The sequence below is a fragment of the Brevundimonas sp. NPDC055812 genome (assembly GCF_053616535.1).
On the sequence record NZ_JBSHDX010000004.1, the window covers coordinates 1 to 108,795 of the forward strand.

The following is a 108,795-nucleotide window of genomic DNA, read 5'->3' on the forward strand; positions in this document are numbered from 1 at the left end:
CACGCCGATCGCGATGGAAGAGAAGCTGCGCTTCGCCATCCGCGAAGGCGGCCGCACCGTCGGCGCCGGCGTCGTGGCCAAGATCGTCGAGTAATCGATGAGCGGCCCCTGAGGCCGCACAGTAAGAGTAGCGTAAGCGTACAGAGCGGCCCCCGGAGCGATCCGGGGGCCGTTTTGCCATGCGCGATTGCGTTGAATCAAAAGGAGACGCCCGACTTTGGTCTAGCGGGGCGGTTAAGGGTTTCTCAGCCATGGACGCGCCATGTGCCGGGCTGAAAGGACCCCTTATGACTGACGTCGACTGGCCGCGCCGCGCCGGCCTCTCCGCCGCGCTTGACGAGGCCGCCATCGTGGCGATTACGGATCGCGCGGGCCGCATCCTGTATTGCAACGACAAGTTCGAGGCGGTCAGCGGCTATTCGCGCGCCGAGCTGATCGGCCAGACGCACAGGGTGGTGAATTCGGGCGTTCATGCGCGCGACTATTTCCGCAACCTGTATCGGACCATCGCGCGTGGCGAAGTGTGGCGCGGCACCATCCAGAACCGCACCAAATCGGGCGAGGCCTACTGGGTGGACACCACCATTGTTCCGAACCTCGGGGCGGTCGGACGACCCGAGACCTACACCGCCATCCGTTTCGAGGTGTCGGACCACGTTCGTGCGCTCAGGGCCCTGGAGCTGGCGCAGGCCGAGGCGCGGCAGGCCGCAGAGGTGCGTGACCGCTTCTTCGCCAACGTCAGCCATGAGGTGCGTACGCCGCTGAACGCGGTGCTGGGCTTGGCCTCGGCCCTGGCGCACACGACCTTGACGCCGCGCCAGAGCGAGATGCTGAACCTGATCACCGGGGCTGGCGACTCCCTGCGCCGGGTGCTGGACGACATGCTGGACCTGTCGAAGATGCAGGCCGGTCAGTTCAGCCTGTCGCCGGCGTCGTTCGACCTCAGGCGCGACATCGAGGCGGTGGTCGAGATGCGTCGCGCGCTCGCCGAGGACAAGGGCCTGGCGCTGGAGGTCGCCTTCACGCCGACCGCTCGGGGCGAGGTGATCGGAGACGGGGTGCGCATCACCCAGATCGTTTCCAACCTTGTATCCAACGCAGTGAAATTCACCGCTGAAGGCCGCGTGTCCGTCCAGGTCGACGTGCGGGCGGTCGAACGCCAGGAGCGCCTCGTGATCGAGGTGCAGGACACCGGCATGGGCTTCGACGCCGAGGCCGCCCAACGCCTGTTCAAGCCTTTCGTCCAGGCAGATGACGCCATCTCGCGTCAGTTCGGCGGCACGGGTCTGGGCCTGTCCATCTGCAAGTCGCTGGCGGAACTGATGGGTGGAACGATCACTGTCGCGTCTGCGCCGGGCGAGGGCAGCGTGTTCAGCGTGGACCTGCCGATCCAGCGCCCGCTGTCGGCTTCGACGGAGGCGGTTGGGTCGGTCATCGAGAAACCCGAGGAGCCCGCCCGACTGCGCATTCTCGCGGTCGAGGACAACCCGGCCAATCAGATGGTCGTGCGCTGTCTGCTGGAGCCGCTGGGTTTCGAGATCGTCACCGCCGACAACGGGCTGGAGGGCGTGCTGCGATTCCAGAAGGAGCGTTTCGACGTGGTGCTGATGGACATGCAGATGCCGGGCATGGACGGACTGGACGCCATGCGTCGCATCCGCGCCGAGGAGGCGCGTCAGGGCGCGGCGCGCACACCCATCGTCATGCTGACGGCCAATACGACCGAGGCTCATCATCTGCAGGCGGTGCAGGCCGGCGCCGACCATCTGGTGGCGAAACCGGTGACCCTGGAGATCCTGCTGCAGGGCATGGAGCGAGGCGTCGCTGTCGCCGCTGAATGGTTGGATGAGAGCATGTCCTCGGCGGCCTGACCGGGGAACTCGGTTGCCGCGTCTCGCGTTCAGGCCGGGTCGTCAATGACCGGTTAACCAAGATGATCCGCGCTGCACGTCTGGGCCTGCTGATAGGTCTGGTGATCGGCCTTAGCGCCTGCGCCGCGCAGACCGGAGGCATGGGGCAGGGCGGCGCCGGCACGGGCTTCTACGGCGCCGTCGAGACGGGCCGATCAGGTTGAACGCCGCAGTTTCGACAAGAAAGCTGGCGCAGGGGCGGCATCGCCTTTACTATACGCCTCGCGGACGCCGTTAGTCGCGCCGCGTCAGGGCTTCTCCCTTTTCGATGTTGACCATCGCTATCGTCGTCGTGCTGCTGCTTGTGGTGCTGAACGGCCTTTTCGCCATGACCGAACTCGCGGTCGTGTCTTCCCGCAAATCCAAGCTTCAGAGCCGTGCCGAACGAGGCGATCGCGGCGCACGCGCTGCGTTGAAACTCGCTGAGGAGCCGACGCAGTTCCTGTCGGCGGTCCAGGTGGGCATCACCCTGATCGGCATTCTGGCCGGCGCCTATGGTCAGGCGGCCATCGCCGGCGAGCTGGACGACATCCTGACGGCGAATCTGCCGGCGCTGGCGCCCTATTCGCAGATCATCGCCACCGGCGTGGTCGTGGTGCTGATCACCTATGTCTCGCTGATCGTCGGCGAACTGGTGCCCAAGCGCCTGGCCCTGATCTTCCCCGAGACCATCGCCTCCAAGATGGCCGGTCCGATCTCGACCCTGGCCCTGGTGATGAAGCCGTTCGTGCTGCTGCTGACGGCGTCGACCTCGGGCATCCTCAAGCTGCTGGGCGTCAAGGATCGCGACGGTTCGGACGTCACTCAGGAAGAGGTGGAGAGCATCCTGGCCGAGGGCACGTCCGCAGGCCTGATCGAGCCGGAAGAGCAGGAGATGATCGAGGAGATCCTGCGCCTGGGCGACCGGGCCGTGCGCGTGGCGATGACGCCGCGCCACGAGGTCTACTGGATCGCCCTGGACGATTCCGAAGAGACGCTGCGCGAGGAAATTCGCACCTGTCCCTATTCGCGCATCGTGGTGGCGCGGGACAACGACATCGATAATCCGCTGGGCGTGGTCCACAAGAAGGACCTGCTGGACAGCCTGCTCGACAACGGCGAGTTCAACGTCGAGAAGCTGGTGGCCGAACCCGCCTTCATCCCTCAGTCGACCTCGGTGCTGAAGGCGCTGGAGATCCTGAAGGGCTCGAAGGTTCACATGGCTTTCGTGGTGGATGAATACGGCGCCTTTGAAGGCGTGGTCACGGCGACGGACCTGCTGGAGATGATCGCCGGCGACTTCAACGAGAGCCATGACGAGGTCGAGACGGCCGTGCGCAAGCGCGCCGACGGCACCTGGGCCGTCGACGGTCAGATCGATCTGGATGAACTGGGCGAAGCGCTGGGCGAGGACTTCGGCGAGCATGAAGGCTTCCACACGGTGGCGGGCCTGGTGCTGCACCATCTGTCGCGCGTGCCGAACGAGGGCGACATTCTTCAGCTGGGCCGCTTCGAGGTCGAGGTCATCGACATGGACGACCGACGCATCGACAAGCTGCTGTTCCGCCCTGTGATCAAAGGCGAGGAGACCGACGCCGCCTGATCAGGCGGCGCCGTCGTGGCGGCTCAGGTGCGGTCCAAAGGCTGGACCAGGGCGACCCGATAGGGACGCATGGGGCCGCCCGGCTCGGCCAGGGAGACGTATTCCCCCGGCACGAAGCGTTCGCTTTCGAGGCGGAAGCCGACGGCGTCGGCGTCCTCGCCGGGGAAGTCCAGCACCCAGCGGCCGTCCGCGCCCCGGGTCAGTTGGCCGACCGCCAGCGTCTCGCCGTCGCGGAAACGGCGGACGCGCGTGCGTTCGGGCGCGGCGAGCAGGGCCGGAGCGTCCAACCGGGAGTGTTCGTCCAGCGTCATGACCAGGTCATAGCCGTCGCCCGGATCGCCATGCGGCGCATCGGCCTCGCGGGCCAGCTCCAGCCGGATGTGATGCAGCGTCATGGTCAGCGCGCCTTGCGGTCGGCCAGATTGCTGTTGATCACGCCGTAGGCCATGGCGGCCATGAAGGTGAGGAAGAAGGCGCCCATGGCGGCGACGGGAGCGATGATTTCTGAGGGCATGGCAGTTCTCCTATGCCGACAGCAGAGCTCACCGTCCGTGGCCGCGCCTTGATGGAGATCAAAGGTCGGCCGGTTCAGGCGACGGCGCGAAGAGGACCGACGTGTGCCTGAACATGACCATCCGGGGCGATGCCGCTGACGGTCAGGGTCTGGTCGCACAGGGCCAACGGGGCCGGGCGGTGGCTGACCAGGATCAGGCCCTGACCGGTGCGCTGCAGGCGTTGGGCCAGCCGGTCCAGAACCTTGGCCTCTGTCGCGGCGTCGAGCCCTTCGGTCGGTTCGTCCAGCACCAGCCAGGGCGCGGGGCGCAGATAGGCGCGGGCCAGGCCCAGCCGCCGCCGCTCGCCGCCTGACAGCCGCGCGCCGTTCTCGCCCAGAGGCTCGTCCAGCCCGCCGGGCGCGGCGCGGATGCGGTCGGTCAGGCCGGCGTCCTCGAGCACTGCCCAGAGCTGATCGTCATCGGCCGAAGGGGCGGCCAGGCGAAGATTCTCGCGCACCGTTCCGGCCATCAGAACCGCCTGTTGCGGCGCATAGGCGAACAGCGAGCGCACGGTGTCGGGCGATAGACCGGCGCTGTCGACATCGGCGAAGGCGACCTCGCCCGGAACAGGCGCGCGCAGATGCATCATCCGCTCGATCAGGGTGGTCTTGCCTGCGCCGGAGCGACCCACGACGGCCAGGCGCTGAGGCGGGGCGAGACGCAGATCGGCCGACGACAGGCGAAGGGCAGGCTCGGCGGCGGACGTCGCGATGGGAGCCTCTCCATCCAGCAACTCGCCCAGACGCTGAACGGCGACGGCGACGGCGCCGTTCTGGCGCAGGGCGTTCAGCAGATTGCCCGCGCTCTCGACCGTGGCGACGGCGGCCAGCATGGCCAGGGCGGTTAAAGCGGGGGAGGCGGAACCGGCGGCCAGCGCCGCGCCCATGACGCCCAGCGCCATGGACAGGGTCTGCCCCGCCATCAGCCAGCCTCCGGCGCGGGCCAGGGCCTCGGCGGCGGCTTCGACGGCGCCGCCCTGACGGGCCAGACGATCCACGGCCCAGTCCTTCATGCCGTAGGCCTGAAGCTCGGGTGCGGCGGCGGACATGGCGGCGAAGTCGGTCTTGAAGTCGCCCATCGCCTCCTGCAGGCGGCGGCCCGCAGGCTCGGCCAGACGGCGGCCCAGGACGACGCCCAGCGCCACGCTGACCACGGCGGCCAGGGCGACCGCGACGGCGGCGCGCCATCCGGCCAGAGAGGCCATCACCATGCCCATCAACAGCCCAGCGCCCGCGCTCCACGGCGCGGACAGACGCACGAAACGATCCTGAACGGCGTCGACATCCTGCACCAGTCGGGCCGAGGCCTCGCCGCCCGCCAGCGACAGGGCTCGCGTCGTGGGGCCGCGCGCCAGGCCGTCGAACAACTGGGGACGCAGGGCGGCCAGGGCCTTCAGCGCCGCCTCGTGGCCGGTGACGCGCTCGCCATAACGGGAGGCGGTGCGGACGATGGCCAGGAAGCGGATGACCGCGCTGGGGACCAGATAGTTGAATACATGGGCTGCGGCCGGTCCGGCCGCGCCGGCCAGTGCGGCGGCGGTGATGAACCAGCCCGAGACGCCCAGCAGGGCCACGGCCCCGGCCGAGATCAGGGCGCCTGTGACCGAGGCGGCCAGCAGACGCGGGAACTGAGCGCGCTCCTGGGCGCGGATCATGGCCTTGAGGCGGACGACGCCGGGAGAGGACTGAGGCTTCACAGGCGCACCACCACATCGGCCAGTTCGGCCACGGCGTCGGAATGGGTCGCGATCAGGGTCGTGCGTCCGCGCGCCGCCTCGCGGATGAGCGGCAGCAGGGCGGCCTCGGCCTCGGCGTCCAGATTGGCGGTCGGTTCGTCCAGCAGCAGCAGGGGCGCGGGCTTGAGGAAGGCGCGGGCCAGGCCCAGACGGCGACGCTCGCCCCCCGACAGACCGCCGCCGCGCTCGTCGATCCGGCGATCCAGCGCGCCGTCGAGGCCCGCCTTGCGCGCGGCCTGTTCGATCTGTTCGGATGTGGCGCTGCGATGGGCCAATGCGATGTTTTCGGCCAGGGTTCCGCGGATCACGACCGGCGCCTGACCGGCCCAGGCGATCCAGGCGGTCAGGTCGGGGGCGTCCGACAGGTGCGCGGCGCCGACCTCGACCTCGCCGCCTGACAGAGGTGCCAGGCCCAGGAAGAGGTTCAGCAGGCTGGTCTTGCCCGCGCCGCTGAGGCCGGTCAGGGCGACGATGGAGCCGGGCGCGACCGTCAGATCGAAGCCGCTGAGCGCCGGCGCGCCGTCATAGGCGATCGCCACGTCTTTGAAACGCACGGCGGGCGCCGAGGCGGGCGGAGAGAGACGCGCGCGGGGCGTCTCGTCGCCCTGATCCAGGCGGCTGAGGCTGGGGACGGCGGACTCGGCGGCCTGACGGTCGTGATAGGCGGCGGCGAGGCGGCGCATGGGCTGATAGACCTCGGGCGCCAGGGCCAGCACGAAGAAGGCCTGCGCCAGGCTCAGTTCGTCGGGCGCGGGGAAGGGCAGCAGCTTCAGCAGGTTGAAGCCGCAGTAGACGGCGACCAATGCGACGGCCAGGGCCGAGAAGAACTCCAGCACCGCCGAGGACAGGAAGGCGATCTTCAACACCTTGCCGGTGCGGCGGGCCAGGTCGTCCGAGGCGCGGGCGATGACGCGCGTCTGCTGCGCCTCGGCCTGGAAGGACAGGATGGCGGGTAGGGCGCGCACCCGGTCCAGGAACAGGCCAGACAGACGCTCCAGCGCCAGGAACTGACGGCGGCTCTCGGCGCCCGCCGCCATGCCGGTCAGGGCCATGCCCAGGACGAAGGGCAGCAGGGTGAAGATCAGGATGCCGGCGGTGAAGGGGCTGACCACCCCTGCCGCCAGGATCAGGATCAGGGGGGAGACGGCGGCGGCCGTTCGGGCGGGGGTGAAGCGGGCGACGTGGCCGTCCAGGGCCTCGACGCCCTCGGCGGCGGCGGTCATGGCGGCGGCGTCCGACAAACGGCCGGCGAGGGCGCCCTTGAGGGCGCGGCGACGCAGACCGTTCTTGGCGGCGCGGGCGGCGCGGGTGTTGACGAAGACCGCGCCCTGACTGAGCGCGGCGCGTACGATCAGGGCGACGACCGCCAGCACCAGGCCGGGGAAGGCCTCGTCCAGGCCGCGCGGCAAGGCGCCGACGGCCAGGGCCAATCCAGCGGCGAAGCCGACGGCCGGGACCGTATCCGCGATCACCAGGGCTCCGCCCAGGCTCATCAGGCGACGCCAGGGGGACAGGGCGGCCTTCAGCCAGGCCGCAGGCGCAGCCGTCTCTGCGATTCTCGGGGAACTCGCCTGCTGAGGGTCGACCGGCTGGGCCGTCATCATGTCTCCAGGTGCGCCATTTTGGGAATGAGGGTCAGATCCGCCCTCATCCAGCGTGATCGACGACAATAGAGGATGGGGCAAAAAGCCTATGTGGCGAAAGGTCTTTGGGCGAAACGTCCTCTAGTTCAAGTCGCTGCCTCTGGCTTTGATCAGGATCAAGGCGCGCCAATACGCGCTGACTTAGGTTAGAGTAGAACGCCGGTCGATGGGGGCTGGCGGTCAGGAGCCTGGAACGATGATCGACCTGGCGGTCGTAGACCTTTCACGCCTTCAGTTCGCACTGACGGCGCTATACCACTTTCTGTTCGTGCCCCTCACATTGGGTCTCTCCTTCATGCTGGTCATCATGGAGAGCATCTATGTGATGACCCGTCGGCCGATCTGGCGGACGATCACCCGTTTCTGGGGCGTGATCTTCGGCATCAACTTCGTGCTGGGCGTCGCCACCGGCCTGACGATGGAATTCCAGTTCGGCATGAACTGGAGCTACTACTCCCACTATGTCGGGGACATCTTCGGGGCGCCGCTGGCGATCGAGGGCCTGATGGCCTTCTTCCTGGAGGCGACCTTTGTCGGCCTGATGTTCTTCGGCTGGGACAAGCTGAAGCCGCACGCCCACCTGTTCGTCACCTTCATGGTGGCCTTGGGCACCAATCTGTCGGCTCTGTGGATCCTGATCGCCAACGGCTGGATGCAGAATCCGGTCGGCGCCGCCTTCAATCCCGACACCATGCGTATGGAAATCACCGACTTCATGGCGGTGATCTTCAACCCGGTGGCCCAGGCCAAGTTCGTCCACACCGTGTCGGCCGGTTACGTCTGCGCCGCCGTGGTCGTGCTGGGCATTTCGGCCTTCTATCTGTTGAAGGGCAAGCACAAGGGCTTCGCCAAGCGGTCGATGACGGTCGCCGCCGCCTTCGGCCTTCTGTCGTCGTTGTCGGTGGTCGTTCTGGGCGATGAGTCGGGCTATGCCCTGACCGACAACCAGAAGATGAAGCTAGCCGCTCTGGAAGCCATGTGGCGCACCGAAGAGGCGCCGGCCGGTCTGACCCTGTTCGGCCTGCCGAACCTTGAGGACCGCCACACCCACTTCGAGGTCAAGGTGCCCTATGTTCTGGGCCTGATCTCGACGCGCAGCATCGACAAGCCGGTTGAGGGCATTCTGGAGCTGGTCGCCGTCGCCGAGGACCGCATCGAACGCGGCGTCGTCGCCTATGACGCGCTGGATAAGGTCAAGGCCGATCCGACCGACATGGCCGCCCGCGGCCAGTTCGAGACGGTGCGCAACGACCTGGGCTACGGCCTGCTGTTGAAGCGTTATGTCGAGGATCCGCGCGCCGCGACGCCGGAACAGATCAAGCAGGCCGCCTGGTCGACGGTTCCGAACGTGCCGCTGATGTTCTGGGTGTTCCGTTTCATGGCCGGCATCGGCTTCCTGATGATCGGCCTGTTCGGAACGGCCTTCATCCTGTGCACCCTGCGCAAGCATGAGACGAAGTGGTTCCTGCGCCTGGCCGTCCTGGCCATCCCGCTGCCGTGGATCGCCATCGAGGCCGGCTGGCTGCTGGCCGAAGTGGGGCGTCAGCCCTGGGCCGTGGAAGGCGTGCTGCCGACCTTCCTGGGCGCGTCCAGCCTGACGGTGGCCCACCTGTGGACCACGATCATCTGCTTCACCCTGCTGTACGGTGCCCTTGCCGTCGTCGAGGTCGGCCTGATCCTGCGCGCGGTCAAGAAGGGGCCGTTCGCCGAACAGGAAGCCAGCGAAGAAGACGCCGCTGCTGAAGGCGAGCCCGCGGTCGCCTGACCCGGTCGTTGAAGGAAAAAGAGAGATGGAACTTCCCCTCGACTACACCACCCTCCGCCTGATCTGGTGGGGACTGTTGGGCGTGCTGCTGATCGGCTTCGCCCTGACCGACGGGTTCGACATGGGCGTCGGCGCCCTGCTGCCCTTCGTCGCCAAGAAGGATGAAGAGCGCCGCATGGTGATCAACACCATCGGCGCGACCTGGGAAGGCAACCAGGTCTGGTTCATCGTCGGCGGAGCGGCGATCTTCGCCGCCTGGCCGCAGGTCTACGCCGTCAGCTTCTCGGGCTTCTACCTGGCCATGTTCGTGGTCTTGTCCGCGCTGATCCTTCGGCCGGTGTCGTTCAAGTATCGCTCGAAGCGGCCCGAGGCGCGCTGGCGCTCCATGTGGGACTGGGGCCTGTTCATCGGCAGCTTCGTCCCGGCCCTGGTGTTCGGCGTGGCCGTCGGCAACGTCCTGCTGGGCGCGCCCTTCCGCCTGACCAGCGACCTGCGCAGCTTCTATGAAGGCGGTCTGCTGGGCCTGTTCTCGCCCTTCACCCTGCTGTGCGGCCTGCTGTCCGTGTCCATGCTGGTGCTGCACGGTGCGGCCTGGCTGGCGATCAAGGGCGAAGAAGGTCCGGTGCTGAAGCGCGCCCGCGCCATCGGCACCGTCGCCGGCGTGGCCAGCCTGGTGCTGTTCGCGATCGGCGGCGCCATGGCGGCCTTCGGCGACATGGGCTTCCGCATCACCGGCGTGGTGGATACGGCGGGCGCCTCCAACCCGCTGCGCACGGCGGTCGAGGCGGCGCCGGGCGCCTGGATGGACAACTACGGTCGCTATCCGTGGATGATCATCGCTCCGGTTCTGGGCTTCGTCGGCGCCGCGATCGGTCTGCTGGGCATGTGGCGCAAGTCGGCGGCGCTGGCCTTCGGCGGATCGTCGGCCTCGGCGGTTGGGATCATCTCGACGGTCGGCCTGTCGATGTTCCCCTTCATCCTGCCCAGTTCGATCGACGCCCAGTCCAGCCTGACGGTGTGGAACGCCTCGTCCAGCCATACGACCCTGTTCATCATGCTGATCGTGGTGGCGGTCTTCCTGCCCTTCGTCCTGCTCTACACCGCCTGGGTCTACAAGGTGCTGTGGGGCCGCTCGACGACCGAGGCGCTGAAGACCAACCCCGACCTCTACTGATCCCGCGAAAGGAGATCATCCCATGTGGTATTTCGCCTGGATCCTGGGCCTCGGCCTGGCGGTGGCCTTCGGCGTCCTGAACGGCCTTTGGCACGAGTTCCGCCTGTTCGATGAGGGAGACGAGGGTCACTCGGAACCCTGACCCCCGTCATCTGACGGACAGACGAAAGATCCCCTTCGGCGCTGGCCGGAGGGGATTTTTCTTGGATGAAATCGACGAAGTTTCCGTAGCTTGCGCTGGATCAAGGCGGAGTGAGGCGAGCAGGCGCAAGGTCATGATGACATCGAAGCCGGGCCCTCTCCCGAGCCGGCGAATGTCGGGGATTGAACCGATGAAAACCGCCGCCGCCCTTATCGCTTCCGTCAGCCTTCTGGCCGTCGCGGGCGCCGCTTCGGCCCAGAACGCCGCGCCTGAGCAGGTGGGCAAGGGCTCATTGATCGTCACCGCGCGCATGACGGGCGTCCTGCCTCAGGCGGATGACGCCATCGTCACCGCCGCCGGGGCCGACAGCGGCCTGAATGTCGAAGTGGGCGACGATTGGATGCCGACGCTGGGCTTCACCTATTTCGTCGCCGACCACTGGGCCGTCGAGGCCATCCTGGGCGCCACCCAGCACGAGGTCCGCGCCAAGGGCGGCGCGACCGATGTAGCGGTGCATGAGACCTGGGTTCTGCCGCCGGTGGTGACGCTGCAATACCGGCCGACGCCGAACGCGACGGTCAGCCCCTATGTCGGGGCGGGCGTCGGCTACATGGCCTTCTTCAGCGGCAAGGATAAGAACGGCTTTGAGGTCGATCTGGACAACGGCTTCGGCGTGGCGCTTCAGGCCGGCGCCGACTGGAACATTTCTGGCCCGTGGACGCTGAACCTGGACGCCAAGAAGGTGTGGTTCGACACGGACGCCAAGATCAACGGCGGCGCGCTGAAGAGCAGCGTCAGCCTGGATCCCTGGGTCGTGTCGGTGGGCGTCGGCCGCAAGTTCTGAAGCCGATGCGGGGAGGGGCGCGGAACGTCAGGCCGCGTCCCCTTATCCCTTTAGACGGAATGGATCAGGCGGCGCCTTCGCCCAGGGCCTTCAGCGCGGCCGGGTCGGGCAGGGCGACGTCATTGCCCGGCAGAAGCTGGATCAGGCCCGAGGTCTTGAATTGGGTGAAGACCCGGCTGACCGTCTCGATCGTCAGGCCCAGATAGTCAGCGATGTCCAGCCGCGTCATCGGCAGGTGGACGTGGCCCACGGCGCCGCCCAGCTGCACCTGACGCTCGGACAGGCGGGTCAGGAAGCTGGCCAGCCGCTCGCGCGCCGTCTTGCGGCCCAGAAGGACGATCTGCTCCTGCGCCGCCATCAGCTCATCCCCGGCCAGGGCCACCAGACGGTGCTCCAGCGCGGGCAGGGCGTTCAGCAGTTGATCGAAGTCGCCGCGCCGGAACCGGCAGGCGTTCAGCGGCGTCAGGGCCTCGGCCGTGAAGCTGGACGGCCCGCGCCCGCCCAGGCCCAGGAAGTCGCCCTGGAACAGGAAGCCGGTGATCTGGCGTCGTCCGTCGGGCAGCAGGCGATAAAGCTTCACCGCCCCGTCCACGACGTTGAAGACATAGGGGTTCGGATCGCCTTCGTGGAACAGGGCCTGGCCCGGCTGGGCGGTGACGTTTTCGCTGGCGCAGGCCATGCTCTGCAACTCATGACCCTTGAGGTCCGCGCACACGCCCAGCGGACGGGCGCCGCAGGTGGAGCATGGATGGACGTCTTCCAGACGCACCTCTTCGATTTCGGCCTGGGCCGCAGCGGTGTTCACGAACGTCGTCTCCCGGATGACGCGGCAGTCTAGGCGATGAGGGGCTGATTCCGAATAGGTCAGCCTGTCCTAGCCGTCAGTTCGGCGGCGCAGTCCGGCGCGGCGGCTTCCTCGGCGTAGCGCAGTCGCGCGCCGAGCTGACAGGCGAGGGCCGTCAGCTCGACGGCCAGGCTCTGCCGCACCAGAGGGCGCACGCCCATTTCGCGCACGACGAAGGGGCCGGCCCACAAGGTCTCGCGGTACTCCAGGTCGGGCTGGCGCCACCAGCTGACGAAGCCCAGCACCCCGCCGCGCTGATTGCGCGCGCTGAGGATTCCCCGGCTTTCCGGCGCGGCGCGCCATGCGGTCAGGAAGGCGTCCCACTGGGCCGGCTCCAGATTGGGCCGCCACAGCCGCGCCAGGGCGAAGGCGGCGGGCGCCTCGGCTTCGCTGAGGGGGGCCACCTCCAGGCGAGGCGCATCGGACGCGAAGCGGGACTCTGTCATGGGGACATTGGAACCGAAGCGGGGTCCAGCCGCCTTGATCTGCGTCAAGGCCGCGCCGAAGCTGCCCAGCCAATCTGCCTCGTCATCTTCTGGAGAATCGCCATGAGCTCGACCTCGCGCATCACCCCGATCCACGGCGGCGCGGTGGCCGCCATCCTCAAGCTGCTGGACAGCCAGAAGCTGATGACTCTGGCCGTGAACCGGGCTGACGGTCGGCCGCAGGCGGCGACGCTGGGCTATCTGAACGACGGGCTGAACCTCTACTTCGTCACCGCCCGCGACAGCGAGAAGCTGAAGAACCTGACCGCCGACCCGCGTGTCGGCGTGGCCGTGCGCGGCGTGGGCCAGGAGGGTGAGGCGGTCGGCGTCTCCATCGACGGTCGCGCCGAAGAGGTCACGGACGGCGACGAGGTGAAGCGGCTGAACGACCTGATCATCGCCCGCTCGCCGGACATCAGCCCCTGGGCGCCGGGCGGCGACGCCGTCGCGGTGGTCAAGGTGATTCCCGAGGAGATCGAGGCGGTGGCCGTGATCGACGGCCGCAGTCGGGCCCAGACCTTCTCGGTCGGCGATTCCGACGCCCTGGTGAAAGGGCTGAGCTATGAGCCCAGCGCCGTGGCCCGTCTGTTCTGAGGAAAATCCGCGACTTCGCGCGCCTGCGGCGCAGATGGCCCTTGAAATGACCGTGGCCCTCGGGCATACGCCCCCCTCTGGCGAGGGTCGCGCCGCTGGGTGAATATCCACGGCGCGCTGATCTTTGTCCGGGACACTAGGAGTGTAGCTCAGCTGGTAGAGCATCGGTCTCCAAAACCGAGGGCCGGGGGTTCGAGTCCCTCCACTCCTGCCATTCCCCCTGTTGCGATCGCCTGGGACTTCCCATGTGGGGCAGCAGGATCCAGAGGTTGAAGAGACGTCAAAATGGCCAAGGCGAAGACCCCGGGCGGCCGCCGCTCCACGGGGACCAAGACCGCAGCAGCCGCGCAAGGCGCAGCGACCGTGGCCGTCGACGCGCCCGCGCCGAAGAAGAAGACGTCCATCCCGCAGTTCATCAACGAGGTTCGCGCCGAGGCGCGGAAGATCGTGTGGCCCAGCCGCAAGGAGACCTGGATCACTTCGGTGATGGTCTTCATCATGGTGCTGATCGCGGCCGCCTTCTTCTGGATCGTCGACACGGGTCTCGGCTTCGCGTCCCGCATCATCCTCAGCCTTGGCCAATAAAGGAGACGCGCACATGACCGATGCAGCGCCCAAGCCGGCGGCCAACCCCCGCCACAAGTGGTATATCGTCCACGCCTATTCGAACTTCGAAAAGAAGGTCGCCGAGCAGTTGCGCGACCAGGCCAAGCAACAGGGCCTGGAAGACGCCTTCTCCGAAATCCTGGTTCCGACCGAGGACGTCGTCGAGATCCGCCGCGGCAAGAAGGTCAACGCCGAGCGCAAATTCTTCCCCGGCTATGTGCTGGTGAAGATGGAGATGACTGACGAGGCCTATCACCTGGTCAAGAACACGCCGAAGGTCACGGGCTTCCTGGGCGCCGCGGGCGGCACTAAGCCGCTGCCGGTCTCGGAACGTGAAGTCCAGAACATCATCGGCCAGGTGGAAGAGGGCGTCGAGCGTCCGAAGCCCACCATCCGCTTCGACATCGGCGAGAACGTCAAGGTCACCGACGGCCCGTTCGCCAGCTTCGACGGTCAGGTCGAGAGCGTCGACGAAGAGAACGCCCGCCTGCGCGTGGCCGTCTCCATCTTCGGCCGCCCGACCCCGGTCGACCTGGAATACAATCAGGTGGAGAAGGTCAGCGCCTGATCGGCCGCTGACGCCACGCAGAGATCGGGACCGTCTCCGGGCGGTCCCGTTTGCGTTTTCAGGGCCTGCCTGCTAAACGCGCGCCTTCGCTGGACGGCCTTGGAGTCGCCCGGCGTCAAATCCGTGGAAGGCAGCCATGCCGGACCACGGCTCACCGGCCCGACGCATCGTCATCGGGTCATTCATAGGAGAGACCAATGGCCAAGAAGATTCTCGGCTATATCAAGCTGCAAGTGCCGGCCGGTTCGGCCACGCCTTCGCCCCCGATCGGCCCGGCTCTGGGTCAGCGCGGCGTGAACATCATGGGCTTCTGCAAGGAGTTCAACGCGCGGACCGAGAAGGAAGCCAAGGGCACCCCGCTTCCGACCGTCATCACCGTCTATCAGGACAAGTCGTTCACCTTCATCACCAAGACGCCGCCGGCGACCTGGTATCTGAAGCAGGCCGCTGGCATCAAGTCGGGCTCCAAGCTCGTCGGCCGCGAGTTCGCCGGCAAGGTCACGCAGACGCAACTGCGCGAAATCGCCGAGAAGAAGATGAAGGACCTGAACGCGAACGACCTGGACGCCGCGTCGCGCATCATCGAGGGCTCGGCCCGCGCCATCGGCATTCAAGTGGTGGAGGGCTAAGACATGGCTAAGCTGACCAAAGCCCACAAGGCCCGCACGGGCGTCACCGAAGACCTGCTGGCCTTCAACGAAGCCATCAAGCTGGTGAAGGACAACGCCAAGGCCAAGTTCGACGAGTCGATCGAAATCGCCGTCAACCTGGGCGTCGACCCGCGTCACGCCGACCAACAGGTCCGCGGCGTGGTGAACCTGCCCTCGGGCACCGGCCGTGACGTCCGCGTCGCCGTCTTCGCCAAGGACGCCAAGGCTGATGAAGCCAAGGCCGCCGGCGCCGAGCACGTCGGCGCTGAAGACCTGTACGAGAAGATCGCCGGCGGCTTCATGGACTTCGACCGCGTGATCGCGTCGCCGGACATGATGGCCCTGGTCGGTCGTCTGGGTAAGGTGCTGGGCCCGCGCGGCCTGATGCCGAACCCGAAGGTCGGCACTGTGACCCCGAACGTCGCCCAGGCCGTCAAGGACGCCAAGGGCGGCGCCGTTGAGTTCCGCGTCGAGAAGGCGGGCATCGTCCACGCCGGCATCGGCAAGGCCTCCTTCACGCAGGACGCCCTGGAAGCCAACGTCAAGGCCATCGTGGACGCCCTCGTCCGCGCCAAGCCGTCGGGCGCCAAGGGCACCTATGTGAAGCGCATCGCCCTGTCCTCGACGATGGGCCCGGGCTTCAAGATCGACCCGGCTTCGCTGGGCGCCTGATCCGGCTTCACGGCTAAGAACGACGACGGCCCCGGAGAGACATCTCCGGGGCCGTTTTCTTTGGTCGCGGCCTATCGTGCTTCGAGGCCTGACTGTTCAGTAGCCAACGGTGAAGCGGGCGCGCGGGTGCTTCGGCGTCTCGATCTCGTCGGCCATGGCGATGGCGTAGTCGGGGAAGGAGATGCGGCTGTTCCCCTGGTCGTCCGTCAGCAGGGCGTCGCCGCCCAGGCGGAAGACGCCGGTGCGCTCTGACCCGTCGAACAGGGCCGAAGGGGACAGGAAGGTCCAGTTCAGCTCAGGCTCGGCGCGCAGAGCATCCAGGAACCGGCCGCCGGCCAGGGCTTCGGCCTTATAGGCTTCGGGGAAGGCGGGCGTGTCGACCAGGCGCTGGCCCGGCGCGATCTCCAGGCTACCGGCGCCGCCGACCACCAGGTAGCGCGGAACGCCCGCATCCTTGATCGCCTGGATCAGCAGGGCCGGATCGCTGTCCACGAACATGACGGCGCTGACCACGGCGTCGGCGCCGACCAGGGCCGGGGCGAGGGTTGCGGGCTGGTTCACATCCCCGGCTACCGCCGTCACGCCAGCCCCCGCAGGGACCCGTTCAGGCCGACGGGCCACGCCCGTCACCTGATGTCCGCGTCGGGCCAGTTCCTTGACGATTTCCGATCCGACGCGGCCGCTGGCGCCCAGGACAGTCACTTTCATGAGTATGCTCCTTGTGGTTACCAATGGGAACCAGGTGTGTTAAAGGAAGCGGTCATGCAAGAAGGCACTTTTCTCTCACCAGGTTCCCCGATGGTGACCGCTTCCAGCGGGGGCGAGCGCGGAAACGTCTACGCCGCCGACTGCCCGACCCGCCTGTTGCTGGACCGGATCGCCGACAAGTGGACGGTGCTGCTGCTGACGACCCTGTCGGACGGCCCGATGCGCTTCAACGCGCTGAAGCGTCGAATAGAGGGCGTGTCGCAGAAGATGCTGAGCCAGACCCTGCGCCAGATCGAACGCGACGGCCTTGTCACGCGCCGGGTCGAGCCGAGCGTGCCGGTATCGGTGACCTATACGATCACGCCCTTGGGCCAGGGACTGGTTCAGGCCCTGAGGCCGATGATCGACTGGGCCGAGACCCGGATGAGCGAGGTGGCGGTCGCCCAGTCAGCCTATGATGCGCGGTCGGGAGAGGGCTAATCCACTAAATCCGTGTGCGGATGACTTGACGAGCCGGGGCGGAATCCGGTCTTGGAGCGGCAGGCGCCGGAGGGCGGCCTTGCGGGAGATGCTCATGCTCAGCTGGTTTCAGGCGCTGCTGCCTAAGGAAGACAACTTCTTCCGCCTGTTCGACGCCCATGCCCAATCTCTGGTTCATGGCGCGAGCGCGCTGCGTCAGATGATGAACGGGGGGCCGGCGACCGGCGAATGGTGCGCCAAGGTGGTCGCCCATGAAGAAGAGGCCGATGAGATCGCGCGCGAGGTGCTGTTCGCGGTGCGCCGCAGCTTCATCACTCCGTTCGACCGCGCGGATATTCGGGGTCTGACGAACTCGCTGGATGACACCATCGATCAGATGCAGAAGGCCGCCAAGGTGGTCACCCTGTACGAGATGCGCGACTTCTCGCCCAAGATGCAGGAACTGGCGGACATCGCCGTCGAATGCGGGGCGCTGACGCAGGAGGCCTTCACCCTGCTGCCGGCCATGCGCAAGAACCATGAGCGGCTGGCGATCCTGACGGAGCAGATCACCAATCTGGAAGCCCGCAGCGACGACCTCTATGATGCGGGCATGAAGGCCCTGTACGAGGCGCACCGTCACGACATGACGGGCGGCAACACCCTGGGCTTCATCATCGGCAGCCAGTTGCTGGACCACCTGGAGAAGGTGATCGACCGGTTCGAGGACGTCGCCAACCGTATCAACGGCGTTCTGGTCGAGCACCTGTAGGACGGTCATGGACCACGCCCTCCTGATCCTGGCCTTCCTGATCGGCGTCGCCCTGCTGTTCGACTTCCTGAACGGTCTGCACGACGCCGCCAACTCGATCGCCACCATCGTCGCCACGCGCGTCCTGCCGCCGATCTATGCGGTGGGCTGGGCGGCCTTCTTCAACTTCATCGCCTTCCTGTTCTTCGGCCTGCATGTCGCCGACACCATCGGTCGGGGCATCATCTCGCCGGACATCATTTCGGATCAGGTGATCTTCGGCGCGCTGATGGGCGCCATCAGTTGGAACGTCATCACCTGGATTGCGGGCATTCCCTCATCCAGTTCCCACGCCCTGGTCGGCGGCTTGCTGGGCGCGGGCGTGGCCAAGGCGGGCGGCGGGGCCATCGTGCTCAGCGGCGTGCTGAAGACGGTCGGCGCCATCTTCATGTCGCCCGCGATCGGCTTCCTGCTGGCCCTGTTGCTGGTGCTGATCGTGTCCTGGCTGTTCGCCAAGGCCAATCCCAACTTCGCCGACCGGGTCTTCCGCGGTTTGCAGTTCGTGTCGGCCTCGGCCTATTCCCTGGGGCATGGGGGTAACGACGCCCAGAAGACGATGGGGATCATCGCCATCCTGCTTTATTCGCGCGGCATGCTGGGCGGCGAGTTCCACGTGCCCTTCTGGGTGGTCATCACCTGTCAGGCGGCCATCGCCCTGGGTACGCTCTTCGGCGGCTGGAAGATCGTGCACACCATGGGATCCCGGATCACACGTCTGTCTCCCCAGCAGGGGTTCTGCGCCGAGACCGGCGGGGCCATCACCCTGTTCGCTGCGACCAGCCTGGGCATTCCGGTGTCGACCACCCACACCATCACCGGCGCCATCATCGGCGTCGGCGCGGCCAAGCGCGTCTCGGCCGTGCGCTGGAGCGTGGCGCGCAGCATCGTCACCGCCTGGTTCATCACCATGCCGGCCGCGGCCGCCATCGGCGCCCTGTTCTACGCCCTGGGCGGGCTGTTCCTGACCTGATGTCGAACAAGCCTCGCACCCTGTCATCGGAGACCCGCCAGGTCGCGGCCCTGCCCTGGCGGCACGGCGCCGACGGCGTGGAGATCATGATGATCACCTCGCGCGAGACGCGGCGCTGGGTCATCCCCAAGGGCAACCGCATGGCGGGCAAGACCGACGCCGAGGCCGCCGTGATCGAGGCCTACGAGGAGGCCGGGGTCCAGGGCGACGTCATGGGCGCGCCGATCGGCTGGTTCCGATACGGCAAGCGGCTGAAGTCCGGGCGGGTTCAGGCCACCATCGCCAGCGTCTATCCGCTGGAGGTCTTCATCCAGCTGGGCGCCTGGCCCGAGGACGCCCAGCGCGAGCGCCGCTGGATGTCCACCGAAGACGCGGCCGTCGCCGTGGACGAGGTCGAGCTGGCCGAACTGATCCGTGACTTCAGGCCGAGCCGCGGGGCGGAGTAGGGCGTTTGCGCCGTCGCCCGAAGGCGTCGCACGGGCGTTGATTTTCCCGCCCGGCCGTGTATAGAGCCCGCATCTCGTCGGGGTCTCGGCCTCGACGATGCCTGTCCGAGAACTTCGGGATGCGGGGGTCGCCCGCGTCATAATCGTCAGAAGGCCTTCTGACGCCGTGGGGAGATGGGGATGCAAAGACCTTGTGCCTGCCGGAATCCGGCGGGCGGGCCACGCTTCCTTCGGACAATAAGACCGGCCGGAACGCTGTGCAGCGATGCATGGCGCTTAAGCCAAATCCGTCGTCGGGAATAAGCCCGGCGGCGAATACCAAAACTGGAGACCACAATGGACCGCGCACAAAAAGCCGAGTCGATCGAATCGCTGAAGAGCGTGTTCGCCGACGCGGGCGCCGTGGTCGTGACCCACAACCTGGGTCTGACCGTTGTGGAGATGGAAGACCTGCGTGGTCGTCTTCGTAAAGAAGGCGCCGCGTTCAAGGTGGTGAAGAATCGTCTGGCGCTCAAGGCGCTGGGCGTCGAGGAAGGCAGCGAGTACCACAGCCTGTTTAAGGGCCCCGTGGGCATCGCATACGCCGCCGATCCCGTCACCGCCGCCAAGGTCACGGCCGAATTCGCCAAGGGCAACGACAAGTTCGTCATCCAGGGCGGTTTCATGGGCGACAAGGTTCTGGACGCCAAGGGCGTCGAGGCCCTGTCCAAGCTGCCGTCGCTGGACCAACTGCGCGGCAAGCTCATCGGCCTGCTGCAAGCTCCGGCGACCAAGGTCGCCGGCGTTCTGCAAGCGCCGGCCGGCCAGCTGGCTCGCGTCTTCAACGCGTACGCGACCAAAGACGCCGCCTAAGCCCCGTCATCTCTGCATATCTCTCTGAACCTCATCCTACCGAAGGAAGACTAACATGGCTGATCTCGCCAAAATCGTTGAAGAACTGTCGGCTCTGACCGTCCTGGAAGCCGCTGAACTGTCGAAGCTGCTGGAAGAGAAGTGGGGCGTTTCGGCCGCCGCTCCGGTCGCCGTCGCCGCTGTCGCCGGTGCTGCTGAAGCCGCTCCGGCTGGCGAAGAGCAAACCGAGTTCACCGTTGTCCTGGTTGACGGCGGCGACAAGAAGATCAACGTCATCAAGGAAGTCCGCGGCGTCCGCACCGACCTGGGTCTGAAGGAAGCCAAGGACCTGGTCGAAGGCGCTCCGCAGCCGGTCGTCGAGAACGTCTCGAAGCAAGCCGCTGAAGAGCTGAAGAAGAAGCTGGAAGAAGCCGGCGCCAAGGTCGAAATCAAGTAAGATTTCGAAACTGGCCTCTGGATCTCCAGAGACAGCTTTCAAAGCGAAGCGGGTCGGAGGGAAACCTCCGGCCCGTTTTCTTTTGCGTTGAGCCGTGTCGCGCAAGCGCGGCAACAGGCGTGCGTGACGCGGGCGAGTTGGCGCGCTAATCTGCCCCGAAAGGCCATCAGAGCCGTGAGGAGCGTTCCCATGTCCGACTTCGAGCACGTTTTCGAGCAGCCGCCGGAAGGCGCCGCCGCCGACTGGACCATCCCGCAGAACTGGTCCGGCTATACCGAGGTCGAACACCAGACCTGGAACACCCTGTACGAGCGGCAGATGAAGATCCTGCCGGGCCGCGCCTGCGAGGCCTTCATGCGCGGCCTGGACGCTCTGGACCTGAACGCGGGCGGCATTCCCGATTTCGAGATCATCAACCCCAAGCTTCAGGCCCTGACCGGCTGGACCGTGGTCTGCGTGCCGGGGCTGGTGCCGGACGAGGTCTTCTTCGACCACCTGGCCAACCGCCGCTTCGTCTCGGGCCAGTTCATCCGCAAGCCGGATCAGTTGGACTATCTGCAGGAGCCGGACATCTTCCACGATGTGTTCGGCCATGTGCCGATGCTGACCGACCCCGACTTCGCCGCCTATATGGAGGCCTACGGCAAGGGCGGGCAGCGGGCGGCGTCGCTGGGGATGCTGCCCAATCTGGCGCGGCTGTACTGGTACACGGTCGAGTTCGGCCTGATGCAGGAGGCGGACGGCCTTCGCATCTATGGCGCGGGCATCGTGTCGTCGGCGACCGAGAGCGTCTTCAGCCTGGAAGATCCCTCGCCGAACCGCCTGGGCTTCGACCTGGAGCGGGTGATGAAGACCCTGTACCGCATCGACGACTTCCAGCAGGTCTATTTCGTCATCGACAGCATCGAGGCGCTGAAGACGGTGACATTGCAGGACTTCGGCCCCGTCTATGAGCGGCTGAAGGGGGCCGAGGCCTTGCCGATCGAAGTCGTTCTGCCGACGGACAAGGTGTTCACGCACGGCACCCAGGCCTACGCCGCCAAGGGCGGGCGCTTCGCGGCATAGACGGCGCATCTTCTCTCTCCCCATGAAGGGGGAGGGAGAAAAACAGAGTCCAATTCGTCTGAATCGTCTGAATCTCTCCCCTGCGTTCTCGCGGGGGAGGGATGATGACATGAGTGCAGGCGGCGGTAGGAAAGCGAAGGTCTGCGAGCGCCGACGCCGGGAATTTCCTGCGTTTGAACGGTGAGGATGCGCTGACGCTCCCTTCTTTCCGTCACCCTCGGGCTTGTCTCGAGGGCCCAGGTTCAGCTCACGCTCCCGAGCACGGAGTCTAATCGCCGCGCCTAACCGCTAACCGTAGCGGGTGAGGCCCCGATGGGCCCTCGGGACAAGCCCGAGGGTGACGGTGTGCTCAGGCCCTGAACCGCTCCCACGGGCCGGTGACGGCCAGGGTCATGCCGGGCGAGTACAGGTTCACGAACATGGTCCGGCCGTCCGGCGCCCAGCAGACGCCGGCGAACTCGGTGTTCGACTCGTCGGCGTCGTGGCGCATGGCGTTGCGGGCGATGGCGTAGACGCGGCCGTCGGGGGTGACGCCCTTCACGTGTTGAGTTCCGACCTGCTTGTCCTCGCAGCCGATGACGTGGCCGTTCGGGGCGATGGCGATGTTGTCGACATAGTCCAGCACGGCGCGGTCGCCCGCCTCGACGAACAGCTCCAGCATGCCGGGCTGGCCGGCCTCGTCCGACTGGCCCTCGCGTGGACTGGGGACGTAGCGCATGATCTGACCGTGGCGGCCGACGCCGCCCGAGGTGCAGGTGAAATAGAGGTGGTCGCCAGCCCAGTGGACGCCTTCGCCGCGCGCGAACAGGGCCGCGCCCGAGGCGTGGCCGCGCAGGGACAGGTCGCCGTCGGGGCTTTCGACGTGATCCAGATCGACCCAGCGCACGGCCAGGCGCTGGCCCTGACGCCACAGGACATCGTTCCAGTTGCGGGTGTCGCCGCGCGTCTGATCGACCAGGGCCAGGGCCTGAAGGCGGCCGCCGGCGTGCAGGCGGCGCGGGTCGGTCGGCAGGTAGCGGTAGAAGAGGCTCTCGGCCGTATCCTCGGTCATGTAGACGACGCCGGTGCGCGGATCGATGCAGGCGGCCTCGTGCTTGAAGCGGCCCATGGCGCGGATCGGCGTCGGGTCGACCAGGCCAGTGGCGCGCGACGGCACCTCGAACACCCAGCCGTGGTCCTGGGGCAGGCCGTCCTTGGTTCCGGCGACGATCTCCTCGCAGCTGAGCCACGAGCCCCAGGGGGTGACGCCCCCGGCGCAGTTGACCGCCGTGCCGCCCAGGCTGAGGTGCTGGCGTTCGGTGCGGCCGGTTTTGAGGTTGTAGACGACGGTGGTCGTGCCGCCGCCCAGCGGAGCGACCGCGCCGTTCGCATCGGGATAGACGCCATAGACGCGGGCGCGGTCCAGGTCGCCGACCAGTCGGTGGTTGGCGCCCCAGGCGCTGGCGTTGAATTCCAGCGGATTGACCTCGTGGTTGCGGACCAGGATCACCCGATCCTCGTCCAGCCCGAAACAGCCCATGCCGTCGAACTTGTCGGGGGTCAGCAGGCCGTCGGCCATGGTCTCGCCCGCCTGGGACACCACGCGGTAGGAGAAGCCCTCGGGCAGGTCCAGCAGGCCGTAGGGATCGGCCTTCATCGGGCCGTAGCCGAACACCTCGTTGCGCGAGGGGCCGTCGACGAAGCCGCCCGGTTCGGCGGCGACGGCCTGGGCGCGTTTGGCGTAGCCCGACAGGGCGAGGGCGGCGGCGGAGGCCATGAAGGCGCGGCGTGAAGCGATCATGCCCCGTGCTTACGAGCGGCGCATTACGGTCCGATGACGGCGGCTTGACCGCAGCGTGACGCGGGCTGCGGCCGATGGTCCTGTCTGAGGGTCAGACCCGTTGGAACGGATAGAAGCCGCCGCCGAGGTTCAGGATCTGCGTCAGCTCGTCAAGCGCGCCGCGCGTCTCGTCCAGCAGGGCGGGATCGGCCAGATCGCGCGCCGTCAGGCTATCGCGATACCAGCGGCGGCCCCAGTCCGACAGACGGGCGTGCAGGGCGTCGGTCAGGCGCATGGCCGGGTTGGTCGCCGCCAGTTCGGCCTCGGTCAGGACGACCCTGAGACGGAGACAGGCGGGGCCGCCGCCGTTGCGCATCGACTGACGAACGTCGACGTATTCGACATGGCCGATCGGGCCGTTGGAGGCGGCGAGCCCTTGCGCGACCGCATGGCTGCGCGGGTTGTCGCGCGTTTCGGTCGGGCAGATCAGGGTCAGGCGGTCCTGCCCCGGAACCCGGATCAGCATGGAGTTGAACAGATAGGAGCTGATGGCGTCGGCCAGCGGCAGGTCGGCGGCCGAGACCTCGACGAACTGCGGCTCGAAGCCGTCGGCGGCGGCGCGGATGGCGGCCTTGGTCGCTTCCGTGCCCTCGAACGCCAGCTCATGGAAGAAGAGGGTGTCCAGGGCGCCGACGCAGACCACGTCGTTGTGGAAGGTGCCGCCCGCGATGGCGGCCTTGCCTTGACGCGCCAGAACGGCGCCGGACGCAGCGTGGCGGCGCATGACGGCCTCGGCCGCCTCGCGCGTCTGGCGGGCGGGGTAGGGGCCGTCCCAAGGCTCGAAGGCCTCGCGGCCCCAGACCATCAGATTGACGCCCGTCTCACCGTGATCGCGGCACAGGCGGACGTGGTTGGCCGCCCCTTCGTCCGCCAGGTGGGCGACCGGGGGCAGGGCGTCGTGGACGGCGAAGCGGCTGGCGTCGGGGAAGAGGGCGTCCAGCGCGCGCCGGGTCTGATCGTGCTCCAGGCTGCGGTGCAGGTTGGTGATCAGATTGGCGGGGGTGAAGTGGACGCGGCCGTCACGTGCGTCGGCGCTGGGCGTCACCGTGGCGGCGTTGGCGGCCCACATGGGCGAGGCCGAACAGGCGGCGGCGGCGAAGGAGGGCGCGTCCTTCCATGCGCGTTCCAGCACCTGGGCGTCGGAGCCCGAGAAGCCGAGGTCGCGCAGGAAGGGGGTGTTCGGCCGCTCATGCGGGGGCAGGACGAACTGGGGCAGGCCCAGGTCGGCCAGGGTCTTCATCTTGTCGAGGCCCTGCAGCACGGCCGCGCGCGGGTTCGACGCCTCGCCCTTGTTCAGGCTGGACGCGAGATTGCCCGGCGACAGGCCGGCGTAGGAGTGCGTCGGCCCGATCAGGCCGTCGGCGTTGGCCTCGACAGCAGAGGTCATGTGCGCAAGCCCTTGATCTCGCTCTCGATGTTCTTGACCGAACCGGCCTCGAAGCTGGCGACGGGATAGGCGCAGTAGTCGGCGGCGTAGTAGGCGCTGGGGCGGTGGTTGCCGGAGGCGCCCAGGCCGCCGAAGGGCATGTCGCCGGCCGCGCCCGTGGTCGGACGGTTGAAGTTCACCACGCCCGCGCGGATGCGGTTGATGAAGCGATCCCAGTTCTTCGCATCGTCGCTGACCAGACCGGCCGACAGGCCGTATCTGGTGGCGTTGGCGGCGGCGATGGCGGCGTCGAAGGTCGGGACGCGCAGCACCTGCAGGAAGGGGGCGAACATTTCTTCGTCCTCGACCGCGACGCCGGTGACGTCGATGATCGCAGGCTTGACGAAGGCGCCCGGCAGGTTGTCGACCGGACCCGAGGTGCGGATCACGCGCGCGCCTGCGTCGATGCGCTGTTGCAGGGCGGCGAGAGCGGCGCTGGCGGCCTTCTCCGAGATCAGCGGCCCGGCGTAGGGCTCGGGGTCGCTGTCCCACGGGGCGAAGTTCAGGCGGTCGGACAGGGCCGCCACGGCCTCGACGATAGCGTCGCCCTGGGCGCCTTCCGGCACGATCAGGCGGCGCGCGCAGGAGCAGCGCTGGCCGGTGGTGACGAAGGCGGACTGAACCACGATGCCCGCCACGGCCTCGGCGTCGGCGGCGTCCCAGACGACCAGCGGGTTGTTGCCGCCCAGCTCCAGCGCCAGGATGACGTGCGGGTCATCGGCGAACTTGCGCCGGAAATGGGCGCCCGCCGCGCCCGAGCCGGTGAACATCAGGGCGTCGATCGGCTGATCCAGCAGGGCCGCGCCGGTGTCGCGCCCGCCCTGCACCATGTTGAACACGCCCTTAGGCAGGTCGGCGGCCTCAAGGCATTCGGCCATCAACTGGCCGGTCAGGGGCGTTTCCTCGGACGGCTTGAACACGACCGTGTCGCCCGCCAGCAGGGCCGGGACGATGTGGCCGTTAGGCAGGTGGCCGGGGAAGTTGAACGGGCCGAGCACCGCCGAGACGCCGTGCGGGCGATGACGGAGGACAGCGCGGCCGAAGGCGGTTTCGTTGCTGCGCTCGCCGGTGCGCTCGTCATAGGCGCGGATGGAGATGTCGACCTTGCCCGCCATGGAGGCCAGTTCGGTTTTCGTCTCCCACAGGGCCTTGCCGGTCTCGCGGCTGATGGCCTCGGCCATTTCGGGGGCGCGGTCTTTCAGCACGGCTTGATAGCGTTTGACCGCGTCGATGCGGTCCTGGCGCGGGCGGTCGGCCCAGTCGGGGAAGGCGGCGCGAGCGGCCTCGACGGCGGCGGCGACCTGTTCGACGGAGGCGGCCTCGCCTTCCCAGACGGCTTCGCCGGTGGCGGGGTTGGTCGAGGTGAAACGGGTCATGGCGGGTACTCGTTCAGGATTTCACGCGGACGACAGCGCCGTCCTTGATCTTCAGGGCGGCGGCGACGTCGGGGGTCATGCGGGCCAGGTCGCCGTCGACCAGGACGCGGGCGCGCACGGCGCGGAAGGCGGCGACGCTGTCGGTCGAGACGAGGGAGGGCAGGTCGACTTCGACCTCCTTCTCGATGCGGGCGGTCAGGACGCGGGCGTCGCGCACGGTGCGGATGTTGTCGCGGCCGCAGGCCACGGTCGGACCGGCGTCGAAGATGTCGACCAGGCCGTTGGGGCGGAAGCCTTCGCTTTCCAGCAGGGCCATGGCGGGCACGCCCTGGGGGTGGACCTTGCCGATCACGGCGCGGGCCGGTTCGGGCAGCAGGTCGATGTAGATGGGATGGCGCGGCGCCAGGTCGAGGATGAACTGCTTGTCGGTCGAGCCGGTCATGCGATCGGCGTCGTCGAAGTCCATCGGGAAGAATTTGTGCGCCACATGGTCCCAGAAGGGGCAGTAGCCGTCGGGCGTGAAGACGCCGCGCAGTTCGGCCAGCACATTGTCGGCGAACAGGTCCGGCTGGGCGCCAATCAGCATGTAGCGCGACTGGCTGAGCAGGCGGCCCGCGCCGCCCTTGCGCCGGTCGGCCTTGAGGAACAGGGAGCCGACCTCGGTCCAGCCGGTGCATTCGTTGACCAGCACCAGCGTCTGATGGTTCAGCTTCACGCTCAACGACGGCGACTGGACGGTGTTGTTGACCACGCGGAAGCTGAAGAAGGGCCGCTTCAGCCCGACCGTCGCCTTGACCGACCCGATGCCGTCGATGTCGCCCGTGTCGCCGTCTTCCAGCATCAGGGTGTACCAGGCTTCTTCGGGCGCGATCCTGCCTTCAAAGCTGGCCTTGCTGAGCTCCAGCCGCTCGCTCAGGACATCGGCGTCCTCGGGCAGGCTGGTGAAGCCGGGGCCGGACAGGATGGCCAGTTCGAGCAGGTGATGAAGGTCGGCGGGACCGGCGGGGCGAACAACGAGCATGCGGTTACATCGTCTCCAGTCGGAGCTGTTTCAGTTTGAGGGCGTCGATCTCGCCCGAGGCGATCTTGCACAGGATCAGGGCGGACAACTGGGCGCGCTCGACGAAGCTGGCGGGCCAGGCGAATTCCTGATCCGAGTGAATCTCGCCGCCGACCACGCCCAGGGTGTCGACGTTGGGCAGGCCTGCGGCGTGGAGGTTGTTGCCCTCGCAGACGCCGCCCGAGGACTTCCAGGCGATGGTCTGGCCGAGCAGGTCGCCTGCGTCGCGCACGGCGTGGAACAGGGCCGTCTGGCTGGCGTCCATCGGCTTGGGCGCGCGGGTCATGCCGCCGTGCAGGTCCAGCGTCAGGCCGGGGAAGGGCGGCTCGGCGGCGATGGCGCGCACCGTTTCGTCGATCCACGTCGCGCTCTGGGCGTCCGGCACGCGGACGTTGAAGCGGATGACGGCGTTGTCGGCGACGACGTTGAGCGGCCCGCCGCCGGCGATCTTGGCGACATTGACGGTGACGCCCTCGCGCTGGCCGTTCAGACCATGCAGGCGGGCGGCGATGATGGCGGCGCCCGCGACGGCGTTGGCGCCCTCGTGGAAGGCGCGGCCCGCGTGGGCGGCCTTGCCGGTGACGATCAGGTGGAAGTTGCCGCTGCCCTTGCGCTCGCCCGCCAGCGTGCCGTCGGACAGGGCGGGTTCATAGGTCAGGCCGACATGGCCGCGCGCGCCCAGTTCCGCCAGCAGGGGGGCCGAGGCGGGCGAGCCGATCTCTTCGTCAGGGGACAGCAGGACGGTCCAGCCGACGCGGGCCCTGTCGGGGTGCGTCTCAAAGGCTTCCAGCGCGGCCAGCATGACGCTGATCCCGCCCTTCATGTCGGCGATGCCGGGGCCGTTCAGGGCGCCGTCGTCGCGCGTGACGACGCGCTGGAAGGCGCTGTCGGTGGGGAAGACGGTGTCGTAGTGGCCGGTCAGCACGACCTGAAGCGGCGCCTCGGGCCGGGCGGTGATCTTCAGGCAGTCGGCGTAGCTTTCGGCGATCACCGCGCCGCTGTCGGCGACGGTGGTGGAGCCTTGCGTCGGCACGCGCTCGACCGTCGCCGCCGCACCGAAAGCGGCGCGCGCCGTGGCGTCCAGAACGTCGAGAACCCGCGCCAGCCCTTCGGCGTGGCGGCTGCCTGAGTTGATGTCGGACCAGTCGATGGCGCGTTGAACAATGGCGTCGCCACGGGCCGCGACGTGGTCCAGCACGGCCTGATCCTGAGGTTCGATCCGCATGGCCGCGACCCTAGACGGGGCGAGGAAAAAGGTGAAGGCGGGGCGGTTTCTCTCTCACGCCCTTGGGATTTCGGCGTCAGGCGGGATAGTTTCGCCGCCTCAGTCAGGGAGTCGCGCATGAACCGTCGGATCGCACCGCCTCAACCCTTCGCTCCGGTCGATTCGGCCGAGACGGCGATGGCGCTGGCGCGGGGCAGCGCCTGGGCGTTCTGGATCTGGGCGGCCGTGGGCCTGCTGCAGGCGGGACTGGTCTGGTTTCAGGGCGATGCGGCGCATCAGGATGTGCGCGGCGCCACCACGGGCTTCATGATCTTCTTCTCAGGCTTCGCCGCCGTGCTGGGATGGATGCAGCACCGTAAGCCCAACCGCGTCCTGCCGGTGTTCGGCCTGGCCTGGGCTCTTTATGAGTTGAGCGCCCTGTCCGTCGGCCTGCTGGTCGGCGCGCCGCTGGCGGCGCCGGGGCTGCCGGGATGGAGCATCGCCCTGGGGGCGGCGGGCATGGTGCTGTGCCTGCTGCTGCACATCGGCGGCCTGCGCGGAGCGGCCGCCATGGGGCGGCTCGCCTCGGCCCCATCCGGCGACCAGGCCTGAACGATATCCGGGGGAAATAGATGAAACATGAGCTCAAGCTGTGGTTGCGCGCGGCCAATCCCTTTGCGCCGCCGCGCGGTATGGCGGAGGCGCAGCGGTCCGCTCGTGCGGGAGCTGTCGCCCTGGCCGTGTCCGCCGTTCAGAGTGTGGCGAGCCTGCCGATGATGTCGGACAAGCTGGCGCAGTCCATGACCGAGGTCACGCAGGCCCAGGGCGGATCGGCGGCGGATCAGGCGATGATGGAGGGCGTTATGACCGTCCTGGCGCCGACGATGATAGCGATGATGGCCGCCTTTTCCATTCTGTATCTGGTTCTGGCCGTGGTGCAGTGGCGCAAGGCGACGTGGGTGATCCCCGCCATCATGCTGGCCCTGCTAGGCTATAGTCTTTTGAGTCTGGTGGGCGGGTTCCTGACGATGGGATCAGTGATGAGCGAACTGCAATCACCCTTCTCCATCGTCCTGTGGCTCGTCCAACTGGCCATGGGCCTAGTCTATGTGGCGGCGTTTCGCGGCGGCCGTATGTTGGATCAGTTGAAACGGAGCGTCTGACCATGACCGTCACCCTTTATCACAACCCGAAATGCTCGACCTCGCGCAAGGCGCTGGAGCTGCTGCGCGAGCGGGGACTCGAGCCGACGGTGGTCGAGTATCTGAAGACCGGCTGGGACGCCGAGACGCTGAACCGTCTGGCGCGCGCGACGGGCGGCGGGCTGAAGGGCTTGCTGCGCAAGAAGGAGGCTAAGGCCGCCGAGCTTCTGGCCGCTGATGCGGATGACGCGACGGTTCTGGCAGCCATGATCGAGAGCCCGGTCCTGGTCGAGCGTCCCATTGTCGAGACGCCGAAGGGTGCGGCGATCGGGCGACCTCTGGAGGCGGTGTTGGGAGTGCTGTGAAGGCGTAGGTCGCCGAATGTCAGCTATGGGTGGGAGGCGGGCATTTCACTCGCACCCAACTGGGTGCAGGAATCGAGCATGCAGGTTCAACCTGAAGAATACGAGGCATTGAGGGGTTGGCTCTCGCATATGGTGCGATTGATGATGCATGACGTGGTGTCGGGCTCTGACATCGATCCGATTGTCGTGCTCGACCGCATTGCAGAAACCTCCCCCGTGAAAGCGCGAAAGAGCCTGTCTATGGCGATAGGCGACATCGTGGAGATGAGCAGCAACTGGCCCCTCGATAAAATCCTAGAAGCTGATCGCCAACTTTCGGAAGCTGAACTACCTTCGCTTTCCGCTGTTTGTGCGAAGTTCAGCAAGGCCGTTGCAAAGATTGTCCGCAAGGGCGTCATCGCAAACGACGCTGAGTTCTATCTGGTGAGCAGCGCGGCTGAAATGACCGGTGATAATCAGCAAGTTCTCTTGAACTTGGTTGCGGCCTACGAAGGCAAGGCGGTCGACTAACGTCCGCAACGGGTCGAAAGCCGACCTGTTCACGCGCTCCAAATTGACCCTTCCGCGCTTCGATGCCAGACCCCGGCTGTTCGTCATGCTTGGAGTTCGCCCATGACCCGCACCCTGTATGGCATCAAGGCCTGCGACACGATGAAGAAGGCGCGCGTCTGGCTGGATCAGAACGGCGTGGCCTATGACTTCCATGACTATAAGGCCGCAGGCGCGAACCGCGCCGAGGTGGAGCGCTGGGTCGCCGAACATGGCTGGGAGAAGGTGCTGAACCGCGCGGGCACCACCTTCCGCAAGCTGTCGGACGCCGACAAGGCCGACATCGACGCCGCCAAGGCGGTGGACCTGATGCTGGCCCAGCCGTCGATGATCAAGCGGCCGGTGCTGGATCTGGGCGACGGGCGGACGCTTCTGGGCTTCAAGCCGGAGGTCTACGCCGAGGCCCTGAAGGGTTGAGGCTCAGTCCTCGACGGCGGTGGTCGGGCGGTCGTGGCCGTCGGCGCGTTCTGTGACCCATTGGCCCGAAGCGTCTTCATACTCGATCCAGGAGGTGCGGTCCGGCACGCGTTGTTCGCGCGCCGCCGCCGAGGCCGCCGCCAGCGCCGCTGCGTGGCTGGGGAAGGTCTCGGAATAGCTGTCGCCCAGTTGGTAGGCCCAGCCGCCGTCGTGCTGGACGATGCGATAGGTGATGTTCATACGCGCCTCCGAGGGATCGGCGGCCACCGTCGAACGGCGACCGAAGCCTGTCGAGTCACGCTGTGGTGACGCATTACGAAGAGTTCATGCGCCGAACTGCATCCATCGGCCATCATCGCCGCCTCTTGTGATCAGAAGGCCGCCGCATCAGGCTGAGCCGGAACACGTTTCACACTAGGGGCGACAACCCATGAACGGCTTTGAAATCCTCATCCCCCTGGCGCCCTTCCTCATGGTGGTCGCCATCGTCGCCATCCCCGCCTGGCTGAAGAGCCGCGACCGGCGCGAGATGCAGGCCACCCTGCGAGCGGCCATCGAAAAGGGCCAACCCCTGCCGCCTGAAGTGATCGAGAGCATCAGCAAGGAAAACGCCAAGCCGCCGGCGACGGCCGCGCGCGACCTGCGCACCGGGGTCATCCTGCTGGCGGTGGCCGTCGGCATCGGCATCTTCGGCTATGCGGTCAGCTTCGCCGAGATGGACGCCTACTATCCCATCGTCGGGATCGCCGCGATCCCCGGCATGATCGGCCTGGCCTTCATCATCCTGAGCTTCTTCAACAAGAACAAAGGGTAGGCGGCCGAACAGGGAAGACCGTCATGGCCCAACCCTTACGCGACATGCACGACGTCGAACTGGCCGGGCTTGCGGCCGGCGGCGGCCGCCGGGAGTTCGGCGAGCTGGTCCGTCGGCACGGCTCGGCGGTGCGAGGCCTGTTGCGCCGCATGGGCGCCCAGCCCGCCTTGGCCGACGACGTGGCCCAGGACGCCTTTCTTCTGGCGTTCGAGAAGTGCGCCGAGTTCCGGGGCGAGGGCACCTTCGCCGCCTGGATCAAGCGCATCGCCGCGCGTCTTTATCTGAAGCGCATCTCCAAGGAGGCGCGCTATGTGGCGGAAACCGAAACGGAAGACGCCGCGCCCGCCGTCGACAGCATCGGCCGCGTCGATCTGGACGAAGCCCTGCGGGGCCTCAGCGAGGCCGAACGCCTGTGCGTCTCCCTGTGTCATGGCGCGGGGCTGTCGCACCCGGAAATCGCCGCGGCCATGAATTTGCCGCTTGGAACGGTGAAATCTCATGTCAAGCGTGGTCTGGATAAACTTCGGGCCCGGCTCCAGCCGGGGCCGGTTGCAATCGGGAGCGCATCCCATGTCGGCTGACGAATTCGATCCGGCGATCGAGCGCCTGTTCGCCCAGACGCCGCACTTCGCTGATTCGGCCTTCTTTGAAGCGGACGTGGCCGCGCGTCTGAACAAGGCCTCGCGCGTGCGGTCCATCGCCCTGTCGGCGGCGGGGCTGGCCGGGGGGCTGATCGCCGTGCGCGAACTGCTGGGCGTCAACTTCCAGCTGGGGCCGGACGGCTTCACGGCCCACGCGGGGGGCGGCGTCGATTCGGCCGGAGCCCAGGCCGGGATCCAGGGCGGGCTGGCGGTTCAGTCCCTGCTGGAGCGGTCCGGATTGGGCGATGCGGCCCTCAGCGCCATGGGCTCCATGGGCGGGATGCAGATGTTCTGGGCCACGGCCGGGGTGCTGGTGGCCCTGCTGGCGGCGGGCGTGGTGAAGCTGTCGCAACAGATCTGAGCGCCGTTTTCCCGCCCCAGTCGCGGCTTAGGGCTGGAAAAAGCCGTTTCGCGCCCAACGCCTGCGTTGCGGGCGTGACGCCGAACCTCTAGGGTCGCGGCGTTTTTATGATCGGCCTTGGCTGCATTTTTGGGGCGACGTTTCGTGGTTGATGTCTTCGAACAGGTCGAGGAGGAGCTTCGCTCCGAACGCTATAAGCGTCTGGCTCGCACCTGGCTGCCGGTTCTGGGCGGCCTGCTGGCCGTGGCTCTGGTCGCCGCCCTCGCCTGGTGGGGCTGGCAGTCCTATGTGAGTTCGCAGGCCGACAAGGCCTCGGCCGCCTATCAGCAGGGCATCGACGCCCTGCAGGAAGGCAAGACCGCCGAAGCCCGGACCGCCTTCGCCGAGTCGGCCAAGGCCGGCGGCGGCTACAAGGCCCTGGCCCTGATGCAGGAAGCCGGTCTGGCCCAGGCCGAGAACAAGACGGCCGACGCCGTCGCCCTGCTGGATGAAGCGGCCAAGGCGACGCGGGACCCCATCCTGTCGGACATCGCGGCGCTGAAGGCGGTCTTCCTGGTGATGGACACGGCCTCGCTGGAGGACGTCCAGAAGCGCCTGGAGCCGCTGACCGGCGAGAAACGCCCGATGTCGGCCTTCGCCCAGGAGGCTCTCGCCATGGCCCAGCTGCAGCACGGCAAGACCGCCGAGGCGCGCCAGACGTTCGTGCAGCTGCAACTCGGCCAGGACGTGCCGGACCCGGTTCGCCAGCGCGCCCAGGCCGCCGTTCAGGCCGTCGACACGGGCACGGCCGCCAACCTGGCCGCCATCGTCAAGGCCGCTGCGGCCCTGCCGACGCCGACGCCCGGCCAGGCCGCCGCCGCTGCTCCGGCCGAGGCTGCGGCCCCGGCTCAAGCGCCGGCCGCGACGCCTGCTCCCTGATTTGACTCCCTCGGGACGCCAACCATGACCAAAACCCTTAAAGTCGCCCTGTTGAGCGGTCTGGCCCTGACCGTCGCCTCGTGCGGGACGGTGCGCAACGCCCTGCCGTTCGGCTGGGGCGGAAGTAAGGAGCCGGTTGCGACGGCGACCGAAGGGCAGCGCATCTCCATTCTGGAGTTCGAGCAGCAGCTGGCGCCGTCGGCGGCCCTGTCCGGCCGTGACTTCTTCCTGCCGGGTCCGCAGGCGGCGACGGCCTGGAGCCAGCCCGGCGGCAACGCCGAGAACGCCGTCGAGCACGTCATCGCCGCGCCGGACTTCGCCGTCGCCTGGCGTCGCGATATCGGCGCCGGATCGGCGAAGGACCGTCAGGTCATGGCCCCGGTGGTGGCCGAGGACGGCAAGATCTTCGTCATGGACGGCGAGGCGGGCGTGACCGCCGTGGACGCCGGCACGGGCGCCGTGCTGTGGAAGGCCAGCGTCAAGGTCGACGAGGCCGATCGCGGCCGCCGCTTCCTGGGCATCGGCCTGGGCGGCGGTTCGGGCGGCGGCGGCTTCGGCGGCGGCATCGCCGTCAGCGGCGGCAAGGTCTTCGTCTCGTCCGGCTATCGCGTCATGACGGCGTTCGACGCCAATACGGGCGCCGAGCTGTGGCGCACGCCGGTCGATCTGCCGATTCACGGCGCGCCGACGGTGTCGGGCCAGCGGGTCTATGTCGTCGACGTCGACAACCAGTTGATGGCCTTCAACGTGGCCAACGGCCAGCAGGACTGGTCCTATCGCGGCATCACCGAGCCGGCCCGCATCATGCGCGCCTCCAGCCCGGCGGTCAGCGGCGGCACGGTGGTGGCGCCCTTCTCCTCGGGTCAGATCGTGGCCCTGCAGGCGACCAACGGCCAGCCGGTGTGGGAGCAGGTGCTGTCGCGCACCAGCCGCACCAGCGCCCTGTCGGAACTGCGCGACATCGCCGGTCGTCCGGTCGTCAGCCGCGGCCAAGTCTACGCCATCAGCCAGTCGGGCGTGCTGCAGGTCATGGACCTGCGCAGCGGCCAGCCGAAGTGGTCCCTGCCCATCGTCGGGGTGAACCAGCCCCTGCCGGTCGGCGACGTCGTCTATGTCGTGTCCCAGGCAGGCGAGCTGACCGTGGTCAACCGCGAGACGGGCCAGGTCTACTGGACCCGCGACCTGAACGAGGGCCGTGTCCGCAAGGAAGGCGGCTTCCTGGGCTTCGGCAAGCGCACCGTGCGTCCGGTCTGGTCCGGCCCGATCCTGGCGTCGAACCGCCTGGTGCTGGTCAACTCGGACGGCGAGGCCGTGGCCTTCGATCCGAAGACGGGCGCGCAGACCGGCAGTCTGAAGCTGGGTTCGGCCGCCTATATCGCCCCGGCCGCCTACAACGGCGCCCTCTATGTCCTGACCGACAAGGGCCAGCTGGTCAGCATCCGCTGACCTTTTCACCGATTTAAGCTAGAAGGCCGACATGGCTCTGAAGGTCGCCATCGTCGGCCGCCCCAACGTGGGCAAGTCGACACTGTTCAATCGTCTCGTCGGCAAGCGCCTTGCGCTGGTCGATGATCGCCCCGGCGTGACCCGCGACCGCCGCTACGCCGACGGCGTGATCGGCGACATGGATCTGACCCTGATCGACACCGCGGGGTATGAGGACGTCACCGACGAAAGCCTGGAAGCCCGGATGCGCGAGCAGACCGAGGCGGCGATCGAGGACGCGGACCTGATCCTGTTCATGATGGACGCGCGCGAAGGCGTGACCTCGCTGGACCGCATCTTCGCCGATCGTCTGCGCAAGGTGCACAAGCCCGTCGTCCTGCTGGCCAACAAGTCTGAAAGCCGCGAGAGCGGCGGCGGCGTGGGCGAGGCGCACGGCCTGGGCTTCGGCGAACCGGTGCCGATCTCGGCCGAGCACGGCGAGGGCATGGCCGACCTGTATCAGGCGATCCTGGCCGCCTCGGAAGACATCTTCGTCGAGGAAGTCGACGAGCCGGAAAAACCGATCCGCATTGCGGTCATCGGCCGCCCGAACGCCGGAAAGTCGACCCTGATCAACCGCCTGATCGGCGATGATCGCCTTCTGACCGGACCCGAAGCCGGGATCACGCGCGACTCCATCTCGGTGGACTGGGTCTGGGAAGGCCGCAACATCCGCCTGATCGACACCGCCGGGATGCGCCGCAAGGCTCGCGTCCAGGAGAAGCTGGAGAAGCTGTCGGTCGCCGACACCATCCGCGCCATCACCTTCGCCGAGGTGGTGATCATGGTGATGGACAAGGACGACGCCTTCGACACCCAGGACCTGCAACTGGCCGATCTGGTCGAGCGGGAAGGGCGGGCGCTGGTCTATGTCGCCGCCAAATGGGACCTGGAGGAAGAGCCTCAGTCCCGTCTGGCCGAGCTGAAGCGCCTGGCTGACGACAAGCTGCCGCAGCTGCGCGGTTCGCCCTTCGTGGCCCTGTCCTCGTTCAACGGACGGGGCGTCGAGCGTCTGATGCCCGCCGTGCTTCAGGCCTATGACACCTGGTCGGTGAAGGTGAAGACCCGCGACCTGAACGACTGGCTGTCGCTGGCGACCCAGAGGCACCCGCCGCCCGCCGTGGACGGCAAGCGCATCAAGCCGAAGTATGTGGCGCAGACCAAGGCGCGTCCTCCGACGTTCGTGCTGTTCGCCAGCCGCGCCTCGGCCATGCCGGACCACTACAAGCGCTATCTGATCAACTCGATCCGCGAGAGCTTCGACTTGCCGGGCACGCCGATCCGCCTGACGGTCAAGTCGGGCTCGGCCAACCCCTATGCCGACGGCGGGGCCAAGTCGGGGCCGGAGCGCTTCAAGGGCGACGCCAAGACCGCGCCGCGCCGCGTGCTGAAGGCCGAGAAGGAAGAGAAGCTGTCCAACCTGCCCGGCAAGGCGCTGGAGCAGAAGGCCAAGGCCAGCATCAAGCCCAAGGTGAAGCCTCTGGGCGGGCTGAAGGCCAGCGCGTCCAAGAAGTCGGGGACCAACGCCTTCGTCGGCAAGGGCGCGCGCGGCGGCGCCCGCCAGGTGTCGCGCTCGGGCCGCGTCCGCACGGGACAGAAGGGCGGCGCCAAGCGCTGATTCCCTGACGGGAACCTTTGCCCGGCTTTTGGCGTCAGTTGAGGCGCAGGAGGCGGATGAAGGGTCATGAAGCACGCGCGTATCGACTATGTCGCCCTGACGACGCCCGACCTGGTCGGACGGGCGCAGGGCGGCGACCCTGAGGCCTTCCGCGCCATCATGCAGCGGGCCAACCAGCGGCTGTTCCGCGTCGCCCGGGCGGTCCTGCACGATGAGAGCGAGGCCGAGGACGCGCTGCAGGACGCCTATGTGCGCGCCTTCCTGGGCATCGGCCGATTTCGCGGCGAAGCGGACATCGTCACCTGGCTGACCCGGATCGTGCTGAACGAGGCGCGCGGCCGCCTGCGCCGACGCCGCCCCTTCGCGGCGCTGGAGGCGGTGGAGACGGCGCAGACGACGACGGGCGAGATCATCCTGTTTCCCGGCGCGGCGTTCGACGCTGGGCCGGAGAGCGATGCGGCCCGAAGCCAGATCCGCAGCCTGATCGAACAGGCGGTGGACGACCTGCCGCCCGCCTTTCGCGCCGTCTTCATCATGCGCGACATCGAGGGGTGCTCGATCGAGGAGACGGCGGCGGGCCTGGGACTCAAGCCCGAGACGGTGAAGACCCGACTGCATCGCGCGCGTCGCCTGTTGCGTCAGGCGCTGGATGAGCGGGTGTCGGCCTGTTTGATCGGCGCCTTCCCGTTTCTGGGCGCCCGTTGCCGCCGAATGTCGGATCGAGTGCTGGCCCGGCTGGCGCACGTGCAGCCGGCGAAACCGGAAACGGGAACTTTATCCGGGGGCTGATGCTCCAATGTCCCGACGGCGGCGCATGGCCGCCGCGACAGAGGAGACCGAGCCATGTTCAAGAGTCTTTTCGTGGTTGGAGCCCTGGCGTTGGCGCCGTTATCGGCGGCTCAGGCCCAAAGCCATCCGCAGGCGTCGGCGCCCGCCGCCCAGCCCAGCGATCCCCAGATCGCGCACATCGCCTATACGGCGGGGCAGTTGGACATAGAGGCGGCGGATCAGGCGCTGGCCAAATCGACCAATGCCGAGGTCCGCGCCTTCGCAGAGACCATGAAGCGCGACCACGCGGCGGTGAACGAGCAGGCCATGGCCCTGGTGAAGAAGCTGAACGTGACGCCCGAGGCCAATGCGACCTCGACCGCCCTGACCGAGGCGGCGGCGCGCGAGCGGGAGAGGCTGGCGGGGCTGTCGGGCATGGCCTTCGACAAGGCCTATATCGACAATGAGGTCGCTTTTCACCGCACGGTCAATGAAGCCCTGCGCGGGACACTGATCCCCGGCGCGCGCAACGCTGAACTGAAGGCCTTGCTGGAACGCGGTCTGGCGCTGTTCCAGGAGCATCAGGCCCACGCCGAGCAGTTGGCCCGTCATGTCCGTTGATCAGGGGAAGGGCGAGCGCTCTCGGCGCGAGGTTCTGGCGTCGGCCGCAATCCTGACCCTCGCCGTAGCCTGGCCGGCTCGCGCCGCCGGGCGGCGACATGTCGTCGTGATCGACAAGATGGCCTTCGGAGCGCCGCCGTCGGGCGTGAAGGTCGGCGATACGATCACCTGGACCAACCGGGACATCGTTCGACATACGGCGACGGCGCGGAACGGGGCTTTCAACCTGGATCTTCCGCCGGGGGCTTCGGCGTCGGCGGTGATGAGCCGGGCCGGCGCCGTTCCCTACTACTGCCGCTATCACCCGGCGATGCGCGGCGAGATCAGCGTGGGGGTCTAGCCTGTTCCGGCTCGTCGCCCAGCACGAGTTTCAGCGCCAGGGCGACCACGATGACCCAGCGCAGTTCGTGCCAGTTCATGGCGATGCTTTCGCTGAGCATGGTGAAGGTGAAGGACACCATCATCGGCAGGGCCAGCCAGCCGCCGGGACTGGCGTAGGCGGCCCACAGGGACTGCGCCCAGATCTGCACCAGCCACAGGGCGAACAGGATCACGCCGCCCAGGCCCAGGGCGATGTAGATCTCGAGCCAGCCGCTGTGGGCGTTGGCCGGCAGGAAGTGGGCCTGATGCCCGATCCAGGCCTTGGGGCCGGTGAAGCTGGGGTCGTCCCATACGGCGCCGTAGCCGAAGCCGCGCCAGGGGTGGTCGGACATCTGCTCCATGATGCCGGACCAGATCTCGGTGCGCCCGGTCAGGGTGGCGTCCTTGCCCAGAAGCTCCAGCACCACGTCCGTCTCGGTCGCGATCAGCAGGCCTGCGCCGATGACGACCACGACCGCCAGCCAGGTGGCGATGATGGCGCGTAACGGGCCGGACTTCACCACGGCCACGAAGCCCATGGCGCTGAGCGACAGCAGCAGCACCAGCAAGGCGGTCTTCGAGGTCGACAGAATGACCAGGGCCATCGATACGACCGCCAGGCCGAACCAGAGCTTGCGCCGTTCGGGAACCATGATTCCGGCGGCCAGCAGGAAGATGGTGGTCTGGACCATGACATGGCCGAGGCCGTTCTTCTCGAGCCAGAGACCGCGCCAGGCGCCGGGGAAAATCTCCTGCATCCGGCCGAAGTCGGGCAGCAGCGCGCCGAGCAGGAAGGAAATGACGGCCAGGGCGCCGAGCGTTCCGGCCACGATTTCCGTCAAGGTCCGCCAACTCCACCGGGAAGCCAGGGCGACGCCGCCCAGGGTGGTGAACAGCAGGGCTGGAATCCGCCGCGCCGTCAGATCCGGCATGATCGACCAGAAATAGGTCGCCGCCGTCAGCAGCAGAAGGGCGATCAGCAGGGGAGAGCGCGCCATGCCCCGGACCGCGCGGTCGGGCCTCATGCAGACCAGCACGAGGGCCATCAGATAGGCGGGGTAGTAGAAGTTCCTGAGGAAGTCGGCCGACCGCGCGCCGTAGTTGGTCAGCGGGGCGCCCCAGAAACTGACATAGGTCAGGATCAGGCCGACCGAGGTCGCGAACGCCACGATGTCGGCCAGCGGCGCCGCGCGGATCAGGGGGGCGGCCCGAGAGGCGGCCGGAGAAACGGGCAGGGGCGCCCGGCTCCGCATCGCTGACGCCTGATCCCCCCCCTGCATGGCGGGTTAGACGAGGGCGTCCGCCGACAGGCCGTGCTTCCATTCCTTGAAGCTGACCGTCAGAGGCGGTGTGAAATCAGGGCGGGCCAGTTCGACGATCAGGGGACCGATCTCGGAAGGATGTGGCAGAACGCCGGGATCTTCACCCGGAAAGGCCTGGGCGCGCAACTGCGTCCGCATTCGGCCGGGATCGACGATGGAGACGCGCACCGGCGTGCTCTCGATCTCATCGGCCCAGCATTTGACCAGGGCCTCGGCGCCGGCCTTGGTCGCGGCGTACATGCCCCAGAAGGCGCGCGGCTGGCTGGCCACGCTGGTGGTCAGGTGGATGGCGCGACCGGCGTCAGAGGCGCGCAGCAGCGGCTCCAGCGAGCGGATCAGGCGGTAGACGCCGGTGAAGTTGATCTTCTCGACCTTGGCGAACTCGCGCGGCTCGGCGTGGGCGACCGGGGTCAGGCCCGACGGGCCCATGGTGGCGGCCGCTTGAACCCAGATGTCCAGCTTGCCGTAGCGCTGGAACAGGGCGCCGCCGAGGCGGTCGATGGCGCCGCCGTCCACCAGATCGAACGGGACCAGGCTGGCGTGCTGGCCCGTGGCGGCGAAGATTTCGTCGTCCAACTCTTCCAGGGCGCCTTGGGTGCGCGCGGCGGCGATGACGTGGGCGCCGGCCTTTGCCAGGGCCAGGGCGGCCTCGCGGCCGATGCCGCGCGAGGCGCCGACGACCAGGGCGACGCGGTTGGCGAGGGGGAGGGAAGCGTGTTCGGACATGGCCCGCTGATAGCGCGGCCGGGCGTTCGGCGAAAGGCTCAGTAGCCCGGCGCGGGCTGCCACAGGCTGAAGCTGACGCCCTGATCGTCGCTGACGACGGCGGACAGGCCCGACGGGCTTTCCGCCGGGACGGCGCAGCGACCGCCGAGTTCATTCACACGGGCGCAGGCGGCGTGGATGTCGTCCACGCGGAAGTAGAGGTTGGGAAAAGCCTTTTGCTCGCCCTTGGTGATGCCGAAGGCGGGATCGGAGTCGACCACATGGGCGTAGGTCGGGCTGGACGAGGCATCGTCGAAGCGCCAGCCGAACAGGCCCGCGTAGAAGGCGCGGGCCTTGTCGACGTCAGGGGTGTCGAGCGTGAAGTAGCCGAGCTGGATCATCCAGCCTTAAGCGGTCACCAGCAGAGAAAGTTGCTTCCCGCGCGGATCGCGGCCGCCTTCCTCGATCTCACGGTCCAGCAGGCGGGTCGGATAGTCGCCGGTGAAGTAGTGGTCGGTGTACTGCGGATTGGCGGCGTTGCGCGGTCCAGCGCCCAGGGCGTCGTACAGGCCGTCGATGGACAGGAAGCCGAGGGAATCGACCTCCAGCACGGCGCGCATCTCTTCCATGCTGTGGGTGGCGGCCATCAGCTGCGACCGTTCGGGCATGTCGATGCCGTAGAAGTCGGGATAGAGAATCTGCGGGCTGGCCGAGCGCAGGTGAACCTCCTTGGCGCCCGCCGCGCGCACAGCGCGGACCAGCTTCAGCGAGGTGGTGCCGCGCACGATGGAATCGTCGATCAGCACGACGCGCTTGCCTTCCAGGGCGGCGCGATTGGGGCTGTGCTTCATCCGCACGCCCTTCTGACGGGCGCCCTGGCTGGGCTGGATGAAGGTGCGGCCCAGATAGTGGCTGCGGATGATGCCCATTTCATAGGGCAGGCCGCTTTCCTGGGCGTAGCCGAGGGCGGCGGGAACGCCCGAGTCGGGCACAGGCACCACGACGTCGGCCTCGACCACGTGCTCGCGCGCCAGGCGGCGGCCCATCTCCTTGCGGACGTCGTAGACGGACAGGCCGTTCACGACCGAGTCGGGGCGGGCGAAGTAGACGTATTCGAACAGGCAGGGGCGGGCGGCCCGCGCGGCGAAGGGCTTGATCGAGGTCAGGCCTTCGTCGTCGATGACCACGACCTCGCCGTGCTCGACGTCGCGCACGAAGGTGGCGCCGATCAGGTCAAGCGCGCAGGTCTCGGACGCCAGCACCCAGGCCTCGCCGACCTTGCCCAGCACCAGGGGGCGGATGCCCAGCGGATCGCGCGCGCCGATCATCTTGAAACGGGTCTGGGCCACCAGGGCGTAGCCGCCCTCGATGCGGCTCAGGGCGTCGATGAAGCGGTCGACGATCTTGGCCTTACGGCTGCGGGCGATCAGGTGGAGGATGGCCTCGGAGTCCGAGGTCGATTGGAAGATCGCGCCTTCCTGCACAAGTTGCGCGTGCAGGTATTTGAAATTGGTCAGGTTGCCGTTGTGGGCGATGGCGATGCCGCCCTGGTCCAGATCGGCGAACATCGGCTGGATGTTGCGCAGGAAGCTGCCGCCGGCGGTGGAGTAGCGGGTGTGGCCGATGGCGGCCCGGCCCGGCAGCCGCTCGTTCAGCGCCGCGTTGCCGAAGGCCTCGCCGACCAGGCCCTGGTGCCGTTCCGTGTAGAAGCGCTCGTCGTGGACGCTGGCGATGCCGCAGGCTTCCTGGCCGCGATGCTGCAGGGCGTGCAGGCCAAGTGCGACGATGGAGGAGGCTTCGTTCTCGGGCGCGCCCCAGACGCCGCAGACGCCGCACTCCAGGCGCAGTTGATCGTCCTCCGGCTCACGCCAGTGCTCACGGTGAACGACGGGTTCGGCGATATGGTGGCGCATCGTCAGGCTCCGATGACCGGGAAAGGATAACTCAAAGGACGGCGCCGCGCACGTAGTCCGCGAATGCGTCGGGGGCAAGGCTCATTGGTCGGAAAACCCTTCGCGGACGGAAGAACCGACCACGGGAGTCAGGGCGTCGGCGCCCTTCCCAAGGGTCGGCAGTACGATCTGGATGGCCCGAGCGGCGCCTTCGCTGACCGGTGCGGTGGCGGCTTCGGACAGCCAGCGCGGCGGGTTGTCCTGCATGGCGCCCATGATGACCAAATGCACCGCCCCGATCAGGGCCAGGGCGCGGATCAGGCCGACCGCCAGGCCCAGCGTTTGGTCCAGCACGCCCAGCGCATGGCCGCGCGCGCCCTGCGAAATGGCCGAGCCGAGGAAACGCAGGCCGAAGTAGAGGATGACGAAGACCAGCCCCACGGCCAGCACCGAACCGGCCCAGTCCGGATCGACCAGATCGCGCCCGATCGGCGCCGTCCACGGCAGGGTGATCAGCGCCAGCAGCGCCGCCAGCAGGAAGCTGAACAGGGCCGTGATCTCGCGCATGCCGCCCCGGAACCATCCGGCGGCGCCCGAGGCCAGCAGGGCCAGGATCACGAAGACGTCGTAGCCGGTCACGCGCGCTGCGGCCTCAATGCGTTGGGGAACGCGCCTTAGTAGCGGTTCTGGGAGATTCGCTCGACCGCGTCGGTCAGGCGGGTGACGACGGTCAGGGCGACATCGCCCTTCTTCACCTTGCCATTGGCTTGTGGCGGCGCGAGGGCGCGCTCGAAGCCCAGCTTCTTGGCCTCGCGCAGACGGGCCTCGGCGCGGCCGACGGCGCGGACCTCGCCCGACAGGCCGATCTCGCCGAAGACGACGCAGCCCTGCGGCAGGGGCATGTCGAGCGCCGAGGAGATCAGGGCGGCGGCGGCGGCCAGATCGGCGGCGGGCTCGTTGATCCGCATCCCGCCCGCGACGTTCAGATAGACGTCCTTGTCGCCGAACCCCAGACCGCAGCGCGCCTCCAGCACCGCCAGCAGCATGGCGAGACGACCCGAGTCCCAGCCGACGACGGCGCGTCTTGGCGTGCCGTATGCAGAGGGCGCGACAAGAGCCTGAATTTCCACCAGAACAGGACGCGACCCCTCGATCCCGGCGAAGACGGCGGCGCCCGGCGCCCGGTCCTTGCCTTCGCCCAGGAACAGGGCGGAGGGGTTGGGCACTTCACGCAGGCCGGCGTCGCCCATCTCGAACACGCCGATCTCGTCAGTGGCGCCGAAACGGTTCTTGCCCGCGCGCAGGATGCGGAAGGGATAGCCGCGCTCGCCCTCGAAGCTGAGGACGGCGTCGACCATGTGTTCGACCACGCGCGGCCCGGCGATCTGGCCGTCCTTGGTGACGTGGCCGACCAGGACGATGGCCGGACCGCCGTTCTTGGCCAGCCGCACCAGTTCGGCGGCGCAGGCGCGCACCTGGGTGATGGAGCCCGGCCCGGCCTCGTGCGCGTCGCTCCACAGCGTCTGGATGGAGTCGATGATGACGATGTCGAACGGATCGCGCTTCAGCGTCGTCAGGATGTCGCGCAGGGCGGTGGCGGAGGCCAGCGCCACGTCCGCGTCGGCCACGCCCATGCGTTTGGCGCGGGCGCGGATCTGCTCGATCGCCTCTTCGCCCGAGATATAGGCGACCTTGGCGCCGTTGCGCGCCGCCTTGGCCGTGACCTCCAGCAGCAGGGTCGACTTGCCGACGCCGGGGTCGCCGCCCAGCAGGATGGCCGAGCCGGGCACCACGCCGCCGCCGCAGACGCGGTCGAACTCGGTCACGCCGGTGACGATGCGCGGGGGTTCAGGCGTGTCTGACTGAAGCGTCTCGAACTGCACCCCGCGTCCGCGCGCGGTCGAGGCGGGCTTCATGGCGCCCGGCGGGGCGGCCTTGGATTCCTCGACCAGGGCGTTCCACTCGCCGCAGGCCGAGCACTGCCCGGCCCATTTGGAATGAACCGCTCCGCAGGATTTGCAGACGAAGAGAAGAGAGTCGCGCGCCATGGCTCAGACCTAGCAGATCAGACAGGCGAGAGCAGGCGGGACGAAACAAGGTGCGTCCGAAATTGTCATAGTGAGGCTGCGGGGTTGCGTCAGCATCCACACAGCCGTCATTCTGACATGATAAGGCCGTGATCCGACTCAATCGCCCAGAAGGCTAACGAATGACCCTGGAAAATCCTCCCGCCGTCGACCCCTCGCTCGTCTCGCGGGTCAAATACATCCTGACCCGGCCGAAGTTCGAATGGCCGGTGATCGACGCCGAAAGCGCCAGCATCAAGGGGCTGTTCACCAGCTACGCCGTCATTCTGGCCGCCATTCCGGCGGTGGCGACCATTGTGGGCCAGATCGCCTTCGGTCATCGCGGCCTGGTCGGGCCGCTGCTGGGCGGGGCGCTCAGCTATGTGCTGAGCCTGGTCAGCGTCTATGTGCTGGGCCTGATCATCGACGCACTGGCGCCGACCTTCGGTGGGACCAAGAACCCGGTGAAGGCGATGCAGGTCGCCGTCTATTCCATGACCCCGATGTGGGTCGCGGGCGTGCTGAACATTATTCCGACGCTGGGTTGGCTGGCCGGGCTGATCGGCCTCTATGGCTTCTATCTGATGTATCTGGGCCTGCCGACGCTGATGAAGACCGCCGCCGACAAGGCGCTGGGCTACACCATCGTCGTGGTGGTCGCGGCCATCATCCTGAACGCCATCGTCTTCGCCATCGTCGGCGCGGTGATCGCCAGCTTCGTTATCGTCGGCGCAGGCGCGGCGGCGTTCGCCCTGAGCTAAGCCTCAAAGAGAAGGGCTGAGGCCGAGCGCCTCAGCCCTTTGTCTTTCAGCCCTTGTAGACGCGCGGCACGCGCGGCGTGATCGAGGTCAGCAACTCATAGCTGATGGTGCCCGCCGCCGCCGCCGCGTCGTCGATCAGGCGGTTGGCGCCGAAGATCTCCACCGGATCGCCCGCCTTGACGTCCAGGCCGGTCACATCGACCGCCAGCACGTCCATCGACACCCGGCCGATGATCGGCCGCATCTCGCCTGCGATGAAGACCTGTCCCTTGGGGCTGTAGGAGCGCAGCACGCCGTCGGCGTAGCCGGCGCCGACGGTCGCCACGCGCATCGGCCGCTCCGCCCTGTAGCCTTGCGAATAGCCGACGGTTTCGCCTGCGGGCACGTCGCGCACCTGCACCGCCTGGGCGATCAGACTGGCGACAGGCGCGATCTTCTCGTGCGGACGGCCTTCCGGCCCGCCGCCGTACAGGCAGATGCCCGGCCGCACCACGTCGAAGGCGAAGTCCGGCCCCAGGAAGCAGCCGCCCGAGTTGGCGAAGGAGCGCGTCACGCCCGGATAGCGTTGGACCGCCGCCGCATAGGCGTCGCGCTGAGCGCGGTTCAGCGGGTTGGACGGTTCGTCGGCGCAGGCCAGGTGGGTCATCACCAGTTCGAGGCCCTCGAACGGTTCGGGCGCGTCCTCGACGCGGAAGCCCAGCCGGTTCATGCCGGTATCGATCTGCAGTGCGCAGGCGCCGCCGCCCGCCGCCTGCCAGGTCTGAAGCTGGGTCGGGTGGTTGATGACGGGCCGCAGGTTCGAGGCCTTGAGCAAGGCGGCCCCGTCGCCGTGGCAACCGTCCAGAATATAGATGACCGGCTCGGACCCGATCGCCTCGCGCAGACGCACGCCCTCGGCCGCGCGAGCGACGAAGAAGGTGCGCGCGCCTTCGGCCATCAGACGCTTGGTCACGGCGGCGGCGCCGAGGCCGTAGCCGTCGGCCTTCACGACCGGATTGACCGGCGCGCCGCTGACGGCGCCCAGGGTGCGATAGTTGCGGGCGAGCGCGTCCAGATCGACGTTAAGGACGGCGGGAGCGAGGACGGGGGAGGTCATGGCGTCGGTTATAATCCGCAGCTCAGGCGGCGCCACCGCTTTGACGGCCTACTCAGGAATATCCGCATAGGCGCCGCCGTAGCGGCCGTCGTGGGCCAGGTTGCCGAAGCGGGTGGTGTTGGAATCGAACGCCAGCTTGACGATGCCGATGGGGCCGTGACGCTGCTTGCCGATGACCACTTCGGCCTGGTGCTGCAGGCGGTCCATGTCTTCCTGCCACTTCAGGTGTTCTTCGGTGCCTTCGCGCGGCTCGGCGCGGCCGAGGTAGTAGCTCTCGCGATAGACGAACATGACGCAGTCGGCGTCCTGCTCGATCGAGCCGGATTCCCGCAGGTCGGACAGTTGCGGCCGCTTGTCGTCGCGCTGCTCGACCTGACGCGACAGCTGCGACAGGGCGATGATGGGGACGTTCAGTTCCTTGGCCAGGGCCTTCAGGCCGCCGGTGATCTCGGAGACCTCCTGCACCCGGTTCTTCTGGCTGTTTTCACCGGTCGTCACGAGCTGCAGGTAGTCGACCACGATCAGGTCGAGGCCGTGTTCCATCCGCTTCAGCCTTCGTGCGCGCGCCGCCAGCTTGGAGATGGACAGGCCGCCGGTGGCGTCGATGTAGAGGGGGCTTTCGCCGATCTCGATAGCGGCGTCGCGGATCTTGCCGAAGTCCGAGGCGTCGATTTCGCCCTTGCGCAGCTTGTCCGAGGACACGCCCGACGCATCGGCCAGGATACGCATGGCCAGCTGTTCGGCGCTCATTTCCAGCGAATAGAAGGCGACGACGCCGCCGTCGACGGTCTTGCGCCCGCCGTCCGGCGTCGGCTCCCAGCGGTAGTTGCGCGCGACGTTGAAGGCGATGTTGGTCGCCAGCGCCGTCTTACCCATCGACGGACGGCCCGCGAGGATCAGAAGGTCGGAGGGGTGCAGGCCGCCCAGCTTCTGGTCCAGGTCGTCCAGACGGGTGGCCAGACCGGCCAGCTTGCCCTCGCGCTGATAGGCCTCGCCCGCCATCTCGACCGCGCCGGACAGGGCGTGGGAGAAGCTGACGAAGCCCGACGACGGCTTGCCCGTCTCGGCCAGGGAATAGAGCGTCTGCTCGGCCTGTTCGATCTGTTCGTCGGCGGGCGTCTCGGGGTTGGGCGCTTCCTTGATGATCTCGCCGCCGATGCGGATCAGGTCGCGGCGCAGGGCCAGGTCATAGACGACGCGGGCGTAGTCGGGGGCGTTGGCGGCGGGCGGCGCCCGGTCCACCAGATCGGCGAGGTAACGCAGGCCGCCGAACTCCTGAAACGCCGGATCCTGCTTGAATCGCTCCATCAGAATGGTCGGCTCGGCCAGCAGGCCCTGGCGGATGTGGTCCTCGACCGCATCGAACAGGCGCTGGTGGAAGGGTTCGTAGAAATGGCTGCCGCGCAGTCGGTCCGACAGGCGCTCGAACACGGCGTTGTCGAACATCAGCGAGCCCAGAAGGGCCTGCTCCGCCTCCAGATTGTGGGGCATGGACGACACCTGCACGGCGTCGTTGGCGTCAAAGGGCATCGGAGCGAAGGCGGCGTTCATCGTTGCCATGGTGAAACATCCGCGCGCGCTGCGTCAGGGGCGGACGCTCATAGGGGTGGACAAGTGGCCGTTGGGCCTGTGGATGCTCTGGGGAGGCCCGCCTCAGCCGCGGCAGGGATAGCGCTCGACCATCCAGTCGCGCACGGCCTGGGTCACGGTGATGCGGCGTCGCGCCTCGGGCATGGTCTCGAAGCGCGCCACCAGGGTCTCGGGCGTGATGCCGGTGCCGGAGGCGGGAATGCAGTGCGCCGGGGTGCGGCCGGCGGAGACGGCCGAGGCCTGCTCGGCCTTGACCGTGCTGACGGCGCCCGTGACTTCGCGGATCAGACGGCGCGTGTCAGGGCGCATCATGGCCACGGCGCGGTTGCGCGGGATGTTCTGGCCGATCGTCAGGAACTGCTGGACGGTCATCTCGGCCGACTGGGCCTGGGCCAGCGGCCCCGAGGCGAGCAGCGTCAGGGCGCCCAGCGGCGCGGCGAAAAGAGCATGAACGGAACGCGACATGGGGGACTAGATGCTCTCGTGAAGCCGGCTTCGCAAGGTCTGGCGGTTCAGGATCATGCGGGACACGGATGCGCCTCGGCCATCCATTCGCGCACCGCCTGGGTCACGGAGATGCCGCGCCGCTGGGGCGGGATGCTGCTGAAGCGGCCCAGAATCTCGCCGGTGTTCACGCTGACCTTGTCCGGCACGCAGGTGGCCGGGCGACGACCGGCGGCGCGAACAGCCGCCTGCTCGTCACGGATTGTCTTGAACGCCGCCTTCATCTCGTTCATCAGCCGGCGCGTGTCCGAGCGCAGAAGGGCGGTCGGATTGCGAGGTATGCCGTCGGCCGTGGTCAGGAACTCCTGAACCGTCATGGCCGCCGCTGCGCTGGGCAGGGCTGACAACGCCAGGACGACGGCGAACGTAGCGGCTTTCATGGCTTCCCTCTCGTCTGACGCCGAAGCCTAGCTTGCGGATGGCGATCGAATTATGACCGATGAACGCCGTCCCGTATTGAGTGTTCGTCGGGCGCGGCGGCGGCGACGCGCGCCGCGCCCGACGACAGGGACGCGCTTAATGGCTGGGAGGAAGCCCTCAAGCGCGCAGCGGACCTATCACCACTTCACCGCCAGTCGCCCATAAACGAACCGGCCGTTGAAACCGTAGGGCGAGAAGTTGGAGAAGGGGAAGGCTCCGGTCGTGTTGTTCTCCCGGAGGCTCTGGCGCGGATACTGGTCCAGGATGTTGTCCGCGCCGATCGAGACGGTGACCCGGTCATTGAAGCGGTAACGCGCCTCGACATCGGCCACCAGGGCGTCGCCCAGTTGCAGGTCTGTCGCTTCGGTCGCGCCGGCGGCCAGGACGTCGCCATAGCCGGTCAGGCGGAAGGTGCCGCCCAGACGCTGAGCCTCCCAATCCGTCTGGAAGACGACCTTCCATGGCGGCGTGCCTTCTTCAAAGCGCGTGACCGCCTGACGCCCGAACAGGGAGGTCGGCGTCGGCAGGATGCCGGTCTGCGTCATCGGCGTCTTGGTCACCTTGAAGTCGTTGACGTTGCCCGCGAGGGTGAAGTCCAGACGGTGACCGACTGCGGTTTCGGCGCGGTAACGGGCCACAACGTCCAGGCCGGTCGTCTCGGTATCGACCCCGTTGATGAAGAAGCGCGCCGCCGTGGCGCCATAGGGCGTCAGCAGGTCGAAGATAGTCTTGGCGTTGCTGCCTGCGGCGGCGTTGGCGTCGCCGGTCAGGGTCTCGGACAGGATGATCCGGTCGTCGATGTCGATGCGATAGGCGTCGGCCGTCAGCTCGAACGGGCCATTGCGCACGACGAAGCCCAGCGAATAGTTGACCGAGGTTTCGGCCTCGAGCGCCGTGCCGCCCAGCGCCAGACCCACGTCGCTGATCGACGGATAGGTGCCGGTCTCATAAGGGACGTTGTTGATGTAGAGGACGGCGGTCTGGGTATAATACTGCTGTTGCAGGCTGGGGGCGCGGAAGCCGGTCGAGACGGCGCCGCGGATGGCGAAGTGCGGGTTGAAGTCGTAGCGGCCCGCGATCTTGCCCGAGACGTTGTCGCCGAAGTCCGAATAGTTTTCGTAACGCAGAGCGCCCGACAGGGTCAGGTTCTCGATGACCTCGCCTTCCAGATCCAGATAGACGCCGACGTTGCTGCGATCTTCATCGACTTCGTTGTTGGGCGTGAAACCGGTGAAGCCGCGCGAGCCCCAGTTCAGCGTCGTGCCGCCGGCCGTCAGGATGGGGCCCCGGGCATAGGAGGCTTCTTCGCCCGCGCCGATCTTGTAGGTTTCGCGACGCGCTTCCAGACCGAAGGCGACGTTCAGCGGGCCGGCCCAGCCAAGATCGAACTGGCGCGAAGCGTCGGCGCCGAATACCAGCTGGCTGTATTCCAGCGAACCGGCGTCGAACGACGTCTGGCCGTCGATCCCATAGGTTGGGTTCATCGTATTTTCGGCGCCGAAGTCGATCTTGTTCGAGCCGTATCCCAGATTGACGTCGATATCCCAGCCGCCCGCCTGCCCACGGAGCCCGCCTGCGGCGGTCCAGTCGGTGGTGTCGGTCAGGATGTAGGGCAGATAGCCGTTCGGGTATTTGCGCCCTGAGCCGTAGTCCGGGTTCTGGGCGTTGTCCGTCGGGGTGCGATAGAAGGCGGCCGCCGAGGCGTCACGCTGCTGATAACCGGCCCAACCATAGGCCTCCCAGCCATTGCCCAGCGGCAGACCCGCGTTCAGATAGGCTGAGATATCCTCCACCTCGGCGTCGCCCTGTCCGCCGGTGATCCGCCCCAACGTCGGATTGATGTCGGAGCGGTTCGTGCTGTCGCGGTCGCGGTATTCCACCGAGGCGGTCAGGAAGCCGTCCTGGCCTAGGCCGAAGCCCTGCCAGGCAGAGACAGTGACGGTGTCGCCGTCGCGGATGTCGCCCTCGCGGCCATAGAAGCCGTTGAAGTCGGTGACATAGGAGCCGTAAGTCACGCTGGCGCCGCCGCCTTCGCGGGCTTCGCGCAGGCGCAGGTTGATGACCCCGGCGATGGCGTCAGACCCGTATTGGGCCGCGGCGCCGTCGCGCAGCACCTCGATCCGCTCGACGGCGGAGGAGGGGATGGCGTTGAGGTCGACCGCCGACGAGCCGCGACCGACCGAACCGTTCAGGTTGACCAGGGCGGTCTGGTGACGGCGCAGGCCGTTGACCAGGACCAGGGTCTGGTCCGGCCCCTGACCGCGCAGGGTGGCCGGGCGGATGGAGTCCGTGCCGTCGGTCGCCGACGGGCGGGGGAAGTTCAGGGCCGGAACCGTCGCCGCCAGCTGAGCCGCCAGTTCGGTCGTGCCGCGCTGTTCCAGCGCTTCGGCAGTGACGACATCGACAGGCGCGACCGTGTCGAGGCGGGTGCGGTTGGCGACGCGGGTGCCGGTGACGACGATGTCTTCCACCGAGGTGGCGCTGTCGGGCGCGCTCTGGGCCTGGGCGGCGCCGGCGATCAGAAGGGCGGCGCCGGACGCAGCAGCAAGAAGGGCAGGGCGACGTAACGAAACGATGGGCATGAGAGAGATCAGCTTTTCTGGTTGGACGCGGGGAATGCGCCGCATACTGAAAGCGCGACGGTTCAAGCCTGCGTCGGTAAGGCTAACGAGAAGTTTCCGAAGGGCCGAAATCAGTCACATTGGCGACGGGGAGCGGCCGACGAATGCGGCTCCCCGGTCGGGCTGGGCTGGACTAAAGGCATGGCGACTCCGGCGCGTCGATTGTGACGAGACGCGGCGATACTGCGGCGCGAAGACGGCGTCGGGTATCGAGATTACTTCGCTGGTTGCTTAGAAAAGCTAAGGGTCGGCAACGCTTCCGTCCTGTTGGAGGCGAGCGTTTGGGCGCAAGACAAAGGCTTTACTCACATTGGGGGCTGGTGCGATTTCCCCCGCCTCTGCGGGGAGGGAAATCGCTGACACTCAATATGAATTCAGCCAAGAAAAAAGGGGCGCTTCCTTGCGGAAGCGCCCCTCGATCATCTCGCCGAAGCGACAGGATCAGGCTTCGTCGCCGAAGCCTTCCTGTTGGCCGGCGCCGCCTTCCAGCAGCTCCTGAGCGGCCTGATCAGCAGCTTGACGCTCGTCGTCGAACTGGCTGCGGATCACGTCCTCGCCCTTGGCCTGACGCTCGGCTTCGTCGGCCGAACGGGCGATGTTGATCTTGACCGTGGCCGAGACCTCGGGGTGCAGGCGGACCAGCACCTCGTGGACGCCCAGCGTCTTGATCGCCGTGTTCAGGACGACCTGCGAACGCTCGACCTTGCCGCCTTCGGCGCGGACGGCCTCAGCGACGTCGCGACCGGCGACCGAACCGTACAGCTGGCCGGTTTCGCCGGCCTGACGGATCATGACGTAGCTCTGACCGTCGATCTTGTCGGCGATCTTCTGCGACTCGGCCTTGTTCTTCTCGTTGCGGGCCTCGATGGCGGCGCGCTCGATTTCGAAGGCCTTCAGGTTGGCTTCCGTGGCCCGACGCGCCTTGTCGCGCGGCAGGAGGAAGTTACGGGCGAAGCCGTCCTTGACGGTGACGACGTCGCCGATGGCGCCGAGGTTCTCGACGCGTTCCAGCAGAACGACCTTCATCTTACTTCACCACGTACGGCAGGAGGGCCAGGTAGCGGGCGCGCTTGATGGCCTTGGCCAGTTCGCGCTGCTTCTTGGCGGAAACGGCGGTGATGCGCGAAGGCACGATCTTGCCGCGTTCGGAGACGTAACGCTGCAGCAGCTTCACGTCCTTGTAGTCGATCTTCGGCGCGTTGGCGCCCGAGAACGGGCACACCTTGCGGCGACGATAGAAGGGGCGACGAGCCGGGCCGGAGCCGGCCGGAGCGCCCGGGATGGGGGCAGTCGTATCGGTCATGATCCGGTTCCTTATTCCGAAGCCGCGGCGTCGTCGCCGCGCGGGCCGCTGCGGTCACGCTCGCGTTCGCGGCGGGCCAGCAGGGGCGACAGCTCCAGGTCGAGTTCCTCGACGCGGATGGTCAGCCAGCGCAGCACGTCTTCGTTGATCGACAGCTGACGCTCGACTTCGGCCATGGCGGCCGGCGGGCAATCAACGGCCATCAGCGAATAGTGAGCCTTGCGGTTCTTCTTGACCCGGTAGGTCAGGTTGCGCAGACCCCAGTACTCGATCTTGGCGACGGAGCCGCCGTTTTCTTCGATCAGAGCCTTGATGGTGTCGTTCAGCGCTTCGGCCTGTTGCGCCGAGATATCCTGGCGCGTCATGACCGTGTGCTCGTAAAGAGCCATGCGGCATTCTCCCTTGGCGGACATCGGCGCGGGCGAACCGGGTAGTTCGTCCACGATGGCTCCTGACGCGGCGGACGGGAGTTTCCCGGCCCTTTGACGTTCCGCAGCAGGACCGAAGCCCTGGAAAGGGCGCGCCTATACGGGAAAAACCCCGGCAGGGCAAGGCGCGGCGGTCTTTGCGCCCGCGATTGGCAGGGGCGGCGAAGCGCGGCACGGTGCGCATCAAGCAACCGGAGCGCTCAGGATGACGCAAACGCCGACGCCGAGGAACCGCTGGTCGCTGATCGGACCGGGCATCGTGGTGGCCGCGACCGGCGTGGGCGCCGGGGATCTGGTCGCCACTCTGATCGCCGGATCGCGCTTCGGCTACGCCCTGCTGTGGGCCGCCGTGATCGGGACGGTGCTGAAGATCGCCCTGGCCGAGGCCGTGGGGCGGTGGACCCTGTCCAGCGAGCGGACGATGTTCGAGGGCTGGTCCAGTCTGGGCGGCGGCTGGCTGGACGGTCGGCTGAACTGGGCCGGGCTCTATTTCGGCGTCTATGTGGTGGTCTGGGGCTTCGTCTATGGCGCGGCGGCCATGACCTCGACGGCCCTGCCGCTGGCGGCGCTGTTCCCCGTGCTGGACCTGAAGGCCTGGGGAATGCTGAGCGGCGTCGCCGGGCTGATCTTCGTCTGGTTCGGCGGTTACGGCCTGTTCGAGAAGGTGATGACGGCCTGCGTCGGGGTGATGTTCGTCACCGTCGTCGGCCTGGCCGTGATCGTCACCCCGAACCTGCCGGAGTTGCTGACCGGCCTGTGGCCGAGCCTGCCGGAGGGTGCGGCCTTCTACACCCTGGGCCTGATCGGCGGGGTGGGAGGCACCATCACCATGGCGGCCTATGGCTACTGGCTGAACGCCAAGGGCTGGAAGGGGCCGGGCTGGATGGCGGTGATGCGGCTGGACAATCGAGTCGCCTATATCGTCACCGGGGTCTTCGTCGTCGCTATGCTGATCGTCGGGGCCGAACTGCTGTATAGTGCGGGCATCGCCCTGCAGGGCGGGGATCGCGGGCTGCTGGATCTGGACCAGGTGCTGCGCGAGCGGTTCGGGCGGCCGATCTCCATCCTGTTCCTGGTCGGCTTCTGGGCCACCAGCTTCTCAAGCCTGCTGGGCGTGTGGCAGGGCGTCAGCCTGATGTTCGCCGACTTCACCGCCCATGTGCGCGGGCGCTCCGACGATCCGAAGGCGCGCGGCGACAAGAGCCGGGCGTTCCGCGCCTACGCCCTGTGGCTGACCTTCCCGCCGATGCTGCTGCTGTTCATGGATCGGCCGTTCGGGCTGATTGTCGCATATGGGGTGTTGGGCAGCCTGTTCATGCCCTTCCTGGCGGGGACGCTTCTGTGGCTTCTGAACAGCGCCCGGACGCCGCAGAAATGGCGCAGCGGCTGGGTTTCCAACCTGATGCTGGGGGCGGCGGCCCTGCTGTTCGCCGTGCTGGCGGGCAAGGAGCTGCTGGGCCTGATCCCGTCGTAGGCGGCCTATTCCTCGCAGGAGTTTCACAAAAGCCCCGGCGAACCGTCGCATTGGGCCGTTAGGCCTCGCCCTCGACCATATCGGTTCGGGGAAACATCGTCATGAAGCTGTCCGTCGCTTGTCTGGCCGCATCCGTCCTGCTGGCCGCCGCGCCCTCCATGGCCCAGGTCGTCGCGCCGCCGGACCCCGATCCGCTGCCGCCACCGCTGCACGCGCCCAACGGCCGCTGGGCCGCCAAGGGCTGGGCCGACCGCATCGTGTTGAGCCCGGCCGCCGACGCTGCGCGCGGCGCCGCCGTGGCCTGGCGCACCGACACGCGCCAGACCGCCGCCGAGGCCCAGATCGCCGAGGAGATCGACGGCCCCCTGCTGGGCTTCGCCGCCCGGACCGTGGCCGGGACCACGGCGCCGATCGAGAACGAGAACGGCCGCGCCCTCTATCATCAGGCGCGCTTCGACGGGCTGAAGCCGGACACGCGCTATGTCTATCGCGTACGCGCCGCCGACGGCTGGAGCGAGTGGCTGCCGTTCCGCACGGCCAAGGCGGAGTTCGCGCCGTTCCGCTTCATCTATCTGGGGGACACCCAGAACGACATTCTCGAGGTCGCGTCGCGCGTGATCCGCTCGGCCTTCAAGGAGGCGGGACCGGCGGCCCTGGTCGTCCATGCGGGCGATCTGGTGGCCCAGCGCGAGGTTAAGGTTCACGACGACGAATGGGGCGAATGGACCGAGGCCGGCGGCCGCGCCTTCGCCATGACGCCGCAACTGCCCGCCAGCGGCAACCATGAATACGTCGACCACGTGCTGCCGAACGGCGTGGAATCGCGGGTTCTCGGCCCGCACTGGCCGCTGCAGTTCGCCCTGCCTGACAACGGCGCCGAGGGGGCCGAGGCGACCAGCTATTACGTGGACTATCAGGGCGTGCGTTTCATCGTTCTGGACGGCACGGCGGCCATCGACCTGGGGGCCGGGGAGAGCCAGACGCGCTGGCTGGACAAGGTGCTGGCCGAAAGCCCGGCGCGCTGGAACGTCGCCCTGTTCCACCAGCCGATCTACACCTGCGCCCGGCCTGAAGACACCGAGGAGCTGAAGGCCGCCTGGAAGCCGATCTTCGACGCCCGCAACATCGATCTGGTGCTGCAGGGGCATGACCATTGCTACGGCCGCGTCTCCAATCCCGCCGGGGCCGAGGCCTCGCGCGCTGACAGCGCGGCGGGCCGTCCGCAGGGACCGGTCTATGTTGTCTCGGTCACGGGGTCGAAGATGTACGGGCTGAACGACCGGGCGGACACGCAGCCGGTGCGCGCGGCCGAGAACACTGAGCTTTATCAGCTGATCGACGTCGAGGCGGATCGCCTGTCGTTCCGCGCCTTCACGGCGACGGGCGGGCTGTATGACGCCTTCACGCTGGAGCGGCAGGCCGATGGGACGAAGCGACTGGTCGAGGCGCAGGACACCCTGCTGGCCCTGCGTCGTTGCGACGGCGCGGCGGGCCCGGACGACCGCCCCTGCACGGCGGAAATCAAGGACTGAGGGCAAAGCCATCAAATTCCGCTCATCCCGACGGATGCCGGGATCCAGTGCTCTGGCTTCAAAGCTCTGCGGCTGACAGGACGGGCTTTGGACTGGTGCTCTCACTGGGTCCCCGCTTCCGCGGGGATGAGCGGAGGAGGGGTGAAACGGCGGCGTCCTTCTTGCCGTAGGGGAGGGATTCGCCTACCCCTCGCGGCTTGATTCAACGGATGACGGACGATCCCGGATGAGCCTCGCGCTTCTCTTTCCCGGTCAGGGCAGCCAGTCGGTCGGCATGGGCGTCGCCCTGTCTGACGCCTTCGCCAGCGCGCGCGACGTCTTCGCCGAGGTGGACGACGCCCTGAACCAGAAGCTGTTCGAGCTGATGCGCGAAGGGCCGGAAGATCAGCTGACCCTGACCGAGAACGCTCAGCCCGCCCTGATGGCCGTGTCGGTCGCCACGGCGCGGGTGCTGAAGGTCGAGTTCGGCGTCGATGTGACGCGCGCGGCCTTCGTCGCCGGTCACTCGCTGGGCGAATATTCGGCCCTGGCGGCGGCGGGCGCGATCAGCCTGTCGGACACCGCTCGCCTGCTGAAGCTGCGCGGCCAGGCCATGCAGCGCGCCGTGCCGGTGGGCAAGGGCGCGATGGCCTCGCTGATCGGCCCCAAGACCGACCTGGCCCTGGCCGAGGAAGCCGCCAAGGCCGGTTCGGCGGCGGGCGTCTGCGTCGTCGCCAATGACAACAACAAGGGCAACGTCGTCATCTCGGGCGACAAGGCGGCTGTGGACCTGGCCATTGAAAAGGCCAAGGAGCTGGGCGCGCGCGCCATTCCGCTGAACGTCTCGGCGCCGTTCCACTGTCCGCTGATGCAGCCCGCTGCCGATGAAATGGCCGCCGCTCTGGCTGACGCCAAGATCATCGCGCCCGTCGTGCCGGTGGTCGCCAACGTCACCGCCCGGCCGGAAACCGACGCCGAGGTCATCCGTCGCCTGCTGGTCGAGCAGGTGACGGGCCGCGTGCGCTGGCGCGAGAGCATGGAGTGGATGGCGTCTGAAGGCGGCGTGACCCGTTTCGTCGAGGTCGGCTCGGGCAAGGTGCTGACCGGCATGGCCAAGCGCATCGCCCTCGACGCCGAGGCTCTGGCGCTGAATACGGCTGAAGAGCTGGAAGCGTTCGCGAAAACCCTCTGAAGCCGCTCATCCCCGCGGAGGCGGGGACCTAGTTCTTTGGGAACGAGATGCGGCGCTTGAAGCTAAAGCCTAGGTCCCCGCCTCCGCGGGGATGAGCGGAGATTTCAATGTTCAATCTTTCGGGAAAGACCGCCCTTGTGACCGGCGCCACCGGCGGCATCGGCGGGGCCATTGCGCGTTCGTTGCACGCGCAAGGCGCGACCGTCGTTCTGTCCGGCACGCGCGAGGCCGTGCTGGCGGATCTGGCCAAGGAACTGGGCGAGCGCGCCTTCTTCGCCGCCGCGAACCTGTCGGACGCGGAATCGGTCGACGGTCTGGTCGCGCGTGCTGAAGAAGCCGCAGGCGCGCCGCTGGATATTCTGGTCGCCAACGCGGGCATCACCAAGGACGGCCTGCTGATGCGGATGAAGGACGAGGACTTCCAGTCCGTCATCCAGATCAACCTGGAAAGCTATTTCCGCCTGACCCGCGCGGCGGTGAAGGGGATGATGAAGCGCCGTTCGGGCCGCATCATCGGCATCACCTCGGTGGTCGGCGTCACGGGCAACCCCGGCCAGACCAACTATTCCGCCTCGAAGGCCGGGATGATCGGCTTCTCCAAGTCGCTGGCGCAGGAAGTCGGTTCGCGCGGGATCACGGTCAACTGCATCGCACCGGGCTTCATCGCCTCGCCGATGACCGACGTGCTGAACGACCAGCAGCGCGAGGCCATCCTGTCGAAGATTCCAGCCGGACGTCTGGGTGCCGGCGATGAAATCGCCTCGGCCGCCGTCTACCTGTCGTCGGATGAAGCGGCCTACGTCACCGGCCAGACGCTGCACGTCAACGGCGGCATGGCGATGATTTGATCGAAGCGTGAAGTGTCATCACGACGCGCAACAGACTATTTCCACTTCCGCACCCTGTGCTAAAGGGCACGGACGTCTTTCGGGGGTGAGTCTCATTGAGGCTTGATCCCGGCAGGCAGCCGTGACACGGCGAAGCAACCCAAGACCCGCCATCACGGCGATTTCAAACAGGCAAGAGAGACACTCATGTCCGACACCCTCGAACGCGTCCGCAAGATCGTGATCGACCACCTGGACGCCGATCCGGACAAGGTCACCGAGAAGGCCTCCTTCATCGACGACCTGGGCGCCGACTCGCTCGACAACGTCGAACTGGTCATGGCCTTCGAAGAAGAATTCGACGTCGAAATCCCGGATGACGCCGCCGAGCACATCCAGACCGTCGGCGACGCGGTGAAGTTCATCGACGAGAAGCTGGCCGCCTGATCCGGCTGCGATCCGTCGCACTTAACCAAGCTGATGGCCGCCGTGACGGGACCCTAGCGGGACCGTCCGGCGGCCATTAGTGTTTCTGGCTACGATTCTGACCAAGAAGGAGCGCGAACCATGCGCCGCGTCGTCATCACGGGCCTCGGCCTGGTCACTCCGCTGGGCACGGGCGTCGAGTACGTCTGGAAAGGCATTCTGGACGGCCGGTCGGGCATCCGTCCGATCACCGCCTTCGACACCGAAGGCTATGGCTGCACCATCGCGGGCGAGGTGCCCAGCGTCGACGGACGCGGCGGCGGCGAGGCCGGGCAACTGGGCGTCTTCGATCCCGATCAGGTGATGTCGGCCAAGGACCGCAAGCGCGTCGACGACTTCATCCTGTACGCCATCGCGGCGGCGGACGAGGCGCTGGCGGATGCGGACTGGAAGCCGGAATCGGAAGACGACAAATGCGCCACCGGCGTCATGGTCGGTTCGGGCATCGGCGGCCTCGGCCCCATCGCCGACACCGCCATCGTGCTGAAGGAACAGGGCGTCCGCCGGGTCAGCCCCTTCTTCATCCCCTCGGCCCTGATCAATCTGGCGTCGGGTCAGATTTCGATCCGCCACGGCCTGAAGGGGCCGAACCACTCGGTCGTCACCGCCTGCGCCACCGGCGCCCACGCCATCGGCGACGCGGCCCGCATGATCGCCCTGGGCGACGCCGAGGTCATGGTGGCGGGCGGCGCCGAAAGCTCGGTCGTGCCGATCGGCATCGCGGGCTTCCTGGCCTGCAAGGCTCTGTGCACCGCCTATAACGACACGCCGGAGAAGGCCTCGCGTCCCTATGATCGCGGCCATGCGGGCTTCGTCATGGGCGAGGGCGCGGGCGTCATGGTGCTGGAAGAATACGAACACGCCAAGGCGCGCGGCGCCAAGATCTACGCCGAGGTCGTCGGCTACGGCATGAGCGGCGACGCCTATCACATCACCGCCCCGTCGGAAGACGGCGACGGCGGCCTGCGGGCCATGAAGGCGGCGCTGAAGCGCGCCGGAATGCAGCCGTCGGACCTGGACTACGTCAACACCCACGGCACCTCGACCATGGCCGACTGGATCGAGCTGAAGGCGGTCGAGCGTCTGGTCGGCGACCACGCCGAGAATCTGGCCGTGTCGTCCACCAAGTCGATGACGGGCCACCTGCTGGGCGCCGCCGGGGCGATCGAGAGCATCTTCTCGGTCCTGGCCATCCGCGACCAGATGGCGCCGCCGACCATCAATCTGGACGACCCGGAGATGGAGACGCCGATCGACCTGATCCCGCACAAGGGCAAGGCCAAGAAGATCGACGTGGCGATGTCCAACAGCTTCGGCTTCGGCGGCACCAATGCGGCCGTGATCTTCAAGAAGGTCGACTGACTTGGCCAAGGCTCCGTCCCGCCGCACCCCCAAGGTTCGCATTCCCAAGTCGCGCGTTCCGAAAAAGGGAAGCGGGGGCGGGGCGGGGCGTTCCGGCCTCGGCGTCGGCCTGATCACCGCCGCCGGGACGTTGGGCCTGTTCCTTATCGCTGCGCTGGTGGCGTTCTGGGCGATCTACTGGGGACCGGGGCCGAAGGCGGCGGAAGGGGAGGCGACCATCGTCACCCTGCCGTCCGGGGCGGGCGTTCCGGCCATTGCGGCCAATCTGAAATCGGCGGGGGTGATCCGCTCCACCGATCTGTTCCGCGCGGCGATCAGCCTGACGGGCGCCGACCGCAAGATCCGCGCGGGCGAGTATGAGGTGCCGTCGGGCGCCTCTCTGGCGACGGTGGTGGGCCTGCTGGTCGACGGCAAGGCGGTGCGCCACTACGTGACCCTGCCCGAGGGCTGGTCCAGCGCCCAGGCGGTCGACATCCTGATGAAACAGCCGGTCCTGACCGGCGAGGTCGAGGTTCCGCCCGAGGGCAGCCTGTGGCCGGAAACATATGAGGTCACGCGCGGCGAGACCCGCGCCGCCGTCGTCGCCCGGATGCAGCGCGCCGCAAAGACCAAGATGGAGACCCTGTGGGCCGCCCGTTCGCCCGCCACGGTGGTCACGACGCCGGAAGAGGCGGTCATTCTGGCTTCCATCGTCGAAAAAGAGACGGGCATCGCCTCTGAACGGCCCGAAGTGGCGGCCGTCTTCACCAACCGCCTGCGTCTGGGGATGCGGCTGGAGAGCGACCCGACGATCGTCTACGGCGTGACCAAGGGGCGGCCGCTGGGGCGGGGCATCCTGCTGTCGGAGCTGCGTCGACCGACGCCGTGGAACACCTATCTGATCGACGGCCTGCCGCCGACGCCCATCGCCAATCCGGGCGAGGAGGCGCTGAAGGCCGTGCTGAACCCGCCGCGTTCGGAATACGTCTTCTTCGTCGCCGACGGCACAGGCGGCCACGTCTTCGCCCGCACCTATCAGGAGCATCTGCTGAACGTGGCGCGCTGGCGCGAGATCGAACGCCGCGAGGTCGGTCTGGCGGCGGGTGAGAGCGCGCCGGAGACCTCGCCGGCGCCGATGACGGACGAAGCCGCGCCGCCCCTCGCCATCCCGCCGGGCGCCAAGGTCATTCGCGTGCCGACGGAGGCCGGACGATGAGCAACTTGATTTCAGGCATGACCGGTTTCGGTCGGGCCGACGGGGCGCTGGACGGCTGGACCTGGACGGTCGAGACGCGGTCGGTCAACGGGCGCTCGCTGGAGACGCGTTTTCGGGGCCCGCATGGCTTCGACAATCTGGAGCGGCTGGCCAAGGCGGCGGCTCAGGCGCGGCTGAACCGGGGGCAGGTGACGCTGGGCCTTCAGGCCAAGCGCGCCGAAGGGATGGAGCCCGCGCCGCGCGTCAATGAGGCGGTGCTGACGACCTATCTGCGGCTGGCGAACCAGTTGGCGGAGGAGGGAGCGACCCCGCCCTCGGCCGACGGCCTTCTGGCCCTGCGTGGCGTGATCGAAGTGGCGGAAGACGATGAGGACGCCGAGGCTCGCGCCGCCCTTGAGGCCGCCATGGCCGCGACGGTCGAACAGGCGCTGGATGCGCTGAAGGCCTCGCGCCTGCGTGAAGGCGAGCAGCTGACGCCGGTGATCCACGACTTCGTCGGGACCATTGAGGCCCTGGTCGTGCGCGCGGAGCTTGAGGCGTCGGCGCAGGTCGAGGCCATCCGCGAGCGCTTCACTCGCCGCATCAGCGAACTGGCCCCCGATGCGCCCGGCCTGGACGAGCGCGTCTTCCTTGAAGCCGCCGCCTTGGCGACCAAGGCCGATGTGCGCGAGGAGCTGGATCGGCTGACGGCCCACGTCGCCTCGGCCCGCGCACTGTTGCAGCAACCCCCCGCCGGTCGAAAACTCGACTTCCTGATGCAGGAATTCATGCGCGAGGCGAACACCCTCTGCTCGAAATCCGCTACGACCGCGCTCACCGGAATCGGCCTGGAGTTGAAGGCCGTCATCGAGCAGCTTCGAGAACAAGTTCAGAATGTCGAATAACCGCACCCCCCGCCGTGGCGTCCTGCTGATCGTGGCCAGTCCGTCGGGGGCCGGAAAGACCTCGCTGTGCCGCCGCCTGATGGCCGACCACAAGGGGCTGGAGCTGTCCGTTTCCATGACCACCCGCGACATCCGTCCGGGCGAGGTGGACGGGCGCGACTACAACTTCGTCAGCCAGGAAGAATTCCAGCGCCTGATCGACGCCGACGCCTTTCTGGAATGGGCCGATGTGCACGGCAACCGCTACGGCAGCCCGGCGGCGCCGGTCGAGCGCGCGCTGGCCGAGGGCCGCGACGTCCTGTTCGACATCGACTGGCAGGGCGCTCGCGACGTGGCCGCCAAATGCCCCGGCGACGCCGTGCGGGTCTTCATCCTGCCGCCCAGCCTTGAGGAACTTCGTCGCCGTCTGGTGACGCGCTCTCAGGACGCCGAGGACGTGATCGAGCGCCGCGTCGCCAACGCCAAGGGCGAGATCGAGCACTGCGACGACTTCGACTATGTGCTGGTCAATGAGGACTTCGACCGATCCTACGCCGAGCTGGCCCACATCTATCACGCCGAGCGCAGCTGCCGTCGTCGCAATCTGTGGGTCGAGGGTTACAAGCAGGCGCTGCTGAAGGAAGTGGTCTGACGCCGATGAACGAGGACGAACACCGCCGCTGGCTGGCCCAGGCCGTCGATCTGGCGCTGGAGAACGTCAAGGCGGGCGGTCGGCCGTTCGGCGCGGTGCTGGTCAAGGACGGGGCGCTGGTCGCCAGCGGCGTCAACCGGATGCTGGCGACGAACGATCCCAGCTCCCACGCCGAGATGGAGGCCCTGCGTCAGGCTGGGCCGGCGCTGGGCGGCGTCGACCTGTCGGGGGCGGTCCTCTACGCCAGCGGCCACCCGTGCCCCATGTGCCTGGCGGCGGCGGTGATGACGCGGGTCAGCGCCGTCTACTACGCCTTCAGCAATGCGGACGCCGAGCCCTACGGCTTCTCCAGCGCGACGACCTATCAGGCCCTAGGCGTGACGTTGGACCCGCCGCCGCTGCCGCTGACGCAACTGGACGCGCCCGGTCGGACGGCGGCGGAGCTTTACGCCGCCTAGCGGAAGGTCACGCGCACGCCGGGCTTGACCCTGGAGGCCAGTTGCTCGGCGTCCCAGTTGGTCAGGCGCACGCAGCCGCTGGAAAAGGTCTTGCCGACCTTGGACGGGTCCGGCGTGCCGTGGATGCCGTAGGTGTCGCGCGACAGGTCGATCCATACCGAGCCGACCGGATTGTTGGGCCCCGGCGGCACGATGACCTTGCGGTCGCCCCGGTCATAGCTGACCCGATCCGGGTCGTAGGTGTAGTTGGGCTCGGGCGCGACGCCGACGACGCTCAGCTCGCCCGAGGGCGCCGGGCGGCCCGAACTGCCGATGGTGGCCGGGTAGAAGGCCAGCAGCTTGTCCGAGGCGTCATAGACCCGCACCGAACGCTCGGCCTTGTCCACGACGATATGGGCCACGTCGCCCGCCAGATCGGTCTGGGTCACGGCGGCCACCACGAGGGTCTGGCCCGCCTTGCCGAAGTCGACGCCGGGGTTGAGCGCCTGCAGGAGGCCCTCGGTCATGTGGAATTTCTCGGCCAGCATCTCCAGCGGCGTGGCGTAGCCGACGGTCTGGAGCCTGGCCATGTCGGTCAGATTGGCCGGCACCTGGCCGATGAAGGGGCCCGCCAGATCGGCGGCGGTGATCGTGTAGTCGGTCAGGACTCGGCCGTTGTCGCCGGCGGTCAGGCGGCGGAAGACCTCGGCGTCCAGCACCCCGTCCTGGGGCAGTCCGGCGGCCTTTTCGAAGGCGGCGATCGCCTGGCGCGTGTTGTCGCCGCCCAGACCATCGATCACGCCGGGCGAAAAATTAGCGCGATCCAGCAGGATCTGGGCGCGCGCCGTCGCCGCGTCGGGCCGTGCGGGCTGACCCTCGACGGGGGCGGGGGCGGATTCGAACACGGCGGCCTCGACCGCCTCGCGGGTCAGGGGCGAGGCGGTGGTTTCGGCGACCGGAGGCTGTTCGGGCCTCGGCGTCTCGGTCGGAGATCCGCAGGCCGTGAGGGCGGCCAGGACGAAGGGCAGGGTGGAGACGGCGAGGCGCGGTTTCGACATGAAAGCTCCGAAGGTTTCGGGGCTTGTCGAACGCTTCTAGGCGTTCCGCTGTTCCTGCGCGGCCTCGGTGCGGGCGGCGAAGAAGGGCTTCAGGCGGGCCAGGGCGTCCTCGATCTCGGGCGTCGAGACGGCGAAGCTGAAGCGGATGAAGCGGTTGCCGTTGACCGGGTCGAAGTCCACGCCCGGCGCCGTCGCCACGCCCGTCTCGCGCACCAGGGTCTCGCAGAAGGCCATGCTGTCGTTCGTCAGGTGGCCGATGTCGGCATAGATGTAGAAGGCGCCGTCCGGCGGCGCGATCGAGCGCAGGCCCATGGCGGGCAGGGCCTTCAGCATCAGCTCGCGGTTGGCGCGATAGACGTCGATGTTGGCTTCCAGCTCTTCTTCGCAGTCCATAGCGGCCAGCCCTGCGAACTGGCTGAGCGTCGGCGGCGTCAGGAACATGTTGCCCATGCGCGCGCGGGCCTGCTGGACCTCTTCTTCCGGCAGGATCAGCCAGCCCAGGCGCCAGCCCGCCATGCTCCAGTATTTGGAGAAGCTGTTCACGATCATGGCCTTGTCGTCGAACTGCAGCATGCAGGGCGTGTCGTGGCCGTAGGTGATGCCGTGATAGATCTCGTCCGAGATGATGCTGATGTTGCGCTCGCGGCAGACCTCGACGATGGCCTTCAGCTCGTCTTCGGCGATGACGGTGCCGGTCGGGTTGGCGGGGCTGGCGACGATGACGCCTTGCGGCGCCGGGTCGAGGTCGCGCAGGGCCTGGGCCGTCAGCTGGAAGCGCACGTCGGCGCCGCAGTCGATCTCCTGCGGGACGATGTGCAGGGCCTTCATCGTGTTGCGATAGGCGACATAGCCGGGCCGGGCGATGGCCACCCGGTCGCCGGGGGCGAAGCGCATGTTCAGCGCCACCACCAAGGCGGGCGAGGCGCCGGCGGTCATGATGACGCGCTCGGGGTCGATGACGACGCCGTAGCGGTCCTTGTACAGCTTGGCCACGCGGGCGCGCAGCAGGGGGCTTTCCCAGTAGCCGCCGGCCTCGGCGTCGATCACGCGGTGCGCCTCGGCGAGGGCGCGGCTGGGGGCGCCGGTGGAGGGCTGGCCGAACTCCATATGGATGACCGACTGGCCCTTGGCCTTCATCTCATGGGCGATGCGGCTGATGGCGATGGCGCGGAAGGGTTCGATTTCTACTGTCATGTCAAAGCGTCGGCCAATCTGAGGAAGCCCGCCACGTCGATGGTCTCGGCGCGGGCGTCGGGTTCGATTCCAGCGGCCTCGCACAGGGCGGCGCCGCCAAGTTGTTTCAGGCTGGAGCGCAGCATCTTGCGACGCTGGCCGAATGCGGCCGCCGTGACCCGTTCCAGCCGCTTCAGGCGGTCGGGGGCGGGGCGCTCGCTCAACGGTATCAGATGAACCACGGCCGACGCCACCTTGGGCGGCGGGGTGAAGGCGGCGGCGGGCAGGTGCATGACGATGCGCGCCTCGGCCACGGCCTGGGTGATGACGGCCAGGCGGCCATAGGCGTCCTCGCCCGGCTGGGCCACCACGCGCTCGGCGACCTCCTTCTGGAACATCAGGGTCAGGGCGCAGGGCGTCCACGGCCCCGTCAGCCACTTGATCAGCAGCGGCGTGCCGACGTTGTAGGGCAGGTTGGAGACCAGGTGCGTCGGCCCCTCGACCAGCTCGGCCTCCTTCACCCGCAGGGCGTCGCCCTCGATGATGCTGAGGCGGCCCGAGCCGTCGTCCAGTTCGGACAGCAGGGGGATGAAGCGGGGGTCCTTCTCGACCAGCACCACCTTGCCGGCGTCGCTTTCCAGCAGGGCGCGCGTCAGGCCGCCGGGGCCGGGACCGACCTCGATCACGGCGCGACCGTCGAACGGTCCGGCGTAGCGGACGATCTTCCGCGTGACGTTCAGGTCCAGCAGGAAATGCTGGCCGAAACTCTTCTTGGCTGCCAGGCCATGGGCGTCGAGCGTTTCACGCAGGGAGGGCAGGGTCATTCGCCCTTCTCCCCTCGGGGGAGAAGGTGGCTCGCGGAGCGAGGCGGATGAGGGGGCTGGGTCCGCATCTGCGCCGCACGAAGGCGGATCGCGCCCAACAGGACGTTAGGGTCGGACAGGAAGGCCTCATTGCCCGATCTCAGCACCATAAATCCCGCCTGCTCCAGTCTGGCGTCACGTTCGGCATCCTGTGCCTCATGAAGCTTATGGACGCCGCCGTCCAGTTCTACGACGAGTCGAATTTCCGTGCAGGCGAAGTCGCAGATCACGCCGCAGACAGGCGTCTGTCGGCGAAACTTGAGACTATCGAAGCGGCGGTCGCGGACAATCCGCCAAAATATTTCCTCGGCGCGGGTGAGAGCTCGCCGTTGTCGGCGGGCGCGCTTCGTCCTGTCCGGCGTTTGCCACATGGCCGGCCGCCCCCTCATCCGAGCGCCTTCGGCGCCCACCTTCTCCCCCGAGGGGAGAAGGCTATCGGTTGGCGCGGGCGGACGCCATCTCGGAAGCCAGGCGGACGGCGGCGATGAAGCTGTCGGCGCGGGCGACGCCCTTGCCGGCGATGTCGAAGCCGGTGCCGTGGTCGGGCGAGGTGCGGACGACGGGCAGGCCCAGGGTGGCGTTGACCCCGCCCCAGAAGTCCAGCGTCTTCACCGGGATCAGCGCCTGATCGTGATAGAGGCAGACCACGGCGTCGTAGCGCGCCCGTGCTTCCTCGTGGAACAGGGTGTCGGCGGGCAGGGGATCGGTGATGTTCAGCCCCTCGGCCCGCAGGGCCTCGGCGGCGGGGCGCAGCACCGTCACCTCCTGCAGGCCGATGGCGCCGCCTTCGCCTGCGTGCGGATTGAGGGCGGCCATAGCCAGGCGCGGGGAGGCGATGCCGAAGTCGCGCTTCATCGATTCGTGGACGACCCGGGCGACGCGGGCGACGCGCTCGCCCGTCACCAGTTCGGGCAACTGATCGATCGGCACATGGATGGTGACGAGGCAGGCGCGCAGGTCTTTCGCCGTCAGCATCATCACCGGGCCGCGCGTGCCGCTGAAGGGGATGTCGGCGGTCAGTTCGGCGATGAACTCGGTATGGCCCGGAAAGCGGAAGCCGGAGGCGTACATGGGCGCCTTGGCGATGGGCGCCGTCACCAGACCGCAGCCTTCGCCGGACAGCACCAGATCGACGCCGCGCTCGATCCAGTCGGCCACGGCGACGGCGTTGGCGGGTTCAGGCTGGCCCGCCGTCACGGGCGCGGGCGCCGGATGGTGCAGGACGGGGATGGCGCGGCCGAAGACGCCGGCGGCGTCGGCAGGGCTGAGGATCGCCTCGACCGGCTGGCCCTGCGCCTTCAGCACCTCGGCGTCGCCGACGACGACGAAGGGCACGACCGGCGCCAGCGGGCCGGGCGCGGAGCCCAGCACCGACCAGGCGCGCCCGATGATTTCCGGCCCTACCCCGGCAGGGTCGCCCATCGTGACGATGAGCGGCCGGTTCATCGTCATTGCTTGATTTCGATGAGGGCGTCGGCCCGCAGGTCGCGCAGATAGCGGCGGCCCAGCATGGCGTAGTTCTGGTTCTGCAGACGGGCCTCGACCTGTTGCGCCGAGGGGGCGTCAGGGCCGCCCAGGCGACGGTCGCAGACGGCCAGCAGGTGGACGCCCAGCGGGGTGCGGACCGCCGTGCTGATCGAACCGACTTCGGCCGAGCGGGCGACCTGCTGGAACTGCGGCAACAAATCCGCGACGTCGCTCTCGCCCAGGTCGGCGCCCAGCAGGCCCGGTTCGGACCGCGCGCGGGTCAGGATGTTGTCGCACGTCAACTGGCCGCGCAGGGCTTCGAGGCGCTGGGTCGCGGCTGCGACCTGGGCCTCGTCGGCGTTTTCCGGCAGTTCGACCATGACTTGCTTCATCTTGACCATGCTGGTCGAGGCGCCCGAACGCTTGTCGCGCATGTAGAGGATGTAGACGCCGCCATCGACCGGGATCGGGTTCGACAACTGGCCCGGCTCCAGCGTTTCCATGACCGACTGCAGGGCGGGCTGGACCGTGCCCTGGACCACCCAGCCGGCGTCGCCGCCGCGGGCGGCCGAGGGGGCGGCCGAGAACTGACGCGCCACGGCCATGAAGGGGGCGCCCTGGATCATCTGCTGGACCAGTTGCTGGGCGCCGCTCATGGCTTCCTGCATCCCGCCGACGCGAGCGGCCTCCAGGTAGATTTCACCGATCAGATACTGAGGCTTGGTCGCCGACTCGGTCATCTGGCGCATGGTCTGATCGACCTGGCTCTTGCCGACGCGGGCGCGGTCGCGGAAGCGGCCGCCGACCAGTTCGCGCCAGCCGATCTCGGTGCGCATCTGCTCGCGGAAGGCGGGAATGCTGATGCCGCCCTGTTCCAGGAAGTTGACGTAGTTGGCCGGCGTCGTGCCCGCCTGACGCGCCATGTCGGCGATTTCCTGATCGACTTCGTCGTCGCCGATCTTCAACTGCTCGAACTTGGCGAGTTCGGCGGCCTGCAGGTGCTGGTCGATCAGATCGTTCAGCGCCTGCTGCTGGATGGCGCCGATGTTCTCTTCGGTCGGCTGGACCTGGGTCATGGCCATCAGCACCAGCATCCGCTGGCGCAGGTCGAAGCCGGTGATGATGCGGTCGTTGACCGTGGCGATGATGCCGTCGGACAGGCGGAACTGCGGCGCGGGGGCCGTGCGCTGAGGGGCTTCCTCGGCGGCGGGGTTCAGGGCGCCGGCGGCCGGCGTCTGGGGCGCGGCCTGCGCAGGAGCGGGAGACGCCGGAGTCTGAGCCGAGGAAGGCTCCACGGCCGCCACGACCATAAGGGCGGCCAGGGCGGCTCCCGTAGAGTAACGCATCAAACCCATCGTCAGTCCTGATTCCCTAAAGCGGTCCCGAGCCTGTCGGCGGCGCTGGCCGCGCCACAGCGCCAGGGCGCATGTTCCCCTACGCCGCAATGCGCGTCATGCCTACCGCATATCATTGCGATCATAGCCTGAAGCCCCAAAAGTGGCGAGGTTAAGACGGATGTAAACACCTTCGGCCGGGCCCGTCGGCCGCACGCGGGTATTGTCGCGGCGCCAACCCAGCTCGATGCGGAAGCAGTCGTCGTCGAACAGCAGGCCGACCTCCGACCGGGTGATGATGTCCCGCTCCAAGTCGGCGATCCCGGTCACCGCCACGCCCCAGTTGCCGTAGACGAACTGATGACCGGACAGCTGGACGAACTCGTAGTTGCGGTTCTCGGGTCCGCCCAGCGGGTTGGAGCGATCGACGATGTAGCTGACGCTGGCCAGGTTGCGACGCCCCCAGCGGCCGTCGACCGTGGCCTCGGCGCGGCGGATCTCGCCGTTGCCGTCGACCGTGGCGTGGAACCAGCCGCGCATTCGGTCCGAGGGATTGAACGTGCCTTGCACCACCCAGTCCGACGTCCGGCTGGCCAGGCCCGAGGGGTCGTAGAGGCGGGTCGGATCATCCGGGATCGGCGTCAGATATTCGTCCTGATCGTCGGCGCGCATGCTGCGGCCGATGAAGAGGCTGGCCGAGCGCACATCGTCCCAGCGCAGGGTGGCGCGGGCGCCCGCCGTGAAGCGCAGGCCGCCTTCCAGCAGGTCGTAGCCGGGGAAGCGGTCCATGCGGAACAGCGACAGGTGGTCCAGTTCGGTGATCTGGCTGTCCTCGTTCGGAATGAGCGGGTCGAGGTCGGCCTTGTTGGAGATCGACAGCTGGGCCATCGGCTCCAGGATCAGGTCGGACGAGGCGCTGAGGCGGCGATACAGGGGATAGCTGACGTCGACCCCGGCGCTGGTCCGCGCGCGGGCGTGGGTTTGGTCCTCGACGCCCAGGGAGGGGGGCAGGTCGTCCACCGAATAGAAGTCGGCGCGCAGGTCCACGAACGGCTCCCAGCGCAGGCCGATCGGCGAGATCATCACCCGGCGCCATTCCACCTGGCCGGTGATGCGGCGGCTGTCGACGCCGGGCAGGCCGTCGGTCGGGCCGCCCGGAATCAGCTCCGGCGCCAGGGTCGGGAAGCCGACATAGGCGTCACGGGTCAGCGCCACGGCCGAGCCGCGCAGACGCAGGCGGCCGCCGAAGACGGGGTCTTCCGGCTCCCAGCGCGCCTCGATCAGGGGCGCCACCAGCGGCAGGGTGTTGTCGTCCTCGAACACCAGATAGCCGCTGGAATCGCGGAAGTCGGTGTCCGAATAGGACGGATCGAGCCGCAGGCTCTGCATGGCGAAGGCCGCGACCGACAGATAGGAGCGCTCGGTCTGGCGCTCGGCGTAGATCTGGCTGATCAGGCGGCGGCTGTCGCCGTAGTAGAGGCCGTTGTCCTGATAGGCGTCGCGCACGTCATAGCGGTCGAACAGGGTCTTGTCCGAGACGCGCTCGGCCGTGAAGCCCCAGCGCCACGGGCCGTCCGGATCGAACGCGCCGTGAGCCAGCAGATAGCTGCGCGTGGTCTTGTCGCCGAAGCGGACGTTGCTTTCCGCGCGGCCGTCGCCGTCCAGGTCGAAGTCGCCGAAGCTGCGGCCGTAGGTGGCCCCGCCGCGGGCCACGATGACGCCGTCGGTGAAACGCTTGCGCCATTGCAGGTTCAGCATGGGGGCGACCCGGGTGTTGAACTGCGGGCTGACCAGCACGTCTTCGGACGGCGAGATGACGTGCAGATAGGGAATCTCGAGCGAGACCCCCCGGCCGGACTGATAGTCGCCCCACGGCACCAGGAAGCCCGACGCCCGGTCCACCGTCGGGTCAGGATGCGAGAAGGCGGGCAGGTAGAAGATCGGCACCCCGCCCAGGCGGAACACCACGTCGCGATAGAGGATCGCGCGCAGCTCCTCGTTCTGCACCGCCTTGGAGGCCTGGATGGAGACGCTGGGCGTCTTGGCCGCGCCGTCCACGGTGCAGATGGGGCAGGGGGTGAAGATGACGTTGTTCAGCTCGCTGACCGTCTCGGAGCGGCGCACGGCGGTGGCGGCCATCAGGCTGGAGCCGTTCGACAGGCGCGTGGCCAGGTCGACGGCCACGCCCGCCTTGAGATCGGAATCGAGCTCGATCCGCTCGGCGTGGACGACCGAGCCGTCCGGCGCGGTCAGCTCCGCGTCGCCCGAGGCCGTGGCGATGCGGTTCTGCAGGTCATAGGTGACGTCCTGGGCGCGCAGGCTGTGGTCCTGGAAGCGGGCCATGACCCGATCCTCGGGCGAGCCCTGGGCCGAGACGACGTCGCCCTGGCGCTGGGCGGAATCCGCATCGACGAAGACGGCGTCGGGCGTCAGGCCGTCTGCGCCCGGCGTCTGCGGCGTCGCGGCCGTCGGCTGCGCCGAGGCGGAGGCGGGGGCTTCCTGGGCTTGGGCGGCCTGGGCGAACGCCGGCTGAGACAGGGGCGCGCCTATGACCAACGCCGCGCCGGTCAAAAGCCGAAGACGCAAGGCTCCCATACGGGGGAGACGGCGATTGGTCATGCGTTGTCCACTCATTGCCGGCCGGGCGGAAACGGCCCGATTAGCCGTCTTCGGTATAGATCAGCAAGGTAAAGGCGGCGAGAGCCGTCAATATCGGGGGCAACCAGGCGGCGATCACGGGCGGAACGACCTCGGCCGAACCCATGGCGGACGAGAACTGGTTCAGGAAGAAGAAGGCGAAGCCCAGCACCACGGCGGCCACGGTCATCCGCGCCAGATCGCCCAACCGCATCAGCCGCAGCGAGAAGGCCGCCGCGAGGATGGACATGGCGCCGAAGATCAGGGGCGTGGCCAGAAGCTGTTGCAGCCGCAACTGATAGGCGGTCGAGGCGAAGCCCGCATCCTCGATGCGGCGAATCTGGTTGGGCAGGGACCAGAAGGGCGTCGACTGCGGTCGGGCGAAGCGCTGGAAGGCTTCCTCGTCGGCCAGGTTGGACGGCAGGTCTAGGGTGGCGTAGCGCACCGCTCGCTGGCCCGTCTGAGCGCCCGCCGCATCGGTCAGCCGCCAGCGCCCAGCGTTGAGCGAAGCCGTCGCCGCGTCGATGCGCTCGGTGAAGACGCGCCGCCCCGAGGAGGTGGTGGTGTAGATGAAGAAGGTCGCGTCCAGCAGCCGCCCGCTGGCCTGTTCCTGCCGGGCGCCGCGAATGATCATCTGGCGGTTGGCGTCGCCCTCGCGCAGCCAGACCGCCTCGTTGGACGCGCCGCCGGGGACGGAGCCGGAGATGCGGGCGCGTTCGCGCTGCCACACCGCGTCGCCCGCCGCCGCCATCGGCCCCAGGACCGTGACCGTCAGCACGCCCAGGGCCACCGCCGCGCCCGCCGCCGGGAGGACGAAGCGCCAGGCCGAGACGCCCGCCGCCCGCATGGCGATCAGCTCGCTGCGCCGGTTCAGGCTGACGAAAGCCCCCAGGGTGCCGAACAGGAAGACGAAGGGCAGAAGCTGCACGATGACCGAGGGCGACTTGACCATCACCAGGCCCAGGATGCGCCCGCCCGACAGTTCGCCCGACGAGTTCAGCCCGCGCGACACCTCGACGAAGTCGATCAGCATGACCAGGGCGGCGATGACGGCCAGGGCCACGCCCAGCGACTTCATCTGCTGGATCAGCACATAGCGTTCGATGCGGCCGAGACGGAGCTTCATGCGAACCTCGCCTTCAGGCGTTCCAGCGGCGCCCAGGCGCGGCGACGGCGCGGCTTGAGCGCGCGGAACAGGATGCGCAGGGCCAGGGCGGTCGCCGCCAGCGGCACGACGTACTGCAGGATGTTCAGCGCGCCGTTCCAGGCGCTGCCCGCCACCAGGCCGTAGCCGATGACGCGCAGGATCAGAAAGGCCCCGGCGGCCCTGGCGATGCGTCCGGCGTAGCCGCTGCGGCTGAAGGCCCCGCCGAGGATGGCCGCCAGCGCAAAGGCCATGGCCGCGAGAGCATAGAGGGGCGAGGCCAGTCGGGAATGGCCCTCGGCCGCCAGTTCGCCGCGTGTTCCGGCGCTCTCCAGCAGGGCGGGGGTCGGGTCGAACAGGTCCGTCAGCCACAGGTCCGACGGCTTGAAGCGGATGCGCTCTGTGGTCTTGGCGTAGGGCGACAGGTCGAACACCTGCTGGTCGAACGACAGCTGGTTCAGCACCTCGCGCGAGGAATAGCGCTGCATCGATCCGTTCTGCATGGTCAGCACCGGCAGGCCGTCGACGCGGCCGAACCGGGCGGTGTCGGCGTCCCAGGTCGTGACCGTCTTGCCGTTGTCCAGGTAGACGAAGAGGTTCTTCATCAGACCGTTCTGCTCGATCTGCTGGACATAGACGGTCAGGCCGTCCGGGCCCTGGACGAAGCGGCCTTCCTCGACCAGCAGGGCGGCCAGGTCGGTGCGGATGGCGAAGGCCTGGCGACGCCCCTCGCGCTGGGCCCAGGGCTGGACGAAGACATTCATCAGCAGGGCGACGACCGTGACGATCAGGGCGATCTGCAGGGCGGGCCGGATCAGGGCCCAGCGGCTGACCCCGGCGGCGTAGGCGGCGGTCAGCTCCTGTTCGCGCTGCAGCCGCGTCAGGGCGATCAGGGCGCCGACGAACAGGCCGATGGGCAGGATGACGGCGATCAGCTGCGGCAGGGCCAGCAGGGTCAGCTTGACCATGACCCAGACGCTCTGGCCGCGCTCGACGATGACCTCCAGCTGATCCAGGCTCTGGCTCAGCAGGCCGATGCCGGCCAGCGCCGCGACCGCCGCCACGATGGGCAGGCCGATCTGGCGGAAAAGATACCTCTGAATCAGGGTCATGCGGCGGGTAAGGTCGTATAATCGGCTGCGAGCGTGTTGCAGCCCAGGGCGATGCGAGCCATGTAATACACATCCGGCCGCCCCGACGAAACCGTCGCCGCGACCATGGCAAATTCAAGCGTGGCCGGGGCAAGATTTCCGGCCTGGAGTCAGTTTAATGAAAATCGAATTCGTCGCTTCGCCCGGCGCCGCCGAGATTCTTGCCGTGCTGGCGCATGAAGGACGAGCCCTCGCCGGCGCCGGTTCGGCGCTGGATCAGGCCGCCTCGGGCGCCCTGGCCAAGGCGATGAAGAACAGCCGTTTCACCGGCGCCGCCAACAGCAGCCTGAACGTCGCGGCCCCGGCCGGGATCGACGCGAACGCCGTCCTGCTGGTCGGCGCGGGCGCGGCGGACAAGCTGGACGATCTGGCGGTCGAAACCGCCGCCGCCGCCGCCTATCAGGCGACCAAGCTGTCGGGCGCCGAAGTCCTGACCATCGATGTCTCGCACCTGTCGCCGGAGCTGGCCGCCCGCGCCGGTTTCGCCGTGCGCCTGGCCGCCTATCGCTTCGCCAAATACCTGACCAAGCAGAAGGCCGAGAAGATCCCGTCGGTGACGACGGTGCGCGTCGTGACCTCGGACGTGAAGGCCGCCGAGGCCGCCTTCGGCCCGCTGTCGGCCGTGGCCGACGCCGTCCTGTTCTCGCGCGATCTGGTGTCTGAGCCGGCCAACATCCTTTACCCGGCCGAGTTCGCGCGCCGCGTGAAGGAGCTGGAGGCCCTGGGCGCCAAGGTCGAGATCCTGGGCGAGGCCGAGATGGAGAAGCTGGGCATGGGCTCGCTGCTCGGCGTCGGCATGGGGTCGGTGCGTGAAAGTCAGCTGGCCGTCATCCAGTGGAACGGCGGCAAGGCGGGCGAGGCTCCTATCGCCTTCGTCGGCAAGGGCGTCTGCTTCGACACCGGCGGCATCAGCCTGAAGCCCGCCGACGGCATGGAAGAGATGAAGTGGGACATGGGCGGCGCCGCCGCCGTGGCGGGCCTGATGCACGCCTTGGCCGGCCGCAAGGCCAAGGTGAACGTCGTCGGCGTCCTGGGTCTGGTCGAGAACATGCCGGACGGCGCCGCCCAGCGTCCGGGCGACGTGGTCACCTCCATGTCGGGGCAGACCATCGAAGTGCTGAACACCGACGCCGAGGGCCGCCTCGTTCTGGCGGACGCGCTCTGGTACACGCAGGACCGTTTCAAGCCGAAGTTCATGATCGACCTGGCCACCCTGACGGGCGCCATCATCATCTCGCTGGGCCTGGAATATGCGGGCGTCTTCTCCAACAGCGACGAACTGGCCGCCAACATCGCCGACGCCGGTCCCAAGGTGGGCGAGAAGTCCTGGCGTATGCCCATCCCGGCCGAATACGACCGCCACATCGACAGCCCGATCGCCGATGTGAAGAACATGGGCAATGGCCGCGCCGGCGGCTCGATCACCGCCGCGCTGTTCCTGCAACGCTTCACCAACGGCGTGCCGTGGGCGCACATCGACATCGCCTCGACCGCCTGGGTCAAGGATTCCAAGAACCCGACCGTGCCGGACGGCGCCGTGGGCTATGGCGTGCGTCTGCTCGACCGCATGGTCGCCGACCACTACGAAGGCTGATCTCAGTTCAGGAAGGTAGGGCCGGGTGTCTGACGCCAAGCCGGAAATCTGGTTCTACCACCTGGAGCGGTCGACGCTGGATCAGGTGCTGCCGACCCTGCTGGAGCGCACGCTTCAGCGGGGCTGGCGCGCGCTGATCCGGGGCGCGACCTCGCATCGGCTCGACGATATCGACGAGCTGTTGTGGATCTATCGCGACGACAGTTTCCTGCCTCACGGACGAGCCGACGGCGACCACGCCGCGCGCCAGCCTGTGCTCCTGTCCGAATCGGGCGAGAATCTGAATGGCGCTCAGGCGCTGTTCATCGTCGATGATTCAGAGCTTGGGGCCATGCAGGAGTTCGCACGTTGCTTCATCATCTTCGACGGTCGGGACGAGCAGGCGCTGAACCATGCGCGCGGGCGCTGGCGGACGCTGAAGGCGGACGGCGCCGACCTGGCCTACTGGAAACAATCGGACGAGGGGCGCTGGGAAAAGGCGGCCTGATCCTGACGCTCGGCGCTCTGGCCGTGGCGGCCTGCGCCTCGCCTCCGCCGCGCTATCCCACGCAGCCGACCGCGCCCGCTGCGACGCCGCCGCCGCCTGTGTCCTCGACCGAGCGGCCCTATCTCTCTGAACCGGGCGTGGCGACTTCAGCCCGCTCCGGTTCGGACCGTTCCGCTGCGGCTGGGGCGAAGATGTGCAACGCCGATGAGTTTCAGTGGCTGGTTGGGAAACCCCGCAGCGAAATCCCCGTTCCGGTGGATGTGGTGAACCGGCGCGTTGCCTGCACGACCTGTCCCATCACTGAAGATTATTCGCCTTACCGTTTGAATATTTTCTATAATAGGCAGACGGGCCTGATCGAACAGGTCCGCTGCGGCTGATCGAAAGGACGCCGCCATGAAATCCATTCTGACCCTGAGCGCCGCTGCGGGCTTCCTCGCCCTGGCCGCCTGCGCCCCGACGCAGGGCGGCGGCGCGACGCCGACGCCGGGCGGCGAGGCCACGCCCGTCGCCTGCAAGGCCAGCGACTATCAGGACTATGTCGGTCGCAACCGCTCGACCATTCCGACCGCGCCGGAAGGCCGAATCTTCCGCGTCCTGTGCAGCAGTTGCGCGGCGACCATGGATTATCGGGATAACCGCGTGACCTTCACCTACGACGACAAGACGGAAGTCGTGACGCGCGTCAGCTGCGGGTAAGGTCCCTGGAATATCCGCTCATTCCGGCGGAACTTATCGCTCCAGGGCGTAGAGGGCGTCGGCGACGTCCTCTACCTTCTGGCGCACCACGGTTTCGGCGTCGCGCAGGCCGCGGTTGTAGAACAGGCGGCCGATGTCCTGGCCGATGAACTCGACCAGCATCTCCGCGGGCAGGCGGCCGACCTCGACCTCCATCTCGTCGCGCAGATAGGCCTGCAGGCGGGCGGCCGCCTCCTGCATCTCGTCCTTGGACAGCAGGGGCGGCGGCGCCTTGGCCATCACGCCACCTCCGCCAGGGCTTCTTCGGCGGCGATCCAGTCGGCTTCGGCCTGATCCAGATCGGTCTGGGCCTTGGCGCGGGCGCGGGTCAGACCTTCCAGCTTCTTGGGATCATTGACGGCCGCGTTGGCCAGGTCGTCGTCCAGGCGCGCCAGATCGGCGGTCAGCTGAGCCATCCGGTCCTCGGCCTTCTTCACCGCATGGCGGAGGGTGGACGGGGACGGTCCCTTCTTCTTGTCGGTCTTGGGCGCGGCGGCGGGCGCCGGGGCCTCGGCGGCGACCTCTTCATGCTTGACCTGGCTGGGCTTCATGCCGGCCTGTTTGGCACGGTCCAGGACGAATTTCTGATAGTCGTCCATGTCGCCCTCGAAGGGCTTCACCGAGCCGTCGGCGGCCAGCCACAGGCGGTCGGCCACCAGCTCCATCAGCGAGCGGTCGTGGGTAATCAGGATGACCGCGCCCGTATATTCGTTCAGCGCGTCCAGCAGGGCGCGGCGGCTGTCGATATCCAGGTGGTTGGTCGGTTCGTCCAGGATCAGGATGTGCGGCGCGTCCATCGCCACCAGGTTCAGCAGCAGGCGCGCGCGCTCGCCGCCCGACAGGGACGCGACGGTGGTCTCCTGCTTCTCGAACGGCAGGCCGAACTGGGCCAGACGGCTGCGGCGGCTGCTCTCCGAGGCGTCCGGCATGGCGCGGCGGATGATCTCCAGCGGCGTGTCGGTCGGGTCCATCGCCTCGATCTGGTGCTGGTGGAACCAGCCCACGCGCATCTTGCCGTCGCGGTGGAACTCGCCCGTCTCGATGGTCAGGGCCTTGGCGATCAGCTTGGCGAAGGTCGACTTGCCCGCCCCGTTGACGCCCAGCAGACCGATGCGGTCGTCCAGGTCCATCCGCAGGTTCAGGTTCTTCAGGATGGGCTTGCCCGGCTCATAGCCGACGTTGGCCTTCTCCAGCCGGATCAGCGGCGGGGGCAGGGGGCGTTCCGGCGAGGGCAGGGTAAAGGGGGCGACGCGCTCTTCCGGCGGCAATTCGATGCGCTGCATCTTCTCCAGCCGCTTGACGCGCGACTGGGCCTGGGTGGCCTTCGACGCCTTGGCCTTGAAGCGGTCGATGAACTTCTGCAGGTGGGCGCGCTCGGCGTCCTGCTTGGCCTGGGTCGACGCCATCAAGCGCAGTTTTTCGGCCCGCGTCTTTTCGAAGGTGTCGTAGTTGCCGGTGTAGAGGTCCAGCTTGCGGTTCGACAGCTGCAGGATGTGGGTGCAGACGCCGTTCAGCAGCTCGCGGTCGTGGCTGATGATCAGGGCCGTGTGCGGATAGCGCTTGAGCCGCTGCTCCAGCCACAGGGCGCCTTCCAGGTCGAGGTAGTTGGTCGGTTCGTCCAGAAGCAGCATGTCCGGCTCGGCGAACAGGGCGGCCGCCAGGGCCACGCGCATCCGCCACCCGCCCGAGAACTCGGCCATCGGGCGCAGGATGTCGTCATGACTGAAGCCCAGACCGGCCAGGATTTCGGACGCGCGGGCCGGGGCGCTGTCGGCGTCGATCTCGATCAGACGACCCCAGATCTCGCCCATCTCTTCCGGTTCGGCGGTTTCCAGCCGGGTCAGCAGGTCGTGGCGCTCGACGTCGGCTTCGAGAATGGTGTCCAGAACGCTGACCGGCGTGGCGGGGTGTTCCTGATCGACCGAGCCGATGCGGGCGGTCTTGGGCAGGGAGATTTCGTCGCCATTGGCGGCCAGTTCGCCCAGGATCAGCTTGAACAGGGTCGACTTGCCGATGCCGTTGCGGCCGACCAGGCCGACCTTGGACCCCGGCGGCAGGCTGACGGAGGCGTCGTCCAGGAACTCGCGGCCCCAGGCGTTGTAGGTCAGGTTTTTGATCTGCAGCATGGGAACCGGAAAGAAAAAGGCTTACGCGCGGGGATATTGGAAAGATGTGCGGCGCTCGCTATAAGCCGCCGACCCTCAAACTCCCAAACAAGAAGTCACTCCCATGACCGAACGCACGTTCTCGATCATCAAGCCGGACGCCACCCGCCGCAACCTGACGGGCGCCATCAACGCCGTCATCGAAGGCGCCGGCCTGCGTATCGTGGCTCAACGCCGCATCAAGCTGACCGAAGCCCAGGCCAAGAAATTCTACGAAGTGCACGCCGAGCGTCCCTTCTACGGCGAACTGGTCTCGCAGATGATCGCCGAGCCGGTCGTCGTGCAGGTGCTGGAAGGCGACAACGCCGTCGCCAAGTACCGCGAAGTCATGGGCGCCACCAACCCGAACGACGCCGCCGAAGGCACCATCCGCAAGCTGTTCGCCCTGTCGATCGGTGAGAACTCGGTCCACGGTTCGGACTCGCTGGACAACGCCAAGATCGAGATCGAGCAGTTCTTCACCGACGCTGACATCGTCGGCTGATCTTGAAGGGCCGCGCTCGTCGGCCCTTCGGGAAGCTTTTTGTAAGCCGCGGTCAAAAGGTTCCGCCTTTTCGACCCGCCGCGGCTTGTGACAATTCGGCCTGCTCCCGGAACCGGGGGCGGGCCGTTTCGTTTTTACGGTCACGCCGTCCCTCTCGAAGAAGAACAAGGATGACCGCCATGAAGACGATGCTGAAGCTTGCCCCGGTGCTCGGCCTGACGGCCCTGCTGGCCGCCTGCGGTACGACCACGGAACAACGCGCCGCCACGGGCGCCCTGGGCGGCGCGGTCGCCGGTCAGGCGATCGGCGGCAACACCGGCGCGACCGTCGCCGGCGGCGTCATAGGCGCTGTCGCAGGCGCCGCCACCACGCCCAGGAAGCCGCACGAGTAAGGCTTTCGCTGCACGGTAAAAAAAGGGCGTCGGCCGCGAAGCCGACGCCCTTTCCTTTTGTCCGTCGCCGGACGCGTCGCTTACCAGATGCGGGCGCGCTTCTCGGGGGCGATGAACTCCGCCTGATCCGGGGTGACGCCGAAGGCGGCGTACCAGGCGTCGATGTTGCGCGGCGGGGTGGCGGCGCGCGCCATGCCGGGCGAGTGCGGGTCGGTGGTCAGCTGCTCTTTCAGAGCCTCTTCACGCGACTTCTCGCGCCACACCTGGGCCCAGCCCAGGAAGACGCGCTGTTCGCCGGTCAGGCCGTCGATCACCGGGGCCGGTTGACCGTTCAGGCTGCGCTTATAGGCGTCCAGCGCCATCAGCAGCCCGCCCAGATCGGCGATGTTCTCGCCCATCGTCAGGTCGCCGTTGATGTGCATCCCCGGCACGGGCTCTTCGGCGGAGTAGATGGCGCCCAGGGTCTTGGCGCGCTCCTCGAAGCGGGCGGCGTCCTCCGGCGTCCACCAGTCGCGCAGTACGCCGTTGGCGTCGGTCTTGCGGCCCTGGTCGTCGAAGCCGTGGGTGATCTCGTGACCGATCACGGCGCCGATGCCGCCGTAGTTGACCGCCGGATCGGCGTTCGGGTCGAAGAAGGGCGCCTGCAGGATGGCGGCCGGGAAGACGATCTCGTTGCGCGGCGGGTTGTAGTAGGCGTTCACCGTCTGGGGCGTCATCCCCCACTCCAGCGGATCGACCGGCTGGCCGATCTTGCCGCGGTTCCAGGCCCAGTCGAAGGCGGCGGCGCGCTCGACGTTGCCGTAGAGGTCGTCGGCCTTCAGCTCCAGCCCGTCATAGTCGCGCCACTTCTCGGGATAGCCGATCTTCACCCCGAACTTGGACATCTTCAGCAGGGCCTGCTCGCGCGTGGCCTCGCTCATCCAGTCCAGAGCCTTCAGGCGCTCGGTCATGGCGGCGCTGAGGTTGGCGACCAACTGCTCCATCTGGGTCTTGGACGAGGCGGGGAAGTGCAGGCGGACGTATTCCTGGCCCAGCACCTCGCCCAGCTGGCCGTCGACCAGAACCACGCCGCGGTTCCAGCGCGGGCGGTTCTCGGGCTGGCCGCGCAGGGTCTTTCCGCGGAACTCGAAGCGCGAGTCGACGAAGGGGTCGGACAGATAGGGGCTGGCCTGATCGACGGTCTGGAAGGCCTGCCAGGCTTTCAGAGTCTCGATCGGGGCATCAGCGAACACCTGGGCGATGCCGGGGATGGCGGTGTTCTCCATCAGCACCAGCGTCGGCACGCCCTCGACCTTGGAGGCCTGAAGGAAGGCGGCCCAGTCGAAGCCCGGCGCAAAGGTCGACAGCTGCGCCGCCGGGGTCGGATTGTAGATCTTGTCGATCTGGCGACGCTCGACCGTGGTCCAGTGCTTCTCGGCCACCTTGGTCTCGAAGGCCAGGATGTCGGCGGCGGCCTGGGCCGGGTTGCTCCACCCGGCGGCGGTCAGGGCGCGCGCGACATAGGCGACATAGGCTTCGCGCTGCGTGGCGAAGTCGGGCTTCAGATAATAGTCGCGGTCCGGCAGGCCCAGACCGCCCTGGCCCAGATAGGCCGAGTTGACGTTGGGATCCTGCAGGTCCTCGAACACCGCCAGGCCGAACAGGGAGCCGCCGAAGCCTTCATGGCTGGCGCCCATCAGGCGGGCCATGTCGCTGTGGTTCGCCACGGCGCGGATGGCGGCCAGGTCGGCGGCCAGGGGCTGGGCGCCCAACTGGTTGACGCGGGCCTCGTCCATGAAGCTGGCGTACAGGGCGCCGACCTTCTGGGCGTTGGCGTTGGTCGGGTTGGCGGCGCTGGCCTCGATGATGGCGCGCAGTTGGGCCTGCGAATTCTCATACAGGACGTCGAACGGGCCGAAGCGGGCCTTGTCGGCCGGAATCTCGGTGTTCTTCAGATAGACGCCGTTGGCGTAGGCGTTGAAGTCGTCGCCTGGATTCACCGTCAGGTCGCGGCCGTCCAGATCAAAGCCCCAGGGCTTGATCTCGGGCGTGGTCGAGGCGGCCGCCGAAGCGTGGGCGTGTTGAGCCAAATTTGATTGAGCAAGGGTCGGCTGGGCCGAGAAGGTGAGGGCGACGGCCATGGCGGCGGCGCCCATCAGGCGAGTTTTCATCATCGGGTCTTTCCCAGTGGTGCAGACGTGCGCGATTGCGCCAGTGAGACGGCGCATTCGTGCTTGCCGGCAAACTGCGCCCGCCTGCGACGGCCTGTCGCATTAAAAATCGTTAAGGATTACGAGCGGCGGACGAAATCGGCGAGCGCCTGGGGATAAAGGCCGTGCTCCGCCGTCTTGACCCGTTCGGCCAGGATGTCCGGCGTGTCGCCGGGCTGGATCGGCACGCGCGCCTGGCCCAGGACAGGGCCTTCGTCGACGCCCTCGGTGACGATGTGGACGGTGCAGCCCGCCTCAAGGTCGCCGGCCTCGATGGCGCGGGCGTGGGTGTTCAGTCCCGGATAGAGCGGCAGCAGCGACGGGTGGATGTTCAGCATCCGGCCGGCCCATTTCCCGACCAGCCACGGGGTGAGCAGACGCATATAGCCCGCCAGGGCCACGACCTGGACGCCGCGTTCGGCCAGCAGGGCGTCGATGGCGCGCTCGTGCGCCTCGCGGTCCTTGCCGAAGGGCTTGTGTTCGACGGTCAGCGCCTCGACGCCCGCCGCCTCGGCCTTCGCCAGACCGCCCGCGCCTGCGATATTGGAGATGACGACCACGACCTCATATGGCGCGTCCGCGGTCTGGCCGGCCGCGATCAGGCTGGCCATGTTCGATCCGGTTCCCGAGATCAGGACGGCGACGCGGGTTTTGGCGACGGACATGGGCGGCTCACGCGTGAAAGAAGGCGCAACTGCCATGCGGCCCCGAAAGCGACTTAGCAAGAGGTAGGGCGTGGCGAAGGGGAGGGGCGCGTCGCTGCCGAACGATTGTCGCTGAACTGTCTCAAACTCCGTTGCTTCTTCGGAAACGGCGGCGTTAGCGTCGATGCGCCGGAGAGTCCGGCATCCAAGGGGGAGTACCTGAATGCGTCGTCTGTTGACCGCCGCCTGCGCCGCGGCTCTGTTGGCCGCGCCGGCCGTTTCCATGGCTCAGGAAGCCGCGTCCGGCGGTTCGGGGCCGGTCCGCTCGGCCGCCGATCGCCTGCGTAACGCCAACGCCGAGCAGATCGAGAAGAATTGGGCCCGCGCTGTCGCCGATGAATCGGAAGTCACCACCAGCCACTCGATCAACGCCCACGGCCGCACCCTGCGCTACAAGGCGACGGCGGGCACCCTGACGGTCCGCAACGACGCAGGGATGCCGACGGCCAGCCTCTTCTATGTGGCCTATACGTTGGACGGCCAGCCGGTGGGCCGCCGCCCGATCACCTATATGTTCAACGGCGGGCCGGGTTCGCCGACGGTGTGGCTGCACATGGGCGCCTTCGGCCCGATGCGGGTCCAGACCGACGCTCCGGTGGTCGAGCGTCCGGGGCCATTCAACCTCGCGCCCAACGACATGACCTTGCTGGACAAGACCGATCTGGTCTTCATCGACATGGTCGGCGCCGGTTATTCGCGTCCGCTGGGCGAGACGCCGGGCTCGGCCTTCTGGGGCGTGGATCAGGATGCGGACACCTTCGCCCGCGCCATCATGCGCTACACGACCAAGTTCGACCGCTGGTCCAGCCCGAAATACATCCTGGGCGAAAGCTACGGCACCCTGCGCGCCGGCGCCCTGGTGCATCAGCTGGAAGATCGCGGCATGTCGCTGAACGGCGTGGTCCTGCTGTCCTCGATCATGAACTACGGCGTGCGCCAGCCGGGCTATCCGCAGAACTTCGTCACCCTGCTGCCGACCTATGCGGCGACGGCCTGGTATCACAACAAGATCCCGAACAAGCCCAGCCTGGAAGAGCACGTCCAGCGCGCCCGTGAATTCGCCATCGGCCCCTATGCGGCGGCCCTGTCGAAGGGGCACCTGATCTCGGACGCCGAGCGCGCCCAGATCGCCCAGCAGATGAGCGCCCTGATCGGCATCTCGCCTGAGGTCCTGGATCAGGCCAATCTGCGCCTTGAGCTCAGCCCGTTCCGGAAGGAGCTGCTGCGCGACCGTCGTCAGACGATCGGCCGACTGGACATGCGCTATCTGGGCATTGACGCCAATGCGGTGGGCGGTTCGCCCGAGGAAGATCCCTCGAGCAGCGCCATCACCGGCGCCTATTTCAGCATCTTCCGCGACTACATCGCCACGACGCTGAACTATCGGACGGAGATGGACTATCGCCAGTCTGCTCGCGGCCTGCCGGGCTTCAACTGGGACTGGAACCACCGCCCGCCGGTCGGCGGCCCGCAGACGACGCCGAACACGGCGGTCGACCTGGCCACCGCCATTCGTCGCAATCCGCACCTGAAGGTGCTGGCGCTGAACGGCTATTACGACGCCGCCACGCCCTTCTTCGGCACGGAATACGACCTGGCCCAGATGATGCTGGAGCCGCACCTGCGCGGGAATCTGGAGTTCACCTACTATGAAGGCGGACACATGATGTACACGGCCCGCCCGGCGCTGGAGCAACTGCACGTCGATCTGTCGAAGTTCTACAATGAGACGGAAAACGGCGGCCTGCGCTGATCCCGGCGACCGTCTGAAATGAAGAAGGCCCCGGTCACGCGACCGGGGCCTTTTTTTGCGCTCCCGCTTTCTCCCGCTCACCCCGGCGGACGCCGGGGCCCAGTGAGAACGGTAAGCGCTGCATCCTGAGCCAAAGCACTGGATCCCGGCGTCCGCCGGGATGAGCGGGAATGAAGGGTATCATTCGACAAAAAAGCCCCCGGTCGCGTTGACCGGGGGCTTTTGTCTTGTCGGAAGGCGATGGCCTTACGCCGTCTGCAGTTGTCCGCAGACAAACGCCGTCTCGCCTGCGTTCAGCAGGGCGGCGAGCACCGGCTCGACGTTCTCGGGCGCGACGATCAGGATGAAGCCGACGCCGCAGTTGAAGGTGCGGCGCATCTCGTGGTCCGAAATCCCGCCCGTCTCGCCTAGCCACTGGAAGACGGCGGGCATGGGCCAGGCGTTCCAGTCGAAGCTGGCTTCAAGGCCCTCGGCGATGCAGCGCGGCGGATTCTCGATCAGGCCGCCGCCCGTGATGTGGGCCGCGCCCTTGATCAGGTCGGCCTTCATCAGCGGCAGGACCGGCTTCACATAGATGCGGGTCGGCTCCATCAGGGCCTGGGCCAGCGACTGGTCCTTGGCGAAGGGAGCGTCGTCGCCCCAGGCCAGGCCGGACTTCTCGACCACCTTGCGGATCAGGGAATAGCCGTTCGAGTGCGGACCCGAGGAGGCTAGGCCGATAATGATGTCGCCCGGCTTCTGTTGGTCCAGATAGGGCAGGACCTTGCCGCGCTCGACGGCGCCGACCGAGAAACCGGCCAGATCATAGTCGCCGCCCGAATACATGCCCGGCATTTCGGCCGTCTCGCCGCCGACCAGAGCGCTGCCCGACTGGCGGCAGCCCTCGGCGATGCCCGCGACGACGCGGCGCGCAGCGTCCACGTCCAGCTTGCCCGTGGCGTAGTAGTCCAGGAACATCAGCGGCTCGGCGCCCTGGGCCAGCAGGTCGTTGACGCACATGGCGACCAGGTCGACGCCCACGCCGTCATGACGGCCGGTTTCGATGGCGATCTTCAGCTTGGTGCCGACGCCGTCGGTGGTGGTGACGATCAGCGGATCTTCAAAACCGGCGGCCTTCAGGTCGAACAGGGCTCCGAAACCGCCCAGCGAAGCCTCGGCGCCGGGGCGGCGCGTGGACTTGGCCAGGGGCTTGATCGCGTCGACCAGCTGTTCTCCGGCGTCGATATCCACGCCTGCGTCGGCGTAGGTCAGGCCATTCTTCAGGGCCTCAGGGGTGTCGCTCATCGGTCACGGCTCGAAATCGGGGGCGAAAATTTGTCGCGGCGCTCTTGCCACGACGGCGTCGCGCGGGGCTATAGCATCGGAATGACGCCAATCACCACCAATGACGCGCTGATCGCCTTCTGCGAGCGTTTGGCCAAGGCCCCGTTCATCACCGTCGATACGGAATTCATGCGGGAAACCACCTACTGGCCCAGGCTGTGCCTGATTCAGGCGGCGGCTTCGCCTACGGACGCCGCCATCATCGACCCGATGGCCGAGGATCTGAATCTGGAGCCGTTCCTCGACATCCTGCGGGACGAATCGATTCTGAAGGTGTTCCACGCCGCCCGACAGGACGTGGAGATCTTCAACAAGCTGGGCGCCATGCCGCGCCCGCTGTTCGACACCCAGGTCGCCGCCATGGCCGCCGGTTTCGGCGATCAGGTCAGCTATGAGGCGCTGGTGCGCCAGATGCTGCGCCAGGAGCTGGACAAGGGCAGCCGCTTCACCGACTGGGCGCGTCGTCCGCTGTCGGAGGCGCAGCTGACCTATGCGCTGGGCGACGTGACGCATCTGTCGGCGCTGTATCCCAAGCTGCGCGACCGGCTGCAGAAGGAAGGCCGTCTGGACTGGGTCATGTCGGAAATGGGCGCGGTCACGGACCCGGCGCTCTACGACACCTCGCCCGAGAACGCCTGGAAGCGGCTGAAACCGAAGAAGTTCAACGCCAAGTATCTGGCCGCCTTCGTCGCCACCGCAGTCTGGCGCGAGCGCGCGGCCCAGGAACGCGACCAGCCGCGCGGCCGCATCCTGAAGGACGAGGCCATCGACGAGATCGCCGTCCAGGCGCCGACCGACCCGGACGCCTTCAACCGCCTGCGTTCGGTGCCGAAGGGCTTTGGCGGTTCGCGTCTGGGGCTGGAGCTGGCGGCCGAGCTGAAGCGCGTCCTGGCCGACCCGGAAGCCCATGCGCCCAAGCTGGAGCGGCCGTCGCACAATCAGCCGGCGCCGCCCTCGGTGGTCGAGCTGTTGAAGGTGCTGCTGAAGGCCAAGAGCGACAACGCGGGCGTGGCGGCCAAGCTGATCGCCACTGTCTCCGACCTGGAGAAGATCGCCCTGAACGACAACGCCGACGTTGAAGCCATGAAGGGCTGGCGCCGCCAGTTGTTCGGCGAGGACGCGCTGAAGCTCAAGAAGGGCGAGATCGCCCTGGTCCTGAACGGCGCCCGCGTCGAAGTGGTCGAGATCGAGGGCTAACTCACCCTCTCCCGGCGGGAGAGGGCTTGAGCGCACGAGAGCGCCAGCGATCGTTCTTGCGCGAAAGGGTGAGGGGCTTGCCCTGTCAGTCGGCGTAAGCCGTCGCACCATGGCCTTGCGGCCGACTTCACCCGTGAACCCTCACCCTTTCGCCTTAGCCAATCGCCTCCGGCTCTTGGAGGCTCAAGCCCTCTCCCATTGGGAGAGGGTTTTTATATTTTCAGCGCCAGGTCCATCGCTTCGGCCAGGGCCTTGGCGCGGCGTTTGGTCTGTTCGCCGAGCAGCATGTCGGCGTAGCCGTTGGCGGCCGTGACGCGCAGCGCGCCCTTCTCGACCGTGGCCGTGGCGTTCGCCAGCAACTGCGGCGAGCGGCCGGACAGGTCGCAGGCCAGCCGCATGGCTAGGCCCAGGGCGCGGGCGCGCTTCTGGCCCTTGTCCGAAAGCAGGCGGTTGACCGTATCCGGCGCGGGCGTGCGCGCCTCGCCGCCATAGCGGGCGTTCATCGCCACGGCCATGAAGGCGCGTTCGGCGTGGGTCTGGCCCGGAATGGGCGACCACAGCACCTGATCGAACACCAGGTTGATGCGGTGGTCCGGATGCAGCCGCGCCCCCAGGTCCGCCAGCCGGCAGACCGAGGATGTCAGCAGGGCGTCGCGTTCCTCGCCGAACACTTCCGGCAGGGCGGAGGCGACCGACTGCAGCCAGCCGTCCAGGGCGCGGGGCAGGGCCGGGTCCACCCCTTGTCGGCCGCCCCAGGCCGAACAGCCGGCCAGCAGGGGATCGACCGCCCGCATGGCGGGCTCCATGCCATGATACAGCAGCCCCTCGCGCACGCCCCAGGCCGAGAAGACGACTGAGCTCAGCTTCAGGCGATCGATCAGCCCCTCCAGCACCAGGGCGGCGTAGGGCAGAGTCTCGGCCCGGCGCTTGGATACGCCCGGCAGCTTCTCCAGGGAGACGCGTGACTGGCGCGCGATCAGACGGGCCATGTCGCGGGCGTCGGCGGCGCTCATGGCGTACTGATGGACGATGCGGATCGGATGATCGGCCATCGCCATGTGCATCTGGGCCAGGCTGCGCCAGGCGCCGCCGACGGCGTAGAGCGTCGAGGTCGCATAGGCGTCCTCGACCGGCCCCAGCCGCTTGGCGATGCGGGCGCGCAGGCGATCCGCGTCGAAGCCCTTGGCGTCCAGCAGGGTGAAGGGGCCGAGCGCCAGGGTCACGCCCTTGCCGCGGGGCCCGTCGCCGATCCGGGTCAGCTCCAGACTGGCGCCGCCCATGTCGGCGGCCACGCCGCGCGCGCCGGGATCGCCCGCCAGCACGCCCAGCGCCGAATATTTCGCCTCCTCCTCGCCGCTGAGCACGCGGATGCGCAGGCCCGTCTCGGCGGCCACGCGCTCGCAGAACAGGGGGCCGTCCTCGGCCTCGCGCACGGCGGCTGTGGCGGCGACCAGCACCTGGTCCGGCTGGACGCCCTCGATCACGGCGGCGAAGCGGCGCAGGGCTGTCATGGCCATGACTACGCCCGGTTCGGACAGGCGCCGGGTGGCGGCCAGGTCACGCCCCAGACCCGCCAGCACCTTTTCGTTGAACATGGTCCAGACCGCCCGGCCTTCGAGCCGATACAGCACCAGGCGCACCGAGTTGGAGCCGATATCGATGACGGCGATCTGTTTCGACTCGTATTCGCGCTCGGGGCTCATCAGCGGCGCTTCCGCGGCTTGAGGCCAGGGTAGGACAAGGCTCCGGGCAGGGTCTTCACCTTGCGGCCGCGCCCCGACAGGCTGGGGTTGGTCATGAAATACTTGTGCGCCGAGAAGGGCCGTTCGGAGCCGCTGGGCATCACACGGCGGTAGGAGCCGTCGGAGGCCAGGACCCAGCTCTGGGCGTCGTCCTTCAGATTGGCGACCATGATCTGGTCCAGCACCTGATCGTGGACGGTGGCGTTCAGGATCGGCGTCATCACCTCGACCCGGCGGTCCAGGTTGCGCGGCATCCAGTCGGCCGAGGAGATGTAGACCCGCGCCCGGTTGCTGGGCAGGTCGTGGCCGTTGGCGAAGGCGACGATGCGGCTGTGCTCCAGGAAGCGGCCGACGATCGACTTGACCCGGATGTTTTCCGACAGGCCCGGCACGCCGGGGCGCAGGCAGCAGATACCCCGGATGACCAGTTCGATGCGCACGCCCCATTGGCTGGCGCGATAGAGGGCGTCGATGATCTCCGGATCGACCAGGGCGTTCATCTTGGCCCAGATGGCGGCGGGCTTGCCCTTGGCGGCGGCCGACATCTCCTTGCCGATCATCTCGATCAGGCTGGTCTTCATGTTCAGCGGCGAGACGACCAAGGCCTCCAGTTCGTCGGGCGCCGCATAGCCGGTGATGTAGTTGAACACCCGGGTCGCATCCCGGCCCAGCGCCGGGTCGCAGGTGAACAGGCTCAGGTCCGTGTAGATCTTGGCCGTGACCGGATGATAGTTGCCGGTGCCGAAGTGGCAGTAGGTGCGAAGGCTGTCGCCCTCGCGCCGGACGACGACGCTCATCTTGGCGTGGGTCTTGTACTCCACGAAACCGAAGACGACGTGGACGCCCGCCCGCTCCATCTGGCGCGCCCAGCGCAGGTTGGCCTCCTCGTCGAAGCGCGCCTTCAGCTCCACCAGGGCGGTGACGTTCTTGCCGTTCTCGGCCGCCTCGATCAGGGCGGCGACGATGGGGCTGTCCTTGGAGGTGCGATACAGGGTCTGCTTGATGGCGATGACGTTGGGGTCGCGCGCCGCCTGACGCAGGAACTGGACCACCACGTCGAAGCTCTCGAACGGGTGGTGGATCAGCATGTCCTTTTCGCGCACCGCCGCGAAGATGTCGCCGCCGTTGTCGCGCACCCGCTCGGGGTAGCGCGGCTCATAGCCTTTGAACTTCAGGTCGGGATGGCCGCCGGGGATCAGTTCCGACAGTTGGGCCAGCCCCAGCATCCCGTCGACCAGCACCACGTCCTGCGGCTGGGCGTGAAGCTGGGCGATGATGAAGTCGCGCAGGTCGTCAGGCATGTCCGCTTGAATCTTGATGCGCACGACCGAGCCCATGCGGCGCTGCTTCAGCGCCTCCTCGAACTCCATGACCAGATCTTCGGCCTCTTCCTCGATCTCGATGTCGGAATCGCGGATCAGGCGGAACAGACCCTTTTCCAGGATTTCGCAGCCCGGAAACATGTGGTCGATGAACAGCAGCAGCAGGTTTTCCAGCGAGACATAGCGCGTGCGCCCCGGCGTTGAACGTCCGTCCGTCGCCAGCGCCCAGAAGCGCCGCACCTGCGTCGGCACCGGCACCAGGGCGTAGAGGACGCGGTTGTCGCTGTTGCGCCGCAGCTTCAGCGCCAGCGAGAAGCCGAGGTTGGGCAGGAAGGGGAAGGGATGCGCCGGGTCGATGGCCATCGGCGTCAAGACGGCGAACAACTGGTTCAGGAACTCAGGCTCCAGCCGCTCGCGCTCGGTCTTGGTGATGCGGACGCGCTCGACGATCTCGATGCCGGCGGCGGCCATCTCCTTGCGCAGGACGCGCCACTGACGCTGCTGTTCGGCCATCAGGCCGCCCGCCGCCGCATTGACCTGTTCCAGTTGCTCGGCCGGGGTCAGGCCGTCGGGCGAGACGACGCGGACGCGCTCGCGCACCTGGCCCTTCAGGCCGGCCACGCGGGTCATAAAGAACTCGTCCAGGTTGTTGGCCGAGATGGACAGGAAACGCACCCGCTCCAGCAGGGGGTGGCCCTCGTTCGCCGCCTCTTCCAGCACCCGGCCGTTGAAGGCCAGCCACGACAGCTCGCGGTTGATGAACCGCTCGGGCGAGGCCATCAGCGCCTCCGACAGCTCCAGCTGCGGGGCGCGAGAGGAGGGGACTTCCTCGCCGGTGGTGTCGACGGCGATGGGCGCGATATCGGTCATGATTCCGTTGTCGCGCGCGCCTGTGACGGCTGCAACCGCGATTGTGTCGCGGCAGGCGGGACTTAACTACTCCGCGGGGATGAGCGGGTGGTCAGGGTTCCCCGTCCAGCACTTGCCGCGCCAGCACGCGCGTCACGGGGCGGTGCAGGGCGTCCAGGCGGTCGACCACGGCCTCGGCGGCTTCGGCCGAGCGGTCGATGCGGCGGACCAGATAGTCGATCAGTTCGTCGGCCGGGGTGATGTTCCGGCTGGCGAAGGCGCGGCGCAGCATGGCGGCGAAGACCACATCGTCGGGCGCCTCGATCCCCACGGTGCGGATGGCGTTCAGCCGCGAACGCAGGTCCGGCAGATCGGCGGCCCACGAGGCGGGCGGATCGCGGGACACCAGCAGCAGGGCGCCGCCGCCTGACTGGGTCAGGTTGATCAGGTGGAACAGGCTCTCGTCATCGGCGTCCTGGGCCCGGTCCAGCAGGACGGTACGGCCCTCAAGCTCCAACGGATCGATCAGGGCGGCCTCGGCGCCGTGCAGCGCGATGGCGCCGGTGCGTTCCACCCAGGCGGCGGCCAGATGGCTCTTGCCGCAACCGGCCGGGCCGAACAGGGCCAGGACGGCGCCGGGCGCTTCGGGCCAAGCGGCCAGGGCGGCCACGCCCGCGGCGTTCGCCTCAGAGATCGCCAGGTCCGAGGCGCGCTGCGGCGTCTCCTGCTGCAGCGGCAGGCGCAGTTGGCGGATTTCGGCGGCCGAGGCGTTCATGATGACCGGACCCTAGCCGGGCGGGGACGCGGGCGTCTCTGTTGATAGGGCGGGATCACGGGGACAACCTGCGCGCCGCTGTGGATGGCGTATCGCGGGCGTTTCATCCGCGCGATCAGGCCTCAGCCTTGACTTTCGGGGGCGATGATGGGCCTTTCCCCGCTCCTAATTCACGCTGTTCGACAGCCGTTTTCAGACGAAATCCGATCATGCACGCCTATCGCACCCACACCTGCGGCGCCCTCCGTTCGACGGATGCCGGCGCGAATGTTCGTCTGTCGGGCTGGATTCACCGCAAGCGCGACCACGGCGGCCTGCTGTTCGTCGACCTGCGCGATCACTACGGCCTGACCCAGCTGGTCCTGCACCCCGAAACGCCGGGCTTCGACGTGGTCGAGCGTCTGCGCGCCGAGAGCGTCATCAAGATCGACGGCGAAGTCGTCCTGCGCGAAGGATCGACCGTCAACGCCAACCTGCCGACCGGCGAGGTCGAGGTGCGCGTCCTGTCGGTGGAAGTCCTGTCGGAAGCCGCCGAACTGCCGATGCCCGTCTTCGGCGAGCAGGAATATCCGGAAGAGATTCGCCTGAGCAACCGCTTCCTCGACCTGCGTCGTGAGCGTCTGCACAAGAATATCGTCCTGCGTTCGCGCGTGATCCAGTCGATCCGCACCCGCATGGTCGCCCAGGGCTTCCTTGAGTATCAGACGCCGATTCTGACGGCCTCGTCGCCGGAAGGCGCGCGCGACTTCCTGGTGCCGAGCCGGATGCATCCGGGCAAGTTCTACGCGCTGCCGCAGGCCCCGCAGCAGTTCAAGCAGTTGCTGATGGTCTCGGGCTTCGACCGCTATTTCCAGATCGCGCCCTGCTTCCGCGATGAAGACCTGCGCGCCGACCGTTCACTGGAGTTCTACCAGCTCGACGTGGAAATGAGCTTCGTCACGCAGGAAGACGTCTTCCAGGCGATCGAGCCGCTGATGCACGGCCTGTTCACCGAGTTCGGCGAGGGCAAGCCGGTGTCGCCGATCGACGGGACGCACGTCTTCACCAACGACTTCGGTCAGACGATGGAGCACAAGGGCTTCGAGCGTCTGACGTTCGAACAATCGATGAAGTGGTACGGTTCGGACAAGCCGGACCTGCGCAACCCGATCAAGATGCAGGACGTGTCTGACCACTTCCGCGAGGGCGGTTTCGGCCTGTTCGCCAAGATTCTGGGCGCCGACGAGAAGAACGCCGTCTGGGCCATCCCGGCGCCGACGGGCGGCTCGCGCGCCTTCTGCGACCGCATGAACTCCTGGGCGCAGGGCGAGGGCCAGCCGGGCCTGGGCTATATCTTCTGGTCGGACGATCAGCAGTCGTGGGGCGGCCCGATCGCCAAGAACCTGGGTCAGGAGCCGACCGAGGCCCTGATGTCTTCGCTGGGTCTGGGCAAGGGTGACGCGGCCTTCTTCGTCGCCGGTCAGCCGGGCGTCTTCGCCAAGTTCGCCGGTCTGGCCCGCACCCGCGTCGGCACGGAGCTGAAGCTGGTCGATGAGGACCAGTTCAGGTTCTGCTGGATCGTCGACTTCCCCATGTTCGAATGGTCGGAAGAAGAGAAGAAGGTCGACTTCAGCCACAACCCCTTCTCGATGCCGCAGGGCGGCATGGAGGCGCTGGAGACGCAGGACCCGCTGACCATCCGCGCCTATCAGTACGACATCGTCTGCAACGGCTATGAACTGTGCTCGGGCGCGATCCGGAACCACAGGGCTGAGATCATGCTGAAGGCTTTCGAGATCGCCGGCTATGACGCCTCGGTGGTCGAAGAGCAGTTCGGCGGCATGCTGAACGCCTTCCGTTACGGCGCGCCGCCGCACGGCGGTCTGGCGCCGGGCATCGACCGCATCGTCATGCTGCTGGCGGGCGAACATGCCATCCGCGAGGTCATCGCCTTCCCGCTGAACCAGCAGGGCCAGGACCTGCTGATGAGCGCCCCGGCCGAGGTCGAGGAGCGTCAGCTGAAGGAGCTGTCGATCCGCACCCAGCTGCCGATCAAGGTCTGATCACGGCCACAGCGCTGAATTGAGAAAGGGAGGGGACGAGACCCCTCCCTTTCTTGTTTCTGAGCTTCAGTTGCGCGGGCGCGGCGGAACCGGGGGCGCAGGCGGCGCTGGGGGCGTGCGGATGACGCGGACGCCGCTGCGACAGTTGCGGGCCGTCAGCCCGCCGGGCAGGCGGGTTGCAGCGTCGCCGCAGGCCTCCTCGACCTGATCGGCGGTCAGGCCGCGCGCCCGCGACAGATCCAGACCGCGAATGTCGGTGCGGCGCATGGAGGCGTCGCGAAAATCCGCCCGGTTGAAGCTGCCGCCGGACAGGCGCGCGCCGTCCAGATCGGCGTCGCGGAACGTGGCCCCGTCGAAATTCCCGCCGGAGAGATTGGACGCCTTGATGTCGGCGCTGGTGAAGTCGGCGCCGCGGGCGTCGACGTTGGCCAGGGTGGCGCCGAAGATCTCGGCGTCGTTCAACCGCGCGCGGGTCAGGATGGCGCTGTTCATGTTCACGCCCTGAAGCTCGGCCCCGCTCAGATTGGCGCCGCTCAGGTCGACGCGGATCAGGACGGCGCCCGTCGCCTCGGCGCCCATCAGCTGGGCGCCGGTCATCTTGGCGTTGGTGAACATCGAGCCGACCATCTCGATGCCGCGCATGTCGGCGCGGCTGAAGTCCGCCCCCGTGAAGTTCGAGCCGACCAGTTCGGCGCCGCGCAGATTGGCGCCGACCAGGGTGGCGTAGGTGAAGTTGGCGCCGGTCAGGGTCGCGCCGGACAGATCACGGCCGGACAGTTCGCAGCGGGTGCAGCTGCCGCCCAGCGACACCATGCGCGCGACGTCGCGGTCCTGGGTCCAGGTCATGTCCGCCACGCCGGCCAGAGCAGGGGCGGCCGTCGTCAGTCCCGCAAGGGCTGAGGCGGCGAGGGCCAGACGGCGCAGGGGTGAAATCGAACGTTTCATCACCCCCTTTGAATGCGCCTTAGTCCGTAAAAACCCTACTTAAATCGCGGTAACGAAGGCGACGCTCAACAGGCGGGAATGCGCAGGCCTGAAGGCAGAACCGTGTTCTCGTCGCCGCAGGCCTGGTTGAGCTGGGATTGGGTCAGTCCAGTGGCGCGCGACAGCTGCGCGCCCGACAGGTTCGTCCCGTTCAGCTTGGCTCCGGCGAAGGCGGCGCCTTCCAGATAGGTCCCGACGAAGCTGGCGTTGGTCATGTCCGCCCCGCTGAAGTTGGAGCTGGACAGGACGGCGCCGTAGGCCTCGACGTCGCGCAGGTCGGCGCGGCGGAAATTGGTGCGGTTCATCACCGACAGACTGATGTCCGCCTGGCGGATGCGGGCGCCCGACAGGTTCAGCCCGCCGCGCTCCAGACCCGAGAAGTCGCCCTGGAACAGGTTGCAGCCGGGGCAGGAGGCGCCGCGACGCACCTGACTGATCTGCGAGGCGTTCTGCGCCGAGGCGGGCAGGGCCGTCAGCGTCAGGCCGACGGCGGCGAGAAGGGCGATGGCGGGACGGATCATGCGAATGGCTCCAGGCTTTGCGCCTGTCGCAGCAAGAAGCGGGCCGCCGTTTCGGGACAGGCTGTCCCGATTCAGCCCTGAACCTTGGGCGCCGCGCCGCAGGCGCCGCAGACGGGCGTCCCGTTCCGGTCCGTCAGCATCAGGTCGCCGCACTCGGGGCAGGGGCCGGCTTGCGCCTGGACCTGGGGCGTGGTGCGCGGCGACGGCTCTTTCCGGCCGAAGGGGGCGACGATCAGATTGTCGGGCGCCGCGCCTCGAGCGAAGCCCTTGGAGATGAAACGGGCGGCGGGCACGGGCTGGGGCGCGTCGGCGGGAGCCCCGTCCATGCCGTCCAGATTGGCGGCCTCGGGCGTGACTTGGGCCAGCTCGCGTCGGTCCAGATAGGAGACGCCCAGTTCGCGGAACACATAGTCGAGGATGGAGGTCGCCGAGCGAATGGAGTCATTGCCCGTGACCCGTCCCGACGGCTCGAACCGGGTGAAGACGAAGGCGTCGACGAACTCGTCCAGCGGCACGCCGTATTGCAGGCCTATGGAGATGGCGATGGCGAAGTTGTTCATCATCGAGCGGAAAGCGGCGCCTTCCTTGTGCATGTCGATGAAGATCTCGCCCAGTTCGCCGTCTTCGTATTCGCCGGTGTGGATATAGACCTTGTGGCCGCCGACCGAGGCCTTCTGGATATAGCCCTTGCGGCGGTCGGGCAGGCGGCGGCGGGTGCGGTCGCGCTCGACCACCTTCTCCACCACGCGCTCGACGGTGCGGGGCGCGGCCTCAAGGGCGGGCGCAGACTCAGCGCGGCGCGGGGCCTCGACCTCAGGCAGGCGCAGGCGAAAATCGGCAGGAGCCTCGGCACGGTGCAGCACGGCGGCGCGGCGGCCGTCGAGGGCGAAGTCGGCGAGGGCGCGGGCCAGGTCCAGCCGATCGGCGCGCCAGTCCAGCGTGACGGGGGCCAGATCGGGGACGTCGCTGAAGGGTTCGACAGCGCGGCGCAGGTCAGCCTCCAGCGCCTCGCCGGATCGGGACAGCAGCGATCGAAGCGCCTCGGGCGCCGCGTCCCAGTCGGACAGGTCGGGACGGCCGAAAACATGGTCCGCCGCCGCCCGGATCGCCGCCTCGTCAAAGCCCAGACGCGGCAGCAGGGCTTCGCCCGGCGCCAAGGTCAGGCCCAGTACGTCGCCGATGAAGCCTTCGTCCAGCACAGGCGGCGCGAAGGCGTCGGCGAAATCCTCGACCGCGGCCAGGGCGCGCTCGATCCCCTCAAGCTCCAGATCGGTGAAGCCCAGATCGCGCAGGCGGGCGTGGCTGACGCCCGGCGCCTCGGCCAGGGTGCGGCGCCCGAACAGATGGCGCTCGGCGGCTTCAACGTCGGCGCCCGCGCGGGTCAGGGCGACGGCCAACGCCGGACGCAGGCGACGCTCGACCTCGCCGTCCGCCGTCTGCCAGACGTCCGTGGCCGCGAAGGGCGAGACGCCGAGGCGCAGGGACAGTTCGGCGTCGTCGGCGAACAAGCTGATCATCGCGTGACGACGACCGTGGGCGCGCAGGGCCTCGACCGGCTCGCCGCGTTCGGTCAGGGCGGCCAGGGTTTCGTCCTTCACCGCCTCCCACTCGGCGCAGGGGCCGAGGCGCGCGGCCAGATCGGCGGAGGTGGCGTTGGCCCAGCGTGCGAGCTTGGCGGCCAGAACCGAGGCTGAGGCGGCGGGCGCGGCGGCGTCCTGCGCCACGGCCCAGTCGGCCAGACCGCCCAGACCCAGTGCGATGGGGCGTGCGGCGGCGCGCCGATCATCGCTCGAGATATCCAGCGTCAGGTCCAGCGCCGTCACAAGCAATGCGGTCAGGGCGGCCAGCGCCTCCTCGAAGTCGTCTCCGAAGGCGGTAGCCAGAGCGGGCAGGCTGAGCGTCGCGCGGGCGGCCAACGTGGCATCGGCGGCCGCATCCGCATCGGCGGGCGTGAAGACGGCGGCGACGGGGCCTTCCAGCGCCGCCTCGGCGACGGCGAGGGCCAGCGGTCCGCCGACGGCGGCCGTATCGGGCTGGGCCAGTACGATCAGCGGCGCCTGTGCGGCATCGGCCGGCGGCGCAGCGCCTGCCGAAAGGCCCTCGCCCTTGATGGCGCGCAGGATGTCCGCATCGGCGGCGCCGCACTGGCGCGCGACATGGGCGGCGCGGGTCAGGGCGGGGTTGGAGGCGGGATCGGCGCAGGCCGCCGCATCGCCCTCGCACCGCGCCACGGCGTCGGCCACGTTCGCCAGCGCCTGGGCTAGGGCCTCGGCGGCCTGAGCGGCCAGCCGGTTGCGGCGCCAGACGGCGGCCTGCTGCGCCAGTCGGCGCTCGGCCTCGGGCTCGGACAGGTCCAGACGAAGGGCGTCGGAGGCGCGGTCGTCCGCATCGCTGAGGGCGGTCAGGCCCAGCAGGACCGCGCCGGTCAGTTCCGCCTCGAATCGGCGACCTTCGGCGGCGTTGACGAAGACGCCGCCGTCGCGTCCGGCATGGGCGAGGCGCTCGGCCCAGTCATGGACGGCGCCGTTCAGCGGCAGGTCGGGACGGGAAGCGGAGGGTGCGTCAGTCCAGTCCAGCCAGGCTTCGACCTGGACATCGGACCAGGCGGAAGGGGCCAGGACGATCTCGACGGCGTCGGCGCGCTCGATCTCGCGCGGCTCGACGGCGACGTCGGCGGCCAGGGGAGCAAACAGGGGCTTGAAGCGCATCGGGCGTCTCCCACGCTGGGTCTGGAGCGTGTCCTGCGGGCAGCCTAACGGGGTCGAGCGACGCCCTTCAATAGATGTTGCGGCTGCAAGGGGTGTTGCCCACAAGATGTTGAGGCGTTTCCGGTGCGCTCCCTGCTGGACGCGGGGCGTCGCGGTTTCTATGATCGGCCTGCGCCGCCGGACCTCCCCGGGGCGGTGGATTCGAGTGAGTTCGACGACGTGCTGAGCAAGATCTTCACCTGGTGGAACGGCGCCACGATCGGCACCCTGTTCACCGTTGGCAAACGCGGCCAGCTGGTCGGCACGGACGAGTTCGGCAATCGCTATTACGAATCTCGCGACGCCGTCAGCTATGACGGCCGCAAGCGCCGCTGGGTCATCTATGACGGCTACGCCGAGGCGACCAAGGTGCCGCCGGAATGGCAGGGCTGGCTGCGCTACACCTATGACGAGAGCCCGGCCGAGCGCCCGCTGCCCCGTCAGGCGTGGGAGAAGGATCATCTGCCGAACCTGACCGGAACGCCGATGGCGCGTCGTCCGCAGGGTTCGCTGGCCGCCCTGGGCCAACGCCCCGCCGCCACCGGCGACTATCAGGCCTGGAGCCCGGAATGACCTTTCGCCATGTCCTGCTGGCCGGGGTGGTCGTCGCGGGACTGGCGATCTCGGGCGCGGGCGTGGCCAGCGTCCTGATGGACCTGCCGCAGGACGCGACGCCTGCGCCGGCCGATCCCATCGGCGACCTGCTGCGCGACACCAGTCGTACGCCGCTGCAACCGACCCAGCCGTCTCAGCCGCAGACGCCGCCCGCGAACGGCGGTCAGGCTCCGGCCGCCAATCCGACGGCGCCGGGCGCACCCGCGCAGTCGGGCGTCCCGACCGTGGCGATCCAGGGACAGGAAGTCGCCGTTCAGGAAGAAGTGCCAGAAGAACTGGTGGTCGAGGAGGAAGAGGTCGCGCCTGCGCCCGCGGCTCCCGCCACGCCGCCTGGCGTGCGCCAGCGTCGCCGCATCGCCGTCATCCAGGCGGTGGATAAGACCACGGCGGAGACCATGCGGTTCGAGGTCGAGGTGGGCGGCCGTCCGGTGCGTTTCGGCAAGACCCTGATCTTCAAGGCGCGGGCCTGCGAGGTCTCGGCTTCCGACGAAATGACCGAGGACGCCATCGCCTATATGGAGGTCGGGGTTCAGCCGCGCGGTCTGACGGTGCCGACCGAGGCGCGGCAGGTATTCAGGGGTTGGATGTTCGCTTCATCGCCGAGCGTCAGCGGGATGCAGCACCCCGTCTATGACGCCTGGGTGGTCGGCTGTAAGGCGTAAGCCACGGCCTCGGCCCCGCTCATTGGGGCTGTGAAGGCGTCCATGTCCGGCTCGGCCTGCAGAGCCCAGGGCAGCATCCGCAGATAGGCCTCCTGGGGCGTTTCGACCGCGCCGAACTGGCTGAGGTGGTCGGTCAGGAACTGGGCGTCCAGCAGTCGCCATCCTCCCGTCTTCAGCCGCGCGACCAAGTGGACCAGGGCGACCTTGGACGCATCCGTCGCCCGGCTGAACATGCTCTCGCCGAAGAAGGCGCCGCCCAAGGTGACGCCATAGAGGCCGCCGACCAGCGCCTCGTCCCGCCAGCACTCGACGCTGTGGGCGAAGCCGCGTTGGTGCAGTTCGATGTAGAGGCGGCGGATCGGGGCGTTGATCCAGGTGTCCTCACGTCCCGGCGCGGAGGCGGCGCAGGCGTCCAGCACAGCCGCGAAGGCTGTGTTCACTCGCACTTGAAACGGATCGCTCCGAACGGTGCGGCGCAGGCGTGCCGGAATGTGGAAGCGATCCAGCGGTATGACGCCCCTCTGGTCCGGCTCGACCAGGAAGACGCGCGGATCGTCGCGCGCCTCGGCCATGGGAAAGACGCCCCGAGCGTAGCAGGCGAGCAGCGCCTCCGGTCCGAAGACGTCGGAAGGGCCGCTCGCGCTGAAACCGGGCTCGTCGGGAGCCTTGGGCAAGGCGGGCCTTTAGGCCTTGGCCTTCTGCGCCGCCGCCCATTTCTCCAGCCAGTGGATGTCGTAGTCGCCCGACAGGATGTCCGGCTCCTGCAACAGCTTCTGGAACAGCGGGATGGTGGTGTCGACGCCGCTGATGACCGTCTCGCCCAGACTGCGCTTGAGACGCGCCAGCGCTTCCTCGCGGTCGCGGCCGTGGACGATCAGCTTGCCGATCAGGCTGTCGTAATAGGGCGGGATCGAATAGCCGGCGAAGATGGCGCTATCCAGACGCACGCCAAGACCGCCCGGCGCGTGGAACTCGGTGATCGTGCCCGGCGAGGGGGTGAAGGTGTCCGGGTTCTCGGCGTTGATCCGCACCTCGATGGCGTGGCCCTCGAAGGTGATCTCTTCCTGCGTGAACGACAGCGGCAGACCCGCGGCGATGCGGATCTGTTCGCGCACCAGATCGACGCCGGTGATCATTTCGGTGACCGGGTGCTCGACCTGCAGGCGGGTGTTCATCTCGATGAAGAAGAACTCGCCGTCCTCCCACAGGAACTCGATGGTCCCGGCGCCCAGGTAGCCGATGGCGGCGATGGCCTTGTTGACCGTCTCGCCGATCTTCTTGCGGCCCTCGGCCGACAGGGCGGGAGAGGGGGCCTCTTCCAGCACCTTCTGGTGACGGCGTTGCAGCGAGCAGTCCCGTTCGCCCAGGTGGACGACGTTGCCGTGGCTGTCGGCGATGACCTGGATCTCGATGTGGCGCGGCTTCTGGAGATAGCGCTCCATATAGACGGCGCCGTTGCCGAAGGCGGCCAGGGCCTCGGCCTGGGCCGTCTGCACGGCCTCGACCAGATCATCGGCCGTCTGGGCCACCTTCATGCCGCGACCGCCGCCGCCGGCGGCCGCCTTGACGATCAGCGGGAAGCCGATGGCCTTGGACGCCTCGATGGCCTGTTCGACCGTCTCGACCTCGCCGTCAGAGCCGGGGACGACGGGGATGCCCGCGTCCTTCACCGCCTGCTTGGCCGTGATCTTGTCGCCCATGATGCGGATGTGGTCCGGCTTGGGACCGATGAAGGTCATGCCGTGGGCTTCGATGATCTCGGCGAAGCGGGCGTTCTCGGCCAGGAAGCCGTAGCCGGGGTGGATCGCCTGGGCGCCGGTGATTTCCGCCGCCGCGATGATCGAGGGGATGTTCAGATAGGACTTGGCCGCCGGCGCCGGGCCGATGCAGACGCTCTCATCGGCCAGACGCACCCACATGGCGCCGCGGTCGGCCTCGGAGTGCACGGCGACGGTGGAGATTCCCATCTCCTTGCATGCGCGGTGGATGCGCAGCGCGATCTCGCCCCGGTTGGCGATCAGGACCTTGGTGAACATGGGGCTCAGGCTTCCAGCACGACCAGGGCTTCGCCGAACTCGACCGGCTGGGCGTCGCCCACCAGGATTTCGGCCACGACGCCGTCGCGCGGCGCCTGGATCGGGTTCATCGTTTTCATGGCCTCGACGATCAGCAGGGTCTGGCCCTTCTTGACCTTGTCGCCGGTCTTGATGAAGGGGTCCGAACCCGGCGCGGGCTGCAGATAGGCGGTGCCGACCATCGGCGACTTCACCTCTTCGCCCGAGCGGGCGACGATGGTCGCCGGGTCCGACGGCATGGAGACCGGGGCGGCCGCCGGAGCCGCATGGGCGACCGGGGCCGGGGCGGCGGCGTATTGGATCGGAGCAGCGGCGACGGTGACTTCGCGCTTCACCTTGATCTTCAGATCGCCGCGCTCGACCTCGATCTCGGTCAGATCGGTGTCGTTCAGGATGTCGGCCAGGCTGCGGACCAGATCGGCGTCGATGTTCTTGTTCTTGTCGTCGGACATGAGGGTCTCTTCTACTTGATCTTCAGACGGCGCGCGGCGGTCAGCCCTCGGCCCCGGCGCGACGCGCCAGGTCCAGGGCGGCCCGGACGGCCAATTCATAGCTGCGGGGGCCGAAGCCGGCGATCACGCCGGTCGCGGCCAGGGACACATAGGAGTGATGCCGAAACGCCTCGCGCGCGGCGGGGTTCGACAGGTGGCACTCGACCACGGGGATGCTCAGCGTCTTCAGCGCGTCAAGCAGGGCCACCGAGGTGTGGGTGAAGGCGGCCGGATTGATGACCAGGGCGTCGGCCTCGGCCCTAGCCTCCTGGATCCAGTCGACCAGATGGCCTTCATGGTTCGACTGACGGAAGACGACGCGCGCGCCTTCGGCCGCCGCCTCGCACATCGCCTGAATGTCGGCCAGGGTCTCGCGGCCATAGATATCCGGCTCCCGAACCCCCAGCAGGTTCAGGTTCGGCCCGTTCAGGACATACAGGGTGAGAGTTTCGGGCATTCGCTCGCAAAACAGGCGCGCCGCCGCGCGGAATCGAGCGCGCGTTGTAGCCTAGGTGGCGCGCGGCGCAAAGCGGGCGGGGAAAAAGGGTGACGTATGGGGAGGGATTGACGCCAACTCCTGTCCGCGCAATAGTTAAGCAAATGCTACAGTATGATCAGAAACGTCTCGATCAGGCCTTTCACGCCCTTTCGGATCCAGGGCGCCGCGCCATGGTCGAGCGACTAAGCGTCGGTCCGGCGTCCGTCAGTCAACTGGCAGAGCCTTTGCCAATGACGCTGTCCGCCGTGGTCCAGCACCTGAAGGTGCTGGAGGACGCCGGGTTGGTGAAGAGCCGTAAGACGGGCCGAGTGCGCACCTGCGCCCTGGACGTCGGCGCCATGAGCCAGGTCGAACGCTGGATCGCTGACCGTAAGCGTTTCTGGGCGCAGCAATACGATCAGTTGGAAGCCTACCTGGCTAAGCCAGGTCCTGAGGAAACAGACCGATGACTATCACCAATGCGACTTTCATCATCGAGCGAGTGCTGAACGCCTCGCCGGAGCGGGTCTTCGCCGCCTACAGCAGCCTTGAGGCCAAGAGCGCCTGGTTCAAGGCGCCCTTGGACGTTGAAACGCTGAACCGCGATTTCGATTTCCGCGTCGGCGGCCAGGAACGCTTCCATGCCCGTTGGCCTAGCGGAATGGTCACCGACTTTCAGGCCGCTTACCGCGACATCGTCAAAAATGAACGGATCATCCTCGTCTACGACATGATCCATAACGGCGATAAGCTCTCGGTCTCCCTTATGACGCTGGAGTTTATGGCCGAGGGGGATGGGACCCGGCTTATCCATACCGAGCAAGGCGCTTACCTGACCGGCGGTGCGGAGGCCGTGACGAGCCGAGAGCACGGCACTGCATGGCATATCGACAACCTCTGCGCCGTGCTTGAAGGTCGGCAGACCGAGGCCTTCGCATGAGCATGGAGCTCTTCGCCCACCCGTTCTCGTCCTACTGTCAGAAGGCGCTCATCGCCTTCTATGAAAACGACGTGCCCTTTACCTACCGCATGTTGGAGGAGGAGGGCGTGGGGGAAACGTTTGCTTCCCTGTGGCCGCTGAAGCGCTTTCCAATCCTGCGCGACGATGGGCGAGTGGTTCTCGAGGCGTCGATTATCATCGAGTACCTGCAGGTACGCTGTCCTGGCCCAGTGAAACTGATCCCCGAGAACCCGGAGCTTGCGGTCGAGGTGCGGATGCTGGACCGGATTTTCGACAACTATGTCATGACGCCGCAGGGCAAGTTTGTGTTCGACGCCCTTCGTCCGGCTGAAAATCGCGATCCCACAGGGGTCGAGGAAGCGCGTGGGATGTTGGACGCCAGCTACGCTTGGCTGGACCAGCGCATGGAGGGACGGACCTGGGCGGTCGGCGAGACCTTCACCATGGCCGACTGCGCCGCGGCGCCCTCGCTGTTCTACGCTGACTGGACGTATCCGATCCCTGAGCGGCATCGCCATCTCAAGGCCTATCGCGAGCGCCTGCTTCTGCGGCCGTCCTTTGCACGGGCGGTGGATGAGGCGCGGCCCTTCCGCCATTATTTTCCGCTGGGCGCGCCGGACCGTGATTAGACGCGGGAGTTTGCCGTCCCGTGCGGCAAGGCCCATTATCGAAGATATCCGATGGAGGCTTGACCTCCATCCTGCATCTCTTGGAGCGAACAGTTTGCGTATCGAAGTCAACGGCGAGGCGCGGGATACCGCAGCCACGACCATTCTGGGTCTGGTTCAGGAGTTGTCGCTGGACCCCAAGAAGGTGGCGGTCGAGCGCAATCTGGAGATCGTGCCGCGTTCGCTGCACGGCGAGACGGCGCTGGCCGAGGGCGACAAGATCGAACTGGTGCAGTTCGTGGGCGGGGGCTGAGGCCGCCCCATGCTTCGCTCATCCCGGCGGACGCCGGGATCTAGTGAGAACCTCACGCGCAACCTTTGAAGGGCGAACTTGTCGCCAAAGTACTCGATCCCGGTGTCCGCCGGGATGTGCGGGAGGGGGGGATAGCTCATCAAATCCCGCAACGCCGCTTCCCCCCGGCGGCGGGCGGCGCTAGGTCACTAAACCATGACTGACACCGCTCCCCGCACCGACAGCTGGACCGTCGCCGGCCGCACCTTCAACTCGCGCCTGATCGTGGGCACCGGCAAGTATCGCGACTACGCCCAGAACGCGGCGGCGGCCGAGGCTTCGGGCGCCGAGATGGTCACCGTGGCCGTGCGCCGGGTGAACCTGACCGATCCGAACCAGCCGGTGCTGACGGACTTCATCGATCCGAAGAAATACACCTATCTGCCGAACACGGCGGGCTGCTTCACCGGTGAGGATGCGGTGCGGACCCTGCGTCTGGCGCGTGAGGCGGGCGGATGGACCCTGGTCAAGCTGGAGGTTCTGGCGGATCCCAAGACCCTGTTCCCCGACATGGAGGAGACCCTGCGGTCGCTGAAGCTGCTGACCGCCGAGGGCTTCGAGGTCATGGTCTATTGCACCGACGACCCCGTCTATGCGCGCAAGCTGGAGGACGCGGGCGCCGTGGCCATCATGCCGCTGGGCGCGCCGATCGGCTCGGGCCTGGGGGTGCAGAACCCGATCAACATCCGCCTGATCGTCGAGCAGTCCAAGGTGCCGGTGCTGGTCGATGCGGGCGTGGGCACGGCCTCCGACGCCGCCATCGCCATGGAATTGGGCTGCGACGGCGTGCTGATGAACACCGCCATCGCCGAGGCGCGCGATCCCCTGCTGATGGCCAGCGCCATGAAGCACGCGGTCATCGCCGGGCGGGAATCCTATCTGGCCGGGCGGATGAAGAAGCGGTTCTACGCCGATCCGTCCTCGCCGCTGGCGGGGCTGATCTGAGACGGCTTGGGGGCTGACCGGAAGGTCAGCCCTTTTTCTTGGCCGCTTCGATCAGGGCGCCGACCTCGCGCGGGTCGATGCCGGGGCTGGCGACGCCGTTGATGAAGAAGGTCGGCGTGCCCTGCAGGCCCAGCGTCGCCGCCGCCGTGTGGATGTCGGTGACGTGGCGCGTCATCTCGGGGGCCGAGATGGCGGCGTTGGCCTTGGCCATGTCGACGCCGTTGTCGGCCAGGATGCGGTCGATGGCGGCGCGATCCAGCGCCCGTTCGGCCATCAGGGCGTCATAGACGGCCAGATACTTGCCCTGCTGATGCGCGGCCAGGGCGGCGCGGGCGGCGTACTGCGAGGTCACGTCGTCGCCGCGATCCAGAATCGGCCAGTCCTTGAAGACGAAACGCACCTCGGGGTGGGCGGCCATCAGGGCGCGATAATCATGAGCCACCGCCTTGCAGCCGGGGCAGCGGAAGTCGAAGAATTCGATCACCGTCACCTTGGCGTTCGCGGGACCAAAGGCCGGATCGCGCGGATCGGCGGCCAGCAGGGCCGGATTGGCGGCGGCGGCGGCGTTGATGGTCTGGACGCGCGACTGGGATTCCATCGTCTCGCGTGCGGCCAGGACTTCGTCCAGCACCTGAGGGTTGCTGATCAGATAGTCGCGCACCTTGCCGCCGAAACCGCCGCTCAGATAGGGCGCGGCCGACAGGGCCAGGGCCAGCGCCGACATGGCCACGGCGGCGCCGCCCAGCACCGTTCCTGACAGAGCGAACCGGCTCTTGGCGGCGGCAGGCGGCGTCACGGCAGGCTGATCGGCCGTCTGGTCGGGCTCCTGGCCAGATCGGGGAGTGTCGTCGGTCATCAAGGTCTCGTCAGGCGAAAAGAGAAGGCGGGTTGGGCGTCAGGCGCCGGGCGGGATGACGCCGGAGCGGCTGCGCTGCTCGTTGCGGCGTTCGGCGTCGATGATGTCCTTTTCGGTGGCGCCCGACGCCAGGACGATGTCGGTGGCGCGACGCCATTCGATGGAGCTGCGGTCCAGCATGTCGCGGGCGCGCATGGCGAATTGGGCGGCCTGATCCGGGCGGCGCAGGGCGAACCAGTATTCGGCCGAGGCCAGACGCGCCTCGCCCTCCTTGTTCTGGCTGGCGTAGGCCTGGGACAGCAGACGCCAGCCCATGGTGTTGTCCGGCTCCAGCGCCAGGGCGCGCTTCAGCTGGTTCTCGGCCTCGGCCAACTGGGTCGGGTCGCTGGTCTCGATCAGGGCGTGGGCCAGGTTGATGCGCAGCAGGGGGGCGTCCGGCTTCAGCTCGACCGACTTCTCATGCGCGCCCAGGGCTTCGGCCGGGCGGCCTTCCTCGAACAGGATCTGGCCCTTCAGCTCCCAGAAATAGGGATTTTCGGGCTGTTCGGCCAACAGGACGTCGACCGCGTCCAGCGCCTTCTGCGTCTGGCCGTCGCGATACCAGGCGATGGCGCGGGCGTAGCGGGCGGGCAGGGTGACGTCGCTGGACGGATAGTCGCGCAAGGTGGCGTTGGGCGCGTCCATGAAGGCGCGGATCTTGGCCACGACCAGGGCGTGCTGGGCCATCCGCTCGTCGCTGTCGCGCTTGTCGTAGTGGGAGGCGGCCTCGACGGGGCGGCGCAGGGCCTCGATCCGCTGGGAGGACAGGGGGTGGCTGCGGAAGTAGGGATAGCGGCGCTGATCCGAGAAGATTTCCTGCGCGCGGAAATTCTCGAAGAACTCGACCATGCCGCGTCCGGATTCTCCCGCGCGCTCCAACGCGCGGGCGCCGGTGATGTCGGCCTCGCCTTCCTGGCTCTGCATGTAGCGCAGGGCGCCGAGCGTGCCGAAATACTGGCTGGAGGCCAAAAGAGCCGCGCCCGCGTCCGGCGCGCCCGCGATCGCGGCCAGGGCGCCCAGCGCCATGGTCATGATCATCGGCTGCATCCCGGCGTTCTGGGCGCCGTCGCGCAGGGTGTGGCGGTTCTTGATGTGGCCGGCTTCGTGGGCGATCACGCCCAGAAGCTGGTTGGGGCTCTTGGTCCGCAGGATCAGGCCGGTGTTCAACCCCATGATCCGCCCGCGCGTGGCGAAGGCGTTCAGGTCGTTGTCGTTGACCAGCAGGATCTCGACCTCGTTCGGGTCCAGGCCCATGGCGTCGAGCACGGGCTCGGACCACTCATGGATGATGCCTTCGATCTCGGTGTCCCGGATCAGGCTCTGCGCCTGGGCTGACGCGGCCGAGGCCAGCACCGCAAGGGCGCCGAGCCCGGCGGCTAGATGGCGCCGGATGCGGGTTGCGGCGGGGGGCGTCCTGGTCATGACGAACTCCAGAGCGATAGTCTCCCCCGCAGCTTCCAGCTTAATCGTGTCCGATCAACGGCGCCACCAGCCCCGCTTGGGCTTGGCGGGCGGGGCGACGATCTGGTTCGGATCGTCGGCGATGATCGCGGCGATGTCGACCTCGGGCGTCGGCGCCGCAGCCGGCTCGGCCAGGACGACGGCCTCTTCGACGACAGCGTCGACGACGACCGGGGCTTCGGCCGGAGCCGCTTCGCCCAAGGCCTCTTCGAGGGCTTCCTCGATGGCCTGTTCGACGCGGGCGGCCACGGCGGGCGGCACATCCAGTTCAGCAACGACCGGCAGTTCAGTCACCACCGGCTGTTCGGCGGCGACCGGCTCGGCTTCGACCTCGGCCGGGGCGGTTTCAGGCGTCTCTTCCACGGCGGCGGCGCTGACCTTGCGGCGCACGCGGCGACGCTTGGGCGCTTCGGCCTGTTCGACCGCCGGCGCGGCTTCGGCGGCGGGAGCCTCGGCCGTTTCGCCTTCGATCACCACGGCGATCGGCGTGTCGGGCGAGCCGACGGGCGGCAGCCCCTCGTTGACCGCGCGGTCCTCGACCTTGGTTTCGTGGGCCATTTCGCCCTGACCGCGACCCCGGCCGCGTCCGCGACGACGGCGCGAACGGCCGTTGCGGCCCTCTTCGGAAGCGGCGACCTGATCCAGGCTGATGTCCTCAGCCGTCTCCTCGCCGGCGGCCTCGGAACGGCGCTCGTCCTTGCGTTCGGGGCGGGCCGCGGCCGGGTTGATCGGATCGAACCAGACGTAAGGGTCCTGCAGCGACGGCGTGCGGCCGCGCACCCAGGCGTAGACGTCGCGTTCGCCTTCTTCGCGCATCCGGCGACCGCCGCGACGGCCCCGGCGACGGCGGCCGCCCCGGCTGTCGTCGTCATCGTCGGAAGCGGCGGCTTCGGCCTCGTCGTCACGGCGACCGCCGCGACGGCGACGGCGACGTCCGCCGCGGCTGTCGTCGTCCTGTTCGGAGCGGGCGCGAGCCTCATCGTCGTCCTCGTCCTCGTGGTCGAGATCGGCCTGGTCTTCGTCGTCGCCGAAGTCGTCTTCGTCCTCGGCGTCTTCGTCCTCGTCGTCATAGGCGCTGTCGTCGAAGCCGTCGTCGAGGTCGGCCAGGTCGATGTGGCTTTCGGGCGCGACGAAGTCTTCGTTTGTTTCAGTGCGCTCGATCGAGTGTTCGCCCTGGGCCAGGCTGTCGTCGATCTGGATGATGACGTTCAGGCCGCGCTGCTCCAGCAGGAACTGCAGATATTCGCGCTT

114 protein-coding genes and 1 tRNA gene (1 of these 115 only partly in view) are annotated in these 108,795 nt (G+C 67.8%); 62 read left to right on the plus strand and 53 right to left on the minus strand.

Annotated features, from left to right (window positions below; translation table 11 throughout):
- From ACWGL1_RS07715 to ACWGL1_RS07730, 4 genes are all read left to right on the plus strand, one after another.
- Positions 1 to 94, plus strand: a 94-nt coding sequence (locus tag ACWGL1_RS07715; RefSeq protein WP_192665346.1) for an EF-Tu C-terminal domain-related protein, incomplete at its 5' end; no start/stop codon positions are given.
- A gap of 193 nt (positions 95 to 287) precedes the next feature.
- Complete coding sequence (locus ACWGL1_RS07720) at positions 288 to 1,871, plus strand: ATP-binding protein (RefSeq protein WP_452111682.1); 1,584 nt, start codon at positions 288 to 290, stop codon at positions 1,869 to 1,871.
- Positions 1,872 to 1,933: 62 nt separating this feature from the next.
- A complete protein-coding gene (locus tag ACWGL1_RS07725) occupies positions 1,934 to 2,074 on the plus strand; it encodes a hypothetical protein (protein WP_312220681.1) in 141 nt (46 codons plus the stop codon).
- Between the two features lie 104 nt (positions 2,075 to 2,178).
- Entirely contained in the window at positions 2,179 to 3,492 is a 1,314-nt protein-coding gene (locus ACWGL1_RS07730) for a hemolysin family protein (protein ID WP_338578418.1), read from the plus strand.
- A 23-nt stretch (positions 3,493 to 3,515) separates the two neighbouring features.
- Here the strand turns inward: ACWGL1_RS07730 and ACWGL1_RS07735 are convergent, their stop codons facing one another.
- The 3 genes from ACWGL1_RS07735 to cydD form a co-directional block, all read right to left on the minus strand.
- Entirely contained in the window at positions 3,516 to 3,887 is a 372-nt protein-coding gene (locus ACWGL1_RS07735) for a hypothetical protein (protein ID WP_291774096.1), read from the minus strand.
- A gap of 193 nt (positions 3,888 to 4,080) precedes the next feature.
- Entirely contained in the window at positions 4,081 to 5,742 is a 1,662-nt protein-coding gene (locus ACWGL1_RS07740) for an amino acid ABC transporter ATP-binding/permease protein (RefSeq protein ID WP_452111683.1), read from the minus strand.
- Positions 5,739 to 7,385: a thiol reductant ABC exporter subunit CydD gene (cydD, locus tag ACWGL1_RS07745; protein WP_452111684.1), complete on the minus strand. Its 1,647-nt coding sequence runs from the start codon at positions 7,383 to 7,385 to the stop codon at positions 5,739 to 5,741. Before cydD ends, ACWGL1_RS07740 begins: the two co-directional genes overlap by 4 nt.
- Positions 7,386 to 7,623: 238 nt before the next feature.
- Between cydD and ACWGL1_RS07750 the strand changes: the two genes are divergently transcribed.
- From ACWGL1_RS07750 to ACWGL1_RS07765, 4 genes are all read left to right on the plus strand, one after another.
- The gene (locus tag ACWGL1_RS07750) at positions 7,624 to 9,189 is read left to right on the plus strand and encodes a cytochrome ubiquinol oxidase subunit I (RefSeq protein ID WP_452111847.1); all 1,566 of its coding nucleotides are present in this window, start codon (positions 7,624 to 7,626) and stop codon (positions 9,187 to 9,189) included.
- Positions 9,190 to 9,214: 25 nt separating this feature from the next.
- Entirely contained in the window at positions 9,215 to 10,363 is a 1,149-nt protein-coding gene (cydB, locus tag ACWGL1_RS07755; RefSeq protein ID WP_452111685.1) for a cytochrome d ubiquinol oxidase subunit II, read from the plus strand.
- Between the two features lie 22 nt (positions 10,364 to 10,385).
- Positions 10,386 to 10,505 (plus strand): cytochrome bd-I oxidase subunit CydX, encoded by a 120-nt coding sequence (gene cydX / locus ACWGL1_RS07760; RefSeq protein WP_024355286.1) that lies wholly within the window; start codon positions 10,386 to 10,388, stop codon positions 10,503 to 10,505.
- 190 nt (positions 10,506 to 10,695) lie between these two features.
- Positions 10,696 to 11,349: an OmpW/AlkL family protein gene (locus tag ACWGL1_RS07765; RefSeq protein WP_452111686.1), complete on the plus strand. Its 654-nt coding sequence runs from the start codon at positions 10,696 to 10,698 to the stop codon at positions 11,347 to 11,349.
- A gap of 64 nt (positions 11,350 to 11,413) precedes the next feature.
- Here ACWGL1_RS07765 and ACWGL1_RS07770 read toward each other — a convergent pair whose 3' ends face one another.
- Positions 11,414 to 12,154 (minus strand): Crp/Fnr family transcriptional regulator, encoded by a 741-nt coding sequence (locus ACWGL1_RS07770; RefSeq protein WP_292056537.1) that lies wholly within the window; start codon positions 12,152 to 12,154, stop codon positions 11,414 to 11,416.
- A gap of 59 nt (positions 12,155 to 12,213) precedes the next feature.
- On the minus strand, positions 12,214 to 12,639 hold the full coding sequence (locus ACWGL1_RS07775; RefSeq protein WP_452111687.1) for a hypothetical protein: 426 nt from the start codon (positions 12,637 to 12,639) through the stop codon (positions 12,214 to 12,216).
- 102 nt (positions 12,640 to 12,741) lie between these two features.
- On the opposite strand from ACWGL1_RS07775, the gene ACWGL1_RS07780 reads away from it, so the two are divergent.
- The 6 genes from ACWGL1_RS07780 to rplA all read left to right on the plus strand — a co-directional run bounded on the left by ACWGL1_RS07780 (position 12,742) and on the right by rplA (position 15,768).
- A complete protein-coding gene (locus ACWGL1_RS07780) occupies positions 12,742 to 13,272 on the plus strand; it encodes a pyridoxamine 5'-phosphate oxidase family protein (protein ID WP_312219156.1) in 531 nt (176 codons plus the stop codon).
- Positions 13,273 to 13,410: 138 nt separating this feature from the next.
- Positions 13,411 to 13,486 (plus strand) — tRNA-Trp (locus ACWGL1_RS07785).
- Positions 13,487 to 13,557: 71 nt separating this feature from the next.
- Entirely contained in the window at positions 13,558 to 13,857 is a 300-nt protein-coding gene (gene secE, locus ACWGL1_RS07790; protein WP_291774119.1) for a preprotein translocase subunit SecE, read from the plus strand.
- A gap of 13 nt (positions 13,858 to 13,870) precedes the next feature.
- Complete coding sequence (nusG, locus tag ACWGL1_RS07795; protein WP_003168512.1) at positions 13,871 to 14,446, plus strand: transcription termination/antitermination protein NusG; 576 nt, start codon at positions 13,871 to 13,873, stop codon at positions 14,444 to 14,446.
- 197 nt (positions 14,447 to 14,643) lie between these two features.
- Positions 14,644 to 15,075: a 50S ribosomal protein L11 gene (rplK, locus tag ACWGL1_RS07800; RefSeq protein ID WP_312219155.1), complete on the plus strand. Its 432-nt coding sequence runs from the start codon at positions 14,644 to 14,646 to the stop codon at positions 15,073 to 15,075.
- A 3-nt stretch (positions 15,076 to 15,078) separates the two neighbouring features.
- Positions 15,079 to 15,768: a 50S ribosomal protein L1 gene (rplA, locus tag ACWGL1_RS07805; protein WP_312219154.1), complete on the plus strand. Its 690-nt coding sequence runs from the start codon at positions 15,079 to 15,081 to the stop codon at positions 15,766 to 15,768.
- 96 nt (positions 15,769 to 15,864) lie between these two features.
- Here rplA and ACWGL1_RS07810 read toward each other — a convergent pair whose 3' ends face one another.
- On the minus strand, positions 15,865 to 16,476 hold the full coding sequence (locus ACWGL1_RS07810; protein ID WP_452111688.1) for an NAD(P)-dependent oxidoreductase: 612 nt from the start codon (positions 16,474 to 16,476) through the stop codon (positions 15,865 to 15,867).
- A 90-nt stretch (positions 16,477 to 16,566) separates the two neighbouring features.
- Here ACWGL1_RS07810 and ACWGL1_RS07815 point away from each other — a divergent pair, with 90 nt between their 5' ends.
- From ACWGL1_RS07815 to phhA, 7 genes are all read left to right on the plus strand, one after another.
- Complete coding sequence (locus ACWGL1_RS07815; protein WP_452111689.1) at positions 16,567 to 16,956, plus strand: winged helix-turn-helix transcriptional regulator; 390 nt, start codon at positions 16,567 to 16,569, stop codon at positions 16,954 to 16,956.
- Positions 16,957 to 17,050: 94 nt separating this feature from the next.
- A complete protein-coding gene (locus ACWGL1_RS07820) occupies positions 17,051 to 17,707 on the plus strand; it encodes a DUF47 domain-containing protein (protein WP_312219151.1) in 657 nt (218 codons plus the stop codon).
- Positions 17,708 to 17,714: 7 nt separating this feature from the next.
- Positions 17,715 to 18,716, plus strand: a complete 1,002-nt coding sequence (locus tag ACWGL1_RS07825) for an inorganic phosphate transporter (protein WP_291774143.1) — start codon at positions 17,715 to 17,717, stop codon at positions 18,714 to 18,716.
- Positions 18,716 to 19,162 carry an NUDIX hydrolase gene (locus ACWGL1_RS07830; protein ID WP_343829484.1) on the plus strand — a complete coding sequence of 149 codons (447 nt, stop codon included), beginning with the start codon at positions 18,716 to 18,718 and terminating at the stop codon, positions 19,160 to 19,162. The genes ACWGL1_RS07825 and ACWGL1_RS07830 overlap by 1 nt, the downstream gene beginning before the upstream one ends.
- Before the next feature lie 336 nt (positions 19,163 to 19,498).
- Positions 19,499 to 20,014, plus strand: coding sequence for a 50S ribosomal protein L10 (rplJ, locus tag ACWGL1_RS07835; protein ID WP_003168522.1), 516 nt, complete (start codon positions 19,499 to 19,501; stop codon positions 20,012 to 20,014).
- A 55-nt stretch (positions 20,015 to 20,069) separates the two neighbouring features.
- Positions 20,070 to 20,450: a 50S ribosomal protein L7/L12 gene (rplL, locus tag ACWGL1_RS07840; RefSeq protein ID WP_046654319.1), complete on the plus strand. Its 381-nt coding sequence runs from the start codon at positions 20,070 to 20,072 to the stop codon at positions 20,448 to 20,450.
- Between the two features lie 189 nt (positions 20,451 to 20,639).
- A complete protein-coding gene (gene phhA / locus ACWGL1_RS07845; RefSeq protein WP_452111690.1) occupies positions 20,640 to 21,515 on the plus strand; it encodes a phenylalanine 4-monooxygenase in 876 nt (291 codons plus the stop codon).
- Between the two features lie 349 nt (positions 21,516 to 21,864).
- On the opposite strand, the gene ACWGL1_RS07850 is transcribed toward phhA, so the two are convergent.
- The 5 genes from ACWGL1_RS07850 to ACWGL1_RS07870 all read right to left on the minus strand — a co-directional run bounded on the left by ACWGL1_RS07850 (position 21,865) and on the right by ACWGL1_RS07870 (position 28,421).
- Positions 21,865 to 23,295: an alkaline phosphatase PhoX gene (locus ACWGL1_RS07850; protein ID WP_452111691.1), complete on the minus strand. Its 1,431-nt coding sequence runs from the start codon at positions 23,293 to 23,295 to the stop codon at positions 21,865 to 21,867.
- Positions 23,296 to 23,386: 91 nt separating this feature from the next.
- On the minus strand, positions 23,387 to 24,721 hold the full coding sequence (gene astB / locus ACWGL1_RS07855; RefSeq protein WP_291774158.1) for an N-succinylarginine dihydrolase: 1,335 nt from the start codon (positions 24,719 to 24,721) through the stop codon (positions 23,387 to 23,389).
- A complete protein-coding gene (astD, locus tag ACWGL1_RS07860) occupies positions 24,718 to 26,136 on the minus strand; it encodes a succinylglutamate-semialdehyde dehydrogenase (protein ID WP_452111692.1) in 1,419 nt (472 codons plus the stop codon). The genes astB and astD overlap by 4 nt, the downstream gene beginning before the upstream one ends.
- 13 nt (positions 26,137 to 26,149) lie before the next feature.
- Positions 26,150 to 27,157: an arginine N-succinyltransferase gene (locus ACWGL1_RS07865; protein ID WP_291774162.1), complete on the minus strand. Its 1,008-nt coding sequence runs from the start codon at positions 27,155 to 27,157 to the stop codon at positions 26,150 to 26,152.
- Positions 27,158 to 27,161: 4 nt separating this feature from the next.
- Positions 27,162 to 28,421 carry a hydrolase gene (locus ACWGL1_RS07870; protein WP_452111693.1) on the minus strand — a complete coding sequence of 420 codons (1,260 nt, stop codon included), beginning with the start codon at positions 28,419 to 28,421 and terminating at the stop codon, positions 27,162 to 27,164.
- Positions 28,422 to 28,538: 117 nt separating this feature from the next.
- Here ACWGL1_RS07870 and ACWGL1_RS07875 point away from each other — a divergent pair, with 117 nt between their 5' ends.
- The 5 genes from ACWGL1_RS07875 to ACWGL1_RS07895 all read left to right on the plus strand — a co-directional run bounded on the left by ACWGL1_RS07875 (position 28,539) and on the right by ACWGL1_RS07895 (position 30,873).
- A complete protein-coding gene (locus tag ACWGL1_RS07875) occupies positions 28,539 to 29,012 on the plus strand; it encodes a hypothetical protein (protein WP_291774166.1) in 474 nt (157 codons plus the stop codon).
- Between the two features lie 20 nt (positions 29,013 to 29,032).
- Positions 29,033 to 29,563, plus strand: coding sequence for a hypothetical protein (locus ACWGL1_RS07880; RefSeq protein ID WP_452111694.1), 531 nt, complete (start codon positions 29,033 to 29,035; stop codon positions 29,561 to 29,563).
- 2 nt (positions 29,564 to 29,565) lie between these two features.
- Positions 29,566 to 29,907, plus strand: coding sequence for an ArsC/Spx/MgsR family protein (locus tag ACWGL1_RS07885; RefSeq protein ID WP_452111695.1), 342 nt, complete (start codon positions 29,566 to 29,568; stop codon positions 29,905 to 29,907).
- A gap of 78 nt (positions 29,908 to 29,985) precedes the next feature.
- The gene (locus ACWGL1_RS07890) at positions 29,986 to 30,417 is read left to right on the plus strand and encodes a hypothetical protein (protein WP_452111696.1); all 432 of its coding nucleotides are present in this window, start codon (positions 29,986 to 29,988) and stop codon (positions 30,415 to 30,417) included.
- 102 nt (positions 30,418 to 30,519) lie between these two features.
- A complete protein-coding gene (locus tag ACWGL1_RS07895; protein WP_346486511.1) occupies positions 30,520 to 30,873 on the plus strand; it encodes an ArsC family reductase in 354 nt (117 codons plus the stop codon).
- Between the two features lie 3 nt (positions 30,874 to 30,876).
- Here the strand turns inward: ACWGL1_RS07895 and ACWGL1_RS07900 are convergent, their stop codons facing one another.
- Positions 30,877 to 31,113 carry a DUF2188 domain-containing protein gene (locus ACWGL1_RS07900; RefSeq protein ID WP_289647651.1) on the minus strand — a complete coding sequence of 79 codons (237 nt, stop codon included), beginning with the start codon at positions 31,111 to 31,113 and terminating at the stop codon, positions 30,877 to 30,879.
- Positions 31,114 to 31,303: 190 nt separating this feature from the next.
- Between ACWGL1_RS07900 and ACWGL1_RS07905 the strand changes: the two genes are divergently transcribed.
- The 9 genes from ACWGL1_RS07905 to ACWGL1_RS07945 all read left to right on the plus strand — a co-directional run bounded on the left by ACWGL1_RS07905 (position 31,304) and on the right by ACWGL1_RS07945 (position 38,439).
- The gene (locus ACWGL1_RS07905) at positions 31,304 to 31,687 is read left to right on the plus strand and encodes a DUF6249 domain-containing protein (protein ID WP_291774177.1); all 384 of its coding nucleotides are present in this window, start codon (positions 31,304 to 31,306) and stop codon (positions 31,685 to 31,687) included.
- Positions 31,688 to 31,710: 23 nt separating this feature from the next.
- Positions 31,711 to 32,268 (plus strand): RNA polymerase sigma factor, encoded by a 558-nt coding sequence (locus ACWGL1_RS07910; RefSeq protein WP_291774179.1) that lies wholly within the window; start codon positions 31,711 to 31,713, stop codon positions 32,266 to 32,268.
- Positions 32,258 to 32,689 (plus strand): hypothetical protein, encoded by a 432-nt coding sequence (locus ACWGL1_RS07915; protein WP_291774181.1) that lies wholly within the window; start codon positions 32,258 to 32,260, stop codon positions 32,687 to 32,689. The genes ACWGL1_RS07910 and ACWGL1_RS07915 overlap by 11 nt, the downstream gene beginning before the upstream one ends.
- Before the next feature lie 144 nt (positions 32,690 to 32,833).
- Entirely contained in the window at positions 32,834 to 33,607 is a 774-nt protein-coding gene (locus ACWGL1_RS07920) for a tetratricopeptide repeat protein (protein ID WP_291774183.1), read from the plus strand.
- A 24-nt stretch (positions 33,608 to 33,631) separates the two neighbouring features.
- Positions 33,632 to 35,053: a PQQ-like beta-propeller repeat protein gene (locus ACWGL1_RS07925; protein WP_291774186.1), complete on the plus strand. Its 1,422-nt coding sequence runs from the start codon at positions 33,632 to 33,634 to the stop codon at positions 35,051 to 35,053.
- A 31-nt stretch (positions 35,054 to 35,084) separates the two neighbouring features.
- Entirely contained in the window at positions 35,085 to 36,710 is a 1,626-nt protein-coding gene (gene der / locus ACWGL1_RS07930) for a ribosome biogenesis GTPase Der (protein ID WP_452111697.1), read from the plus strand.
- Between the two features lie 66 nt (positions 36,711 to 36,776).
- A complete protein-coding gene (locus ACWGL1_RS07935; RefSeq protein ID WP_452111698.1) occupies positions 36,777 to 37,499 on the plus strand; it encodes an RNA polymerase sigma factor in 723 nt (240 codons plus the stop codon).
- Between the two features lie 54 nt (positions 37,500 to 37,553).
- Entirely contained in the window at positions 37,554 to 38,099 is a 546-nt protein-coding gene (locus ACWGL1_RS07940; RefSeq protein ID WP_452111699.1) for a DUF4142 domain-containing protein, read from the plus strand.
- Positions 38,089 to 38,439: a cupredoxin domain-containing protein gene (locus ACWGL1_RS07945; protein ID WP_338578442.1), complete on the plus strand. Its 351-nt coding sequence runs from the start codon at positions 38,089 to 38,091 to the stop codon at positions 38,437 to 38,439. The genes ACWGL1_RS07940 and ACWGL1_RS07945 overlap by 11 nt, the downstream gene beginning before the upstream one ends.
- On the opposite strand, the gene ACWGL1_RS07950 is transcribed toward ACWGL1_RS07945, so the two are convergent.
- From ACWGL1_RS07950 to radA, 6 genes are all read right to left on the minus strand, one after another.
- Positions 38,423 to 39,712: an O-antigen ligase family protein gene (locus tag ACWGL1_RS07950; protein WP_291774193.1), complete on the minus strand. Its 1,290-nt coding sequence runs from the start codon at positions 39,710 to 39,712 to the stop codon at positions 38,423 to 38,425. The genes ACWGL1_RS07945 and ACWGL1_RS07950 overlap by 17 nt on opposite strands.
- Positions 39,713 to 39,745: 33 nt before the next feature.
- The gene (locus ACWGL1_RS07955; RefSeq protein ID WP_291774195.1) at positions 39,746 to 40,507 is read right to left on the minus strand and encodes an SDR family NAD(P)-dependent oxidoreductase; all 762 of its coding nucleotides are present in this window, start codon (positions 40,505 to 40,507) and stop codon (positions 39,746 to 39,748) included.
- A 38-nt stretch (positions 40,508 to 40,545) separates the two neighbouring features.
- Complete coding sequence (locus ACWGL1_RS07960) at positions 40,546 to 40,887, minus strand: VOC family protein (RefSeq protein WP_312219648.1); 342 nt, start codon at positions 40,885 to 40,887, stop codon at positions 40,546 to 40,548.
- A gap of 6 nt (positions 40,888 to 40,893) precedes the next feature.
- Positions 40,894 to 42,399: an amidophosphoribosyltransferase gene (gene purF / locus ACWGL1_RS07965; protein WP_291774200.1), complete on the minus strand. Its 1,506-nt coding sequence runs from the start codon at positions 42,397 to 42,399 to the stop codon at positions 40,894 to 40,896.
- An 81-nt stretch (positions 42,400 to 42,480) separates the two neighbouring features.
- A complete protein-coding gene (locus ACWGL1_RS07970; protein ID WP_291774202.1) occupies positions 42,481 to 43,017 on the minus strand; it encodes a CvpA family protein in 537 nt (178 codons plus the stop codon).
- A gap of 35 nt (positions 43,018 to 43,052) precedes the next feature.
- On the minus strand, positions 43,053 to 44,426 hold the full coding sequence (gene radA, locus ACWGL1_RS07975; protein WP_452111700.1) for a DNA repair protein RadA: 1,374 nt from the start codon (positions 44,424 to 44,426) through the stop codon (positions 43,053 to 43,055).
- Positions 44,427 to 44,587: 161 nt separating this feature from the next.
- On the opposite strand from radA, the gene ACWGL1_RS07980 reads away from it, so the two are divergent.
- Positions 44,588 to 45,205 carry a Yip1 family protein gene (locus ACWGL1_RS07980; protein WP_338578445.1) on the plus strand — a complete coding sequence of 206 codons (618 nt, stop codon included), beginning with the start codon at positions 44,588 to 44,590 and terminating at the stop codon, positions 45,203 to 45,205.
- 46 nt (positions 45,206 to 45,251) lie between these two features.
- Here the strand turns inward: ACWGL1_RS07980 and alr are convergent, their stop codons facing one another.
- The 8 genes from alr to rpsF form a co-directional block, all read right to left on the minus strand.
- On the minus strand, positions 45,252 to 46,313 hold the full coding sequence (alr, locus tag ACWGL1_RS07985) for an alanine racemase (RefSeq protein ID WP_452111848.1): 1,062 nt from the start codon (positions 46,311 to 46,313) through the stop codon (positions 45,252 to 45,254).
- Positions 46,314 to 46,349: 36 nt separating this feature from the next.
- Positions 46,350 to 47,861 carry a replicative DNA helicase gene (locus tag ACWGL1_RS07990; RefSeq protein ID WP_422388325.1) on the minus strand — a complete coding sequence of 504 codons (1,512 nt, stop codon included), beginning with the start codon at positions 47,859 to 47,861 and terminating at the stop codon, positions 46,350 to 46,352.
- A gap of 93 nt (positions 47,862 to 47,954) precedes the next feature.
- On the minus strand, positions 47,955 to 48,356 hold the full coding sequence (locus tag ACWGL1_RS07995; RefSeq protein ID WP_452111701.1) for a hypothetical protein: 402 nt from the start codon (positions 48,354 to 48,356) through the stop codon (positions 47,955 to 47,957).
- Between the two features lie 53 nt (positions 48,357 to 48,409).
- Entirely contained in the window at positions 48,410 to 48,775 is a 366-nt protein-coding gene (locus tag ACWGL1_RS08000) for a hypothetical protein (protein WP_452111702.1), read from the minus strand.
- A gap of 177 nt (positions 48,776 to 48,952) precedes the next feature.
- Entirely contained in the window at positions 48,953 to 51,397 is a 2,445-nt protein-coding gene (locus ACWGL1_RS08005) for a TonB-dependent receptor plug domain-containing protein (protein WP_452111703.1), read from the minus strand.
- A gap of 480 nt (positions 51,398 to 51,877) precedes the next feature.
- A complete protein-coding gene (rplI, locus tag ACWGL1_RS08010; protein ID WP_291774221.1) occupies positions 51,878 to 52,462 on the minus strand; it encodes a 50S ribosomal protein L9 in 585 nt (194 codons plus the stop codon).
- A gap of 1 nt (position 52,463) precedes the next feature.
- The gene (gene rpsR, locus ACWGL1_RS08015) at positions 52,464 to 52,739 is read right to left on the minus strand and encodes a 30S ribosomal protein S18 (protein WP_003167100.1); all 276 of its coding nucleotides are present in this window, start codon (positions 52,737 to 52,739) and stop codon (positions 52,464 to 52,466) included.
- 11 nt (positions 52,740 to 52,750) lie between these two features.
- Positions 52,751 to 53,128 carry a 30S ribosomal protein S6 gene (rpsF, locus tag ACWGL1_RS08020; protein WP_291776060.1) on the minus strand — a complete coding sequence of 126 codons (378 nt, stop codon included), beginning with the start codon at positions 53,126 to 53,128 and terminating at the stop codon, positions 52,751 to 52,753.
- A 244-nt stretch (positions 53,129 to 53,372) separates the two neighbouring features.
- Here rpsF and ACWGL1_RS08025 point away from each other — a divergent pair, with 244 nt between their 5' ends.
- The 10 genes from ACWGL1_RS08025 to ACWGL1_RS08070 all read left to right on the plus strand — a co-directional run bounded on the left by ACWGL1_RS08025 (position 53,373) and on the right by ACWGL1_RS08070 (position 63,187).
- Complete coding sequence (locus tag ACWGL1_RS08025; protein WP_346521792.1) at positions 53,373 to 54,641, plus strand: Nramp family divalent metal transporter; 1,269 nt, start codon at positions 53,373 to 53,375, stop codon at positions 54,639 to 54,641.
- Positions 54,642 to 54,742: 101 nt separating this feature from the next.
- On the plus strand, positions 54,743 to 56,173 hold the full coding sequence (locus ACWGL1_RS08030) for a fibronectin type III domain-containing protein (RefSeq protein ID WP_452111704.1): 1,431 nt from the start codon (positions 54,743 to 54,745) through the stop codon (positions 56,171 to 56,173).
- 226 nt (positions 56,174 to 56,399) lie between these two features.
- Entirely contained in the window at positions 56,400 to 57,344 is a 945-nt protein-coding gene (gene fabD, locus ACWGL1_RS08035) for an ACP S-malonyltransferase (protein ID WP_452111705.1), read from the plus strand.
- Positions 57,345 to 57,451: 107 nt separating this feature from the next.
- The gene (fabG, locus tag ACWGL1_RS08040; RefSeq protein ID WP_313575024.1) at positions 57,452 to 58,192 is read left to right on the plus strand and encodes a 3-oxoacyl-[acyl-carrier-protein] reductase; all 741 of its coding nucleotides are present in this window, start codon (positions 57,452 to 57,454) and stop codon (positions 58,190 to 58,192) included.
- A 186-nt stretch (positions 58,193 to 58,378) separates the two neighbouring features.
- Positions 58,379 to 58,618, plus strand: coding sequence for an acyl carrier protein (locus ACWGL1_RS08045; RefSeq protein WP_003165440.1), 240 nt, complete (start codon positions 58,379 to 58,381; stop codon positions 58,616 to 58,618).
- 120 nt (positions 58,619 to 58,738) lie between these two features.
- A complete protein-coding gene (fabF, locus tag ACWGL1_RS08050; RefSeq protein ID WP_452111706.1) occupies positions 58,739 to 60,019 on the plus strand; it encodes a beta-ketoacyl-ACP synthase II in 1,281 nt (426 codons plus the stop codon).
- A 1-nt stretch (position 60,020) separates the two neighbouring features.
- Positions 60,021 to 61,214 (plus strand): endolytic transglycosylase MltG, encoded by a 1,194-nt coding sequence (gene mltG / locus ACWGL1_RS08055; protein WP_452111707.1) that lies wholly within the window; start codon positions 60,021 to 60,023, stop codon positions 61,212 to 61,214.
- Positions 61,211 to 62,098: a YicC/YloC family endoribonuclease gene (locus ACWGL1_RS08060; protein ID WP_452111708.1), complete on the plus strand. Its 888-nt coding sequence runs from the start codon at positions 61,211 to 61,213 to the stop codon at positions 62,096 to 62,098. The genes mltG and ACWGL1_RS08060 overlap by 4 nt, the downstream gene beginning before the upstream one ends.
- Positions 62,088 to 62,729 carry a guanylate kinase gene (gene gmk, locus ACWGL1_RS08065; RefSeq protein ID WP_291774272.1) on the plus strand — a complete coding sequence of 214 codons (642 nt, stop codon included), beginning with the start codon at positions 62,088 to 62,090 and terminating at the stop codon, positions 62,727 to 62,729. Before ACWGL1_RS08060 ends, gmk begins: the two co-directional genes overlap by 11 nt.
- Before the next feature lie 5 nt (positions 62,730 to 62,734).
- Positions 62,735 to 63,187, plus strand: a complete 453-nt coding sequence (locus tag ACWGL1_RS08070) for a nucleoside deaminase (protein WP_452111709.1) — start codon at positions 62,735 to 62,737, stop codon at positions 63,185 to 63,187.
- Here ACWGL1_RS08070 and ACWGL1_RS08075 read toward each other — a convergent pair.
- The 9 genes from ACWGL1_RS08075 to ACWGL1_RS08115 all read right to left on the minus strand — a co-directional run bounded on the left by ACWGL1_RS08075 (position 63,184) and on the right by ACWGL1_RS08115 (position 73,954).
- A complete protein-coding gene (locus ACWGL1_RS08075; protein ID WP_452111710.1) occupies positions 63,184 to 64,224 on the minus strand; it encodes a L,D-transpeptidase family protein in 1,041 nt (346 codons plus the stop codon). The two genes, ACWGL1_RS08070 and ACWGL1_RS08075, sit on opposite strands and share 4 nt — an antisense overlap.
- 36 nt (positions 64,225 to 64,260) lie before the next feature.
- The gene (locus ACWGL1_RS08080; RefSeq protein WP_452111711.1) at positions 64,261 to 65,418 is read right to left on the minus strand and encodes a pyridoxal phosphate-dependent aminotransferase; all 1,158 of its coding nucleotides are present in this window, start codon (positions 65,416 to 65,418) and stop codon (positions 64,261 to 64,263) included.
- Positions 65,415 to 66,221: a 16S rRNA (adenine(1518)-N(6)/adenine(1519)-N(6))-dimethyltransferase RsmA gene (gene rsmA / locus ACWGL1_RS08085; protein WP_452111712.1), complete on the minus strand. Its 807-nt coding sequence runs from the start codon at positions 66,219 to 66,221 to the stop codon at positions 65,415 to 65,417. The genes ACWGL1_RS08080 and rsmA overlap by 4 nt, the downstream gene beginning before the upstream one ends.
- Positions 66,218 to 66,649 carry a DUF559 domain-containing protein gene (locus ACWGL1_RS08090; RefSeq protein WP_338578457.1) on the minus strand — a complete coding sequence of 144 codons (432 nt, stop codon included), beginning with the start codon at positions 66,647 to 66,649 and terminating at the stop codon, positions 66,218 to 66,220. The genes rsmA and ACWGL1_RS08090 overlap by 4 nt, the downstream gene beginning before the upstream one ends.
- A gap of 43 nt (positions 66,650 to 66,692) precedes the next feature.
- Entirely contained in the window at positions 66,693 to 67,712 is a 1,020-nt protein-coding gene (gene pdxA / locus ACWGL1_RS08095; RefSeq protein ID WP_452111713.1) for a 4-hydroxythreonine-4-phosphate dehydrogenase PdxA, read from the minus strand.
- Entirely contained in the window at positions 67,709 to 69,073 is a 1,365-nt protein-coding gene (locus ACWGL1_RS08100) for a peptidylprolyl isomerase (RefSeq protein WP_291774290.1), read from the minus strand. The genes pdxA and ACWGL1_RS08100 overlap by 4 nt, the downstream gene beginning before the upstream one ends.
- 111 nt (positions 69,074 to 69,184) lie before the next feature.
- Positions 69,185 to 71,656 (minus strand): LPS-assembly protein LptD, encoded by a 2,472-nt coding sequence (locus tag ACWGL1_RS08105; protein ID WP_452111849.1) that lies wholly within the window; start codon positions 71,654 to 71,656, stop codon positions 69,185 to 69,187.
- A 64-nt stretch (positions 71,657 to 71,720) separates the two neighbouring features.
- Positions 71,721 to 72,824 (minus strand): LPS export ABC transporter permease LptG, encoded by a 1,104-nt coding sequence (gene lptG, locus ACWGL1_RS08110; RefSeq protein WP_291774292.1) that lies wholly within the window; start codon positions 72,822 to 72,824, stop codon positions 71,721 to 71,723.
- On the minus strand, positions 72,821 to 73,954 hold the full coding sequence (locus ACWGL1_RS08115; protein WP_452111714.1) for an LptF/LptG family permease: 1,134 nt from the start codon (positions 73,952 to 73,954) through the stop codon (positions 72,821 to 72,823). The genes lptG and ACWGL1_RS08115 overlap by 4 nt, the downstream gene beginning before the upstream one ends.
- 157 nt (positions 73,955 to 74,111) lie before the next feature.
- Between ACWGL1_RS08115 and ACWGL1_RS08120 the strand changes: the two genes are divergently transcribed.
- The 4 genes from ACWGL1_RS08120 to ACWGL1_RS08135 all read left to right on the plus strand — a co-directional run bounded on the left by ACWGL1_RS08120 (position 74,112) and on the right by ACWGL1_RS08135 (position 76,773).
- Positions 74,112 to 75,587 carry a leucyl aminopeptidase gene (locus ACWGL1_RS08120; protein ID WP_452111715.1) on the plus strand — a complete coding sequence of 492 codons (1,476 nt, stop codon included), beginning with the start codon at positions 74,112 to 74,114 and terminating at the stop codon, positions 75,585 to 75,587.
- 25 nt (positions 75,588 to 75,612) lie between these two features.
- Positions 75,613 to 76,074, plus strand: a complete 462-nt coding sequence (locus ACWGL1_RS08125; protein WP_452111716.1) for a DNA polymerase III subunit chi — start codon at positions 75,613 to 75,615, stop codon at positions 76,072 to 76,074.
- A gap of 191 nt (positions 76,075 to 76,265) precedes the next feature.
- Positions 76,266 to 76,454 carry a hypothetical protein gene (locus ACWGL1_RS08130; RefSeq protein WP_343829531.1) on the plus strand — a complete coding sequence of 63 codons (189 nt, stop codon included), beginning with the start codon at positions 76,266 to 76,268 and terminating at the stop codon, positions 76,452 to 76,454.
- A 16-nt stretch (positions 76,455 to 76,470) separates the two neighbouring features.
- On the plus strand, positions 76,471 to 76,773 hold the full coding sequence (locus ACWGL1_RS08135) for a hemolysin (RefSeq protein WP_346486556.1): 303 nt from the start codon (positions 76,471 to 76,473) through the stop codon (positions 76,771 to 76,773).
- 33 nt (positions 76,774 to 76,806) lie between these two features.
- Here the strand turns inward: ACWGL1_RS08135 and ACWGL1_RS08140 are convergent, their stop codons facing one another.
- On the minus strand, positions 76,807 to 77,052 hold the full coding sequence (locus ACWGL1_RS08140; RefSeq protein ID WP_452111717.1) for a DUF2164 domain-containing protein: 246 nt from the start codon (positions 77,050 to 77,052) through the stop codon (positions 76,807 to 76,809).
- The gene (locus tag ACWGL1_RS08145) at positions 77,052 to 78,938 is read right to left on the minus strand and encodes an ABC-F family ATP-binding cassette domain-containing protein (protein WP_452111718.1); all 1,887 of its coding nucleotides are present in this window, start codon (positions 78,936 to 78,938) and stop codon (positions 77,052 to 77,054) included. Before ACWGL1_RS08145 ends, ACWGL1_RS08140 begins: the two co-directional genes overlap by 1 nt.
- 103 nt (positions 78,939 to 79,041) lie before the next feature.
- Here ACWGL1_RS08145 and ndk point away from each other — a divergent pair, with 103 nt between their 5' ends.
- Both ndk and ACWGL1_RS08155 read left to right on the plus strand, forming a co-directional pair.
- Complete coding sequence (ndk, locus tag ACWGL1_RS08150; RefSeq protein ID WP_452111719.1) at positions 79,042 to 79,461, plus strand: nucleoside-diphosphate kinase; 420 nt, start codon at positions 79,042 to 79,044, stop codon at positions 79,459 to 79,461.
- Between the two features lie 179 nt (positions 79,462 to 79,640).
- Positions 79,641 to 79,853: a hypothetical protein gene (locus ACWGL1_RS08155; protein ID WP_291776064.1), complete on the plus strand. Its 213-nt coding sequence runs from the start codon at positions 79,641 to 79,643 to the stop codon at positions 79,851 to 79,853.
- A gap of 80 nt (positions 79,854 to 79,933) precedes the next feature.
- On the opposite strand, the gene ACWGL1_RS08160 is transcribed toward ACWGL1_RS08155, so the two are convergent.
- Positions 79,934 to 82,006: a M13 family metallopeptidase gene (locus ACWGL1_RS08160; protein ID WP_452111720.1), complete on the minus strand. Its 2,073-nt coding sequence runs from the start codon at positions 82,004 to 82,006 to the stop codon at positions 79,934 to 79,936.
- Positions 82,007 to 82,122: 116 nt separating this feature from the next.
- Positions 82,123 to 82,707 carry a phosphoribosylglycinamide formyltransferase gene (gene purN / locus ACWGL1_RS08165; protein WP_452111721.1) on the minus strand — a complete coding sequence of 195 codons (585 nt, stop codon included), beginning with the start codon at positions 82,705 to 82,707 and terminating at the stop codon, positions 82,123 to 82,125.
- Between the two features lie 202 nt (positions 82,708 to 82,909).
- On the opposite strand from purN, the gene ACWGL1_RS08170 reads away from it, so the two are divergent.
- Positions 82,910 to 84,499, plus strand: coding sequence for a S10 family peptidase (locus ACWGL1_RS08170; protein WP_452111722.1), 1,590 nt, complete (start codon positions 82,910 to 82,912; stop codon positions 84,497 to 84,499).
- A gap of 246 nt (positions 84,500 to 84,745) precedes the next feature.
- On the opposite strand, the gene purM is transcribed toward ACWGL1_RS08170, so the two are convergent.
- On the minus strand, positions 84,746 to 85,783 hold the full coding sequence (gene purM, locus ACWGL1_RS08175; protein ID WP_452111723.1) for a phosphoribosylformylglycinamidine cyclo-ligase: 1,038 nt from the start codon (positions 85,781 to 85,783) through the stop codon (positions 84,746 to 84,748).
- 81 nt (positions 85,784 to 85,864) lie between these two features.
- Here purM and rnd point away from each other — a divergent pair, with 81 nt between their 5' ends.
- Positions 85,865 to 87,019 carry a ribonuclease D gene (rnd, locus tag ACWGL1_RS08180; RefSeq protein ID WP_291774325.1) on the plus strand — a complete coding sequence of 385 codons (1,155 nt, stop codon included), beginning with the start codon at positions 85,865 to 85,867 and terminating at the stop codon, positions 87,017 to 87,019.
- 212 nt (positions 87,020 to 87,231) lie between these two features.
- Here rnd and ACWGL1_RS08185 read toward each other — a convergent pair whose 3' ends face one another.
- The 3 genes from ACWGL1_RS08185 to ACWGL1_RS08195 form a co-directional block, all read right to left on the minus strand.
- Entirely contained in the window at positions 87,232 to 88,722 is a 1,491-nt protein-coding gene (locus tag ACWGL1_RS08185) for a Ppx/GppA phosphatase family protein (RefSeq protein WP_452111724.1), read from the minus strand.
- Entirely contained in the window at positions 88,722 to 90,953 is a 2,232-nt protein-coding gene (locus tag ACWGL1_RS08190; RefSeq protein ID WP_312220054.1) for an RNA degradosome polyphosphate kinase, read from the minus strand. The genes ACWGL1_RS08185 and ACWGL1_RS08190 overlap by 1 nt, the downstream gene beginning before the upstream one ends.
- A 91-nt stretch (positions 90,954 to 91,044) precedes the next feature.
- Positions 91,045 to 91,707: a chromosomal replication initiator DnaA gene (locus ACWGL1_RS08195; protein WP_452111725.1), complete on the minus strand. Its 663-nt coding sequence runs from the start codon at positions 91,705 to 91,707 to the stop codon at positions 91,045 to 91,047.
- Positions 91,708 to 91,916: 209 nt separating this feature from the next.
- Here ACWGL1_RS08195 and aspS point away from each other — a divergent pair, with 209 nt between their 5' ends.
- Positions 91,917 to 93,749, plus strand: a complete 1,833-nt coding sequence (aspS, locus tag ACWGL1_RS08200; protein WP_452111726.1) for an aspartate--tRNA ligase — start codon at positions 91,917 to 91,919, stop codon at positions 93,747 to 93,749.
- Between the two features lie 66 nt (positions 93,750 to 93,815).
- Here the strand turns inward: aspS and ACWGL1_RS08205 are convergent, their stop codons facing one another.
- The 3 genes from ACWGL1_RS08205 to ACWGL1_RS08215 form a co-directional block, all read right to left on the minus strand.
- A complete protein-coding gene (locus ACWGL1_RS08205; RefSeq protein ID WP_291774340.1) occupies positions 93,816 to 94,694 on the minus strand; it encodes a pentapeptide repeat-containing protein in 879 nt (292 codons plus the stop codon).
- A 65-nt stretch (positions 94,695 to 94,759) separates the two neighbouring features.
- Positions 94,760 to 95,254, minus strand: a complete 495-nt coding sequence (locus ACWGL1_RS08210; RefSeq protein WP_291774343.1) for a pentapeptide repeat-containing protein — start codon at positions 95,252 to 95,254, stop codon at positions 94,760 to 94,762.
- Between the two features lie 71 nt (positions 95,255 to 95,325).
- Complete coding sequence (locus ACWGL1_RS08215; RefSeq protein ID WP_452111727.1) at positions 95,326 to 97,962, minus strand: TSCPD domain-containing protein; 2,637 nt, start codon at positions 97,960 to 97,962, stop codon at positions 95,326 to 95,328.
- A gap of 219 nt (positions 97,963 to 98,181) precedes the next feature.
- On the opposite strand from ACWGL1_RS08215, the gene ACWGL1_RS08220 reads away from it, so the two are divergent.
- Both ACWGL1_RS08220 and ACWGL1_RS08225 read left to right on the plus strand, forming a co-directional pair.
- Positions 98,182 to 98,574, plus strand: coding sequence for an NADH:ubiquinone oxidoreductase subunit NDUFA12 (locus ACWGL1_RS08220; protein WP_291776067.1), 393 nt, complete (start codon positions 98,182 to 98,184; stop codon positions 98,572 to 98,574).
- Positions 98,571 to 99,278, plus strand: coding sequence for a DUF2155 domain-containing protein (locus ACWGL1_RS08225; RefSeq protein WP_338578473.1), 708 nt, complete (start codon positions 98,571 to 98,573; stop codon positions 99,276 to 99,278). The genes ACWGL1_RS08220 and ACWGL1_RS08225 overlap by 4 nt, the downstream gene beginning before the upstream one ends.
- Here ACWGL1_RS08225 and aat read toward each other — a convergent pair.
- Genes aat through aroQ form a run of 4 tightly spaced genes read right to left on the minus strand, consistent with a single transcriptional unit; the run spans position 99,245 to position 102,301 of the window.
- On the minus strand, positions 99,245 to 99,952 hold the full coding sequence (aat, locus tag ACWGL1_RS08230; protein ID WP_422388327.1) for a leucyl/phenylalanyl-tRNA--protein transferase: 708 nt from the start codon (positions 99,950 to 99,952) through the stop codon (positions 99,245 to 99,247). The genes ACWGL1_RS08225 and aat overlap by 34 nt on opposite strands.
- A 9-nt stretch (positions 99,953 to 99,961) precedes the next feature.
- Positions 99,962 to 101,314, minus strand: a complete 1,353-nt coding sequence (gene accC, locus ACWGL1_RS08235) for an acetyl-CoA carboxylase biotin carboxylase subunit (RefSeq protein ID WP_291774351.1) — start codon at positions 101,312 to 101,314, stop codon at positions 99,962 to 99,964.
- 5 nt (positions 101,315 to 101,319) lie between these two features.
- A complete protein-coding gene (gene accB, locus ACWGL1_RS08240; protein ID WP_343829543.1) occupies positions 101,320 to 101,805 on the minus strand; it encodes an acetyl-CoA carboxylase biotin carboxyl carrier protein in 486 nt (161 codons plus the stop codon).
- Positions 101,806 to 101,845: 40 nt separating this feature from the next.
- Positions 101,846 to 102,301 (minus strand): type II 3-dehydroquinate dehydratase, encoded by a 456-nt coding sequence (aroQ, locus tag ACWGL1_RS08245; protein WP_452111728.1) that lies wholly within the window; start codon positions 102,299 to 102,301, stop codon positions 101,846 to 101,848.
- 143 nt (positions 102,302 to 102,444) lie between these two features.
- Between aroQ and ACWGL1_RS08250 the strand changes: the two genes are divergently transcribed.
- From ACWGL1_RS08250 to ACWGL1_RS08270, 5 genes are all read left to right on the plus strand, one after another.
- On the plus strand, positions 102,445 to 102,792 hold the full coding sequence (locus ACWGL1_RS08250) for an ArsR/SmtB family transcription factor (RefSeq protein WP_338578474.1): 348 nt from the start codon (positions 102,445 to 102,447) through the stop codon (positions 102,790 to 102,792).
- The gene (locus ACWGL1_RS08255; protein WP_291774363.1) at positions 102,789 to 103,262 is read left to right on the plus strand and encodes an SRPBCC family protein; all 474 of its coding nucleotides are present in this window, start codon (positions 102,789 to 102,791) and stop codon (positions 103,260 to 103,262) included. The genes ACWGL1_RS08250 and ACWGL1_RS08255 overlap by 4 nt, the downstream gene beginning before the upstream one ends.
- Positions 103,259 to 103,912: a glutathione S-transferase family protein gene (locus ACWGL1_RS08260; protein ID WP_291774366.1), complete on the plus strand. Its 654-nt coding sequence runs from the start codon at positions 103,259 to 103,261 to the stop codon at positions 103,910 to 103,912. Before ACWGL1_RS08255 ends, ACWGL1_RS08260 begins: the two co-directional genes overlap by 4 nt.
- A gap of 94 nt (positions 103,913 to 104,006) precedes the next feature.
- Entirely contained in the window at positions 104,007 to 104,204 is a 198-nt protein-coding gene (gene thiS / locus ACWGL1_RS08265) for a sulfur carrier protein ThiS (RefSeq protein ID WP_003165397.1), read from the plus strand.
- Positions 104,205 to 104,399: 195 nt separating this feature from the next.
- Positions 104,400 to 105,188: a thiazole synthase gene (locus tag ACWGL1_RS08270; RefSeq protein ID WP_003168099.1), complete on the plus strand. Its 789-nt coding sequence runs from the start codon at positions 104,400 to 104,402 to the stop codon at positions 105,186 to 105,188.
- 25 nt (positions 105,189 to 105,213) lie between these two features.
- On the opposite strand, the gene ACWGL1_RS08275 is transcribed toward ACWGL1_RS08270, so the two are convergent.
- The 3 genes in view from ACWGL1_RS08275 to ACWGL1_RS08285 are tightly spaced (at most 54 nt apart) and all read right to left on the minus strand, a layout consistent with a single transcriptional unit that may run on beyond the window.
- A complete protein-coding gene (locus ACWGL1_RS08275; protein ID WP_338578477.1) occupies positions 105,214 to 106,044 on the minus strand; it encodes a thioredoxin domain-containing protein in 831 nt (276 codons plus the stop codon).
- Between the two features lie 39 nt (positions 106,045 to 106,083).
- Complete coding sequence (locus tag ACWGL1_RS08280) at positions 106,084 to 107,505, minus strand: M48 family metalloprotease (RefSeq protein WP_291774390.1); 1,422 nt, start codon at positions 107,503 to 107,505, stop codon at positions 106,084 to 106,086.
- 54 nt (positions 107,506 to 107,559) lie between these two features.
- Positions 107,560 to 108,795: the 3' portion of an Rne/Rng family ribonuclease gene (locus tag ACWGL1_RS08285; RefSeq protein WP_452111729.1), read on the minus strand. 1,485 nt of this gene lie beyond the right edge of the window; only the last 1,236 of its 2,721 coding nucleotides appear in the window; its start codon lies off the right edge, out of view; it ends in the stop codon at positions 107,560 to 107,562.

Excerpts from the sequence above, each read along its gene's own strand:
- rpsF (WP_291776060.1), bottom strand. The coding sequence starts at position 53,128 with ATGGCTCTTTACGAGCACACGGTCATGACGCGCCAGGATATCTCGGCG.
- ACWGL1_RS08090 (WP_338578457.1), bottom strand. The coding sequence starts at position 66,649 with ATGAGGGGGCGGCCGGCCATGTGGCAAACGCCGGACAGGACGAAGCGC.
- ACWGL1_RS08270 (WP_003168099.1), top strand. The coding sequence starts at position 104,400 with ATGACTGACACCGCTCCCCGCACCGACAGCTGGACCGTCGCCGGCCGC.
- ACWGL1_RS07940 (WP_452111699.1), top strand. The coding sequence starts at position 37,554 with ATGTTCAAGAGTCTTTTCGTGGTTGGAGCCCTGGCGTTGGCGCCGTTA.
- ACWGL1_RS07820 (WP_312219151.1), top strand. The coding sequence starts at position 17,051 with ATGCTCAGCTGGTTTCAGGCGCTGCTGCCTAAGGAAGACAACTTCTTC.
- rplI (WP_291774221.1), bottom strand. The coding sequence starts at position 52,462 with ATGAAGGTCGTTCTGCTGGAACGCGTCGAGAACCTCGGCGCCATCGGC.
- ACWGL1_RS08205 (WP_291774340.1), bottom strand. The coding sequence starts at position 94,694 with ATGAAACGTTCGATTTCACCCCTGCGCCGTCTGGCCCTCGCCGCCTCA.
- ACWGL1_RS07725 (WP_312220681.1), top strand. The coding sequence starts at position 1,934 with ATGATCCGCGCTGCACGTCTGGGCCTGCTGATAGGTCTGGTGATCGGC.
- ACWGL1_RS08145 (WP_452111718.1), bottom strand. The coding sequence starts at position 78,938 with ATGCTGCAGATCAAAAACCTGACCTACAACGCCTGGGGCCGCGAGTTC.
- rpsR (WP_003167100.1), bottom strand. The coding sequence starts at position 52,739 with ATGACCGATACGACTGCCCCCATCCCGGGCGCTCCGGCCGGCTCCGGC.
- ACWGL1_RS08005 (WP_452111703.1), bottom strand. The coding sequence starts at position 51,397 with ATGCCCATCGTTTCGTTACGTCGCCCTGCCCTTCTTGCTGCTGCGTCC.
- ACWGL1_RS08210 (WP_291774343.1), bottom strand. The coding sequence starts at position 95,254 with ATGATCCGTCCCGCCATCGCCCTTCTCGCCGCCGTCGGCCTGACGCTG.
- ACWGL1_RS08075 (WP_452111710.1), bottom strand. The coding sequence starts at position 64,224 with ATGTCGAAACCGCGCCTCGCCGTCTCCACCCTGCCCTTCGTCCTGGCC.
- ACWGL1_RS07960 (WP_312219648.1), bottom strand. The coding sequence starts at position 40,887 with ATGATCCAGCTCGGCTACTTCACGCTCGACACCCCTGACGTCGACAAG.
- ACWGL1_RS07915 (WP_291774181.1), top strand. The coding sequence starts at position 32,258 with ATGTCGGCTGACGAATTCGATCCGGCGATCGAGCGCCTGTTCGCCCAG.
- ACWGL1_RS08080 (WP_452111711.1), bottom strand. The coding sequence starts at position 65,418 with ATGACAGTAGAAATCGAACCCTTCCGCGCCATCGCCATCAGCCGCATC.
- astD (WP_452111692.1), bottom strand. The coding sequence starts at position 26,136 with ATGACCCGTTTCACCTCGACCAACCCCGCCACCGGCGAAGCCGTCTGG.
- ACWGL1_RS08155 (WP_291776064.1), top strand. The coding sequence starts at position 79,641 with ATGAAGACGATGCTGAAGCTTGCCCCGGTGCTCGGCCTGACGGCCCTG.
- ACWGL1_RS08105 (WP_452111849.1), bottom strand. The coding sequence starts at position 71,656 with ATGGGAGCCTTGCGTCTTCGGCTTTTGACCGGCGCGGCGTTGGTCATA.
- accB (WP_343829543.1), bottom strand. The coding sequence starts at position 101,805 with ATGTCCGACGACAAGAACAAGAACATCGACGCCGATCTGGTCCGCAGC.
- ACWGL1_RS07730 (WP_338578418.1), top strand. The coding sequence starts at position 2,179 with ATGTTGACCATCGCTATCGTCGTCGTGCTGCTGCTTGTGGTGCTGAAC.
- ACWGL1_RS07830 (WP_343829484.1), top strand. The coding sequence starts at position 18,716 with ATGTCGAACAAGCCTCGCACCCTGTCATCGGAGACCCGCCAGGTCGCG.
- purN (WP_452111721.1), bottom strand. The coding sequence starts at position 82,707 with ATGTCCGTCGCCAAAACCCGCGTCGCCGTCCTGATCTCGGGAACCGGA.
- astB (WP_291774158.1), bottom strand. The coding sequence starts at position 24,721 with ATGACCTCTGCTGTCGAGGCCAACGCCGACGGCCTGATCGGGCCGACG.
- ACWGL1_RS08070 (WP_452111709.1), top strand. The coding sequence starts at position 62,735 with ATGAACGAGGACGAACACCGCCGCTGGCTGGCCCAGGCCGTCGATCTG.
- aspS (WP_452111726.1), top strand. The coding sequence starts at position 91,917 with ATGCACGCCTATCGCACCCACACCTGCGGCGCCCTCCGTTCGACGGAT.
- ACWGL1_RS08030 (WP_452111704.1), top strand. The coding sequence starts at position 54,743 with ATGAAGCTGTCCGTCGCTTGTCTGGCCGCATCCGTCCTGCTGGCCGCC.
- ACWGL1_RS08025 (WP_346521792.1), top strand. The coding sequence starts at position 53,373 with ATGACGCAAACGCCGACGCCGAGGAACCGCTGGTCGCTGATCGGACCG.
- ACWGL1_RS08225 (WP_338578473.1), top strand. The coding sequence starts at position 98,571 with ATGACCTTTCGCCATGTCCTGCTGGCCGGGGTGGTCGTCGCGGGACTG.
- ACWGL1_RS07810 (WP_452111688.1), bottom strand. The coding sequence starts at position 16,476 with ATGAAAGTGACTGTCCTGGGCGCCAGCGGCCGCGTCGGATCGGAAATC.
- ACWGL1_RS08250 (WP_338578474.1), top strand. The coding sequence starts at position 102,445 with ATGCTACAGTATGATCAGAAACGTCTCGATCAGGCCTTTCACGCCCTT.
- ACWGL1_RS07780 (WP_312219156.1), top strand. The coding sequence starts at position 12,742 with ATGAGCTCGACCTCGCGCATCACCCCGATCCACGGCGGCGCGGTGGCC.
- pdxA (WP_452111713.1), bottom strand. The coding sequence starts at position 67,712 with ATGACGATGAACCGGCCGCTCATCGTCACGATGGGCGACCCTGCCGGG.
- ACWGL1_RS08120 (WP_452111715.1), top strand. The coding sequence starts at position 74,112 with ATGAAAATCGAATTCGTCGCTTCGCCCGGCGCCGCCGAGATTCTTGCC.
- ACWGL1_RS07775 (WP_452111687.1), bottom strand. The coding sequence starts at position 12,639 with ATGACAGAGTCCCGCTTCGCGTCCGATGCGCCTCGCCTGGAGGTGGCC.
- ACWGL1_RS08045 (WP_003165440.1), top strand. The coding sequence starts at position 58,379 with ATGTCCGACACCCTCGAACGCGTCCGCAAGATCGTGATCGACCACCTG.
- ACWGL1_RS08100 (WP_291774290.1), bottom strand. The coding sequence starts at position 69,073 with ATGCGTTACTCTACGGGAGCCGCCCTGGCCGCCCTTATGGTCGTGGCG.
- ACWGL1_RS07910 (WP_291774179.1), top strand. The coding sequence starts at position 31,711 with ATGGCCCAACCCTTACGCGACATGCACGACGTCGAACTGGCCGGGCTT.
- ACWGL1_RS07850 (WP_452111691.1), bottom strand. The coding sequence starts at position 23,295 with ATGATCGCTTCACGCCGCGCCTTCATGGCCTCCGCCGCCGCCCTCGCC.
- ACWGL1_RS07895 (WP_346486511.1), top strand. The coding sequence starts at position 30,520 with ATGACCCGCACCCTGTATGGCATCAAGGCCTGCGACACGATGAAGAAG.
- ACWGL1_RS08060 (WP_452111708.1), top strand. The coding sequence starts at position 61,211 with ATGAGCAACTTGATTTCAGGCATGACCGGTTTCGGTCGGGCCGACGGG.
- cydX (WP_024355286.1), top strand. The coding sequence starts at position 10,386 with ATGTGGTATTTCGCCTGGATCCTGGGCCTCGGCCTGGCGGTGGCCTTC.
- ACWGL1_RS08170 (WP_452111722.1), top strand. The coding sequence starts at position 82,910 with ATGCGTCGTCTGTTGACCGCCGCCTGCGCCGCGGCTCTGTTGGCCGCG.
- ACWGL1_RS07925 (WP_291774186.1), top strand. The coding sequence starts at position 33,632 with ATGACCAAAACCCTTAAAGTCGCCCTGTTGAGCGGTCTGGCCCTGACC.
- ACWGL1_RS08275 (WP_338578477.1), bottom strand. The coding sequence starts at position 106,044 with ATGACCGACGACACTCCCCGATCTGGCCAGGAGCCCGACCAGACGGCC.
- ACWGL1_RS07900 (WP_289647651.1), bottom strand. The coding sequence starts at position 31,113 with ATGAACATCACCTATCGCATCGTCCAGCACGACGGCGGCTGGGCCTAC.
- lptG (WP_291774292.1), bottom strand. The coding sequence starts at position 72,824 with ATGAAGCTCCGTCTCGGCCGCATCGAACGCTATGTGCTGATCCAGCAG.
- ACWGL1_RS07735 (WP_291774096.1), bottom strand. The coding sequence starts at position 3,887 with ATGACGCTGCATCACATCCGGCTGGAGCTGGCCCGCGAGGCCGATGCG.
- ndk (WP_452111719.1), top strand. The coding sequence starts at position 79,042 with ATGACCGAACGCACGTTCTCGATCATCAAGCCGGACGCCACCCGCCGC.
- der (WP_452111697.1), top strand. The coding sequence starts at position 35,085 with ATGGCTCTGAAGGTCGCCATCGTCGGCCGCCCCAACGTGGGCAAGTCG.
- ACWGL1_RS07880 (WP_452111694.1), top strand. The coding sequence starts at position 29,033 with ATGAAACATGAGCTCAAGCTGTGGTTGCGCGCGGCCAATCCCTTTGCG.
- rplK (WP_312219155.1), top strand. The coding sequence starts at position 14,644 with ATGGCCAAGAAGATTCTCGGCTATATCAAGCTGCAAGTGCCGGCCGGT.
- ACWGL1_RS08115 (WP_452111714.1), bottom strand. The coding sequence starts at position 73,954 with ATGACCCTGATTCAGAGGTATCTTTTCCGCCAGATCGGCCTGCCCATC.
- ACWGL1_RS07865 (WP_291774162.1), bottom strand. The coding sequence starts at position 27,157 with ATGCTCGTTGTTCGCCCCGCCGGTCCCGCCGACCTTCATCACCTGCTC.
- ACWGL1_RS07950 (WP_291774193.1), bottom strand. The coding sequence starts at position 39,712 with ATGCGGAGCCGGGCGCCCCTGCCCGTTTCTCCGGCCGCCTCTCGGGCC.
- ACWGL1_RS07825 (WP_291774143.1), top strand. The coding sequence starts at position 17,715 with ATGGACCACGCCCTCCTGATCCTGGCCTTCCTGATCGGCGTCGCCCTG.
- ACWGL1_RS08160 (WP_452111720.1), bottom strand. The coding sequence starts at position 82,006 with ATGATGAAAACTCGCCTGATGGGCGCCGCCGCCATGGCCGTCGCCCTC.
- rplL (WP_046654319.1), top strand. The coding sequence starts at position 20,070 with ATGGCTGATCTCGCCAAAATCGTTGAAGAACTGTCGGCTCTGACCGTC.
- aroQ (WP_452111728.1), bottom strand. The coding sequence starts at position 102,301 with ATGCCCGAAACTCTCACCCTGTATGTCCTGAACGGGCCGAACCTGAAC.
- cydD (WP_452111684.1), bottom strand. The coding sequence starts at position 7,385 with ATGATGACGGCCCAGCCGGTCGACCCTCAGCAGGCGAGTTCCCCGAGA.
- radA (WP_452111700.1), bottom strand. The coding sequence starts at position 44,426 with ATGGCGCGCGACTCTCTTCTCTTCGTCTGCAAATCCTGCGGAGCGGTT.
- ACWGL1_RS07905 (WP_291774177.1), top strand. The coding sequence starts at position 31,304 with ATGAACGGCTTTGAAATCCTCATCCCCCTGGCGCCCTTCCTCATGGTG.
- ACWGL1_RS07720 (WP_452111682.1), top strand. The coding sequence starts at position 288 with ATGACTGACGTCGACTGGCCGCGCCGCGCCGGCCTCTCCGCCGCGCTT.
- secE (WP_291774119.1), top strand. The coding sequence starts at position 13,558 with ATGGCCAAGGCGAAGACCCCGGGCGGCCGCCGCTCCACGGGGACCAAG.
- ACWGL1_RS08215 (WP_452111727.1), bottom strand. The coding sequence starts at position 97,962 with ATGCGCTTCAAGCCCCTGTTTGCTCCCCTGGCCGCCGACGTCGCCGTC.
- ACWGL1_RS07870 (WP_452111693.1), bottom strand. The coding sequence starts at position 28,421 with ATGCGGATCGAACCTCAGGATCAGGCCGTGCTGGACCACGTCGCGGCC.
- ACWGL1_RS07890 (WP_452111696.1), top strand. The coding sequence starts at position 29,986 with ATGCAGGTTCAACCTGAAGAATACGAGGCATTGAGGGGTTGGCTCTCG.
- cydB (WP_452111685.1), top strand. The coding sequence starts at position 9,215 with ATGGAACTTCCCCTCGACTACACCACCCTCCGCCTGATCTGGTGGGGA.
- ACWGL1_RS07885 (WP_452111695.1), top strand. The coding sequence starts at position 29,566 with ATGACCGTCACCCTTTATCACAACCCGAAATGCTCGACCTCGCGCAAG.
- gmk (WP_291774272.1), top strand. The coding sequence starts at position 62,088 with ATGTCGAATAACCGCACCCCCCGCCGTGGCGTCCTGCTGATCGTGGCC.
- purM (WP_452111723.1), bottom strand. The coding sequence starts at position 85,783 with ATGAGCGACACCCCTGAGGCCCTGAAGAATGGCCTGACCTACGCCGAC.
- fabG (WP_313575024.1), top strand. The coding sequence starts at position 57,452 with ATGTTCAATCTTTCGGGAAAGACCGCCCTTGTGACCGGCGCCACCGGC.
- rsmA (WP_452111712.1), bottom strand. The coding sequence starts at position 66,221 with ATGACCCTGCCCTCCCTGCGTGAAACGCTCGACGCCCATGGCCTGGCA.
- ACWGL1_RS08135 (WP_346486556.1), top strand. The coding sequence starts at position 76,471 with ATGAAATCCATTCTGACCCTGAGCGCCGCTGCGGGCTTCCTCGCCCTG.
- ACWGL1_RS08255 (WP_291774363.1), top strand. The coding sequence starts at position 102,789 with ATGACTATCACCAATGCGACTTTCATCATCGAGCGAGTGCTGAACGCC.
- ACWGL1_RS08280 (WP_291774390.1), bottom strand. The coding sequence starts at position 107,505 with ATGACCAGGACGCCCCCCGCCGCAACCCGCATCCGGCGCCATCTAGCC.
- accC (WP_291774351.1), bottom strand. The coding sequence starts at position 101,314 with ATGTTCACCAAGGTCCTGATCGCCAACCGGGGCGAGATCGCGCTGCGC.
- ACWGL1_RS07980 (WP_338578445.1), top strand. The coding sequence starts at position 44,588 with ATGACCCTGGAAAATCCTCCCGCCGTCGACCCCTCGCTCGTCTCGCGG.
- ACWGL1_RS07945 (WP_338578442.1), top strand. The coding sequence starts at position 38,089 with ATGTCCGTTGATCAGGGGAAGGGCGAGCGCTCTCGGCGCGAGGTTCTG.
- ACWGL1_RS08140 (WP_452111717.1), bottom strand. The coding sequence starts at position 77,052 with ATGGCCAAGGCGCCGCCGCCCCTGCTGTCCAAGGACGAGATGCAGGAG.
- ACWGL1_RS08260 (WP_291774366.1), top strand. The coding sequence starts at position 103,259 with ATGAGCATGGAGCTCTTCGCCCACCCGTTCTCGTCCTACTGTCAGAAG.
- fabF (WP_452111706.1), top strand. The coding sequence starts at position 58,739 with ATGCGCCGCGTCGTCATCACGGGCCTCGGCCTGGTCACTCCGCTGGGC.
- rnd (WP_291774325.1), top strand. The coding sequence starts at position 85,865 with ATGACGCCAATCACCACCAATGACGCGCTGATCGCCTTCTGCGAGCGT.
- rplJ (WP_003168522.1), top strand. The coding sequence starts at position 19,499 with ATGGACCGCGCACAAAAAGCCGAGTCGATCGAATCGCTGAAGAGCGTG.
- ACWGL1_RS07955 (WP_291774195.1), bottom strand. The coding sequence starts at position 40,507 with ATGTCCGAACACGCTTCCCTCCCCCTCGCCAACCGCGTCGCCCTGGTC.
- fabD (WP_452111705.1), top strand. The coding sequence starts at position 56,400 with ATGAGCCTCGCGCTTCTCTTTCCCGGTCAGGGCAGCCAGTCGGTCGGC.
- ACWGL1_RS08185 (WP_452111724.1), bottom strand. The coding sequence starts at position 88,722 with ATGAGCCCCGAGCGCGAATACGAGTCGAAACAGATCGCCGTCATCGAT.
- nusG (WP_003168512.1), top strand. The coding sequence starts at position 13,871 with ATGACCGATGCAGCGCCCAAGCCGGCGGCCAACCCCCGCCACAAGTGG.
- ACWGL1_RS07995 (WP_452111701.1), bottom strand. The coding sequence starts at position 48,356 with ATGTCGCGTTCCGTTCATGCTCTTTTCGCCGCGCCGCTGGGCGCCCTG.
- ACWGL1_RS07990 (WP_422388325.1), bottom strand. The coding sequence starts at position 47,861 with ATGGCAACGATGAACGCCGCCTTCGCTCCGATGCCCTTTGACGCCAAC.
- ACWGL1_RS07815 (WP_452111689.1), top strand. The coding sequence starts at position 16,567 with ATGGTGACCGCTTCCAGCGGGGGCGAGCGCGGAAACGTCTACGCCGCC.
- ACWGL1_RS08130 (WP_343829531.1), top strand. The coding sequence starts at position 76,266 with ATGTGCAACGCCGATGAGTTTCAGTGGCTGGTTGGGAAACCCCGCAGC.
- phhA (WP_452111690.1), top strand. The coding sequence starts at position 20,640 with ATGTCCGACTTCGAGCACGTTTTCGAGCAGCCGCCGGAAGGCGCCGCC.
- ACWGL1_RS08190 (WP_312220054.1), bottom strand. The coding sequence starts at position 90,953 with ATGACCGATATCGCGCCCATCGCCGTCGACACCACCGGCGAGGAAGTC.
- purF (WP_291774200.1), bottom strand. The coding sequence starts at position 42,399 with ATGCGCCACCATATCGCCGAACCCGTCGTTCACCGTGAGCACTGGCGT.
- rplA (WP_312219154.1), top strand. The coding sequence starts at position 15,079 with ATGGCTAAGCTGACCAAAGCCCACAAGGCCCGCACGGGCGTCACCGAA.
- ACWGL1_RS08000 (WP_452111702.1), bottom strand. The coding sequence starts at position 48,775 with ATGAAAGCCGCTACGTTCGCCGTCGTCCTGGCGTTGTCAGCCCTGCCC.
- ACWGL1_RS07765 (WP_452111686.1), top strand. The coding sequence starts at position 10,696 with ATGAAAACCGCCGCCGCCCTTATCGCTTCCGTCAGCCTTCTGGCCGTC.
- ACWGL1_RS07935 (WP_452111698.1), top strand. The coding sequence starts at position 36,777 with ATGAAGCACGCGCGTATCGACTATGTCGCCCTGACGACGCCCGACCTG.
- ACWGL1_RS08195 (WP_452111725.1), bottom strand. The coding sequence starts at position 91,707 with ATGAACGCCTCGGCCGCCGAAATCCGCCAACTGCGCCTGCCGCTGCAG.
- ACWGL1_RS07875 (WP_291774166.1), top strand. The coding sequence starts at position 28,539 with ATGAACCGTCGGATCGCACCGCCTCAACCCTTCGCTCCGGTCGATTCG.